Source organism: Cupriavidus taiwanensis (genome assembly GCF_900249755.1).
Taxonomy (GTDB): Bacteria; Pseudomonadota; Gammaproteobacteria; order Burkholderiales; family Burkholderiaceae; genus Cupriavidus; species Cupriavidus taiwanensis_D.
Map to the genome: position 1 here is coordinate 3,083,071 of NZ_LT976853.1, position 111,234 is coordinate 3,194,304.

107 protein-coding genes, 1 tRNA gene and 1 pseudogene (2 of these 109 cut by a window edge) are annotated in these 111,234 nt (G+C 66.0%); 51 read left to right on the forward strand and 58 right to left on the reverse strand.

Annotated features, from left to right (window positions below):
• The 3 genes from leuS to CBM2594_RS14100 all read right to left on the reverse strand — a co-directional run.
• A protein-coding gene (leuS, locus tag CBM2594_RS14090) for a leucine--tRNA ligase (protein WP_116357364.1) crosses the window boundary here: on the reverse strand, nt 1–844 show its start. It extends 1,778 nt beyond the left edge of the window; the window shows 844 of its 2,622 coding nt (coding positions 1–844); it begins with the start codon at nt 842–844; the stop codon falls past the left edge of the window.
• 167 nt (nt 845–1,011) lie between these two features.
• A complete protein-coding gene (gene dapB / locus CBM2594_RS14095) occupies nt 1,012–1,809 on the reverse strand; it encodes a 4-hydroxy-tetrahydrodipicolinate reductase (protein WP_116357365.1) in 798 nt (265 codons plus the stop codon).
• A gap of 108 nt (nt 1,810–1,917) precedes the next feature.
• On the reverse strand, nt 1,918–2,550 hold the full coding sequence (locus CBM2594_RS14100) for an outer membrane protein assembly factor BamE (RefSeq protein WP_116357366.1): 633 nt from the start codon (nt 2,548–2,550) through the stop codon (nt 1,918–1,920).
• 245 nt (nt 2,551–2,795) lie between these two features.
• On the opposite strand from CBM2594_RS14100, the gene fur reads away from it, so the two are divergent.
• On the forward strand, nt 2,796–3,227 hold the full coding sequence (fur, locus tag CBM2594_RS14105; RefSeq protein ID WP_012353845.1) for a ferric iron uptake transcriptional regulator: 432 nt from the start codon (nt 2,796–2,798) through the stop codon (nt 3,225–3,227).
• Nucleotides 3,228–3,316: 89 nt separating this feature from the next.
• Here fur and CBM2594_RS14110 read toward each other — a convergent pair whose 3' ends face one another.
• The 3 genes from CBM2594_RS14110 to tkt all read right to left on the reverse strand — a co-directional run bounded on the left by CBM2594_RS14110 (nt 3,317) and on the right by tkt (nt 7,804).
• On the reverse strand, nt 3,317–4,312 hold the full coding sequence (locus CBM2594_RS14110; protein WP_116357789.1) for a LysR family transcriptional regulator: 996 nt from the start codon (nt 4,310–4,312) through the stop codon (nt 3,317–3,319).
• Between the two features lie 375 nt (nt 4,313–4,687).
• Complete coding sequence (gene gap, locus CBM2594_RS14115) at nt 4,688–5,686, reverse strand: type I glyceraldehyde-3-phosphate dehydrogenase (RefSeq protein ID WP_062801710.1); 999 nt, start codon at nt 5,684–5,686, stop codon at nt 4,688–4,690.
• A gap of 84 nt (nt 5,687–5,770) precedes the next feature.
• Nucleotides 5,771–7,804, reverse strand: a complete 2,034-nt coding sequence (gene tkt / locus CBM2594_RS14120; RefSeq protein ID WP_174076844.1) for a transketolase — start codon at nt 7,802–7,804, stop codon at nt 5,771–5,773.
• 287 nt (nt 7,805–8,091) lie between these two features.
• Between tkt and CBM2594_RS14125 the strand changes: the two genes are divergently transcribed.
• The 3 genes from CBM2594_RS14125 to CBM2594_RS14135 are packed head-to-tail and all read left to right on the forward strand — an operon-like array spanning nt 8,092 to nt 9,971.
• The gene (locus tag CBM2594_RS14125; protein ID WP_116357368.1) at nt 8,092–8,535 is read left to right on the forward strand and encodes a VOC family protein; all 444 of its coding nucleotides are present in this window, start codon (nt 8,092–8,094) and stop codon (nt 8,533–8,535) included.
• Nucleotides 8,535–9,296, forward strand: coding sequence for a 16S rRNA (uracil(1498)-N(3))-methyltransferase (locus tag CBM2594_RS14130; protein WP_116357369.1), 762 nt, complete (start codon nt 8,535–8,537; stop codon nt 9,294–9,296). Before CBM2594_RS14125 ends, CBM2594_RS14130 begins: the two co-directional genes overlap by 1 nt.
• Nucleotides 9,297–9,353: 57 nt before the next feature.
• Nucleotides 9,354–9,971 carry a YidB family protein gene (locus tag CBM2594_RS14135; RefSeq protein ID WP_116357370.1) on the forward strand — a complete coding sequence of 206 codons (618 nt, stop codon included), beginning with the start codon at nt 9,354–9,356 and terminating at the stop codon, nt 9,969–9,971.
• An 81-nt stretch (nt 9,972–10,052) separates the two neighbouring features.
• On the opposite strand, the gene CBM2594_RS14140 is transcribed toward CBM2594_RS14135, so the two are convergent.
• The 3 genes from CBM2594_RS14140 to CBM2594_RS14150 all read right to left on the reverse strand — a co-directional run bounded on the left by CBM2594_RS14140 (nt 10,053) and on the right by CBM2594_RS14150 (nt 13,736).
• Complete coding sequence (locus tag CBM2594_RS14140; RefSeq protein WP_062801715.1) at nt 10,053–10,670, reverse strand: barstar family protein; 618 nt, start codon at nt 10,668–10,670, stop codon at nt 10,053–10,055.
• Entirely contained in the window at nt 10,667–11,038 is a 372-nt protein-coding gene (locus CBM2594_RS14145) for a ribonuclease domain-containing protein (RefSeq protein ID WP_115711726.1), read from the reverse strand. Before CBM2594_RS14145 ends, CBM2594_RS14140 begins: the two co-directional genes overlap by 4 nt.
• Nucleotides 11,039–11,414: 376 nt before the next feature.
• Nucleotides 11,415–13,736, reverse strand: a complete 2,322-nt coding sequence (locus CBM2594_RS14150) for an NADP-dependent malic enzyme (protein WP_116357371.1) — start codon at nt 13,734–13,736, stop codon at nt 11,415–11,417.
• A gap of 389 nt (nt 13,737–14,125) precedes the next feature.
• On the opposite strand from CBM2594_RS14150, the gene thiL reads away from it, so the two are divergent.
• The 3 genes from thiL (at nt 14,126) to CBM2594_RS14165 (ending at nt 16,369) form a co-directional block, all read left to right on the forward strand.
• Nucleotides 14,126–15,106 (forward strand): thiamine-phosphate kinase, encoded by a 981-nt coding sequence (gene thiL / locus CBM2594_RS14155; RefSeq protein WP_116357372.1) that lies wholly within the window; start codon nt 14,126–14,128, stop codon nt 15,104–15,106.
• Nucleotides 15,107–15,231: 125 nt separating this feature from the next.
• Entirely contained in the window at nt 15,232–15,798 is a 567-nt protein-coding gene (locus CBM2594_RS14160) for a phosphatidylglycerophosphatase A family protein (RefSeq protein WP_116357373.1), read from the forward strand.
• 73 nt (nt 15,799–15,871) lie between these two features.
• On the forward strand, nt 15,872–16,369 hold the full coding sequence (locus CBM2594_RS14165) for a CinA family protein (protein ID WP_116357374.1): 498 nt from the start codon (nt 15,872–15,874) through the stop codon (nt 16,367–16,369).
• A 93-nt stretch (nt 16,370–16,462) separates the two neighbouring features.
• Here the strand turns inward: CBM2594_RS14165 and pyrF are convergent, their stop codons facing one another.
• Nucleotides 16,463–17,281: an orotidine-5'-phosphate decarboxylase gene (gene pyrF, locus CBM2594_RS14170; RefSeq protein WP_116357375.1), complete on the reverse strand. Its 819-nt coding sequence runs from the start codon at nt 17,279–17,281 to the stop codon at nt 16,463–16,465.
• A 209-nt stretch (nt 17,282–17,490) separates the two neighbouring features.
• Here pyrF and CBM2594_RS14175 point away from each other — a divergent pair, with 209 nt between their 5' ends.
• Together CBM2594_RS14175 and corA are read left to right on the forward strand one after the other, a co-directional pair.
• Entirely contained in the window at nt 17,491–18,390 is a 900-nt protein-coding gene (locus CBM2594_RS14175) for a DMT family transporter (protein WP_116357376.1), read from the forward strand.
• Between the two features lie 555 nt (nt 18,391–18,945).
• Entirely contained in the window at nt 18,946–19,908 is a 963-nt protein-coding gene (corA, locus tag CBM2594_RS14180) for a magnesium/cobalt transporter CorA (protein WP_012353861.1), read from the forward strand.
• 11 nt (nt 19,909–19,919) lie between these two features.
• Here corA and mtgA read toward each other — a convergent pair whose 3' ends face one another.
• The 8 genes from mtgA to mpl form a co-directional block, all read right to left on the reverse strand.
• Nucleotides 19,920–20,621, reverse strand: coding sequence for a monofunctional biosynthetic peptidoglycan transglycosylase (mtgA, locus tag CBM2594_RS14185; protein ID WP_116357790.1), 702 nt, complete (start codon nt 20,619–20,621; stop codon nt 19,920–19,922).
• Between the two features lie 89 nt (nt 20,622–20,710).
• Entirely contained in the window at nt 20,711–21,598 is an 888-nt protein-coding gene (gene aroE, locus CBM2594_RS14190) for a shikimate dehydrogenase (protein WP_116357377.1), read from the reverse strand.
• Complete coding sequence (locus CBM2594_RS14195; protein ID WP_116357378.1) at nt 21,598–22,530, reverse strand: energy transducer TonB; 933 nt, start codon at nt 22,528–22,530, stop codon at nt 21,598–21,600. The genes aroE and CBM2594_RS14195 overlap by 1 nt, the downstream gene beginning before the upstream one ends.
• A 124-nt stretch (nt 22,531–22,654) precedes the next feature.
• Nucleotides 22,655–24,769, reverse strand: a complete 2,115-nt coding sequence (locus tag CBM2594_RS14200) for a ribonuclease catalytic domain-containing protein (RefSeq protein ID WP_116357379.1) — start codon at nt 24,767–24,769, stop codon at nt 22,655–22,657.
• Between the two features lie 253 nt (nt 24,770–25,022).
• Nucleotides 25,023–25,763 carry a 3-oxoacyl-ACP reductase FabG gene (gene fabG, locus CBM2594_RS14205; RefSeq protein ID WP_116357380.1) on the reverse strand — a complete coding sequence of 247 codons (741 nt, stop codon included), beginning with the start codon at nt 25,761–25,763 and terminating at the stop codon, nt 25,023–25,025.
• On the reverse strand, nt 25,760–26,425 hold the full coding sequence (locus CBM2594_RS14210) for a chorismate--pyruvate lyase family protein (protein WP_116357381.1): 666 nt from the start codon (nt 26,423–26,425) through the stop codon (nt 25,760–25,762). Before CBM2594_RS14210 ends, fabG begins: the two co-directional genes overlap by 4 nt.
• The gene (locus CBM2594_RS14215; RefSeq protein WP_116357382.1) at nt 26,422–27,036 is read right to left on the reverse strand and encodes a YqiA/YcfP family alpha/beta fold hydrolase; all 615 of its coding nucleotides are present in this window, start codon (nt 27,034–27,036) and stop codon (nt 26,422–26,424) included. Before CBM2594_RS14215 ends, CBM2594_RS14210 begins: the two co-directional genes overlap by 4 nt.
• A gap of 14 nt (nt 27,037–27,050) precedes the next feature.
• Entirely contained in the window at nt 27,051–28,439 is a 1,389-nt protein-coding gene (gene mpl, locus CBM2594_RS14220; RefSeq protein ID WP_116357383.1) for a UDP-N-acetylmuramate:L-alanyl-gamma-D-glutamyl-meso-diaminopimelate ligase, read from the reverse strand.
• Between the two features lie 189 nt (nt 28,440–28,628).
• On the opposite strand from mpl, the gene CBM2594_RS14225 reads away from it, so the two are divergent.
• From CBM2594_RS14225 to CBM2594_RS14270, 10 genes are all read left to right on the forward strand, one after another.
• A complete protein-coding gene (locus tag CBM2594_RS14225) occupies nt 28,629–29,318 on the forward strand; it encodes a UDP-N-acetylmuramate--alanine ligase (protein ID WP_116357384.1) in 690 nt (229 codons plus the stop codon).
• Nucleotides 29,319–29,350: 32 nt separating this feature from the next.
• Nucleotides 29,351–29,899, forward strand: coding sequence for a TlpA family protein disulfide reductase (locus CBM2594_RS14230; protein ID WP_116357385.1), 549 nt, complete (start codon nt 29,351–29,353; stop codon nt 29,897–29,899).
• 197 nt (nt 29,900–30,096) lie between these two features.
• Nucleotides 30,097–30,594 carry a type II 3-dehydroquinate dehydratase gene (aroQ, locus tag CBM2594_RS14235; protein ID WP_116357386.1) on the forward strand — a complete coding sequence of 166 codons (498 nt, stop codon included), beginning with the start codon at nt 30,097–30,099 and terminating at the stop codon, nt 30,592–30,594.
• Nucleotides 30,595–30,761: 167 nt separating this feature from the next.
• Nucleotides 30,762–31,223: an acetyl-CoA carboxylase biotin carboxyl carrier protein gene (gene accB, locus CBM2594_RS14240; protein ID WP_116357387.1), complete on the forward strand. Its 462-nt coding sequence runs from the start codon at nt 30,762–30,764 to the stop codon at nt 31,221–31,223.
• Between the two features lie 246 nt (nt 31,224–31,469).
• A complete protein-coding gene (gene accC, locus CBM2594_RS14245; RefSeq protein WP_116357388.1) occupies nt 31,470–32,822 on the forward strand; it encodes an acetyl-CoA carboxylase biotin carboxylase subunit in 1,353 nt (450 codons plus the stop codon).
• Nucleotides 32,823–32,861: 39 nt separating this feature from the next.
• The gene (prmA, locus tag CBM2594_RS14250; RefSeq protein ID WP_116357389.1) at nt 32,862–33,755 is read left to right on the forward strand and encodes a 50S ribosomal protein L11 methyltransferase; all 894 of its coding nucleotides are present in this window, start codon (nt 32,862–32,864) and stop codon (nt 33,753–33,755) included.
• A gap of 9 nt (nt 33,756–33,764) precedes the next feature.
• Complete coding sequence (locus CBM2594_RS14255) at nt 33,765–35,165, forward strand: DUF3426 domain-containing protein (protein WP_116357390.1); 1,401 nt, start codon at nt 33,765–33,767, stop codon at nt 35,163–35,165.
• Between the two features lie 99 nt (nt 35,166–35,264).
• Entirely contained in the window at nt 35,265–35,765 is a 501-nt protein-coding gene (gene tpx, locus CBM2594_RS14260) for a thiol peroxidase (protein WP_111519157.1), read from the forward strand.
• A gap of 127 nt (nt 35,766–35,892) precedes the next feature.
• Nucleotides 35,893–36,840, forward strand: coding sequence for a carbohydrate kinase family protein (locus CBM2594_RS14265; RefSeq protein WP_116357391.1), 948 nt, complete (start codon nt 35,893–35,895; stop codon nt 36,838–36,840).
• A gap of 38 nt (nt 36,841–36,878) precedes the next feature.
• Nucleotides 36,879–37,355, forward strand: a complete 477-nt coding sequence (locus tag CBM2594_RS14270; protein ID WP_116357392.1) for a hypothetical protein — start codon at nt 36,879–36,881, stop codon at nt 37,353–37,355.
• 267 nt (nt 37,356–37,622) lie between these two features.
• Here CBM2594_RS14270 and CBM2594_RS14275 read toward each other — a convergent pair whose 3' ends face one another.
• Nucleotides 37,623–38,201, reverse strand: a complete 579-nt coding sequence (locus tag CBM2594_RS14275) for a histone H1-like DNA-binding protein (RefSeq protein ID WP_116357393.1) — start codon at nt 38,199–38,201, stop codon at nt 37,623–37,625.
• Nucleotides 38,202–39,741: 1,540 nt separating this feature from the next.
• Between CBM2594_RS14275 and CBM2594_RS14280 the strand changes: the two genes are divergently transcribed.
• Nucleotides 39,742–40,206: a DUF2147 domain-containing protein gene (locus CBM2594_RS14280; protein WP_116357396.1), complete on the forward strand. Its 465-nt coding sequence runs from the start codon at nt 39,742–39,744 to the stop codon at nt 40,204–40,206.
• A gap of 127 nt (nt 40,207–40,333) precedes the next feature.
• Here CBM2594_RS14280 and CBM2594_RS14285 read toward each other — a convergent pair whose 3' ends face one another.
• Nucleotides 40,334–42,454 (reverse strand): TonB-dependent receptor, encoded by a 2,121-nt coding sequence (locus tag CBM2594_RS14285; RefSeq protein WP_116357397.1) that lies wholly within the window; start codon nt 42,452–42,454, stop codon nt 40,334–40,336.
• Between the two features lie 189 nt (nt 42,455–42,643).
• The gene (locus tag CBM2594_RS14290; protein ID WP_116357398.1) at nt 42,644–43,516 is read right to left on the reverse strand and encodes a LysR family transcriptional regulator; all 873 of its coding nucleotides are present in this window, start codon (nt 43,514–43,516) and stop codon (nt 42,644–42,646) included.
• A gap of 129 nt (nt 43,517–43,645) precedes the next feature.
• On the opposite strand from CBM2594_RS14290, the gene CBM2594_RS14295 reads away from it, so the two are divergent.
• The 3 genes from CBM2594_RS14295 to CBM2594_RS14305 all read left to right on the forward strand — a co-directional run bounded on the left by CBM2594_RS14295 (nt 43,646) and on the right by CBM2594_RS14305 (nt 46,567).
• Nucleotides 43,646–44,038: a tautomerase family protein gene (locus CBM2594_RS14295; protein ID WP_116357399.1), complete on the forward strand. Its 393-nt coding sequence runs from the start codon at nt 43,646–43,648 to the stop codon at nt 44,036–44,038.
• A 202-nt stretch (nt 44,039–44,240) separates the two neighbouring features.
• The gene (locus CBM2594_RS14300) at nt 44,241–45,632 is read left to right on the forward strand and encodes a GntP family permease (RefSeq protein ID WP_116357400.1); all 1,392 of its coding nucleotides are present in this window, start codon (nt 44,241–44,243) and stop codon (nt 45,630–45,632) included.
• 101 nt (nt 45,633–45,733) lie between these two features.
• Complete coding sequence (locus CBM2594_RS14305; RefSeq protein WP_116357401.1) at nt 45,734–46,567, forward strand: aldo/keto reductase; 834 nt, start codon at nt 45,734–45,736, stop codon at nt 46,565–46,567.
• A gap of 18 nt (nt 46,568–46,585) precedes the next feature.
• Here CBM2594_RS14305 and CBM2594_RS14310 read toward each other — a convergent pair whose 3' ends face one another.
• Entirely contained in the window at nt 46,586–47,008 is a 423-nt protein-coding gene (locus CBM2594_RS14310; protein WP_116357402.1) for a hypothetical protein, read from the reverse strand.
• Between the two features lie 218 nt (nt 47,009–47,226).
• On the opposite strand from CBM2594_RS14310, the gene CBM2594_RS14315 reads away from it, so the two are divergent.
• Entirely contained in the window at nt 47,227–47,805 is a 579-nt protein-coding gene (locus CBM2594_RS14315) for a BPSL1445 family SYLF domain-containing lipoprotein (RefSeq protein ID WP_116357403.1), read from the forward strand.
• Nucleotides 47,806–47,913: 108 nt separating this feature from the next.
• Nucleotides 47,914–48,813 carry a recombination-associated protein RdgC gene (locus CBM2594_RS14320; RefSeq protein WP_116357404.1) on the forward strand — a complete coding sequence of 300 codons (900 nt, stop codon included), beginning with the start codon at nt 47,914–47,916 and terminating at the stop codon, nt 48,811–48,813.
• A 54-nt stretch (nt 48,814–48,867) separates the two neighbouring features.
• On the opposite strand, the gene CBM2594_RS14325 is transcribed toward CBM2594_RS14320, so the two are convergent.
• Complete coding sequence (locus tag CBM2594_RS14325) at nt 48,868–49,311, reverse strand: thioesterase family protein (protein WP_116357405.1); 444 nt, start codon at nt 49,309–49,311, stop codon at nt 48,868–48,870.
• Between the two features lie 279 nt (nt 49,312–49,590).
• On the opposite strand from CBM2594_RS14325, the gene CBM2594_RS14330 reads away from it, so the two are divergent.
• Entirely contained in the window at nt 49,591–50,583 is a 993-nt protein-coding gene (locus CBM2594_RS14330; RefSeq protein ID WP_116357406.1) for a Bug family tripartite tricarboxylate transporter substrate binding protein, read from the forward strand.
• 24 nt (nt 50,584–50,607) lie between these two features.
• On the opposite strand, the gene CBM2594_RS14335 is transcribed toward CBM2594_RS14330, so the two are convergent.
• The gene (locus CBM2594_RS14335; RefSeq protein WP_116357407.1) at nt 50,608–51,507 is read right to left on the reverse strand and encodes a LysR family transcriptional regulator; all 900 of its coding nucleotides are present in this window, start codon (nt 51,505–51,507) and stop codon (nt 50,608–50,610) included.
• 248 nt (nt 51,508–51,755) lie between these two features.
• Between CBM2594_RS14335 and CBM2594_RS14340 the strand changes: the two genes are divergently transcribed.
• From CBM2594_RS14340 to CBM2594_RS14355, 4 genes are all read left to right on the forward strand, one after another.
• On the forward strand, nt 51,756–52,772 hold the full coding sequence (locus CBM2594_RS14340) for a tripartite tricarboxylate transporter substrate binding protein (protein WP_116357408.1): 1,017 nt from the start codon (nt 51,756–51,758) through the stop codon (nt 52,770–52,772).
• A 26-nt stretch (nt 52,773–52,798) separates the two neighbouring features.
• On the forward strand, nt 52,799–53,569 hold the full coding sequence (locus CBM2594_RS14345; protein ID WP_116357409.1) for a class II aldolase/adducin family protein: 771 nt from the start codon (nt 52,799–52,801) through the stop codon (nt 53,567–53,569).
• A 35-nt stretch (nt 53,570–53,604) separates the two neighbouring features.
• Entirely contained in the window at nt 53,605–54,645 is a 1,041-nt protein-coding gene (locus CBM2594_RS14350) for a TauD/TfdA family dioxygenase (protein ID WP_198048130.1), read from the forward strand.
• A gap of 237 nt (nt 54,646–54,882) precedes the next feature.
• Nucleotides 54,883–56,385 (forward strand): methyl-accepting chemotaxis protein, encoded by a 1,503-nt coding sequence (locus tag CBM2594_RS14355; RefSeq protein ID WP_116357411.1) that lies wholly within the window; start codon nt 54,883–54,885, stop codon nt 56,383–56,385.
• Between the two features lie 14 nt (nt 56,386–56,399).
• On the opposite strand, the gene CBM2594_RS14360 is transcribed toward CBM2594_RS14355, so the two are convergent.
• Together CBM2594_RS14360 and CBM2594_RS14365 are read right to left on the reverse strand one after the other, a co-directional pair.
• Nucleotides 56,400–57,107, reverse strand: a complete 708-nt coding sequence (locus tag CBM2594_RS14360; protein ID WP_116357412.1) for a FadR/GntR family transcriptional regulator — start codon at nt 57,105–57,107, stop codon at nt 56,400–56,402.
• 130 nt (nt 57,108–57,237) lie between these two features.
• Entirely contained in the window at nt 57,238–58,572 is a 1,335-nt protein-coding gene (locus CBM2594_RS14365) for an MFS transporter (RefSeq protein ID WP_116357413.1), read from the reverse strand.
• 306 nt (nt 58,573–58,878) lie between these two features.
• On the opposite strand from CBM2594_RS14365, the gene CBM2594_RS14370 reads away from it, so the two are divergent.
• On the forward strand, nt 58,879–59,427 hold the full coding sequence (locus CBM2594_RS14370; RefSeq protein WP_116357414.1) for an ureidoglycolate lyase: 549 nt from the start codon (nt 58,879–58,881) through the stop codon (nt 59,425–59,427).
• A 35-nt stretch (nt 59,428–59,462) separates the two neighbouring features.
• Here the strand turns inward: CBM2594_RS14370 and CBM2594_RS14375 are convergent, their stop codons facing one another.
• On the reverse strand, nt 59,463–59,984 hold the full coding sequence (locus CBM2594_RS14375; protein ID WP_116357415.1) for a helix-turn-helix transcriptional regulator: 522 nt from the start codon (nt 59,982–59,984) through the stop codon (nt 59,463–59,465).
• Between the two features lie 572 nt (nt 59,985–60,556).
• Between CBM2594_RS14375 and CBM2594_RS14380 the strand changes: the two genes are divergently transcribed.
• Nucleotides 60,557–61,066, forward strand: coding sequence for a GNAT family N-acetyltransferase (locus CBM2594_RS14380; RefSeq protein WP_116357417.1), 510 nt, complete (start codon nt 60,557–60,559; stop codon nt 61,064–61,066).
• 102 nt (nt 61,067–61,168) lie between these two features.
• Here the strand turns inward: CBM2594_RS14380 and CBM2594_RS14385 are convergent, their stop codons facing one another.
• The 12 genes from CBM2594_RS14385 to CBM2594_RS14440 form a co-directional block, all read right to left on the reverse strand.
• Nucleotides 61,169–61,972, reverse strand: a complete 804-nt coding sequence (locus CBM2594_RS14385; protein WP_116357418.1) for an enoyl-CoA hydratase/isomerase family protein — start codon at nt 61,970–61,972, stop codon at nt 61,169–61,171.
• Nucleotides 61,969–63,210, reverse strand: a complete 1,242-nt coding sequence (locus CBM2594_RS14390) for a CaiB/BaiF CoA transferase family protein (protein ID WP_116357791.1) — start codon at nt 63,208–63,210, stop codon at nt 61,969–61,971. Before CBM2594_RS14390 ends, CBM2594_RS14385 begins: the two co-directional genes overlap by 4 nt.
• A gap of 62 nt (nt 63,211–63,272) precedes the next feature.
• Nucleotides 63,273–64,238, reverse strand: a complete 966-nt coding sequence (locus CBM2594_RS14395) for a tripartite tricarboxylate transporter substrate binding protein (protein ID WP_116357419.1) — start codon at nt 64,236–64,238, stop codon at nt 63,273–63,275.
• Nucleotides 64,239–64,300: 62 nt separating this feature from the next.
• Entirely contained in the window at nt 64,301–65,242 is a 942-nt protein-coding gene (locus CBM2594_RS14400) for a LysR family transcriptional regulator (protein WP_116357420.1), read from the reverse strand.
• 310 nt (nt 65,243–65,552) lie between these two features.
• On the reverse strand, nt 65,553–66,281 hold the full coding sequence (locus tag CBM2594_RS14405; protein WP_116357421.1) for an Imm52 family immunity protein: 729 nt from the start codon (nt 66,279–66,281) through the stop codon (nt 65,553–65,555).
• A gap of 61 nt (nt 66,282–66,342) precedes the next feature.
• Nucleotides 66,343–67,053: an Imm52 family immunity protein gene (locus CBM2594_RS14410; RefSeq protein ID WP_116357422.1), complete on the reverse strand. Its 711-nt coding sequence runs from the start codon at nt 67,051–67,053 to the stop codon at nt 66,343–66,345.
• Nucleotides 67,050–67,640, reverse strand: coding sequence for a Tox-REase-5 domain-containing protein (locus CBM2594_RS14415; protein ID WP_116357423.1), 591 nt, complete (start codon nt 67,638–67,640; stop codon nt 67,050–67,052). The genes CBM2594_RS14410 and CBM2594_RS14415 overlap by 4 nt, the downstream gene beginning before the upstream one ends.
• Nucleotides 67,641–67,783: 143 nt before the next feature.
• Nucleotides 67,784–68,149, reverse strand: a complete 366-nt coding sequence (locus CBM2594_RS14420) for a hypothetical protein (protein WP_116357424.1) — start codon at nt 68,147–68,149, stop codon at nt 67,784–67,786.
• The gene (locus CBM2594_RS14425) at nt 68,133–68,597 is read right to left on the reverse strand and encodes a DUF4123 domain-containing protein (RefSeq protein WP_232346613.1); all 465 of its coding nucleotides are present in this window, start codon (nt 68,595–68,597) and stop codon (nt 68,133–68,135) included. Before CBM2594_RS14425 ends, CBM2594_RS14420 begins: the two co-directional genes overlap by 17 nt.
• A gap of 41 nt (nt 68,598–68,638) precedes the next feature.
• Nucleotides 68,639–69,031 carry a PAAR domain-containing protein gene (locus tag CBM2594_RS14430; RefSeq protein ID WP_116357426.1) on the reverse strand — a complete coding sequence of 131 codons (393 nt, stop codon included), beginning with the start codon at nt 69,029–69,031 and terminating at the stop codon, nt 68,639–68,641.
• Nucleotides 69,032–69,299: 268 nt separating this feature from the next.
• Nucleotides 69,300–69,521 (reverse strand): YciI family protein, encoded by a 222-nt coding sequence (locus tag CBM2594_RS14435; RefSeq protein ID WP_198048131.1) that lies wholly within the window; start codon nt 69,519–69,521, stop codon nt 69,300–69,302.
• A 100-nt stretch (nt 69,522–69,621) separates the two neighbouring features.
• Nucleotides 69,622–70,596 carry a LysR substrate-binding domain-containing protein gene (locus CBM2594_RS14440; protein ID WP_373457591.1) on the reverse strand — a complete coding sequence of 325 codons (975 nt, stop codon included), beginning with the start codon at nt 70,594–70,596 and terminating at the stop codon, nt 69,622–69,624.
• Between the two features lie 98 nt (nt 70,597–70,694).
• On the opposite strand from CBM2594_RS14440, the gene CBM2594_RS14445 reads away from it, so the two are divergent.
• From CBM2594_RS14445 to CBM2594_RS14465, 5 genes are all read left to right on the forward strand, one after another.
• Nucleotides 70,695–72,035, forward strand: a complete 1,341-nt coding sequence (locus CBM2594_RS14445) for a D-serine ammonia-lyase (protein WP_116357428.1) — start codon at nt 70,695–70,697, stop codon at nt 72,033–72,035.
• A 42-nt stretch (nt 72,036–72,077) separates the two neighbouring features.
• Entirely contained in the window at nt 72,078–73,397 is a 1,320-nt protein-coding gene (locus CBM2594_RS14450) for an MFS transporter (RefSeq protein ID WP_198048132.1), read from the forward strand.
• Between the two features lie 34 nt (nt 73,398–73,431).
• Complete coding sequence (locus tag CBM2594_RS14455; protein WP_116357429.1) at nt 73,432–74,955, forward strand: M81 family metallopeptidase; 1,524 nt, start codon at nt 73,432–73,434, stop codon at nt 74,953–74,955.
• A gap of 341 nt (nt 74,956–75,296) precedes the next feature.
• Entirely contained in the window at nt 75,297–75,512 is a 216-nt protein-coding gene (locus tag CBM2594_RS14460) for a SymE family type I addiction module toxin (protein ID WP_116357430.1), read from the forward strand.
• Nucleotides 75,513–75,609: 97 nt separating this feature from the next.
• Nucleotides 75,610–76,221 carry a DUF6402 family protein gene (locus CBM2594_RS14465; RefSeq protein ID WP_116357431.1) on the forward strand — a complete coding sequence of 204 codons (612 nt, stop codon included), beginning with the start codon at nt 75,610–75,612 and terminating at the stop codon, nt 76,219–76,221.
• A gap of 680 nt (nt 76,222–76,901) precedes the next feature.
• On the opposite strand, the gene CBM2594_RS14470 is transcribed toward CBM2594_RS14465, so the two are convergent.
• The gene (locus CBM2594_RS14470) at nt 76,902–78,119 is read right to left on the reverse strand and encodes an oxygenase MpaB family protein (protein ID WP_198048133.1); all 1,218 of its coding nucleotides are present in this window, start codon (nt 78,117–78,119) and stop codon (nt 76,902–76,904) included.
• Between the two features lie 335 nt (nt 78,120–78,454).
• Here CBM2594_RS14470 and CBM2594_RS14475 point away from each other — a divergent pair, with 335 nt between their 5' ends.
• From CBM2594_RS14475 to CBM2594_RS14495, 5 genes are all read left to right on the forward strand, one after another.
• On the forward strand, nt 78,455–79,030 hold the full coding sequence (locus CBM2594_RS14475; protein ID WP_198048134.1) for a TetR/AcrR family transcriptional regulator C-terminal domain-containing protein: 576 nt from the start codon (nt 78,455–78,457) through the stop codon (nt 79,028–79,030).
• Nucleotides 79,031–79,414: 384 nt separating this feature from the next.
• Nucleotides 79,415–79,528 (forward strand): SymE family type I addiction module toxin, encoded by a 114-nt coding sequence (locus CBM2594_RS27115; RefSeq protein ID WP_232346638.1) that lies wholly within the window; start codon nt 79,415–79,417, stop codon nt 79,526–79,528.
• Nucleotides 79,529–79,964: 436 nt separating this feature from the next.
• Nucleotides 79,965–80,165: a helix-turn-helix domain-containing protein gene (locus CBM2594_RS14485; RefSeq protein WP_116357434.1), complete on the forward strand. Its 201-nt coding sequence runs from the start codon at nt 79,965–79,967 to the stop codon at nt 80,163–80,165.
• Between the two features lie 168 nt (nt 80,166–80,333).
• Nucleotides 80,334–81,545 (forward strand): ATP-binding protein, encoded by a 1,212-nt coding sequence (locus tag CBM2594_RS14490; RefSeq protein ID WP_116357435.1) that lies wholly within the window; start codon nt 80,334–80,336, stop codon nt 81,543–81,545.
• The gene (locus CBM2594_RS14495; protein WP_116357436.1) at nt 81,542–82,552 is read left to right on the forward strand and encodes a ParA family protein; all 1,011 of its coding nucleotides are present in this window, start codon (nt 81,542–81,544) and stop codon (nt 82,550–82,552) included. The genes CBM2594_RS14490 and CBM2594_RS14495 overlap by 4 nt, the downstream gene beginning before the upstream one ends.
• 106 nt (nt 82,553–82,658) lie before the next feature.
• Here the strand turns inward: CBM2594_RS14495 and CBM2594_RS14500 are convergent, their stop codons facing one another.
• The 8 genes and pseudogenes from CBM2594_RS14500 to CBM2594_RS14535 all read right to left on the reverse strand — a co-directional run bounded on the left by CBM2594_RS14500 (nt 82,659) and on the right by CBM2594_RS14535 (nt 94,360).
• Nucleotides 82,659–84,062 (reverse strand): hypothetical protein, encoded by a 1,404-nt coding sequence (locus CBM2594_RS14500; protein ID WP_147310420.1) that lies wholly within the window; start codon nt 84,060–84,062, stop codon nt 82,659–82,661.
• Nucleotides 84,063–84,207: 145 nt separating this feature from the next.
• The gene (locus CBM2594_RS14505; protein WP_116357438.1) at nt 84,208–85,407 is read right to left on the reverse strand and encodes a ribonucleotide-diphosphate reductase subunit beta; all 1,200 of its coding nucleotides are present in this window, start codon (nt 85,405–85,407) and stop codon (nt 84,208–84,210) included.
• A gap of 156 nt (nt 85,408–85,563) precedes the next feature.
• Complete coding sequence (locus CBM2594_RS14510) at nt 85,564–88,503, reverse strand: ribonucleoside-diphosphate reductase subunit alpha (protein ID WP_116357439.1); 2,940 nt, start codon at nt 88,501–88,503, stop codon at nt 85,564–85,566.
• Between the two features lie 494 nt (nt 88,504–88,997).
• Entirely contained in the window at nt 88,998–89,618 is a 621-nt protein-coding gene (gene ampD / locus CBM2594_RS14515) for a 1,6-anhydro-N-acetylmuramyl-L-alanine amidase AmpD (RefSeq protein WP_116357440.1), read from the reverse strand.
• Nucleotides 89,615–90,896 (reverse strand): annotated as a pseudogene (locus CBM2594_RS27005) (sigma 54-interacting transcriptional regulator). Before CBM2594_RS27005 ends, ampD begins: the two are co-directional and overlap by 4 nt.
• Nucleotides 90,897–90,920: 24 nt before the next feature.
• Nucleotides 90,921–93,092, reverse strand: a complete 2,172-nt coding sequence (locus tag CBM2594_RS14525; protein ID WP_116357441.1) for a sensor histidine kinase — start codon at nt 93,090–93,092, stop codon at nt 90,921–90,923.
• On the reverse strand, nt 93,089–93,415 hold the full coding sequence (locus tag CBM2594_RS14530) for a PP0621 family protein (protein WP_116357442.1): 327 nt from the start codon (nt 93,413–93,415) through the stop codon (nt 93,089–93,091). Before CBM2594_RS14530 ends, CBM2594_RS14525 begins: the two co-directional genes overlap by 4 nt.
• Before the next feature lie 6 nt (nt 93,416–93,421).
• Complete coding sequence (locus tag CBM2594_RS14535) at nt 93,422–94,360, reverse strand: cytochrome C assembly family protein (protein WP_116357443.1); 939 nt, start codon at nt 94,358–94,360, stop codon at nt 93,422–93,424.
• A gap of 141 nt (nt 94,361–94,501) precedes the next feature.
• On the opposite strand from CBM2594_RS14535, the gene ffh reads away from it, so the two are divergent.
• Both ffh and CBM2594_RS14545 read left to right on the forward strand, forming a co-directional pair.
• Entirely contained in the window at nt 94,502–95,896 is a 1,395-nt protein-coding gene (ffh, locus tag CBM2594_RS14540) for a signal recognition particle protein (protein WP_116357444.1), read from the forward strand.
• Nucleotides 95,897–95,948: 52 nt separating this feature from the next.
• Nucleotides 95,949–96,491: a hypoxanthine-guanine phosphoribosyltransferase gene (locus tag CBM2594_RS14545; RefSeq protein WP_116357445.1), complete on the forward strand. Its 543-nt coding sequence runs from the start codon at nt 95,949–95,951 to the stop codon at nt 96,489–96,491.
• Nucleotides 96,492–96,668: 177 nt separating this feature from the next.
• Here CBM2594_RS14545 and CBM2594_RS14550 read toward each other — a convergent pair whose 3' ends face one another.
• The 5 genes from CBM2594_RS14550 to CBM2594_RS14570 all read right to left on the reverse strand — a co-directional run bounded on the left by CBM2594_RS14550 (nt 96,669) and on the right by CBM2594_RS14570 (nt 100,976).
• On the reverse strand, nt 96,669–97,292 hold the full coding sequence (locus tag CBM2594_RS14550; RefSeq protein WP_116357446.1) for a LysE family translocator: 624 nt from the start codon (nt 97,290–97,292) through the stop codon (nt 96,669–96,671).
• Nucleotides 97,293–97,410: 118 nt separating this feature from the next.
• Nucleotides 97,411–97,551 (reverse strand): hypothetical protein, encoded by a 141-nt coding sequence (locus tag CBM2594_RS14555; protein WP_232346614.1) that lies wholly within the window; start codon nt 97,549–97,551, stop codon nt 97,411–97,413.
• Between the two features lie 40 nt (nt 97,552–97,591).
• Entirely contained in the window at nt 97,592–98,482 is an 891-nt protein-coding gene (locus CBM2594_RS14560) for a 2OG-Fe(II) oxygenase (RefSeq protein WP_116357447.1), read from the reverse strand.
• Nucleotides 98,479–99,249: a transglycosylase SLT domain-containing protein gene (locus CBM2594_RS14565; protein ID WP_116357448.1), complete on the reverse strand. Its 771-nt coding sequence runs from the start codon at nt 99,247–99,249 to the stop codon at nt 98,479–98,481. The genes CBM2594_RS14560 and CBM2594_RS14565 overlap by 4 nt, the downstream gene beginning before the upstream one ends.
• Before the next feature lie 5 nt (nt 99,250–99,254).
• Entirely contained in the window at nt 99,255–100,976 is a 1,722-nt protein-coding gene (locus CBM2594_RS14570) for a proline--tRNA ligase (protein ID WP_116357449.1), read from the reverse strand.
• 193 nt (nt 100,977–101,169) lie between these two features.
• Between CBM2594_RS14570 and CBM2594_RS14575 the strand changes: the two genes are divergently transcribed.
• Both CBM2594_RS14575 and CBM2594_RS14580 read left to right on the forward strand, forming a co-directional pair.
• A complete protein-coding gene (locus CBM2594_RS14575; RefSeq protein WP_116357450.1) occupies nt 101,170–101,853 on the forward strand; it encodes an RNA pyrophosphohydrolase in 684 nt (227 codons plus the stop codon).
• The gene (locus CBM2594_RS14580) at nt 101,846–102,427 is read left to right on the forward strand and encodes a CNP1-like family protein (protein WP_116357451.1); all 582 of its coding nucleotides are present in this window, start codon (nt 101,846–101,848) and stop codon (nt 102,425–102,427) included. Before CBM2594_RS14575 ends, CBM2594_RS14580 begins: the two co-directional genes overlap by 8 nt.
• 68 nt (nt 102,428–102,495) lie before the next feature.
• Here CBM2594_RS14580 and proB read toward each other — a convergent pair whose 3' ends face one another.
• The 4 genes from proB to rplU form a co-directional block, all read right to left on the reverse strand.
• Entirely contained in the window at nt 102,496–103,614 is a 1,119-nt protein-coding gene (gene proB / locus CBM2594_RS14585) for a glutamate 5-kinase (protein WP_116357452.1), read from the reverse strand.
• Between the two features lie 189 nt (nt 103,615–103,803).
• Entirely contained in the window at nt 103,804–104,901 is a 1,098-nt protein-coding gene (gene obgE, locus CBM2594_RS14590) for a GTPase ObgE (protein WP_116357454.1), read from the reverse strand.
• Nucleotides 104,902–105,012: 111 nt separating this feature from the next.
• Nucleotides 105,013–105,273 carry a 50S ribosomal protein L27 gene (rpmA, locus tag CBM2594_RS14595; RefSeq protein ID WP_010814747.1) on the reverse strand — a complete coding sequence of 87 codons (261 nt, stop codon included), beginning with the start codon at nt 105,271–105,273 and terminating at the stop codon, nt 105,013–105,015.
• A gap of 39 nt (nt 105,274–105,312) precedes the next feature.
• The gene (gene rplU, locus CBM2594_RS14600; protein WP_006576525.1) at nt 105,313–105,624 is read right to left on the reverse strand and encodes a 50S ribosomal protein L21; all 312 of its coding nucleotides are present in this window, start codon (nt 105,622–105,624) and stop codon (nt 105,313–105,315) included.
• Nucleotides 105,625–106,101: 477 nt separating this feature from the next.
• On the opposite strand from rplU, the gene ispB reads away from it, so the two are divergent.
• Nucleotides 106,102–107,031: an octaprenyl diphosphate synthase gene (gene ispB / locus CBM2594_RS14605; protein ID WP_116357455.1), complete on the forward strand. Its 930-nt coding sequence runs from the start codon at nt 106,102–106,104 to the stop codon at nt 107,029–107,031.
• 131 nt (nt 107,032–107,162) lie between these two features.
• A tRNA-Pro gene (locus CBM2594_RS14610) sits at nt 107,163–107,239 on the forward strand.
• A gap of 60 nt (nt 107,240–107,299) precedes the next feature.
• On the opposite strand, the gene CBM2594_RS14615 is transcribed toward CBM2594_RS14610, so the two are convergent.
• Nucleotides 107,300–107,611 (reverse strand): helix-turn-helix domain-containing protein, encoded by a 312-nt coding sequence (locus CBM2594_RS14615; protein WP_232346615.1) that lies wholly within the window; start codon nt 107,609–107,611, stop codon nt 107,300–107,302.
• A 388-nt stretch (nt 107,612–107,999) separates the two neighbouring features.
• Here CBM2594_RS14615 and pilB point away from each other — a divergent pair, with 388 nt between their 5' ends.
• The 3 genes from pilB to CBM2594_RS14630 form a co-directional block, all read left to right on the forward strand.
• Nucleotides 108,000–109,724: a type IV-A pilus assembly ATPase PilB gene (gene pilB / locus CBM2594_RS14620; RefSeq protein ID WP_116357457.1), complete on the forward strand. Its 1,725-nt coding sequence runs from the start codon at nt 108,000–108,002 to the stop codon at nt 109,722–109,724.
• A gap of 65 nt (nt 109,725–109,789) precedes the next feature.
• Complete coding sequence (locus CBM2594_RS14625; protein ID WP_116357458.1) at nt 109,790–111,061, forward strand: type II secretion system F family protein; 1,272 nt, start codon at nt 109,790–109,792, stop codon at nt 111,059–111,061.
• A 3-nt stretch (nt 111,062–111,064) separates the two neighbouring features.
• On the forward strand, nt 111,065–111,234 hold the 5' end (the start) of the coding sequence (locus tag CBM2594_RS14630) for a prepilin peptidase (protein ID WP_116357459.1). 742 nt of this gene lie beyond the right edge of the window; the window shows 170 of its 912 coding nt (coding positions 1–170); the start codon lies at nt 111,065–111,067; the stop codon falls past the right edge of the window.

Sequence of the window (111,234 nt, forward strand, 5' to 3'; positions counted from 1 at the left end):
TGGCCAGCGGGTGCTCGGCGGCGACCGCGCAGAAGGTCACGCCCATGATGGTGTCGGCGCGGGTGGTGAAGACGTAGAGCTTGCCGTCGTTGATCGGCTTGCCGTCCTCGCCCGGAATGTCATGGGTGAAGGCAAAGCGCACGCCCACGCTCTTGCCGATCCAGTTCTGCTGCATTACCTTGACGCGCTCGGGCCAGCCCAGCTGGCCCAGGTCGCCCAGCAGCTCCTGCGCATAGTCGGTGATGCGCAGGTAGTACATCGGGATCTCGCGCTTTTCCACCACCGCGCCCGAGCGCCAGCCGCGGCCGTCGATGACCTGCTCGTTGGCGAGCACGGTCTGGTCGACCGGGTCCCAGTTGACGGTGCCGGTCTTGCGGTAGGCGATGCCCTTTTCCAGCATCTTCAGGAACAGCCACTGGTTCCAGCGGTAGTAGTCCGGGCTGCAGGTAGCGACTTCGCGCGACCAGTCGATCGCCAGGCCCATCGACTGCATCTGCTTCTTCATGTAAGCGATGTTGTCATAGGTCCAGGCGGCCGGCGCCACGCCGTTGTTCAGCGCGGCGTTCTCCGCCGGCATGCCGAACGCGTCCCAGCCCATCGGCATCAGCACGTTGTTGCCATTCATGCGCAGGTAGCGCGCCATCACGTCGTTGATGGTGTAGTTGCGCACGTGGCCCATGTGCAGCTTGCCCGACGGGTACGGCAGCATCGAGCAGGCGTAGAACTTGGGCTTTTCCTTGCCGTCGGGCCCGGCTGCATGCTCCGACACGCGATAGGCGTCGATGGCTTGCCAGTGCTGCTGGGCGGCTTGTTCAACGGCGGAAGGAAGATATTTGTCTTGCATGGTCGGGACAGCAGTCAGGACAGCGTCTGCGCGGCAACTGGCCTGCCGGCATCCGGGAAGATTGGTTCGAAGGTAAGCGGCGGCGCCAGTCTGGGCGCCCGCCCGGCGTGCAATGCTAAAGCAATCGATTATAACCGTGGCGGCAGCGCTGGCCGCCCCGGGCGCCCTTACTTCAGGCCCAGCACGTCCTGCATGTCGAACAGCCCGTTGGGCTTGCCGGCCAGGAAAAGGGCCGAACGCACCGCGCCGTCGGCATACGACTGGCGCGTCGACGACTTGTGGCTGATCTCGATGCGCTCGCCGATGCCGGCGAACATCACGGTATGGTCGCCGACGATATCGCCGCCGCGGATGGTGGCAAAGCCGATCGAACCGGGATCGCGCTCGCCGGTATGGCCTTCGCGGGCGAACACGCCGCAGGTCTTCAGGTCGCGGCCCAGCGTCTCTGCGATCACTTCGCCCATCTTCAGCGCGGTGCCCGACGGGGCGTCGACCTTGAAGCGGTGGTGGGCCTCGATCACCTCGATGTCGTAGCCGGTCGACAGCAGCTTTGCCGCCACTTCGAGCAGCTTGAAGGTGGCATTGACGCCGACGCTGAAGTTGGCGGCATAGACGATGCCGATCGACCTGGCCGCCTCGGCCAGCGCGGCCTTGCCGGCCTCGTCGAAGCCGGTGGTGCCGATCACCATTTTGATGCCCTTCTGCTTTGCCACCGCCAGGTGCGCCAGCGTGCCTTCCGGGCGGGTGAAGTCGATCAGGCAGTCCGCGCCGGCCAGCCCGGCATCCAGGTCCGACGTGATCGCCACGCCGGTGTTGCGGCCCAGCAGCAGGCCCGCATCCTGGCCCAGCGCCGGCGAGCCCGGCAGGTCGAGCGCGCCCGACAGCTTTACGCCGTCGGTGTTCAGCACTTGTTCGATCAGCATGCGGCCCATGCGGCCGGATGCGCCTGCGATGGCGATGTTCATGGTGTCTGGCTCAGCGGAAGTTGCGCGATGCGCGAAATAGGAACGAGCCGGCCATGCCTGGCCGGCCCGGAAAACCGGCAGCGCGCCGCGGCCGGCGCGCCGGATGGATCAGTTGGCGCTAGGCTTGGGCGCGTCGGCCGGCGCGGTGGCCTGGGCCGGGGCCGCCGGCTCGGCGGCGGGCTGGGCCGGTTGTGCGGCCGCTTCCGGCTGCTGCGCCTGCCGCGGCACAAAGTTCTCGACCGTGGTCTGCGGCTCGGCCGGAGCCGTCGCCGCCGTGGCTGCACTGGTCGAGATCTTGCCCGGCGTCTGATCCTTGAGCGCCTTCTTCATGCCGTCGATTTCGGCGATCAGCTCATACTCGGACGGCAGTTCGTCGCCGCCAAACTTGACCAGGCGGTCGCCGTCGAAGAACACCGTGTAGCGGCGCTGCTGCACCACGGCGGTATTGCCGCGGCGGAACGAGAACACATAATCCCAGCGGTTGGCATGGAACACGTCGGTCAGCAGCGGCGTGCCGAGCAGGAACTTGACCTGGTCGCGGGTCATGCCTTCGCGCAGCTGCGAGGCGGCCTCGCGCGAGACGAAGTTGCCCTGCACGATGTTGATCCGGTACGGCGTGATGGCGTTGGCTACCTTGCGCGAGGTGGAATCGTAGGCCGAGCAGGCGCCGGCCAGCAGGGCCGCGGCCAGCAGGGAGACAACCAGCGTCGGACGCATGGCGGACGAACGGATAGAACGCATGGATCTCGCTTCCGGAGGGAAAGAAAAGTAACGCGGCAAAGAGATGCTGCACGGGCATGAAAACGGCGCGAAATGCGCCGTTTGGAACACACCAGTGAATGACATCTGCCGCCGCAACCACATGGGCGTGCAACTTGCGCCTGGCGCGCGATCCCGACCTCGGACATCGTCGGCGCGAGCGACTTTTGTTGCCAAAACCCTTATGATTCAACTATCCAGACATTGTACTCTAGGGAGTCACCCACATGCCGAGTCCGGCGGACCTCAAGAATATCGGCCTGAAGGCGACGGTGCCCAGGCTGAAGATTCTTGAAATTTTTCAGACCAGCGAGCAGCGTCACCTGAGCGCGGAAGACGTCTACCGTATCCTGCTCAACGAGCATATGGATATCGGCCTGGCCACCGTCTACCGCGTGCTGACCCAGTTCGAACAGGCCGGCCTGCTGTCGCGCAACAACTTCGAGTCCGGCAAGGCCATCTTCGAACTCAACGAAGGCAAGCACCACGACCACCTGGTGTGCCTGGACTGCGGCCGGGTCGAGGAATTCTTTGATTCCGAGATCGAGCAGCGCCAGCAAAGCATCGCGCGCGAGCGCGGCTTCACCCTGCAGGAACACGCGTTGTCGCTGTATGGCAACTGCACCAAGACCAACTGTCCCCACAGACCCAAACGATAAGCACCGCTCGCTCCCTTGCCGGAGCGCAGACGGGCAACAAAAAACCGGCGCCAGGCGCCGGTTTTTTGTTGGCGGCTTGCCGCCGCGGGTCAGCGTGCCTGCAGGTCCTGCAGGTCCTGCTCGGTCACCGCGCGTGCCGGGCGCGCCGGCGGCAGGCCGACGAACTCGCCCACCACCTGGCGGAACAGGCCGCGCGCCCACACCAGCATCGGGTGGGTGTTGCGGCTGCGGTGCCAGAACATGTTCAGGCCCAGCGTGGTATTCAGTTCCGCCGGCAGCGGGAACGCCTTCAGGCCATAGGTTTCGCAGGCCATGTCCTTGGTCAGCGCATTGACGGTGAAGATCATGTCCGTCTGCGAGGCCAGCTCGGCCTGGGCCCGCCACGAATGTACCGTCAGCGAGGCATTGCGCTTCAGGCCGCGCTGCTGCAGCGCGTAGTCGAGCGGGATCAGTGAAGGTGCCGGGCGGCCCGAGCCGCCGGAATGCGCCATGAAGATATGGCCGCAGTCCAGGTACTGCTCGAGCGTGCAGTGGCCCTTCAGTACCGGATGATCCTTGCGCGCGCACACCCACAGGTTCAGCGAGGTCACCATTTCCTCGACGATTTCCGGATGGCGGGTCGGGAATGGCGAGAATGCCAGGTCGAGTTCATTGGCGCGCATCGACGCGACATCGGTTTCCCACGAATGGGATTCGACCAGCTTGATATGCAGGTCCGGCGCCAGCGCCTTGATGCGCAGCACGAAACGGTTGAACACCGTGTCGCCCAACTCCGCGGCAAAGCCGATGCTGAGCGTGCCGGTGGCGGTGGCCGGATCGAAGTTGTCTGCGTCGCCTTCGTTGATGGACGACCACAGATCCAGCATGTCGCGGATCTTCGGCCCCAGTTCGAGCGCGCGCGGCGTCGGCGTCAGCCCGTGCGGGACGCGGATAAAGAGTGGATCGTCAAAGATTTCGCGCAGCCTGCCCAGCGAATGCGAGACCGCGGGCGCGGTCATGTGCATCTTTTCGGCCACGTAGGTGGCATTACGCTTGCTCAGCAGCTCGGTGAAGATCACTAAAAGCTTTGTGTCTACGTTCACCATGATCAGGCCCCCGGTCAGATTTTTCACAGCTAAGATGGCCCCACCACTTGCACTGGCTGCACATCAGATTTCAACAGCGTCTTAATAGTGTAAGAGGAAAAATCAAGCTCGGAAAGCAAATTCGGCATTTCTGAAACGGCCGTCAATGACATAACTCTGAAAAATTGCGCGTTTTTGACGCAATTGATTGGAGATGCGTACATTGTCGGCGGCGCACTGAGCACTTCGCCCGCGGGCAGCCCTTACCTTCCGGCTTCCATTTTTATCATTCTTTTCTGACGCAACTATTTCAGTCGCGCCATCAGACCGGCGCTCTGCCCCGGAAAACGAAAACGCGCCCGAAGGCGCGTTTCCCCTGGCTGCGGAATCAGCCGATTACTTGGCCACTACGCGGGCCATTTCCAGCACCTTGTTCGAGTAGCCCCACTCGTTGTCGTACCAGCTCACGACCTTGATGAAGGTGCCGTCCAGCGCGATGCCGGCTTCGGCGTCGAAGATCGAGGTGCGGGCGTCGCCGCGGAAGTCGGTGGCGACCACCTTGTCTTCGGTGTAGCCCAGCACGCCCTTCAGCGCGCCCTGGCTCTGGGCCTTCATCTCGGCGCAGATCTCTTCGTACGACGCCGACTTTTCCAGCTCGACGGTCAGGTCGACCACCGACACGTCGGAGGTCGGCACGCGGAACGACATGCCGGTCAGCTTCTTGTTCAGCTGCGGAATCACCACGCCCACGGCCTTGGCGGCGCCGGTCGACGACGGGATGATGTTTTCCAGGATGCCGCGGCCGCCGCGCCAGTCCTTGTTGGACGGGCCGTCGACGGTCTTCTGCGTGGCGGTGGCGGCGTGCACGGTGGTCATCAGGCCGCGCTTGATGCCCCACTTGTCGTTCAGCACCTTGGCCACCGGCGCCAGGCAGTTGGTGGTGCAACTGGCGTTGGAGATGATCGCCTCGCCCTTGTACGTGTCGTGGTTGACGCCGTACACGAACATCGGGGTGTCGTCCTTGGACGGGGCCGACATGATCACCTTCTTGGCGCCCGCGTCGATGTGCTTCTGCGCGCCTTCCTTGGTCAGGAAGATGCCGGTCGACTCGACCACCACGTCGGCGCCGATCTCGCCCCACTTCAGCTCGGCCGGATCCTTGACCGCGGTCAGGCGGATCTTCTTGCCGTTGACGACCAGGGTATTGCCGTCGACCGACACTTCGCCGTCAAAGCGGCCGTGCACCGAGTCGTACTTCAGCATGTAGGCCAGGTAGTCGGGCTCGAGCAGGTCGTTGATGCCGACGACTTCGATGTCCTTGAAGTTGGCGACGGCGGCGCGGAACACCATGCGTCCGATGCGGCCGAAGCCGTTGATGCCGATCTTGATGGTCATGACTGTCTCTCCTGAGGATCGATTGAAACCGGTGGGCGCCGCGTCTGCCGCGCGGCGCACCGCGCGGCCCAGGCGCCCGGATGCTTAGATAAGGGTGTCCTTCACCGTACGGACCACGTTGTCGACGGTAAAGCCGAAGTGCTTGAACAGCACGCCGGCCGGGGCCGATTCACCGAAGGTGTCGATGCCCACCACCGCCTGGACCTGGTACTTCCACCAGAAGTCCGTCACGCCCGCCTCGACCGCCACGCGCGGCACGCCGGCCGGCAGCACGCTGGCCTTGTAGGCGGTGTCCTGCTTGTCGAACACGGTGGTCGCCGGAACCGATACCACGCGCACGTGCACGCCTTCGGCAGCCAGTGCATCGGCGGCGCCGACGGCCAGGCCGACTTCCGAGCCGGTCGCCAGAATCACCGCGTCCGGGCGCCTGGTCTTCGGGTTCACGCTGTCGCGCAGCACATAGCCGCCGCGCGCGATATTGGCGCGGGTGGCGTCGTCGCGCTTCTGGAACGGCAGGTTCTGGCGGCTGAAGATCAGGCAGCTCGGGCCGTTCTCGCGGCGGATCGCCTCGGCCCAGGCCACGGCGGTCTCGGTGGTGTCGGCGGTGCGCCAGACGTCCATGTTGGGGATCAGGCGCAGGCTCGCAACGTGCTCGATCGACTGGTGGGTCGGGCCGTCCTCGCCCAGGCCGATCGAGTCATGGGTGAACACGAACAGCGTGCGGATCTTCATCAGCGCCGCCATGCGCAGCGCATTGCGGCTGTAGTCCGAGAAGGTCAGGAAGGTGGCGCCGTAGGGGATGTAGCCGCCATGCAGCGTGATCCCGTTCATGATCGCGCTCATGCCGAACTCGCGCACGCCGTAGTTGATGTGGTTGCCCCAGGCATCGACGCGCACGGCCTGGCTGCCCGACCAGTTGGTCAGGTTCGAGCCGGTCAGGTCGGCCGAGCCGCCGAGGAACTCGGGCAGCACCGGGCCGAAGGCCTCGATGGTGTTCTGGCTGGCCTTGCGGGTGGCGATGGTCTCGGCCTTTTCCTCGCACTTGGCGATAAAGGCTTCGACGGCGGCGTCGAACGAACCCGGCAGCTCGCCCTTCATGCGGCGGGTGAACTCGCCGGCCTCGTACGGGTGGCGCTCGGCATACGATTCGAACAGCGCATTCCACGCGCGCTCCAGCGCCTGGCCGTTGCCCTTGGCGTCCCAGGCGTCGTAGACCTCGGCCGGCACCTCGAACGGGGCGTGGGCCCAGCCCAGCGCCTCGCGCGTGGCCAGCACTTCGGCGCCGCCCAGCGGGGCGCCGTGCACATCGTGGCCGCCTTCCTTGTTCGGGGCGCCCTTGCCGATCTTGGTGCGGCAGCAGATCAGGGTCGGCTTGTCGCTGGCCTTGGCCTGCGAGATCGCCATGTCGACGGCGGTCACGTCATGGCCGTCGATGCCGCGGATCACGTTCCAGCCGTAGGCTTCGAAGCGCTTCGGGGTGTCGTCGTTGAACCAGTGCACCACGTCGCCGTCGATCGAGATGCCGTTGTCATCCCACAGCGCAATCAGCTTGTTCAGCTTGAGCGTGCCGGCCAGCGAGCAGGCCTCGTGGCTGATGCCTTCCATCAGGCAGCCGTCGCCCAGGAACACATAGGTGTGGTGATTGACGATGTCGTAGCCGGGGCGGTTGAATTCCTCGCCCAGCAGTCGTTCGGCCAGCGCCATGCCGACCGCGTTGGTGATGCCCTGGCCGAGCGGGCCGGTGGTGGTCTCCACGCCCGGGGTGATGCCGTATTCCGGGTGGCCGGCGGTCTTGCTGTGCAGCTGACGGAAGTTCTTCAGCTCTTCGATCGGCAGGTCGTAGCCGGTCAGGTGCAGCAGCGCGTAGATCAGCATCGAGCCGTGGCCGTTGGACAGCACGAAGCGGTCGCGGTCGGCCCACTGCGGGTTGCCCGGGTTGTGCTTCAGATGCCGGCCCCACAGCGCCACGGCGATGTCCGCCATGCCCATCGGCGCACCGGGGTGGCCGGAATTGGCCTGCTGGACGGCGTCCATGGCAAGCACGCGGATGGCGTCGGCCATCAGCTTGGCGGGCTGGGAAGCAAAAGGACTTGTGGCGGGATGGGCAAGGGCGGACATGCGGGCGGATTCGGCGTGAGCCTTGGCGGCAGGAAAACCGCAATTTTAGCAGAAGCTAGGGGGTTTTCCGGACCCGGGTCGCGCTGCGTGGCGGAGTCCGGGCGATCATCGCAGGACAGCCGCGGCAGCCGGAACTATCCGGATCCCGGCATGCCTGATGCTTCACCCCGCCGCTTTGCCGGCGCCGCCGTGCGGCACTTCGACAGCGTCGCGCGGCACGCGTAAGATGCACTCTCGCACCGCGCGGCACGCCGCCGCGCCGGGTTTCCCGCAACCAGGAGACGATCATGACCAGACCGGCCAACACCCCCTGGCTCACCCCCTACCTGACCGTCGCCAACGGGCGCGCCGCGCTGGACTTCTATGGCCGCGCCTTCGGCTTTACCCCCGGCAACGTGGTCGACGAGAACGGCGTCCCGACCCACGCCGAGATGCATTACCAGGGCCAGCTGGTGGTGATGTTCGCGCCCGAGGGCGCGTGGGGCAGCACCGCGCGCACGCCGCGCTCGCTGGGCGTGGAATGCCCGCAGACCTTCTATGTCTATTGCGACGATGTCGACGCCATGCACCAGCGCGCGGTCGACGCCGGCGCGGTCAGCCTGATGGCGCCGGCCGACCAGTTCTGGGGCGACCGCTACTGCATGGTCGAGGATCCCGACGGCTATCGCTGGGGCTTCGGCAAGCCGCTGGCGCAGGCCGGCCAGGCCAATGCAGCAGGCCAGGCAAGCTGATGGCACCTCGATTTTTCGTCGGCGGCACCGACGCCGTGCTGGCCGCCGAGTCTGATTTCCCGCTGCCCGAACCCGTGGTGCGCCACGCGCAGGTGCTGCGCCTGGCGCCGGGCGACGCCATCACCCTGTTCGACGGCCGCGGCGGCAGCCACGCCGCCACGCTGGTCGAGCTGGGCAAGCGCCACGCGCTGGCGCGCATCGGCGCGCATGACGCAGCCGAGGCCGAGCCGCCCTTTCGCATCACGCTGGCACAGGGCTTGGCGGGAGGCGACAAGATGGACTGGCTGATCGAGAAAGCCGTCGAACTGGGCGTCGCCGCGATCCAGCCGCTGCAGGCCAGCCGCTCGGTGGTGCGCCTGTCCGGCGAGCGCGCGCAGAAGCGCCACGCGCACTGGCAGGCGCTGGTCCAGGCCGCGTGCGAGCAATGCGGCCGAAATCGTTTGCCGGCAGTGGCGGAGGTCACTAACTTGGATACGTGGCTGGCGCGCGTTGCTCAGTCCGGCGACGGCGGCACCAGGCTGCTGGTGTCGCCGCGCGCCGCGCAGTCGCTGCCGGCGCTGGCCGCACAACGGCGCGAGGCGCTGGTGGCTGATGGCGTCACCTTGCTGATCGGGCCGGAAGGCGGCCTGGCCCCTGACGAAGAACAGGCCGCGCTGCACGCGGGTTTCACCGGCGTGTCGCTCGGCCCGCGCATCCTGCGCACGGAAACCGCCGGGCTCGCCTGCCTGGCCACCCTGAACGCCTTGCTGGGCGGATTCTGACGACGGGGCCACCCCGGCCCGGTGTCACGTTGCAACCCTGACTGAAAGGAGTCGACCATGGGACTACTCGATAGCGTGCTGGGCGGTGTGCTCGGACAACTCGGCGGCGCGCGCGGAGCCGACGGCCAGGGCGGCGGGCTCGACCCCAAGCTGATGATGGCGCTCGGGCTGCTGGCAACGCTGGCCATGCGCGGCCGCGGCCAGGCCGGCGCAGACGACGGCACCACCGCCGCCGATGATGGCCTGGGCGGGCTGGGCAGCCTCGGCGGGCTGCTGGGCGGCATGCTCGGCGGCGGCGCTGCCGGCACCGCACCGGGCGGCGCTACCGGCGGGCTCGACCTGGGCTCGCTGCTCGGCGGCCTGCTGGGCGGCCAGGGCGGCGCGCCAGCCAACAGCCAGGCGCTGGGCGCGGCCGCCGGCGGCATCGGCGCACTGCAGCAGATCCTGGCGCAGGCCGGGCTCGGCGAACAGGTCAATTCGTGGATCGGCAGCGGCGCCAACCAGCCGGTGACCCCGTCAGCGCTGAGCGATGCGCTGAACGACACGGGTGCGCTGCAATCGCTGGCGCAGAGCACCGGCATGTCGCAGGACGACGTCGCGGCGCAGTTGAGCGAAGGCCTGCCGGAGCTGATCGACCGGCTTACGCCGCATGGCCATGTGCCGGCGCAGGAGTAAGCGCAGCCCCTGCCCCGACAAGCAAAAAGCCCGCATCAGCGGGCTTTTTGCTTGATATGCCGTCGAACGGAACGAGTGCGCTCAGGCGAACGAGTAGAACACGCGGAACTGCACCTTGCGCTCGCCCCAGAATTCGGCGGCGTCGCGGAACACGTCGAGCAGCACTTCGCGTGCTTCCTTGTCGAACTTCTGCGCGATGGGGAGCCCCTCCAGCACGATCACGAAGCCCGGCTGCGGGCCGGCCTTGTAGATCATGTCGGTCAGGCAGTCGGCCAGCGCGTCGAAATTCTTGCCGAAATGCTTGGGGAAGGTGAACGAGGTGGCGATGGTTTCCAGGATCTCCGCCTTGCTCGCGCAGTGGGCGCAATTGGCATAGAGGAAATGCTGGCCGAGATCGGCCGCCGCCTGGGCCAGTTCCGGGACGCGGAAGGCGCGGATCGACTGGACGATGTTCGGACGCACCGTCTTGAACAGGTTCATGGCCCCCTCGCTGGTGCCGTCGTTCCAACCGGGACCGGCGGGCATGGCCACGGGCGCAGTCGCGGGCGGGAGTTTTTGCATGAGCTCGTGGCTCGGCATCATCAGCACGTTGTCGTATAGGTTCTGGGCCTGCTGCTGAGCCCGCTGCCAGCCATCTCCGGCGCCGCGCTCTTCGCGGGCGGCAAGGGCGTCGCCCAGTCCGAAAATGTCAGTCATCATTTGAGTATCCGTTTGAAGCTGTTGTAGTGGTCTTCCGTGTAGTAACAATCGTTGGCAGCGCGCTGTTCCCCGCCGCAGACGATCCGCTTGGCTCCCCGGTTCCGGCTCCTGGCGCTCTTGACCGTGTATTCGCGGTAATAACCGCGTTCTTTTTGCGGCAGGATGCGTTCGTAGTTGCCGAATCTCGAGCCGTCCTTGTCATACGGGAACGGGCCGCCGGCTTCGATGCGCTCCAGGGTCTGCCGCGCTTCGTTGGGCAACTGCTGCACTGCAATGGTTCCCAGCCCTTCGGTCTGCGCCTGGCGCGCCAGCGTCGGCTGCGCCAGGGCCAGCACCAGCGCCGCGCCGGTCAGGGACCGGGCCAGCATGCGCGTTGCGTGCCGCATCGGAGAAACTTGAAAACCCACGTTGCTTGTCTTGGTTGAACCGGAAATCGAGCCTGCCGCTGGTTGGGTAGACGATCTGTCCGGGCCACCCTGGCCTGCCCCTCTGCGCTGCTGAAGCGTCGCGCGAGGAATGCCGGCCGCACCGGGGCGCTCATGGCGAGCGCCTGTATCAAAGGCGTAAGGTTACGCGCATGCACGCAATTAATCAATCCCGCCTCTGCTGCAGCGCGATTTCTTCAATTGTTTCAGTATGTTAAGCGTATGTGTGCGCATACTAACCGCCGGTGTTCCGTGACAAAAAAAGCCGGGCGAACCCGGCTTTCCGTCACATTGGCCCGCGCGGGGCCAGGCAATCGGCTTAACGCTTGGCGGCAGCGTCCACCACCACCAGCGACGTCATGTTGACGATGCGGCGCACCGTCGCCGACGGCGTCAGGATGTGGACCGGCGCCTTCACGCCCAGCAGGATCGGACCGATCGCCACGTTGTTGCCCGCGGCAACCTTGAGCAGGTTGTACGAGATATTGGCGGCGTCGATGTTCGGGCACACCAGCAGGTTGGCTTCGCCCTTGAGCGTGCCGTCCGGCACCAGCTGGTCGCGCAGCTTCTGGTCGAGCGCGCAGTCGCCGTGCATCTCGCCGTCGATCTCCAGCTCGGGGGCCTGCTCGCGCAGGATGGCGAGGGTTTCGCGCATCTTGCGTGCCGAAGGGGCCTCGGACGAGCCGAAGTTGGAATGCGACAGCAGGCCGACCTTGGGCTCGATGCCGAAGCGCTTCAGCTCTTCGGCGGCCATCAGCGTGATCGCGGCCAGTTCCTCGGCGCTGGGGTCGACGTTGACATGGGTGTCCACCAGGAAGATCTGGCGGCCCGGCAGCACCAGGCCGTTCATCGCCGCATAGACCTTGTTGGTGCCGCCCAGCACCTGGTCGATATAGCGCAGGTGCGCCGCGGTGTTGCTGACGGTGCCGCAGATCATGCCGTCGGCCTCGCCCTTGTGCACCAGCATCGCGCCGATCAGCGTGGTGCGGCGGCGCATTTCCAGCTTGGCGTACTGCGGCGTGATGCCCTGGCGGGCCATCATGCGGTAGTAGGCGTCGGAATAGTCGCGGAAGCGCTCGTCGTGCTCCGGGTTGACCACGGTGAAGTCGACGCCGGCGCGCAGGCGCAGGCCGAAGCGCTCGATGCGGTGCTGCAGCACGGCGGGGCGGCCGATCAGGATCGGGTTGGCCAGCTTTTCGTCGACGATCACCTGCACGGCGCGCAGCACGCGCTCTTCCTCGCCCTCGGCGAAGACGATGCGCTTCTTCTCCATCTCGACCTTGCGCGCGGCGGCGTAGATCGGCTTCATCACCGTGCCGGAGTGGTACACGAACTGCTGCAGCTGCAGGCGGTACGCGTCCATGTCCTCGATCGGGCGCGCGGCGACGCCGGACTTCATCGCGGCTTCGGCCACGGCCGGCGCGACCTTGACGATCAGGCGCGGGTCGAACGGCTTCGGAATCAGGTATTCAGGGCCGAACGACAGGTCCTGAATGCCGTAGGCGGTGGCGACGATGTCGCTCTGCTCCTGGCGCGCCAGTTCGGCCAGCGCATTGGCCGCGGCGATTTCCATCTCGCGCGTGATGGTGGTGGCGCCGCAGTCCAGCGCCCCGCGGAAGATGAACGGGAAGCACAGGACGTTGTTGACCTGGTTCGGGTAGTCGGTGCGGCCGGTGGCCATCACCGCGTCCGGGCGCACTTCCTTGACCAGTTCCGGCGAGATTTCCGGGTTCGGGTTGGCCAGCGCCAGCACCAGCGGCTTGTCGGCCATGCGCTGGACCATGTCCTGCTTGAGCACGCCCGCCGCGGACAGGCCCAGGAAGATGTCGGCGCCGTCGATCACTTCACCCAGCTTGCGCTTGTCGGTCTTTTGCGAGAAGCGGGCCTTTTCAGGGTCCATCAGCTCGGTACGGCCCTCATAGACCACGCCGGCCAGGTCGGTCACCCAGATGTTCTCGATGGGCAGGCCGATGTCGACCAGCAGGTCCAGGCAGGCCAGCGCGGCCGCGCCGGCGCCGGAGGCAACCAGCTTGACCTTGGCGATATCCTTGCCGACCACCTTCAGGCCGTTGATGACGGCGGCGGCCACCACGATGGCGGTACCGTGCTGGTCGTCATGGAAGACCGGGATCTTCATCTTCTCGCGCAGCTTGCGCTCGACGTAGAAGCACTCCGGTGCCTTGATGTCTTCCAGGTTGATGCCGCCGAAGGTGGGCTCGAGCGCGGCGATGATCTGGACCAGCTTTTCCGGATCCTTCTCGTCGACTTCGATATCGAACACGTCGATGCCGGCAAACTTCTTGAACAGCCCGCCCTTGCCCTCCATCACCGGCTTGGAGGCCGCGGCGCCAATGTCGCCCAGGCCCAGCACGGCGGTGCCGTTGGTGATCACCGCGACCAGGTTGCCGCGCGCGGTGTAGCGGAACGAGTTGGCCGGGTCAGCAACGATTTCTTCACAGGCCGCGGCCACGCCGGGCGAATAAGCCAGCGCTAGGTCGCGCTGGTTCGACAGCGGCTTGGTCGGCGTGACCGAGATCTTGCCGGGAGTGGGAAACTCGTGGTACTCGAGCGCCGCTTTGCGCAGCGCCTCGCGCTGCTGCTGTTTCAGATCGTCTTGGGACGGGGACTGTGGGCTGGTCATCGGCGCATCTTCCAATCGGTGGAGCCGTCATTGACAAGGCGGGGGACGATCGGCGGACCGGCTCCACGCGTCCGCCCTTCTCTTCCTTTGGAACCCAGCATTTTATATAGTGAAAAACTATTTCACAATAAGCCTTTTGCTTGGGGCACCTTTGCGATTCGGTACAATATGCCCCATCCTCCGGGGCAACACCAGCAAGCGTAGCGCCCGCGTGCGCAAGCGGCGCAGCGCATGGCAGTCATGGCTGAGATGCGCGGCAGTATCTTGCTGAAATGCCGGCTGCGCGCCATGCTGACGCGGCGCGCCCGCTGCCAGATCGGCCGGCAAATACCAGATATCTCCATCGAAAAATCGCCGTCACGCCCTCCGCCCGCCCCGGGCACCTCTAAATGCCCAACGCCCAGCCCGCCCAGCTTTCCGAATTCGACCTGATCCGCCGCTATTTCACACGCCCGGTGCGCAAGGCCGCACTCGGCGTGGGCGATGACTGCGCGCTGATCGAGGGACGCCCCGGCCACCACCTCGCCATCAGCACCGACATGCTAGTCAGCGGCCGGCATTTCTTCCCTGACGTGGCGCCGCGCGCGCTCGGCCACAAGGCGCTGGCCGTGAACCTGTCCGACCTCGCCGCGATGGGCGCCGAGCCGCGCGCCTTCACGCTGGCACTGGCACTGCCCGAGGCGGAGCCCGACTGGCTCGCCGAACTGGCCGGCGGCATGCTGGCGCTGGCCGATGCACACGGCTGCGAACTGGTGGGGGGCGATACCACGCGCGGCCCGCTGACGCTGTCGCTGACGGTATTCGGCGACGTGCCGCTGCGGGCGGCGCTGCGCCGCGACGCCGCGCGCCCCGGCGACGATATCTGGATCTCCGGCACGCTGGGCGATGCGCGGCTGGCGCTGGGCGACTGCCGCGGCGAATGGCTGCTGCCCGAACCCGAATTCAGCCAGGTGCGGCCCCGCATGGACACGCCGACGCCACGCGTGGCACTTGGCATGGCGTTGCGCGGCGTGGCGCATGCTGCACTGGATATCTCCGATGGTCTGGTCGGCGACCTCGGCCATATCCTGGCGCGCTCGCAGGTGGGCGCGCTGGTCGATGTCGATGCCCTGCCGCGCTCGGCGGTGCTGGCCGGCCAGCCCGACGCCATCCAGCGCGAATGCGTGCTGGCCGGCGGCGACGACTATGAACTGTGCTTTACCGCCCCCGTCGGCCACCGCGACGCCATTGCCGCGATCGGCGAGCGGCTGGCGCTGCCGCTGACGCGTGTCGGCACGATCACGCCCGAGCCCGGCCTGCGGCTGGTCGACCGCGCCGGCAACCCGACCCGCTACGAGGGCGCCAGCTTCGACCACTTCGCCGCCCCCTGACACCGGGTCACAGGCATGTCATGATGCCGGCATCGGCGCCTGCGCGGGAACGGGAGTCCCGCACGCATCGCAGCGCAAGCCGGCCATAACCATAAGCGGTATCCGCACCACACGAGCCAACTTTGATGTCCACCTTCCCTCCCGGGGCCGCGCCGCGCGACCCCGCCCTGACCCTGGAAGCCGGCCAGACCGTCAAGGTCACGCGCCCGAGCGCGCGCTTCATGCTGGCCCATCCGGCGCACCTGATCGCCTTCGGCTTCGGTTCGGGCCTGTCGCCGGTCGGTCCCGGCACCGTGGGCACGCTCTACGCGTGGCTGTCGTTCGTGGTGATTTCGCTGTGGATCGAGCCCGCCAGCTGGCTGTGGATCATCGCCGGCGGTTTCGTCGTGGGCCTGTGGGCGTGCGCCCGCACCGCGCGCGACATGGGCGTGCACGACCACGGCAGCATGGTCTGGGACGAGATCGTTGCGTTCTGGCTGGTGCTGGCCTTTGTCATGCCGACCGGCTTCTGGGGCCAGTTCGCCGCCTTCCTGTGGTTCCGGCTGTTCGATATCGCCAAGCCGGCGCCGATCGGCCACTATGACCGCACGTTGAAAGGCCCGGGCCTGCGCGGCGGCTTCGGCGTGATGTTCGACGACATCTTCGCCGCGTTCTACACGCTGCTGGTGTTTGCCTTGTGGCGCTCGTTCTGAGCGGCAAACGCCCGTCGCCAGCCATGCACGCCGATCCCTGCCTGATTTCCCGATAACCACCCCTGCACCGATCATGTCCGTCAGCCGCCTGCTCGACCAGCTCGCCATCCAGGCCGGCGTCGCCCTCGCCGACAAATCCCTGATGCTGGCCACCGCCGAATCCTGCACCGGCGGCCTGGTCGCCGCTGCCATTACCGACGTGTCCGGCTCGTCGGGCTGGTTCGAGCGCGGCTTTGTCACGTATTCCAACGAAGCCAAGTCGACCATGCTGGGCGTGCCCGCGAGGCTGATCCGCGATCACGGCGCGGTCAGCGAGGAGGTCGCGCGCGCCATGGCCGAAGGCGCGCTGCTGAACAGCCGCGCGCAGGTGGCGCTGTCGATCACCGGCGTGGCGGGACCGAACGGAGGCACCCCCGAGAAACCGGTGGGCATGGTGTGCTTCGGCTGGAGCAACCGCATCACCACCCGTACCGAAACCCAGCGCTTTCGCGGCGACCGCGGCCAGATCCGCCGCCAGGCGGCCGAACACGCGATGCGCGGGCTGCTGGAACTGATCCGCAACGAGGCCTGAGAGGGGCCTTCCGCAAGCTTCGGCGCCCTTCTTCCACGCACCCAATAAAAAACCGCGCCGTTCCGGGCGCGGTTTTTTGTTCTGGACCAGCGCTCAGCCGTGCCGATAGCGGTTGATGGTCTCGCGCGTCTGCATTGCGACCTGGCGCGCCGCCGAGGCGAAGTCTTTCTCGCGGCTGGCATAGAGGATGGCGCGCGACGAATTGATCATCATGCCGGTGCCGTCAGCGGTGCGCCCGGCCTTCACCGTGGCCTCGATGTCGCCGCCCTGGGCGCCGATGCCGGGAATCAGCAGCGGCATGTCGCCGACGATCTGGCGCACCCGCGCAATCTCGTTGGGGAAGGTCGCCCCGACCACCAGGCCGATCTGGCCGGTGGTGTTCCAGCGCTCGCGCGCGGCCTCGGCCACCAGCTGGTACAGCGGCTTGCCGTCGACCTGCAGGAACTGCACGTCCGACCCCCCGGGGTTGGAGGTGCGGCACAGCACGATCACGCCGCGGTCCGGGTAGGCCAGGTAGGGCTGCATCGAGTCGAAGCCCATATACGGGCTGACCGTGACGGCATCGGCCTGGTAGCGCTCGAAGGCTTCCAGCGCATAGTGCTCGGCGGTCGAGCCGATGTCGCCGCGCTTGGCGTCCAGGATCACCGGGATGCCGGGGTGGGCGTCGTGGATATAGTGGATCAGCTGTTCGAGCTGGTCTTCGGCGCGCTGCGAATGGAAGTAGGCGATCTGCGGCTTGAAGGCGCAGACCAGGTCGGCGGTGGCGTCGACGATCTCGCGGCAGAACGAGAAGATGGCGCCGCCCGCTCCGGTCAGCGACAGAGGAAGCTTGTGCGGGTCAGGATCGAGCCCGACGCACAGGAGGGAATCGTTGCGCTGCCAGGCGGCAGCAAGCTGCTCGGTGAAAGTCATGGGTACTCGGAGTGTCCTGGTGGCGCCGGCGCCTCATTGAAGGGGCCATCGTAGGCCGATGGGCTCGGCCGGCGCGGTTGGCCGCAGCGGCGTGAAAACCTTTCATCCCTGCAGCATATGTCGCTTTCGGCAATTTTACCCGCTGCGTGCTATCGTTTTGCGCTTCCTCTCAAAACAATGCGCGGCATCCCGCACAGCCGCGTCCCGTCATGTCTCTCGATCGCCGCGGTCTCTTCCTGCTTGTCGTGCTCACGCTGGCCTGGGGCATCAACTGGCCCATCATGAAAATCGGCGTGGCGCATTTTCCGGCAATGGGCTTCCGCCTGCTGTGCATGGCCGGCGGCCTGGTGGCGCTGGGGCTGGCGCTGCGGCTGCGCGGCGATTCGCTGGCGGTGCCGCGGCGCGAATGGGGCACGGTGATCCGGCTGGCGCTGCCCAATATGGTGATCTGGCACCTGTTCGCGATCTGCGCGGTCAAGATGCTGTCGTCCGGCCGCGCCGCCATCCTCGGCTACACCATGCCGATCTGGGCGGTGGTCTGGGGCCTGGTGTTCTTCCGCGAGCGCATCGGCGCGTGGGCCTGGCTGGGCATCGGCTGCGCGCTGGCGGGCACGGTGCTGCTGCTGTCGGGCGAGCTGGCCGCGCTGACCGGCAGCCCCGCCGGCACGCTGCTGATGCTGCTGGCCGCGGCCGGCTGGGGCTTCGGCACCCAGCTGATGAAGCGCACCCAGACCGACGTGCCGATCGGCGCCATGACTTTCTGGATGCTGGCGGTGACGCTGCCGTTCCTGGCGCTGGGCTCGCTGCTGCTGGAAGACGGCTGGCGCATGCCCACCGCGATCGAATGGGCCGCGATCGCCTACAACGCGGTGGTGGTCTTCGCCTTCTGCCACCTGGTCTGGTTCGGGCTGGCGCGCAGCCTGCCGCCGGTGGTGTCGAGCCTGTCGATCATGTTCATCCCGGTGGTGGGCGTGTTCTCGGGGATGTGGCTGCTGGGCGAGCAGCCGCACTGGCAGGACTACGCCGCCATCGTGCTGATGTTCCTGGCGCTGTCCTCGGTGATGCTGGCGCCGCTGTTGTGGCGCCGGCTGCGCGGCGTGGCGGGCTGAGGCCCGCGGCGCGTGCCGGGACCGCCAGGCGGCAACGGCACAACCCCGTCGCGGAGATTTCACTTAACAAGCCACCCTCCGTTGGGCTACACTCGCGGCCATCACAATCCCGGAGAAATTACGTGGGCAGTAGCATCGGGTGTTCGAGTTGCCGCAGCAACGCTGCGACGTCTGCGAATGCCATGTCACTGCGGGCTGCGTAACGACGACCCGCCCGGAGCATCCGGCTCCGCGCCTCGTCGGCCTTGCCCGCAGTCAGAACTGCGGGCGAGTGTCTTTCCATGCCACCGGCGGCGCCTCCATGCGCGCCAACCGTGGCGGATCTTCCCTCTCCCGGCTAGCCAGCCAACCCAGGCAAACGCCATCGCCTTGTCCGCCTGCCCCGCGCAGCCGCGGCACAGCGCGATCACGCTTGCCCGTGGCCCGGCCTTGCGCGGCTTGCCGCCGGGCCATGACGGGGCATGACGCAATACCTGGGAATGCGGCGAGCCGCCTGCGCTTGTCTTCGCGCTTGTCTTTGTTTTTCGTCGCAATCAGCAATAAGGAATCCCGGGGATGATCAACCTGTTCGTCCTGCAAAAAGGCCGGCTTGCCCAGGAGCAGGTCGACGAGCGCAATGAGCTGCTGCAGCACAAGCCGATCTGGATCGATGTCGTCAATCCCGACGACGAGGAACTGAACTGGATCAAGGAAGCCTATGGCGTCGCCCTTCCCGAACTGGAAGACCTGGGCGACCTGGAAGCGTCCGCGCGTTATTTCGAGGGCGAGGACGAGAATATCCATATCCGCACCGACTTCCTGCTCGACGAGGAAGAGGTGTCGCGCAACGTGCGCGTGGCCTTCGTGCTGACCAAGGACGTGCTGTTCTCCATCCACGACGAAGACCTGCCGGTGTTCCGCCTGGTGCGGCTGCGCGCCCGCATGCGCCCGGGCTCGGTGCGCAACGCCAAGGACGTGCTGATGGACCTGTACGCGACCGACGCGGAATACTCGGCCGACTCGATCGAGGAAGTCTACGAACGGCTGGAAGAAGCCAGCCGCCGCGTGCTGGCCGAGAACGTGACCGATGCCGCCGCGGCCGACGTGCTGGAAACCATCGCGCGCGAGGAAGACCTGAACGGACGCATCCGCCGCAACGTGATGGACACGCGCCGCGCGGTGTCCTTCCTGATGCGCAGCCAGCTGTTGTCGGCCGAGCAGCAGGACGAGGCGCGCCAGATCCTGCGCGACATCGACTCGATCGAGAACCACACCGCGTTCCTGTTCGACAAGATCAACTTCCTGATGGACGCCACCGTCGGTTTCATCAACATCAACCAGAACAAGATCATCAAGCTGTTCTCGGTGGTGTCGGTGGCGCTGATGCCGCCCACGCTGATCGCCAGCATCTACGGCATGAACTTCAAGTTCATGCCGGAGCTGGACTGGGGTGCCGGGTATCCGTGGGCGATTGCGCTGATGGCGGTGTCGGCGGCGATCCCGCTGGTGTATTTCCGCAGGAAGGGGTGGTTGAGCTGAGGCCCGCGGCCTCAGTCCGGCAGCGTTGCCGCCCCCATCCGACGCGCGATGATGCCCGCCTTGGCGCGGAAGTTCACGCGCACGTTGGCGCAGTATTCCTTCTTGTCGAAGCACTTGGGCGCCGGGAGCGCCGCCGCCAGGCGCGCCGACTGGCCCACGCTGAGCTTGTCGGCGCTGGTGCGGAAGTAATGCTGCGCCGCGGCCTGCGCGCCGAACACGCCCTCGCCCCACTCCACCGAATTCAGGTAGATCTCGTAGATGCGCTGCTTGTCGAGCCAGAATTCGAGCATCCAGGTGATCGCCAGCTCCTGGCCCTTGCGCAGGTAATGCTGCTCGGACGACAGGAACAGGTTCTTGGCCAGCTGCTGCGTGATGGTGGAACCGCCGCGCACGATGCGGCCGCGCTTCTTGTTGCGCTCCCAGGCATCGAGCATGGCGTCCAGCTCATAGCCGGGATGGTTGACGAAATCGGCGTCCTCGCTGGCGATCACCGCGCGCTTGAGGTTGCGCGAGATGCGGTCGTACGGCACCCACTGCCGGTCGAGGCCGCAGTTCCACACATTGATGCCGCACAGGCGCCAGCGCTCGGCGCGCATGAAGGTGGTGGTGGTGGGATTCAGGTACTGCCAGCTGGCGATCTGCACGAAGAAGTACAGCTGCATCGCCACCACGCCGGCGGCCACGCAGCCCAGCAGGTAGCCGAGCCAGCGCACCGGATTGAAGACGGCGCGGGCCGGCGCCGCGTGGGTGCGGGCGGCACTGGCCGTGCGCTTGCGGTTGGCCACGGCTGGCGGCGCCCCGGTCAGCCCTTGCGTTCGGCCTGCAGCGCGGCGCGCAGCTCGGCCAGCACGGGTGCGGTGCGCGGACGCACGCCGCGCCAGATGTAGAAGGCCTCGGCGGCCTGCTCGACCAGCATGCCCAGGCCGTCGCTCGCGCGCGCGCCGCAGCGCGCGGCGAACTGCAGGAACACGGTGGGCTCGGCGCCGTACATCATGTCGTAGGCCAGCACGCCCTCACCGAGCAGGAACTCGGGCACCGGCGGCACCTCGCCGTGCAGGCTGCTGGACGAGGCATTGATGACCACGTCGACGGCTTCGTCCTCGGACAGGCCCTCGAGCGCATCGAGGCCGCCGCCCCACAGCTCGACGCCATACTGGTCGGCCGCCTCGACGAATTCTTCGAGCATGTCGCTGGCGCGCGACGCGGTGCGGTTGGCCACCACGATGCGCGAGGGACGGCATTCGATCAGCGGCAGCATCGCGCCCATCGCCGCGCCGCCGGCGCCCAGCAGCAGCACGCGCTTGCCTTCGATCAGCGTATCGAGATTGTCCTGGATATCGCGCACCAGGCCGATGCCGTCGGTATTGTCGCCATGGACCAGGCCCTCTTCGATCCACAGCGTGTTGACCGCGCCGGCGGCCTCGGCGCGTTCGGTCAGCTGGTCGGCCAGGTCATAGGCCTCCAGCTTGAACGGCACGGTCACGTTGCAGCCGTAGCCGCCGTCGGCAAAGAACTTGCGCACGGTGTCGGCAAACCCGTCCAGCGGCGCCTCCAGCCGGTCGTACTGCACGGCCTCGCCGGTCTGGCGCGCGAAGGCGGCGTGGATGGCCGGCGAACGGCTGTGCGCGACCGGGTTGCCGATCACCACATAGCGGTCGGGGCTGGCTTGGGAAGGGTCAGTGGATGTCATCAGCGTGCCTGCAAGCGGGTTTCCAGCCCGCTGCGCGAAAACTTGAAAGTGGATATGACTTCGAGGATGTCCTGGCGCGACGTCATCTCGGCGGTAAAGGCGCCGAACGGCGCGGCCGCGCGCACGATCGCCACCGCCTGGCGGTCCAGCGCGGGATCGCCCGAGCTCTTGACCACGTCGATGGCATCGACGTTGTAGCCGTCGCGGTTGTAGCCCAGCTTGCCCTGCCGGTTGACGTTGATCACCAGGATCAGCTGGCCATAGAGCGGCTTGCCGTTGCGCTGCGGGAAGTCGGTGGTGCCGCGCGCCTCGATCTTGCGGCGCAGCCGGTCGTAGTACTGCGCGTAGTCGACTGCCTGCGCGCTGGTGGCGGTCAGCTGGAAACGCTTGGGCCGCTTGGCGTAGTGGTCCAGGTTGCGGCCGATCTCGGCTTCCAGCCTGGCCATTTCGTCGGTGGAGGTGCGCTCGTCCTGGCCGCGCTGCGGCGTGTCCTGGCGTTTCTCGCCGGGCTTGAGCGGCTGGTTGCGCACCGCGGGCGCAGCTTCGCGCGCCTGGGTCAGCAGGCGCTGCTGCTCCTGTTCCAGCTGCTCGACCCGGCGCTGCACCTGGCGCACCAGGTCGCCCTCCTGCGTCAGGGTCTGCGCCGGCAGCGGCGTGGTGGCGCGCTGCAGGTCATGGTCGCCGCCGCCGTCCAGGTTGGCCTGCGCCAGCGCGGTCGGGTTGCGCGGCTTCTGCGCCGACTTGGCATTGACCAGCACCACGTCCAGCGCGGCATCGCTGCGCTTGATCTCGAAGACTTCCGGCGCGGCCACCCGCACCATCAGCAGCAGCGCGTGCACGGCCACGGAAATGGCCAGCGCCCGGGCCAGCATACTGCTGTGGTGCCACCTGGCATGCCACCAGGGGCGGGAAGCGGCAAGAGTGGCGTTCACGATGGATGGATGAGGGCTCGGCGGACAACCGCGGCGGCACCGGCCGGTGCCGGCTGGCAGAGCGGGGCCACGGGCCCCGGATCAGACCCGCATTGTAAGGGAGCCCCGCGGATTTCCGAAGGCTTCAGCCGGCCGCGGGGGCGCCGGTGTCGCGCTCGCCCGACGGCTCGCCGGCCTCGTCGGCGGCATCTTCGGCGCCGGCTTCGGCCGGCTCCGGATCGGCCACGCCCGTGGCCTGCTCGGCGGCTTCCTCGGCCGCCACGTCGGCAGCGGCTTCGGCGGACAATTCAGCGGCTTCCTCGTCGCTTTCCAGCTCTTCTTCGGGCACTTCGCCTTCACCGGCAAAGATTTCCAGCACCCGGCACGAGACCTCCAGCGTGATCTCGTCGGTCTCGCCGATTTCCAGCAGCACCTGGGTGCCGCGCTGCGCCTGCACCAGCTCGGGCACGCGCGTGACCAGCGGGATCTCGGTAAAGCGCACCGCGCCTTCCTTGAGCACCGAGGCCACCATGCGCTCGCGGTTCTCCTGCTTGAGCCAGCGCAGGCACCAGTAGCGCTCCATGGTCGACTGGTGGTCGGCATAGGCGGCGTAGGTGCCTTCAAAGTCCGCCACCGCGGCCAGCAGGTCGGCGTCCTTGGGCTTGAACGGCGCCACCAGCTTGGCGGTCACGCCGTGCTGGGCCACCGCCAGGATCTGCCACTGGTTGACCAGGTCGACATAGCGGCGCAGCGGCGAGGTGCTCCACGCGTACTGCGCCACGCCCAGCCCTTCGTGCGGCGCCGGGTAGGTCTGCATGCGCGTGCGGTGCATGCCCCAGGCCTTCTGCGTGCGGTAGATGCCCGGCACGCCATGGTCGGCCAGCAGCTTGCCCCAGGTGCTGTTGGCCAGGATCATCATCTCGGCCACGATCTTGTCCAGCGGCGAGCCGCGCTTGCGCTGCTCGATGCGCACGCGCTGGCTGCCGTCGGCCTGGTCGTCCAGGTAGAAATTGAAGTCCGCGCGGTTGTGAGTCTCTGGACGCAGGCCGCTGGCCAGGCGCGCCTTCTGGCGCTCGTCGTACAGGGAGCCGGCAAAGTGCCACAGCTGCGTCAGCGCGTCGCGGAACGGGTAGTCGCCGGTGCCTTCGGCAAGCGAGGCCTCGGTGATGACCTCATCCAGCAGGTTATGGCGCAGGTTGGCGGCGATCGGCACCAGCTCGGCGCGGGTCTCGCTGCCGGTGACCAGCCACACGGTCGGGTCCACCGTCACGTACAGCGACAGCGCGGGACAGGTTCGCCCTTCCTGCAGCGTGTAGCGCTCGACCACCGGGTCCGGCAGCATGGTGATCTTGTCGCCCGGGAAGTAGACCGTCGACAGGCGCTGGCGCGCGACCGCGTCGAGCGGCTCGCCGCGGCGGATGCCCAGTGCCGGCGCGGCGATATGGATGCCGATGCGCAGCTTGCCGTCGGGCAGCCGGGTCACGGACAGCGCGTCGTCGATCTCGGTGGTGGTGACGTCGTCGATGGAGAAGGCCTCGACGTCCGCCAGCGGCAGGTCGGCGGGCGGCTCGGGCACGTCGGTATCGGGAAAGCCGGTGCCCTTGGGGAAGCACTCGGCGAGGAACTTGGCCTCGTGCAGCGCGCGCGCGCTGGCGACGCCGCCGGCGGCCACCATCAGCCGCATCGGGCTCATGCCGAGCGCGGTGCAGGCCGCGTCCATGGCCTTGTATTCCAGGCTGTTCTTGTCCGGCTTGAACAGCAGCTGCAGCACCTTGTTGCGGAACGATTCCGGCAGCGTCAGCGCCTTGAGCTGTTCCTCATATTCGGCCTGCACCAGCGCCTGCTGGCGCTTGCGCTCGAGCGCGGCGAGCGCGGCCTTGAGCTGGTCTTCGGGCGCGCGCTGGTAGCGGCCGCGCCCCTTGCGGCGGAAGTACACCGGGTTGCCATGCAGCGCCATCGCCAGCGCCGCCTGCTGCACCGCGCCGGGCTCGGCCCCGTAGTATTCGGCGGCCAGCTCGGCAAAGCCGAATTCGGCCTCGGGCGCGCATTCCCACAGGAAGTCCAGGTCGATCTCGGCCACCATGTCGCCGGTCTGGCGCACCAGCTCGGCCGCCGACGGCTGCGCGAACTGCAGCAGCACGTCGCGCGACTTGACCTTGGTGCGCTTGCCGGCAGGCAGCTCCACCTGGTAGGCCTCGCCCTGCTGGTTCAGCACGGTGCCGGCGCGGATCTCGCCGCCTTCTTCGAACAGCAACTGCATCGATCGGTACTTTCAACTATGCGCGGAACCGCGCCGGGCGGCCTTGTGGCCAGCGCTGGAGCGGATCCTGTGGGAGAAATGGTGCCACCGCGCGCACCCGGACATCAATGTGTGCGAACGGGAACGGGTGCGGGGCGCGAGTGCCTGTCGGCGGCCTGTGGCCCACCAGCGGCCGTGCCGCAAGGACCCGGCCTGAGACCTGGCATGATACCGCACCCCGGTCCGGCCGCTCCCGGGTGCGGACCCGGCGGGCTCAGAGCGACATGCCGCCGCTGGCCTCGATCGCCACGCCGTTGACGTAGCTGGCGTCGTCGCTGGCCAGGAAGGCGTAGATGCTGGCGATCTCGGCGGGCTCGGCCAGCCGGCGCAGCCAGCACGATGATTTCATGCCGTCCAGCACCTTGTCCGGCACGGTCTGCAGGATCTCGGTGTTGACGAAGCCCGGGCACACCGCGTTCACGCGCACGCCCTTGGGGCCCAGCTCGCGCGCCCAGGTCTTGGTGAAGCCGATCACGCCGAACTTGCTGGCCGCATAGTTGGTCTGGCCGAAATTGCCGTACAGGCCGACCACGCTGGAGGCGTTCAGGATCACGCCCTTGCCCTGCTCGGTCATCAAGCCGGCCACGGCTTGCGCGCAGTTGAACACGCCCTTCAGGTTGACGTCGATGACGGCGTCGAACTGGGCCTCGGTCATCTTGGCCAGGCGCGCGTCCTTGGTGATGCCGGCGTTGTTGACCAGGATATCGACGCGGCCGTGCGCGGCCAGCACCGCCGCCACCATGGCGTCGACCTCGTCGCGGCGCGTCACGTCGACGCGGTAGGCCGAGACGGTGGCGCCGGTGGCCGCCAGCTTGCCGGCGGCCTCGCGCACGCGCGCTTCCTGAACGTCGCACAGCACGACGATGGCGCCGTCTTCGGCAAAGCGCTGCGCGGTGGCAAAGCCGATGCCGGCGGCGGCACCGGTGATGATGGCAACCCGACCCTGCAGTTTCATCTCGTGGTCTCTTTCTTGATTTCGGTAGTGTGTGTCGAAACAGGGCTTCGGTCTGTCGTCCGCATATATTTGGGATGCGGTACCGCCTCGGTCCCCGGGGATGGCCGCGACAGCAGGTCTGGCAGGAACACTTCTGTCACGAGCATGACGCCGCCGCCGCGCCGGAACACCGAGCGGCGCGCGGTCAGCATCGGCACGCCCGCCATGGCCGGCAGCACGCGGTGCAGCGCCTGGCGCAGCGGGTGGTGCGGCAGCAGCCGCGCAAACTGGAACGGCTCGCGCCGCACTGCCGGATCGACGAACAGGCGCCCGCCCAGCGGGCGCTCGCCCAGCCCGCGCAGGAACGGCCAGTCGCGGCGCGCATGGCGCAGCCGCACCACGGTGTGGGCGAACACGGCGGGGATGTCGTCGCAGACCAGCAGCACCTCGCGCGTCAGCGCGGGCGTGCGGTCGGGCTGGCCCAGCGCCTGCCATTCGTCGGCAAGCGGGCGCCGCGGCGCCTGCAGCAGCCGCGCCACGCGAAAGCGCGCGGAAGCGGCCACCAGCCGCGCCGTCAGCGAGCCGTCATCGCCGGTGACCCAGCGCCGCAGGTTGGGCGGAATGGCCGCGTCGAAGGCCAGGTGCGGGCTCCAGGCGCTGCGGCGCACCGACTGCGCGCTCATGCCGCGCCGGCGCCGGCCGGCACCTTGCCGCCGGGGCCATAGCCGCAGAACGAGAGTACATCGTCGACGTAGTCGGCAAATTCGCTGATGCCGTGGTCGCTGCCTTCGATCTCGCGGATCTTCGCGCCGGGGCAGGCATCGACCATTTCGCGGTAGTCCAGCACCTCGTCGCCGGTAGCCGCGATCAGGTAATAGCGTTCGGGCTGGGTGAGGGTGTCCACGCGCAGGTCCAGCAGCTCCTGCAGGTGGCGGCGTTCGACCGTGACCGAGCCGCCGCCGTGCCACAGCGGCTGTTCGCCGAGATAGCTTTCGAGGTCGGTCCAGGGATGGATGGCGGGATTGAGCAAGACCGTCTTGCAGCCGTGCCGCTCGCCCAGCCAGCGCGCATAGAAGCCGCCCAGCGACGAGCCGACGATGGCGATGTCCTGGTCGCCGCCCGCCTGCGCCGCGCGGATCGCCGCCTCGGCCTGGGCAATGGCCAGCGCCGGCGAGACATTGAGCGTGGGGCAGGCGTAGTAGCGGCCCACGCCCCACTCGCGCATGCGCGCCTGCACCAGCCGGGCCTTGAAGGATTGCGGGGAAGAGCGGAATCCGTGCAGATACAGCAGCATGGCGGTGGATCCGGTCAGCCCGCCGTGCGCTGGCCCAGCGCGTCGAGCAGCTTCTGGTGCACGCCGCCGAAGCCGCCGTTGCTCATCACCAGCACCTGGTCGCCCGGCTGCGCCGCGGCGCGCACGGCCTGCACCAGCGCGCCAAGGTCCTGGAACGCGGTGGCCTTGCCGCCCAGCGGCGCCAGCGCTTCGGCCAGGTCCCAGCCCAGCGCGTCCTTGCCGGCGGGGGCGCCGTAGCCGAACACCAGGTCGGCCTGCTCCAGGCTGGCCGGCAGCTGCGCCTTCATCACGCCCAGCTTCATGGTGTTGGAGCGCGGCTCCAGCACCGCCAGGATGCGGGCATTGCCGACGCGGCGGCGCAGCCCGTCCAGCGTGGTCTGGATCGCGGTCGGATGGTGGGCGAAATCGTCATAGACGGTCACGCCGCCGGCCACGCCGCGCACTTCCATGCGGCGCTTGACGTTGGCGAAGCGCGACAGCGACGCGATGGCCTGCGCGACCGGCACGCCGACATGGCGCGCGGCGGCAATCGCGGCCAGCGCGTTCATGCGGTTATGGGTGCCCTGCAGGTCCCAGACCACGGTGCCGGCGACGGCGTCGCCGAACCAGACGTCGAAGGCATCCTTGCCCGGCGCCGCATCGGTGCCGGCAGCGTCGCTCTCGCGCCAGTCCCCCACACCAAATTGTTCGACTTCGCTCCAGCAGCCGCGCTCCAGCACCCGCGCCAGGCTCTCTTCCACGCCATTGACGACGATCCGGCCCTGGCCCGGCACGGTGCGCACCAGATGGTGGAACTGGGTCTCGATCGCGGCCAGATCCGGGAAGATGTCGGCGTGATCGTATTCCAGGTTGTTCAGGATGGCGGTGCGCGGGCGATAGTGGACGAACTTGCTGCGCTTGTCGAAAAACGCGGTGTCGTACTCGTCGGCCTCGATCACGAAGAAGTCGGATTCGGTCACGCGCGCCGAGATGCCGAAGTTCTGCGGCACCCCGCCCACCAGGAAGCCGGGGTTGTAGCCGGCATCTTCCAGGATCCAGGCCAGCATCGAGGTGGTGGTGGTCTTGCCGTGCGTCCCGGCCACCGCCAGCACCCACTTGCGCGCCAGCACGTGCTCGCCCAGCCATTGCGGGCCCGACACATAAGGGAGGTTGCGGTCGAGGATGGCCTCCATCAGCGGATTGCCGCGCGAGACCACGTTGCCGATCACGAACAGGTCGGGCGCCAGCGCCAGCTGGGCTGGGTCGAAGCCTTCGATCAGTTCGATTCCCTGGGCTTCGAGCTGGGTGCTCATCGGCGGATAAACGTTGGCATCGCAGCCGGTGACGCGGTGGCCGGCCTGCTTGGCCAGCACCGCCAGGCCGCCCATGAAGGTGCCGCAGATGCCAAGGATATGAATATGCATGGGTTCCCGGAATGACTTGAAGCCCGCAGGCGTGGGGATTCGGGCCCGGCGGCGCGGCGGCTGGCTGGAGCCTTGCGGAGCGGCGGCGGCCGGGCAGGAAGCCTCCGATTGTACCCGAGCGCCAGCGCCCTTCGCTGCACTGCGGCAGCGCGCGCCGCGCGTGCGCGGACGCCTCCGGTATCATGGGGCATGACCCGACGTACCGCCCCAGACCCCACCCGCCTGCGCGAGGAAATCGCCCAGGCCGCCGCCCGCATGATTGCCGAGGACGGTGCCGACTACGCCACCGCCAAGCGCAAGGCCGCGCGTCAGGTGCTCGGCGAACAACGCGTCCCCGGCGAATGGCTGCCCGACAACGAGCAGGTCGAAGCCGAGGTGCGCGCCTACCAGGCGCTGTTCCACGCCGACAGCCAGCCGCGCGTGCTGGCGCTGCTGCGCCGGCTGGCGGTGATGGCCATGCAGGACCTGGCGCCGTTCCGCCCCTACCTGGTGGGCGCCGTGCTCAACGGCACCGCCACGGAACACTCCGATATCTATCTGCAGTGCTTCTGCGACAGCGCCAAGGACGCGGCGCTGCACCTGATCAACGCCGGTGTCGACTTCGAAACCAGCGAGAGCCGCCACTTCGGCGGCCGCGGCGAGGTCGAAACGCTTAGCTTCCTGTGGAAGGGCCAGTGGCCAGATCGCCGCGAGGCGCGCCTGCTGGCGGGCGAGGTGCGCGCGGAACTGGGTGCGCCAGTCGGCATCCATATAGCACTGTATGATGCCGTCGATGAACGCGGCGCAGTGCGGGCGGACGCCTCCGGGCGCGCGGCACGCGCCGATGTGCAGGCCGTGCAAGCGCTGCTGGATGCCACGGACGCCGCCGGCAGTGCCTGAAGCCCCCGTATATTTACTGGTTCAACCCCTCCATGACTGAAACCGTCGCCCCGCCCGTTCGCCGCTCCCGCCTCTGGCTGTGGATCGTTGTGGCCGTGATCGCCTGCGCGGCTGGTGCGCTGGCCGGGCACTTCGTGTTCTCGCCCAAGCCCGCCAGCGACCACGCCGTCGAAACCTTGTTTCAGTCCCGCCTGCCGGATCCGGCCGGAACGGAGCTCGATCTGGGCAAGCTGCGTGGCAAGACCGTCGTGGTCAACTTCTGGGCGCCGTGGTGCGGGCCGTGCGTCGAGGAAATGCCTGAGCTGACCGCGCTGCATGAGGAGTACAAGCAGCGCCAGGTGGAATTTGTCGGTATCGGCATCGATTCGGCGGCGAATATCCAGCAGTTCACCCAGAAGGTGCCGGTGGCGTACCCGCTAGCTGTAGCTGGATTTGCCGGAACCGAGCTGTCGCGCAATTTTGGCAACAGCGCCGGCGGATTGCCCTACACCGTCGTCATCAGCCCTGACGGGTCCGTGAAGTATCGCAAGATGGGCCGGGTGACGGCGGACGAATTGCGCGCCGTGCTGCCTCGCACCTGACGCTTTCCTGATAGCAACTTCGCTCAACTTCGGTTTTTTCGAAGCTTTTGTCACCGCTGCGCGACTGAATCTGACGAAAGTGCTCAAAACAGCGCCACGAGCGCGCCGCACGGCGGCAAGCCCTGTATCGCGTGCTAGACAAATCCCTCTAAGCTACGGTAATCTCCGCGCAATTTCGTTGATCTGGTCGAGCCGCCGTGACTGCAACCCGCTCTATCCGTCGCTCACCCCGCTACCGCAAGGTGCTGGTCCTGCACGGGCCTAACCTTAACCTGCTGGGGACGCGCGAGCCGGAGACCTACGGGCACACGACGCTGGCCGATATCGATACGGCGCTGGCCGAACGTGCGGCAAAAGCCGGCATGTCGCTGGAGACGTTCCAGTCCAACCACGAAGGGGCGCTGGTCGACCGCATCCACGCCGCGCGTGCGGAAGGGGTCGAGTTCATCATCATCAACCCGGCCGCCTTCACGCATACCAGCGTGGCGCTGCGCGATGCGCTGGCCGGCGTGGCCATCCCGTTCGTCGAGGTGCACCTGTCGAACGTGCACCGGCGCGAAAGCTTCCGGCACCACTCCTATTTCTCGGACGTGGCGGTCGGGGTGGTCTGCGGGCTTGGCTGGCAGGGTTACCTGCTGGCGCTGGACTATGTACTGGGCCAGGAGCAGCCCCCACCCGAGAGTTCGGGGAGCTGAGCCCCCACAAGGATTTTTTCGACAACCTGCGCGCGCCGCCCGGCGGCCTGCGCCCGTTGGCGTGCCTCGGCACGGCGGGCGCGGATTTCCGGTGGCCGGCACAACGATTGTTCCGCCACGGCCCGTCCCGGGCAGCGGCGGAAAACCCGATTCAGGAGGATAAAAAGATGGACCTGCGCAAGCTGAAGACGCTTATCGACCTGGTGGCCGAATCCGGCATCTCCGAGCTGGAAGTCACCGAAGGCGACGGCAAGGTACGCATCGTCAAGCAACCGCCGCAAGTCGTCGCCGCGCCGATGGCCATGCCGCAGATGCAGGCCCTGCCCGCCGCGCCTGCCGCGGCCCCCGCCGGCGCCGCCGCACCGGCGGCCGAGCCGGTTGCCCAGCTGCCCGCCGGCCATGTGGTGACCTCGCCGATGGTGGGCACCTTCTACCGTGCCCCGTCGCCGGGCGCCGCACCGTTCGTCAACGTCGGCGACTCGGTCAAGGAAGGCCAGACCGTCTGCATCATCGAAGCCATGAAGCTGCTCAACGAGATCGAGTGCGACAAGGCCGGCGTGATCAAGGAAATCCTGGTCGAGAACGGCCAGGCCGTGGAATACGGCCAGCCGCTGTTCGTGATCGGCTGATCCTGACCGGCATGCCGGGTCCGAGGCTGCGGCCGGCCGCGCAAGCGGTCCACTGCGGCCCCTCCCGCGCGGCATGCCACGGCGCTTCCCGCGCCAGGGACGTTGTGGGCTTCGCGGCCCGTTCCGTGCAGTTCCCTGCAGTTCCCGCAGTATCGCGGCCCGGGTGGCCACCTGCCACCACGGAGCGCGCCCGGCGTGCCATTGCGCCGCGCAGCGGGACCGCTACTGTTCTCGCAGAGAGAGACCATGTTTGAAAAAATTCTGATCGCGAACCGCGGCGAAATCGCTCTTCGCATCCAGCGCGCCTGCCGCGAACTGGGCATCAAGACGGTCGTGGTGTACTCCGAGGCCGACAAGGAGGCCAAGTACGTGCGCCTGGCAGATGAAGCCGTCTGCATCGGCCCGGCCCCGTCGCCGCTGTCGTACCTGAACATGCCCGCCATCATCTCGGCCGCCGAGGTGACCGACGCGCAGGCCATCCATCCCGGCTACGGCTTCCTGTCCGAGAACTCGGACTTTGCCGAGCGCGTGGAGAAGTCCGGCTTCGTCTTTATCGGCCCGACCGCCGACAGCATCCGGCTGATGGGCGACAAGGTCTCGGCCAAGCAGGCCATGATCAAGGCCGGCGTGCCGTGCGTGCCCGGCTCGGACGGCGCGCTGCCCGACGATCCCAAGGAAATCCTGGCAACGGCGCGCCGCGTCGGCTACCCGGTGATCATCAAGGCCGCCGGCGGCGGCGGCGGCCGCGGCATGCGCGTGGTGCATACCGAAGCCGCGCTGATCAACGCCGTCAACATGACGCGCGAGGAAGCCGGCCGCGCCTTCGGCAATCCCGAGGTCTACATGGAGAAGTTCCTCGAGAACCCGCGCCATGTGGAAATCCAGATCCTGGCCGACCAGCACAAGCAGGCCATCTGGCTGGGCGAGCGCGACTGCTCGATGCAGCGCCGCCACCAGAAGGTGATCGAGGAAGCCCCCGCGCCGCATATCCCGCGCCGCCTGATCGAGCGCATCGGCGACCGCTGCGCCGAGGCCTGCAAGAAGATGGGCTACCGCGGCGCCGGCACCTTCGAGTTCCTGTACGAGAACAACGAGTTCTACTTCATCGAGATGAACACGCGCGTGCAGGTCGAGCACCCGGTCACCGAGATGATCACCGGCATCGACATCGTGCAGGAGCAGATCCGCATCGCCTTCGGCGAGAAGCTGCGCTTGCGCCAGAAGGACGTGCAGTTCCGCGGCCACGCGATCGAATGCCGCGTGAACGCCGAGGATCCGTTCAAGTTCACGCCGTCGCCGGGCCGCATCACCGCCTGGCACATGCCCGGCGGCCCCGGTGTGCGGGTGGACTCGCACGCGTATGATGGCTATTTCGTCCCGCCCAACTACGATTCGATGATCGGCAAGATCATCACCTACGGCGCCACGCGCGAGCAGGCCATCGCCCGCATGCGCATCGCCCTGTCGGAGATGGTGGTCGACGGCATCCAGACCAACGTGCCGCTGCATCGCGAGCTGATGATGGACGCCAACTTCGTCGAAGGCGGCACCAGCATCCATTATCTCGAGCATCGCCTGGCAGAACGCGCGAAGGCCTGAGCATCGGCCTGAGCAACCCGCAGCAACAGAAGGAAGCCCGTGGCATTTCAGGAATGTGTGATCGAAGTGGCGCAGGACCAGGCCGAAGCCTGGTCTGACGCCCTGTTCGACCTCGGCGCGCTGTCGGTCTCGGTGGAAGACGCCGATGCCGACACGCCCGATGAGCAGCCGTTGTTCGGCGAGCCCGGGCTGGAACCGAAGCAACTCGCGTGGAACCGCTCGCGCGTGGTCGCGCTGTTCGGCGACGACGCCGACCCGGCCGTGGTGGTGGCAGCCGCCGCCAACCAGCTCGGCATCGACCCGGTGCCGGCTTACCAGCTGCGCGCGGTCGAGGACCAGGACTGGGTGCGGCTGACGCAATCGCAGTTCGAGCCGATCCGCGTGGGCGAGCGCATCTGGGTGGTGCCGTCGTGGCACGACGCGCCCGAGCCCGACGCCGTGGTGCTTGAGCTGGACCCGGGCCTGGCCTTCGGCACCGGCAGCCATCCCACCACGCGGCTGTGCATGCAGTGGCTGGAGCAGAACCTGAAGCCGAGCGAAACCGTGCTCGACTACGGCTGCGGCTCCGGCATCCTGGCGATCGTGGCGCGCAAGCTCGGCGCGGGCGACACGGTCGGCATCGACATCGACCCCAACGCGGTGGAAGCATCGCGCTACAACGCCGAACGCAACCGCGTCGAGGCGTCGTTCGCGCTGCCGGAATCCGTGTCCGAAGCCAGCTACGACCTGGTGGTCGCCAATATCCTGTCCAATCCGCTCAAGCTGATGGCCGCGATGCTGAGCGCGCGCGTGCGCGCCGGCGGGCGGCTGGTGCTGTCCGGCGTGCTCGAGCGCCAGGCCGACGAAGTGGCCGCGGCCTACGCCCCCTGGCTGCCGCTGACGGTGTGGCGCAGCGAGGAAGGCTGGGTCTGCCTGCACGGCACCCGCCCCTGAATCCAACCGATGGCCGCCGTCAAGCTAGTCACGCGCTGCCCGGCCTGCCGCACCGCCTTCCGGCTGGTCGCCGACCAGCTGCGCCTGCGCCAGGGACTGGTGCGCTGCGGCCAGTGCGAAACCGTGTTCGACGCGCGCGAGCACCTGATCGAGATTCCGCTGCCTGCGGGCAGCACCGCGCCCTCGGCACAGAAGCCGGCGGCCGCGCCCGCGCCTGCCGCCGCGGCCGCTGAAACCACGGCGCCGCCCGCATCGGCGCCAGCGACGGACGCCCCGACTCCCGCCTTCACCCCGACCATCGACCCCGGCTACGACGTGCCTGCGCTCGATGCGCCGACCATGCTGATGTCGTCGCCCGAGGACATGGGCGCGCCGCCGCAGGCGGGCATGGACGATGCCGAGATCGAGCGCGCGCTGCGCGAAGCCAACGCAGCCGTCGCCGACCGCGATGCGCGCGAGGCGCAGCGCCAGGCTGCTGGCCCGGTCGCCGAAGCGGCGCCGGCGCCGGCACAGCCGCCCGCCCCGGCCACCGCGTGGCCGGCGCTCGATCACGGCGCGCTCGATAGCCCGGCCGCGAAACCCGCGGCACCGGCCCCCGCCGCCATCCCCAGCGCGAGCGAATTCCTGCGCGCGGCATCGGCCGATGAGGCATCCGATGCCGCGCTCTGGCCGGATCACGCGCCGCGCCCGGCTGACCCGGCTCCGGCCGCCGCGCCGCCGACCGCATTGCCCGGCATCGGCGAGCAGGACGAAGCGCGCGCCGCCGGTCCCGACACCATTGCCAGCGCCACCGGCGGCGCCGTCGCGCGCGAGCAGGCGACGCGCCGCTGGGTCCGCGCCGAAGCCCCGGCCGGCCCGGTGTTCGCCCCTGACTTCCTGCGGCACGCGCGCGAGCGCGAGCGCGAACGCCAGCCGCGCCGGCCCCTCACAGTGCCGCGCGCTGCCTGGCGCGTGGCCGCCGTGGTACTCGCCATCGCCGCGCTGTTGCAGCTGGCGTACCTGGGACGCAGCCAGCTCGCCGGACACTTTCCGATGCTGCGCCCGGCACTCGAGGCGGCCTGCGCACCGCTGGGCTGCACGGTGCCGCCGTGGCGCGACATCGACGCGCTGCGCATCGAGACCTCGCAATTGCAGCGCCAGGATGAAGGCGGCGACACCTACCTGCTGGCGGTCACGCTGCGCAACCTGGGCCGCGCCAGCACCGCGCTGCCGGCGATCGAACTGGTGATGACCGACCTGCAGGACCAGCTGCTGCTGCGCCGGGTGCTGCAGCCCGCGGAATACCTGGAGCCGTCGCAACAGGTCTTCGCCGCGCAGGGCTTGCGCGCGGGCATGGAGCTGCCGGTTCGGGTACGATTCCGGACGCAGCAGGCGCCAGCCAACTATCGCGTGCTGATTTTTTACCCCTGAATTCCTGGCCCGCCGCCGGACCGAATCCGAGTCCGGCGGCAGGCCGCGCCCCCCGCTCCGGACACGAACCGGAAATCCATCAGATATCAAGGAGTAGACATGAGCAACGTCACCCTCGGCGGCAACGCCATCGAAGTCGCAGGCAAGTTCCCGCAAGCCGGCGACAAGGCGCCCGCCTTCTCGCTGGTCGGCAAGGACCTGAAGGACGTCACGCTGGCCGACTTCGCCGGCAAGCGCAAGGTGCTGAACATCGTCCCGAGCCTGGATACGCCGGTGTGCCAGGCATCCGCGCGCAAGTTCAACGAGGCAGCCAGCGGCCTGGCCAACACCGTGGTGCTGACCATCTCCGCCGACCTGCCGTTCGCCATGGGCCGCTTCTGCAGCGCCGAAGGCCTGGCCAACGTGGTGCCGCTGTCGACCATGCGCGGCGCCGAGTTCAAGGGCAACTATGGCGTTGACATCAAGACCGGCCCGCTCGCCGGCGTGACCGCCCGCGCCGTGGTGGTGCTCGACGAGAACGACACCGTCAAGTACAGCCAGCTGGTGCCCGAGATCAAGACCGAGCCCGACTACGACGCCGCCCTGGCCGCGCTGAAGTAACCGGCGGCGCGCCTGCGATGTCAGCGGCCGCCCGCAACCACGGGGCGGCCGCTTCTGTTTTCTGCATGACTGATTCCGCCCGCAAGGGCTCCGACCCACCCACACCACCCCGACACCTGGAGAGAGCATGGCCAGCCTGATCTGCGGCTCCGTCGCCTACGACACCATCATGACGTTCGACGGACGCTTCCGCGAACACATCCTGCCGGACCAGATCCATATGCTGAACGTCTCGTTCCTGGTGCCCGGCATGCGCCGCGAGTTCGGCGGTTGCGCCGGCAACATCGCCTATACGCTGAAGATGCTGGGGGGCGATCCGGTGGTGATGGCCACCGTCGGCGTCGACGCCGAACCCTACCTGGAATACCTGCGCAAGCTGGAGATCCCCACCGGCCACATCCGCGTGCTGCCGGAGACCTTCACCGCGCAGGCGATGATCACCACCGACCTGGACAACAACCAGATCACCGCCTTCCACCCTGGCGCAATGAGCCAGTCGCAGCTGAACCATGTCAAGCAAGCGCTGGGCGGCGCCCAGGCGCCGAGCCTTGGCATCGTCGCGCCCGACAGCCGCGAAGGCATGCTGCACCATGCGCGCCAGTTCGCCGAGGCCGGCGTGCCCTTCATCTTCGACCTGGGCCAGGCCATGCCGCTGTTCAACGGCGACGACCTCCGCGAGTTCGTTGAACTCGCCAGTTACGTGACAGTCAATGACTACGAGGCGCAGGTCCTGCTGTCCCGCACCGCGTGGACCAGCGCCGAGGTTGCCGCCAAGGTCCGTGCCTTCATCGTCACGCACGGCGAACGCGGCGCCAGCATCTTTGCCGATGGCCGCCAGCACGCGATCCCGGCCGTTGCGGCCGAGCGCATCGTCGACCCGACCGGCTGTGGCGACGCCTTCCGCGGCGGCCTGCTCTACGGCATTGAAAACGGATTAGACTGGGAAACGACCGGCCGCCTGGCATCGCTGATGGGGTCGGTCAAGATCGCGCAGCAGGGTCCGCAGAACCACTGGTTGTCGCGCGAGGAAATCGGCAACCGGTTCCAGTCTGCATTCGGGTACCGCTACGCCTGACCTGCGGCCGGCGCGTGGCGAATTTTTCGGGAACTGAGATGAACAACAAGCTACGCGGCGGCACGCTTGCCGTCCTTGGGGCCGCCCTGGCCGCCACCCTGGCGGCCGGCTGCGCCACGCAATCCAATTCCAACAGCGTCTACGGCACCGGCCAGGCGCAGCGCGAGCAGACCGTGCGCTACGGCGTGGTCGAAGGCATCCGCGAGGTCACCATCCAGGGCAACCAGAGCGGCGCCGGCACGCTGGCCGGCGGCGCCATCGGCGGCATCGCGGCGGGCAGCACCATCGGCGGCGGCAACGGCGCGGTGGCGGCCGGCATTCTGGGCGCGGTGCTGGGCGGCATCGCCGGCAGCGCGGCGGAGAACAAGATCAACCAGCGCCGCGCGCTGGAGATCACCGTGCGGCTGGACAACGGCGAGATGCGCGCGATCACGCAGGAAGCCGACGAAGCCTTCCGCCCCGGCGAACGGGTGCGGCTGCTGTCCTCGGGCGGCGTGACCCGCGTCACCCACTGACGGCCCGGCAGCTCGTCACCTAAGGCGCACCGCAAGCGCCGCACCCGCAAGGGCGCGGCGCTTTTTCTTTGGCCGCCCGGCATTCCTGCCTTGCCGTGGCCCGGCCCGCGCGCCCATGAAAAAACCCGCCGGGCGGTTGCCATCGGCGGGTCGGCAAGACCAGGTGTCTTGCGGACCGGATACGCGGTATCCGGTCATGCAGGCACGACTTGCGTGCCGTTGTGGTTCCTTGCGGAACGGGTAGGATCCACGCCGTGGCGGCGCAGCTTACGGACGGTTGCCCGTCGGGAACGGCCAGGCAGCAGCCGGGTTCAGCGCGGTCTTGGCAGCCGAAGCGGGAGCAACGGCAGGGGCCGCGGCAGGCTTGGCGGCAGCCTTCTTGGCAGCCGGCTTCTTGGCGGCAGCCTTCTTGGCGGCCGGCTTCTTCGCAGCAGCCTTCTTGGCCGGTGCAGCCTTCTTGGCAGCGGCCTTCTTGGCGGGCGCCTTCTTGGCGGCTGCCTTCTTGGCCGGTGCTGCCTTCTTGGCGGCGACCTTCTTCACCGCGGCCTTCTTGGCCGGTGCTGCCTTCTTGGCTGCAACCTTCTTGGTCGCGACCTTCTTGGCGGCTACCTTTTTCACTGCGGCCTTCTTGGCCGGTGCCTTCTTGGCGGCTGCCTTCTTGGCCGGTGCGGCCTTCTTGGCGGCGACCTTCTTCACCGCGGCCTTCTTGGCCGGTGCCTTCTTGGCGGCTGCCTTCTTGGCGGCCGGTGCAGCCTTCTTGGCGGCGACCTTCTTCACAGCAGCCTTCTTGGCGGCCGGCTTGGCGGCCTTCTTAGCCGCCGGCTTTTTCTTTGCAGCAGTTGCCATGGATAACTCCTTCACTAGAGAGTGAATATCGAATGACCTAAGTTGGCGACCCGACCGACCCGAGGCGCGCCACATCAGCGCGGCCCCAGTCGAGCGAGCGATTCATCGGCGTGCGGCTCGACCACTGCTGCACGCTAATGAATTCGGTTGCAGGCGCACCGCCCGTGGCGGTGACTTGGCGGCCGGAGCGAGCCCGCAAGCGGGTCTCGGGCACATGCCGCGCCCTGGAATATTCGATCCGCCCGCACCGCCCGTTGAGCCGGCGCGCGGCCAGAAATGAGGAGATATCGGACAGCTGGCCTGCGGTGCGGGCTTGGCCTCGCGCACGGCAGGCGGCATTCATTCGGTGGTAGCGGGTCCAACCCGTCAATGGACCAAAAGAGCGACCAAAGGAGACTGCACGCGTTTTAAGAAGCCGGTCGGGCCTGGTCTGCGTCAAAGTTCTCGTGCTCCTCAGCGACTACCTTCGTCATTGCATCGAAGCGCGCATCGCGCTTTTCGGTTCCATCTTGCTTCCTGCTTCGCTGCAATGAAGTGAGACTCTTGTCAAGGCGAATCATAATTCGTTTGCACCATGATGTTAAGAAAAAAGTGCAAAAAAACTTGCCTGCCTGCATCGCTCCAACTAGATCTCACGCGCGTCGTTACGAAGACGTTGCCGACGACATGCAGACGCGTCGCGCGCATGCCCATGCAGCGACCCATCACGCGCGCTCGCGCACGCTGCGCGACACCCGTTCGCCGACTGCGCGCGCCGCAGCTTTTACACACCGTCGCACGCACCGATGACAAGCTTCGCAGCATGCGCGCGGCGACGGTGAAAGGCCCCGCCGCACGTCATCGCACTTTCCGAAAAGCCGCATGGACAAAGGCTTTGCGGGCGATGCCCCGATGCGCGCGCGGCACGCCGCGAGCCGCGCGGCGGCGTGCGTCGACACGCGCGCGAGGCGAACACCGGCGCTCGCTCTGCATGCTTTACACACTCGCCCCGGCACGCGCGCACCGCGTTGCGCTCAGCGCTCGACAACATCGTCGTGAGTCGTCGCGCGACGCCATCGCCGAGCACGCGCGAGAGTGATGCGTGCACGCAACGGTTTGCATCGACGCAACATCGAAACAGCATCGCAAGGACATCGCGGCGGCATCGAAGCGTTGCGATCAAGCCAAGCCGCGACGATCGCGAAGCATCGCGGCAACACTCCGGCAGTCGCCGCGACGAACTCTCGTCGCGCAGGCCTGGCGCACTCGCTCGCCGCGCGATCCGGTGCGCGCGCGCCGCGCTTGGCGGGATGCGTTCGCGCCGTCGCGAAGCACGCGGCAAGGGTGGTGGCTGGTGCGTCGTACGTCCGCTTAGAGGATTGCTTCAGCGGCCGTGCGCAGGCCGTTTTGCTGCGCCACAAAAACCCGCAAACGACCGCTGCATGCGGCCTGGCCGGAAGCGGGCAAGCGCGGCGCAGCGGCGCGCGCCGCGCCGCGCCGGATTGCGGCGCGGCGGCTGCGCCAGTAGATTGGCGTGGCTACGAACCTCACAGGAGACATCATGCGCAGCCCTTCCCTCCTTGCTTGCACCGTGCGCGCCGCGGTGCTCGCCGCCACCCTGCTCGCCAGCGCCGCGGCGCTGGCGCAGGCCACGCCCAGCGGCACCTGGAAGACCATCGACGACAACACCGGCAAGCCGCGCGGGCTGGTGGAGATCACCGAGAAGAACGGCGTCTACAGCGGACGCCTGCTCAAGAGCTTCGTCGACAGCGACGGCAAGCCGCGGGTGTGCGACAAGTGCACCGACGCACGCAAGGACCAGCCGCTGATCGGCATGACCATCCTGTCGGGCCTGCGCAAGACCGGCGACAACGAGTGGAGCGGCGGCGAGATCCTCGATCCGGAGAACGGCAAGGTCTACAAGAGCAAGATGTCGCTGGCCGAGGATGGCAACAAGCTCAACGTGCGCGGCTTCATCGGCATCAGCCTGATCGGGCGCACCCAGACCTGGGAGCGCGAGCACTGAGCGCTGCCGGCACTCAGGGTTTCTCCGGGGCATGCCGTTGCATGCCCGGCTGAAGCGGGAACAGCAGGCGAAAAAAAAAACCGGGCGGTGATGAACCGCCCGGTTTTTTTGTCCCCGATGCTGCGCTTTACATGCGGTAGCGCAGCGTGGCCATGACGCTGCGCGGAGCGCCCGGCATGTTCAGGTTGGCGTTGGTGCCGTGCGCCGAGACGATGTAGCCCTTGTCGAGCAGGTTGTACACGTTCAGCTGCGCCTCGAAGGCGCCGCGGCGGTACCAGGCCATCGCGTCGGCGGTGACGTAGCCGGGCAGCGTCACGGTGTTGCCCGGATTCGCGAAGCGCTTGCCGACCAGGTTCAGGCCCGCGCCCACGCCGAAGCCGTGACCCAGATCCTTGGTCAGCCAGACGTTGCCGCTGTGCATCGGCGTAATCGTCGCGCGCTTGCCCTGCACCGGCTGTCCGGCATCGATCTGGGTGGAGTTAGTGACCCGGGCGTCAAGATACGCGTAGCCTGCCAGGACACGCCAGCCTTGCGGCAGTTCTGCGGCGCCGGACAATTCCACGCCATCGGTCCGTTGCGTGCCAATCGGGAGAATGGCGTTGCCGGCAGCGTTCTGCACCTTCATATTGCTGCGCTCCAGGCGGAACACCGAGATCGTGGTGCTGGCCTTGCCGTTCAGCCAGTCATACTTGGCACCGACTTCCGTATTCCTAGTGCTCTCCGGACCGAGATCCGCATTGTTTGCTGCCACGGCGAACGCTTCGCCCGACGGCTGGAACGACTTGCTCCAGGACACGTAGTACGACTGGGTCTTGGTCGGCTGCCAAACGAGGCCCGCGCGCGGGCTCCAGGCAGTGTCGGTTCGCGACAGATCGCGCTGGCCGGCGATGCGGTTGCGGGTCTCTTGCTGGAAGTTGTCGTAGCGCACACCCACCAGCGCCTTCCACTGTTCGCTGAAGGTGATCATGTCCTGGGTGTAGAACGCCAGGGTATTGAAGATGCCCAGGTTCGAGGTGGTCGGGTTGCCCGGCGCCTGACGCGGCAGCACCGGCAGCACCGGGTTGAACAGGTCGAAGGTGCCCGGCACCGGCTTGGTGTTGTTGATCTGGTCCTTGTTCTGCTGGCCGATCTCCATGCCGTACAGGATCTCGTGCCGGGTGCCGAAGAGCGTCGCCTTCTGGATCAGGTCGGTCTGGTTGAACCAGCCATGTTCCTCGCGGCGGACATTGCCGTGGTTCATGGTCAGCCGTTGCGTCGCTTCGTTGACCGCGGCGGTCAGCGTGTTGTTCCGGTCCAGCGAGTAGTGGTAATACCGCGTCGCATTGCGGATCGACCAGTTCTCATTGAAGCGATGGTTGATCGTGGCGGTACCGGAGAACACACGCGACTGCGAGTAGTCAGCATCGCGCGCGTTGGCCGCACCGTAGTAGCGCGACGCCGGCACGTCCACCGGCCGCCCGCGGTAAGCCGGGATGCCGAAGTCGGTCACGCGCCGGTCTTCCAGGTAGTCGGCCTGGAACAGCACGGTGGTCTCGGGCGCGACGCGCAGCTCCAGCGACGGCGCGATCGCCGCGCGGTCCAGGAACTGCTGCGAGCGGTAGCTGTTGGCCTTTTGCACCGCGCCGGTCACGCGGAACGCGGCGGCGCCGTCGGCAAACACGCGGCCCACGTCGGCTTCGGCGCGGCGGTCGGCCCACATGCCGTAGCTGAGCGCGAAGTCGGTGACGTCGATGCCAGGCTTCTTGGTCACGCGGTTGATCAGGCCGCCCGACGAGCCGCGCCCGTACAGCACCGCCGCCGGTCCCTTGATGACCTCGACGCGGTCGACGTTGGACATGTCGCGGAAGTACAGCGCATCGTCGCGGATGCCGTCGACGAACTGGTCGGCGATCGCGGTGAAGCCGCGGATCGAGACCTGGTCGCGCTGGCCGTCGCCGTGCGAGAACGACACGCCCGGCACGTTCTTCAGCGCGTCCTGCATCGAGGTGGCGTGCTGGTCGCGCATGACATCGGCGGTGACCACGTTGACGGTTTGCGGGACGTCGCGCAGCGGCGCCTCGGTCTTGGTCGCGCTGACCGCATTGGGCGGGTTGTAGCCCGTGCCCAGTTCACGGCTGACGTCCGCCTTGACGGTGACCTCCGGCAACTGCGCCGGCGCCGCCGGTGCGGCTTGTGCCCACACCAGCACCGGTTGAAAAACGAAGCTCCCCGCCACCGCGGCACAAATCGGGTGAAGTTTTATTCTCATTGGCCTGTAATCGACTGTAATAATTTGGAAATGCGGGCGCATTATCGATTACGGGATTGTCATGGTCAACGAGATTGCGAATTATTCCTATTCCCACTCCGGATATGTTGCTTTCAACACAACCGGGGCCGATGGCGGCATCCGGTCTGTGATCCCTTTGTCATCTTTTTCTGACTCCAGGCGGTCCTGCTAGGCCAGTTGTGCGGCCAGCGCATCGCGCGCTTCCGCAATGAAGGCCGACTCCCCGCGCCGCGCCGGCAGCAGGAAGAACTCCGCCTCCGGCAACCGCGGCAACCCCAGCCGCGCGACCGTGGCAGCGTCCAGCGGCGCCACGCCGGGCCCGATCGCCGACGCGTTCAGGCACGACAGGCCCAGCCCCGCCGCCAGCGCCAGGTGCAGCCCCGCCACGCCTGACGCCGAGTGCGCGATCTCGAACGGCACCCGCTTGCGCAGCAGCCGCTGCACCACGTACTGGTGCAGCGAGCAGGTGTCGGGCAGCAGCACCAGGGGCAGGGTCGCGGGCAGGCTGTCGGCCTCGGCCGGCGCCGCCACCCAGGCCAGCGGCTCGCGGCGCAGCACGGTGCCGCGCGCGGCCGGCCCGCGCGTGCCGGGCAGCCGCATGCTGAGGCCGATATCGAAGGCGTCGCGCGCCTCTGCGGCATCGATCGCCGCGCTCTTCATCACCGTCACGTGCAGGCGCAGGTACGGATAGCGCTCGCGCAGGCGGCGCAGCATGCCGGCGATCTCGCCCGGACGGAAGTAGTCGGTCACCGCCAGGCGCAGCTCGCCCTCCAGCGCGTGGCCGCGCAGCTCCTGCAGCGCCAGTTCGTTCAGCGCCAGGATGCGCCGCGCATGATCCAGCAAGCGCTGTCCGGCCGGCGTCAGCTGCGCGCCGTGGCGGCCGCGCGTCAGCAGCGGCACGCCGGCGCGCTCTTCCAGCTTGCGCAGCTGCTCGCTGACCGACGACTGCGACAGGAACAGCCTGGGCGCGGCGGCCGACAGGCTGCCGCTGTCGGCAACCGTCACGAAGGTGCGCAACTGGTCGGTGTCGAATCCACGCATGGCTGGTCTCCGGCAGGGTCGAATTGATTCGGGATAGCCGATGGAAGGCATCGATTATTCCCGCTATTCCGATACTACACCACGCCCTACCATGGCTTCACCCACCCGCTCAAACCCAAGGAGCCCGCCATGCCCCACATCGTCCTGCACCTGTCCGGCCAAGCCGATGCCGACCTCACCCGCCGCAGCGCCAAGGCGATCGCCGACCTGACCGAGCGCGTGCTCGGCAAGCGGCGCGACGTGATCGCCGTCACGGTCCAGTACATCCCGCACGACAGCTGGATCATCGGCGACGCGCCGCTGTCCGAGCAGGGCCGCAACGCCTTCCACCTTGACATCAGCGTGACCGATGAAACCAACACCAAGGCGGAGAAGGCGCAGTTCATCGCGGCCGTGTTCGAGACCATGTCCGGGCTGCTGGGCAACCTGCATCCGGTCTCCTACGTCCACGTGATCGACGCCCGCGCCGCGGCGTATGGCTACGGCGGGCGCACGCAGGAGTATCGTCACCAGCACGGGTGAAGCCGCCCCGCTCCTTCACGCCGGCCGGCGCCAGCGCACCGGCCGGCGGCGAGCCGCGAGGTTTCGCCGCCGGCCAAGCTGTGGCACAGTCCCCGGCTGATCCCTTTTCCTGACGCACAGAAAGAGACAACGCGCCACAAGCGCAGGCCCCCGCGCGGCAACGGACCGCACCTCAGGAGAAGGCAACCCTGAAGGAGATCCGATGTCGTTCCTGATCGTACTGGCAGCCCTTGCCTTCCTGATGTTCGCCGCGTACCGCGGCTACAGCGTGATCCTGTTCGCGCCGATCGCCGCGCTGGCGGCGGTGCTGCTGACCGAGCCGTCGGCGGTGGCGCCGGTGTTCAGCGGCATCTTCATGGAGAAGATGGTCGGCTTCGTGAAGCTGTATTTCCCTGTCTTCTTATTAGGCGCGGTGTTCGGCAAGGTAGTCGAGCTGTCGGGCTTTTCCGAGTCCATCGTCGCCGCGGCGATCCGCTATATCGGGCGGTCGCGCGCCAACGCGGTAATCGTCACGGTGTGCGCGCTGCTGACCTATGGCGGCGTGTCGCTGTTCGTGGTGGTGTTCGCGGTCTACCCGTTCGCCGCCGAGCTGTATCGCCAGAGCAACATCCCCAAGCGACTGATGCCGGGCGCGATCGCGCTGGGCGCGTTCTCGTTCACCATGGATTCGCTGCCGGGCACCCCGCAGATCCAGAACATCATTCCCACCAACTTCTTCAACACCACCTCGTGGGCCGCGCCGGTGCTGGGCGTGGCGGGCTCGCTGTTTATCCTGGTGGTGGGCCTGAGCTACCTGGAATGGCGCCGCCGCGCCGCCGCCGCGCGCGGCGAGGGCTATGGCACCAACCTGCGCAACGAGCCCGAGCGCAGCCAGGCCGGCAAGCTGCCGCACCCGCTGCTGGCGCTGCTGCCGCTGGTGGTGGTGGGCGTGGCCAACTTCTGGCTGACGCGGATGATTCCGCAGTGGTACGGCGAATCCAGCAGCGTGGCGCTGCCCGGCCTGGCCACGCCGGTGGAAACCAGCATCGCCAGCGTCACCGCGATCTGGGCGGTGGAAGGCGCGCTGCTGCTGGGCATCGCCGTGGTGCTGCTGACCGCCTTCGGCGCCCTGCGCGAGCGTTTTGCCGAGGGCACCAAGGGCGCGGTCGGCGGCGCGCTGCTGGCGTCGATGAACACCGCGTCGGAATACGGCTTCGGCGGCGTCATCGCGGCGCTGCCGGGCTTCCTGGTGGTCAGCGATGCGCTGCGCGCCATCCCCAACCCGCTGGTCAATGCCGCGGTCTCGGTCAGCACGCTGGCCGGCATCACCGGGTCGGCCTCGGGCGGCATGAGCATTGCGCTGGCGGCGATGTCGCAGACCTTTATCGCGGGCGCGCAGGCCATGCAGATCCCGCTGGAGGTGCTGCACCGCGTGGTGTCGATGGCCAGCGGCGGCATGGACACCCTGCCGCACAACGGCGCGGTGATCACGCTGCTGGCGGTGACCGGCCTGACCCACCGCGAGTCCTACCGCGATATCTTCGCGGTCACGCTGATCAAGACCGCCGCGGTGTTCTTCGTCATCGCGCTGTATTTTCTGACCGGACTGGTTTGAAGCATTGCCGGCGCGCGCGGGTTGTACATTGCCGGTGTTGTTAACTAGTGTGGTTGGGTGCCGCCGGGCGCCCAACCCGCGGCCAAACTGGAAGCCAAGCAATGAAGCAAGTCACCCTGCCCGACGGCGAGCGCGTCCCGGCGCTCGGCATGGGCACATGGAATATGGGAGAGTCGGCCGCCGCGCGCGCGGAAGAGATCGCCACGCTGCGCCTGGGGCTGGACCTGGGCCTGCGCCTGATCGATACCGCCGAGATGTACGGCGAAGGCCAGTCCGAGGCCATGATCGGCGAGGCCATCGCCGGCCGGCGCGACCAGGCCTTCCTGGTCAGCAAGGTCTATCCCTTCAACGCCTGCCGGCGCGGCACCGTGCAGGCCTGCGAGCGCAGCCTGCAGCGGCTGGGCACCGACCGCATCGACCTTTACCTGCTGCACTGGCGCGGCGGCGTGCCGCTGGAAGAGACCGTGCAGGCGATGGAGGCCTTGCAGCGCGACGGCAAGATCCGCCACTGGGGCGTCAGCAACCTGGACCTGTCCAATATGCAGGAATTGTGGGACGCGCCGGGCGGTAGCCGCGTGGCCACCAACCAGCTGCTGTACAACCTGGGCCGGCGCGGCATCGAATGGGACCTGTTGCCGTGGCTGCGCCAGCGCGGCGTGCCGGTGATGGCGTATTCCCCGATCGAACAGTCGCGCCTGCTGGGGCATCCCGGGCTGAAGCGCTTCGCGCGCGACCACGGCATGAGCGCGGCGCAGGCGGCGCTGGCCTGGCTGCTGGCGCAGGACGGCGTCATCGCCATCCCCAAGACCAGCCGGCGCGATCGGCTACAGGAAAACCTGGAGGCGCTGTCGAAGCCGCTGTCGCCCGCCCAGCTGGCCGAGATCGACCGCATCTTCCCGCCGCCCGACGGCCCGGGGGCGCTGGAAATGCTCTGAGCTGCCGCAGGCTCGCCGTCAGTTCTGGCGAGCTAGGTAGCGCTCGCGCTCGACGTAGCGCACCAGGTAGTTGCGCGCCTTGTCGCGGGTGTCGCTGGTGACGCGCGCCGCTGCCTGGCGCGCGCTGCTCTTGCCGTGCGACGACGACATCTGCGCATCGAGATAGCTGCGGAACGCATTGTGCATCGCGTCCAGCTCGGGCTGGCACGCGGACAGCGCCAGGTCGGCCACGTCCTTCGAATGGCCCTTGGCCGACAGGTTGCCGTTCGCCTTCTTCTGCGTGCAATCCATGTATTTGGCGCGCAGCGCCTGCCATTCGCTGCCGGCGTCGGCCGCCGCGGCAGACCCTGCCGCGGCGGCTGCGTCAGCGGTAGCCCCCGGAGGCTGGGAAGCGCATGCGGCCAGCAGCAACAGCGGCAAGGCGGTGAGAAGTTTCTTCATAGCGGGTCAAGATGCAAATGCAGTGGCGGCGCAGCGGCGGTCACATGGCGATCCACCAGCCATGGGACGTACCGGGCGCAAGGCCCATTATTCTTGCCGCGAACGGCCGTCGCGCACCACCTTCGTCACAAATGGAAACGACTCGGCGGCGTGAATCTTTTACCCGGGTGATTTCGGCGCCTATGCTTCAAAGGCGACAACAACACCAAGGAGACGAGATGAAACGTCGAACCTTCCTTTCGGCCAGCGCGGGTCTGGCCCTCGGCACGCTGGCCACCGGCGCGTGCACCACCACCAAGCCCGATGCGCCCGCCGACAAGGCCGCGCGCCGGCGTGAACTGGATTCCGGCTCGGACGCCACGCTGTCGCGTCTGTACGGCTCGGTCAACGGCGCGCGCGAGCTGGGCAGCCGCGCGCGCGGCATTCTGGTGTTCCCGAAGACCCTGTCGGCGGGCTTTATCGTCGGCGGCGAGTATGGCGACGGCACGCTGCGCTCTGGCGGCGGCACGCGCGGCTACTACCGGCTGATCTCAGGCTCGGTGGGCTGGCAGATCGGTGCGCAGTCCAAGTCGGTGATCCTGATGTTCATGACGCAGGACGCCTACGACAAATTCATGCGCAGCAGCGGCTGGACCGCGGGCGTCGATGCCACCGTCGCGCTGGCGACCGTTGGCGCAAACGGCGTACTGGATACCAATACCGCCCAGCAGCCCATCGTCGGCTTCGTCATGACCAATGCCGGCCTGATGGCGGGCCTGAGTTTCGAGGGCAGCAAGATCACCAGGCTCGACCTGTAGCAGCGCTTTGCGGTTGCCGCCGCGCGGCCGGCGCGTCGCGCGGCGCGGGCATTTTTCGCGGCCGCGCGCCGCGGGGCGTTAGAATTCGTCCCTTTGGCCGAATTCCCCATGTGGTTCAAGAATCTGCAGGTCCATCGTTTCTCCGCCCCGTGGTCGCTGAGCGCCGACGAGGTCGAAGCCAGCCTGGCGAAGCACGCCTTCTTTCCCGGCACCAGTCTCGAAATGCAGACGCAGGGCTGGGCCTCGCCGCGTGACAACGGCCAGCTGGTCCATACCGTCGGCCGCCAGATGCTGCTGACGCTGCGCACCGAAAAAAAGCTGCTGCCCACCACCGTGGTCAACCAGGTCACGCGCGCCCGCGCCGCCGAGATCGAAGAGCAGCAAGGCTACAAGCCCGGCCGCAAGCAAATGAAGGAACTGAAGGAGCAGGTCACCGAAGAACTGCTTCCGCGCGCCTTCAGCATCCGCCGCGACACGCGCGTGTGGATCGATCCGGACAACGGCTGGCTGGCCATCGACGCCGCCGCCGCGGCCAAGGCCGATGAAGTGCGCGGCATGCTGTTCAAGGCGCTGGATCCGCTGCCGCTGATCAACCTGCACGTCAACCAGTCGCCGGTGGCGGCCATGACCGAATGGCTGGCCGGCGATGCGGCCCCCGCCGGCTTTACCGTCGACCAGGAAATCGAGCTGCAGTCCGGCGCCGAAAGCAAGGCCACGGTCCGCTACGTGCGCCACCCGCTCGACCCGGAAGACCTGCGCCGCCATATCGCCGCCGGCAAGCGCTGCACGCGCCTGGCGATGACCTGGAACGACCGCGTCTCGTTCGTGCTGACCGACGGTCTGGTGGTCAAGAAAGTCGCGCCGCTCGACGTGATCAAGGAACAGGCCGACGGCACCGCGCACGACGAAGACGAGCGCTTCGACGCGGACTTCACCATGATGGCGGGCGAGCTGTCCGGCATGCTGGTCGACCTGACCGAGGCGCTTGGCGGCGAGCGCAAGGCCTGAGCCGCATCCCGCGCAAGCACGTGGCGCTGTCAGCGGACAGCGCCACGCCATCGGCTACTCCACCCAGTTCACCTTCGGGAAGCGCCCGGCGAACCCCGCCGGCATCGCCACCACTTTCTTCGCCACGTAGTCGAAGAAAACAAAGCCCGACTTGGCCATCGCGATCAGCGCGCCATCGGCCGGCCGCGTGATGCGGAAGATGATGTCGCCGCCGTACTTGTTGAAGTCCATCACGCCCACCTCGAACAGCAGCTGGTCGCGCGCATGGGCCTCGTTGCGGTACATCGTGGCCAGGTCGGTGACGATGATGCCGACCCCTTCCTCGCGCACGTCCTCGCTGCCGAACTCGAACAGGAAGCGCGCCCGCGCCTCCGAAATCATTGAGATCATCGAATCATTGGCAAGGTGATTGGCCGAATTGATGTCCGTCACGCGCACAGTGAGGTGCGTGGCATAGCAAAGCTGGTCGGCAGGCAGGTCGAGTTTGAGGCGGGCCATGTTGGATCAAGCTGGAAATGGATCAAACGCCGCACAAGCGATCAGACTGACCGCGCCGGCAGCGGGCGCCCATCATAAGCGATGCCGCGGCTCGATTGCGGCACTGCCGCATCCGCCCCTGCGCAAACCCGATCCGGGTAAGTACTCCCCACGGTTCTCGTCCATTCCGTCGATGCCGCGCAGCGCCGCGGCCTCGTACGCTGCGCCTTGCCGTGGCCCACTGGCGCACTGCCGCCCGGGCCGCATGCCGACACGACGTCAACCACTGGAGGAGACATCATGCAAGCCGACCGCCGCAAGGCCCTGCACTGGCTGGGAGCCGGATCCCTGGCCGCCGCCGCGACAACCCTGGGCATCGGACCGGCCCGGGCCCAGCAATCCTGGCCGGCGCGCCCGGTGCGGCTGGTGGTGCCCTACCCGCCCGGCGGCGCCACCGACGTGCTGGCGCGCGCGCTGGGCGACCCGCTCGGCAAGCTGTGGCAGCGCCCGGTGATCGTCGAGAACCGGCCCGGCGTGGGCGGCATGATCGGCGCCGACGTGGTCGCCAAGGCGCAGCCCGACGGCTACACGCTGCTGCTGGGCCTGCCCAGCCTGGTGCAGACGCCCTATATGGTGGCCAAGCCGCCGTTCGACCCGCTGCGCGACCTGACCGCCATCGGCCAGCTATGCACCTCCAGCCTGGTGCTGACCGCCAGCAGCACCATGCCGCGCACGCTGCAGCAGATGGTGGCCCTGGCCAAGTCCCAGCCGGACAAATATTCCTATGGCACCTACGGCATCGGCACCGGCGCCCATCTCTACATGCAGGTTTTCCTGAAGGATGCCGGCGCCCAGCTGGTCCACGTGCCGTACAAGGGCGAAGCGCCGATTGCCACCGACCTGATCGGCGGCCAGATCTCGCTGGGCACGCTGTCGCCAATGACAGTGCGCCAGCACGCGCGCACCGGCAAGCTGCAGCCGCTGGCCGTGACCGGCAACACCCGCGCGCCGATGCTGCCCGACGTGCCCACCTTCCAGGAACTCGGCTTCAAGGGGCTGGACGGCCCGGCGTGGCTGGGCCTGTTCACCACGGCCGGCACGCCGCAGGCCATCGTCGACAAGATCGCAGCCGACGTCGAAACGGTGATGGCCGCGGCCGACATCCGCCAACGGCTGGGGGAGCTGGGGCTGATCGTCAAGACCACGCAGCCGGCGGCTTTTGCGGCGACGACCCGTGCTGATCAGGCGTATTGGGGTAACGTGATCAAGGAGAACAATATTCGGCTGGAGTGAGGGTGGCAGCGCGGGCGTCTTGGGTCAGATGCCGGCTTCCGCGCACCACCGCACCAGCGCGTCGCGAAAGTCGCGGCACAGCGGCGAAAGATAGGCGCTGGAGCGCCAGAACACCGCCAGCTCATACTGCCAGCACATGCCCTCGCCCTCGATGGCTTGCAGCCCCAGCCCCACCGCCTGCCCCAGCAGGCGCTGCGGCATGATGCCAAGCAGGTCAGTGTTGCGCAGCAGGTCGGCAAACGACACCGACGAGCTGGTGCTTTCAACGGTCACGCGGGGCGGCGGCAGCCCGCGGCTGGTAAAGCGTTCCTCGAAGCCGCTGCGCACATAGAGCGAGGTGGCGGGCGCCACCCAATGCTCGTCCACCAGGTCGGCCAGCGAGCGCAGGCGCGCGCGCCGCGGGTGATCTGCACGCGCCACCACTTGCAGCGTCAGCGCCCCCAGCGGCAGGTACTCGACGCCCGCGGCGGCCCCGTCCGGCATGGCGGCGCAAACCAGGTCGACCTCGCCGTCCTGCAGCGCGGCCATCAGCTGCGGGCTCAGGTGGGTGGCAATCGAGAACCGGGCCAGCGGCCGGCTGAGCAGGAACTGCTCCAGCAGCGGCGCGAACAGCGACGGCACCACGTGCGGCAGCGTCGCCACGCGCACCTGGCCAACGCGCGCCTGGCGCTCGTCGTTGATCTCGTTCTCCATATCGTCATTGGCCAGCACGATGCGCCGTGCATGCGCCTGCAACTTGCGGCCAACGGCGGTCAGCATGACGCCGCGCGGCATGCGCTCGAACAGCTGCAGGCCGGCCTCCGCCTCCAGCCGCGCCAATACCTTCGACAGTGACGACTGGGTCAGCCCCAGCGTGCCAGCGGCCTTGTGCAGGTTGCCGTGCTCGGCGACCGCCAGGAACAGCCGGAGGTCTTCGGTCTTCATGCGATTCCGATTCCATGGGTTGGATGGGCGTGGCGAGCTTGCCAGGCCGGCGCGGACATTCTAGTGCGCGATTCCAGTTCGGAATCGCTTTGCCGGGTGCCGGCATCGCGGCACTCGCGCAGCCACCATAGACTTTTCCGCAGGCAGCACAGGACGGCGATCAGCCACAGCCCGGACACACGGGACGCGCTGAACGCATCCGGCAAGCAGCCCGCCCGCGCTGCCGCAGACCAGACCAGGAGACCCCCATGCCCCGCCCCCACTGCCCCCAGCGCTCCCCCGATGCCGGCCGGCGCGCAATGCTGAAGGCCATGCCGGCCGCGGCGCTCATCCCCGCCGTGGCCGCGCTCGGCCTGCCCGCCGCCGCGCGCGCCCAGGCCTGGCCCGCGCGCCCCATCACCCTGATCGTGCCCTTCACCGCCGGCGGCGCCACCGACGTGCAGATGCGCGCGCTGTGCCTGGCGGCGTCGAAGACGCTGGGCCAGCCGATCGTGATCCAGAACCAGCCCGGCGTGAGCGGCACGCTGGGGCCCGCCGCGATGGCGCGCAGCGCGGCGCGCGACGGCTACACGCTGGCGTTGATCACGCCCGCGCTGTTCCGCCTGCCGCACCTGCAGCCGGTCAGCTACGACGCCATCAAGGACTTTACCTACATCATCGGCCTGACCAGCTATGTCTATGGCATCTCCGTGCCGGCAGGCTCGCCGTGGCAGCGCTTCGGCGACTTCATCGGACACGCGCGCGCCAACCCCGGCAAGGTCAACGTGGCTGCCGTCGGCACCGGTTCGCTCGGCCAGATCACCGTGCGGCGGCTGGAGCAGCAGGCCGGCATCAAGCTCAACTTCATCCCGTTCAAGGGCGGCGCCGATGCGCTGTCGGCGCTGCTGGGCGGCCATGTCGACGTCATGATCGAAGCCGGCTGGGGCGCCATGGCTGAAGCCGGCAAGGTGCGCCTGCTGGCCGTGGCCGAGCCGCAGCGCCTGAAGCGCTGGCAGGCCGTGCCGACGCTGCGCGAACTGGGCTACGACATCACCGTGCAGTCGGAAGTCGGCATCGCGGGCCCGCGCGCGCTGGACCCGGCGGTGGTCGCGACGCTGCACGATGCCTTCCGCCAGGCCACGTCGGACCCCGCCTACGTGCGCGCGCTGGAAGCCGAATCGATGCCCAACCGCTATATGAATACCGCCGACTACCAGCACTACGCGGCGTCGCAGTTCGCCAGCGACAAGCGGCTGGTGGCGGAACTGGGCATCCGGCTGGACTGACCCCGCGCGCGCCAAGGAGCCCTGACATGAGCGAAGCCGAACCCATCCGCCCCGCCGCCATCACTGACGCCGAGTGGGCCACCCGCATCGAGCTGGCGGCGCTGTATCGCGCCGTCCACCGGTACGGCATGACCGACCTGATCTACAACCACATCACCGCGCGCGTGCCGGGCGAGCCGGAGCACATCCTGCTGAACCCGTACGGCCTGCTGTACCAGGAAGTGACCGCGACCAGCCTGTACAAGATCCACCTGAATGGCGACATCGTCTACCGGCCCGAAGGCGATGCCGGGGAACTGGGGCTGAACCCCGCCGCCTACGTGATCCACACCGCCGTGCATGCCGCGCGCCACGACGCGCTGTGCGTGCTGCACACGCATACGCGGGCGGCGTCGGCCGTCTCGGCGATGGCGTGCGGGCTGCTGCCGGTATCGCAGCACGCGCACATGTTCTACGGGCGCATCGCGTACCACGACTTTTCCGGCCCGGTGGTGGACCTGGCGCAGCAAGGCCAGCTGGTGCAGGACCTGGGCCAGCACCACGCCATGATCCTGCGTAACCACGGCCTGCTGGTCTGCGGCCGCACCATCGCCGAAGCCTTCTTCAACATCTACTGGCTGGAAACGGCCTGCAAGATCCAGGTCGATGCCATGGCCGGCGGCGAGTTGACGATGCCGTCGCAGGCGTCGCTGGAAGCCAGCCGCAAGGCCTTCGGCCGCGTGGCCATCCGCGGCGAGCGCGAATGGGCTGCGGTGCGGCGCGAGCTGGACCGCATCGACCCTTCCTACCGGGCCTGAGCCCCGGCCCGACCGATGACTAAATGGAGACAACGATGACCCAAGCCAGCCCCCTGGCCGATGCCACGACCTTTGCGGTGCCAGTACCCGACCTTGGCCCGGACGTGCGCTGCCACGTGCTGCAGCCCGGCCGCCCGCCGCTGTTCATCGAACCCGCCGGCGAAGTGCTGCGCGACCGCGGCCGCTTCCGCCTGTGGTCGCGCGCGGCGCGCCCCGCGCTGGATGCGTTGATCGTCGAGCATGGCGGCATCGTGCTGCGCGGCTTTCCCACCGCCGGCACGGAAGACTTTGCCGACTTTATCGAACAGTTTCCCGCGTTTGACGGCGGCTACGCAGGTGGCCGCGCCCCGCGCGAAACCATCAGCGGCCGCGTGATGGAAGCCACGCGGCTGTCGGCCAGCGTGCGCCTGGCGGTGCATTCAGAAATGGCCTATCGCCGCGACTATCCGCGCCGCATCGCCTTTTTCTCGCGCAAGACCGCCGAGGTGGGCGGCGAGACCCTGATCGCCGACGTGCGCCACCTTGCCGAGCGCATGGATCCGGAACTTGCCGGCAAGATCGCCACGCTGGGATCCCGTACCGCCATCAACTTCGGCCCGCGACGCGATGCCGACGATGCGTCCTACGCGCATATGGACGAGCGTGGCTGGAACCAGTCGTTCCATACCGAGGACCCGGCCGAGGTCAACCGCCTGTGCGCCGAGCGCGGGCTGGAGCCGGTGTGGCATGAAGATGGCAGCCTGACCGTGCTCAATGCGCTGGAGCCGTTCGTCGCGCATCCGCAGACCGGGCGCAAGCTGTACCGCTCGATCCTGCATATGCGGCCGCAGGTGGAGCATCCCGAGCAGGAACAGGAACGGCGCCGACGCCAGAAATACCCCACCGGCGCCACGCTCGGCAATGGCGAACCGCTGACCGATGCCGAACGCGCCCATATCGACCAGCTGTGCGACCAGACTACCTACAGCTGGCCATGGCACGATGGTGACGTGATGGTGCTCGACAACCTCCAGGTCTGGCACGGCCGCAACCCGTACCAGGGGACGCGCGACGTGCAGGTGGCGCTGCTGGATTGAACCGCGAGGCTTGCGCGGGGCGCTGCAGCGCCCGACATCGTAGCCGCTCGCGCCGACCTCGACCATCACTCAATTGCAGCATTTTTCCCGCAGTGTTGCACCGCGGCGGCAAAGCCCGCCGCGCGCCATGGGCATCGATATAATCAGCCGCGCAACACTGAAAACAAAGGCATTAGAACAATAACGACACATGCGGACGGGGTGCAGCGTCTTCTCGAACTACGCTGCGGGGGAACCATGACCAGCGCCGACCACGCCCTGTCCGGACGCCTGTCCGCGACCATCCCTGCCCGCCGCGCCGCGGGCCCTTCCGTTGCCGCACCGGCCGCGCCGCACACGCCGTTGCTGCAAGGCGTGCATCGCCGCGCGGACCGGTTGATGACGGCGATGCTGTGGCTGCTTGGCCTGCTGTCGCTGGTGGTCGGCAACCATTATGGCTCGACCGGCCTGACGCTGACGCTGGGCTTGCCGATCGCGTCGCTCGGCACGCTGATGGCGGTGGCACTGCCCGCCCGCCTCGCCACGCGGCTGGCGATGGCGGTGCTGATGATGGCCTTTGTCGCGCTGCTGATCCACCAGGCGCACGGACAGGTGGAATTCCACTTCCTGGTGTTCGTCTCGCTGTCGATGCTGCTGGCCTATCGCGACTTCCGCGTGATCCTGCTGGCGGCACTGGCGATCGCGCTGCATCACCTGAGCTTCAACTTCTTCCAGCAATGGGGCTGGAACACCATCTGCTTCACCGATCCCAGCTTCAACATGGTGCTGTTCCACGCGGCCTTTGTCATCGCGCAGACCGCCGTGCTGTGCGTGATCGCCTGGCGGCTGGAACGCGACGCGCATTCCGCCGATGAACTGAGCGCGCTGGCCGCGGGCATCGGCCGCGAACCCGGCTACCTGACACTGGCCGGCGACGGCAACGACCCCGCCAGCGATTTCGCCCGCGCCTTCCGCAAGACGCTGGACACCGTGCGCCAGACCTTGCTGCAGGTACGCGACACCGCCGGCACCGTGGCCAACGCCGCGGGCGACATACTCGACACCAGCGCCACCGTCGCGCGCCGCACCGAGGCCCAGGCACGCGTGGTCGCCCAGACCATGCACGACATGCAGGCGCTGACCCAGTCCGCCCGCGCCAGCGCCGACCAGGCACGCGGTGCCTGCGAGCTGGCCGGCGCCTCCAGCGCCGTGGTGGCGCGCGGCAGCGGCGAAATCCTGTCGGTGATCCAGACCATGGGCGAGATCGACGAAGCCTGCGGCCGCATCACCGAGATCATCGGCGTGATCGACAGCATTGCCTTCCAGACCAACATCCTGGCGCTGAACGCCGCCGTCGAGGCCGCGCGCGCCGGCGAGCACGGCAAGGGCTTCGCCGTGGTGGCCGGCGAGGTGCGGCAACTGGCGCATCGCTGCGCCGCCGCCGCGCGGGAGATCCGCGGCCTGATCAATACCTCGGTCGAGCGCGCCCACGCCGGCACCGAACTGGTGGGCCATACCGGCGAGACCATGAACGAGGTAGTGGCCAGCATCGGCCAGCTGGCCGCGCTGGTGCAAGAACTGGCGACGCTGGGCGACCACCAGCGCAGCGGCATCGAGGGCATGGCGCAACGCGTGGCCGAGATCCAGGCGGCATTCGAGGAGAACGCCGAACTGGTGGCCGGCGCGGCCGAAGCCGCCCGGGCGCAGCGGGAGCAGACCGAAGGATTGAACCGGGCGGTCGGGGTGTTCCGGCTGGACTGAGGTCCGGCCGGGGATCAATTGTCTTTTTCGTCGCCAGTGGGGAAATGCACGCCGGCCCGGCGTGCCGCCAGCATGATGTGGCGCTCCATCGCGCGCTGCGCCTGTTCCGGCTGGCGCGCGGCCAGTGCCTCAATGATGGCGCTGTGCTCCAGGAAGGTGGCGTTGCGCGCGCCGCGCCGGTAGTACGGCAGGCGCTGGCTCTCGCGCATCACCTCGGCGCTTTCGCGCAGGATTTCGCGGATCACCTGGTTGCCCGACACCGTGACGATCAGCGTGTGGAACTCATAGTCCAGCTGCGAGGCCTCATCATAGGCATCGGCCTCGATCGCCCGCTGCATCGTGGCCGCATTCTGGCGCAGCTGTTCGATCTCGTCAGCGGAGATGGCCAGCGCGGCCAGCCGCGCCGTCAGCCCTTCCAGTGCAAAGCGCAGCTGGTAGATATCGATCAGCGAATGCGTGGCGGCAAAGCGCCACGGCGGCGTGGCCGCCGCGCTGTCGCCGGCGGCGGTCACATAGACGCCCTTGCCCGGGCGCGACACCACCACACCCATGCCCTGCAGGGTCGAGATCGCCTCGCGCAATGACGCCCGGCTGATGCCGACCTTCGCCGCCAGTTCCCGCTGTGCCGGCAGCAGCGTGCCCGCGGGGAACGTGCCGTCGCGCACCCATTGCTGGATAAGGCTGACGGCCTGGTTGGCGACGGAGGCGGAAGATCCTGTCATACGTGCGGGGTTGGCCAGTAAAGGGACGCGCAAAGGAACGTGCAAAGGAACGCGTAAAGGGCGGCAAGCGCCAAAGGACGCAGCGCCGGTTGCCGGAAATTCTAGCCGACAAACCGGCCCGCCCCACCTCTTACTTGTTGACCAGCTTGGCCGGCACCGAGTATGTCAGCAGCGCGCCGCACAGCAGCACCGCCGCCAGCACGAACATCGCGGCATCCGTGCTCTGGGTGGCATCCTTGATCAACCCGATCATGTACGGGCTGATAAAGCCGGCAAGGTTGGCGAACGAGTTGATCAGCGCAATCCCCGCCGCGGCGCCCACGCCCGACAGGATCGCGGTGGGCAGGCTCCAGAACAGCGGCGAAGTGGCCAGGCTGCCGCCGGCTGCGAGCGCCAGTGCCGCAAGCGACAGCGCGGTGTTGTGGCTGAACACGGCGCTCAGCACCAGGCCCGTGGCCGCGCAGCAGAACGGCACGATCAGGTGCCAGCGGCGTTCGCGCATGCGGTCCGAGCTGCGGCTGACCAGGATCATCGAACACACCGCCACGCCGAACGGGATCGCGGTCAGCAAACCTACGTCCAGCACGCTTTTCACGCCGGTCTGCTTGATCAGCGTGGGCAGCCAGAAAGTCAGCCCGTACTGGCCCATCACCGTGCAGAAGCAGATCATCGTCATCTTCAGCACGCGCGGATCCGTCACCAGGGTGCGCAGCGACATATGAGCGGCTTTTTGCGCATTCTCCGCGGCGATATTGCGTGCCAGCAGCGCCTTCTCGTCCGCCGTCAGCCAGCGCGCCGACTGGATGTTGTTGTCCAGGTACCAGAGCACGGCCACGCCCACCAGCAGCGACGGCACGGCCTCGATCAGGAACATCCACTGCCAGCCGCGCAGGCCGTTGACGCCGTGCATGGCTTCCATCACCCAGCCCGACAATGGCCCGCCGAAGATGCCCGAGATCGGGATCGCGGCCATGAACAGCGCCACCATGCGCGCGCGCCGGTGCGACGGGAACCAGTAGGTCAGGTACAGGATCATGCCGGGATAGAAGCCGGCCTCGGCCGCGCCCAGCAGGAAGCGCAGCACGTAGAACTGCGTGCTGGTCTGCACGAACATCATCGCCGCGGAGATCAGGCTCCACAGGATCATGATGCGCGAGATGGTGGCCTTGGCGCCGATGCGATGCATCAGCAGGTTGCTGGGCACCTCGAAGAAGAAATAGCCGATAAAGAACAACCCCGCGCCCAGCCCGTAGACCGCCTCGCTGAACTGCAGGTCGGCCAGCATGTTCAGCTTGGCAAACCCCACGTTGACCCGATCCAGGTAGGCCACCACATAGCACAGCATCAGGAACGGCAGCAGCCGCCAGGCAACCTTGCGGTACACCGCGTCCTCCCTGGCCTGGGCCTGCGCCCGCGGCACGGATATGGCATCCGGCCCGGCATGCGCGGTTTCTGTCGGAATCATGGAAGTCTCCTTGGTTTGTTCGAGTTTCGGCCAGGCCGTCCGGTTGCGGTGGTACAAAGTCATACCGGTCTGACCAGTAGATGCCGAATGGTAAGGAGGCCGTTTGCCGGTGTCAAGGCGGCGTGGTCTGGGGAAAGCCCTGATGAAGGCAGCGGGGAGCGCCATTGCCGCCGCTCGCGGGAGCTTGTGCTTGGCCGCAACTTCTAGCAAAATCTGGCTCAACTGGTCAGACCAGTTGCAGCTTACAAGATCGCGCTCCTGGCAGTCAGCCGCTCGCCGCGATCGTTCAGTTCTGGAGACTTATTGATGGAAACCACGCTTGCGCGCCCGGCGGCCCCACGGCTGCGCCTGCATCCGCAGCCGCTGAGCGCGGCCGCCTTTGCGCCCTTTGGGGACGTGATCGAGGCACGCCCCGCCGGCGATCCGGGCGCCTTTCCGATCAACGGCGGCATGGTCATGCGCCATCACGACCTGGCGACAGTCGAACTTTGCGGCGGCCGGGCCCTGATCAACCTGTTCGAGGCCAGGCCCTACGCATTCCCGATGGAAATCGCCATGCTGGAGCGCCACCCGCTTGGCAGCCAGGCGTTCATCCCGCTTTCAGAGCGCCCTTTCCTTGTCGTGGTCGCGCCGCCCGGCGACACGCTGCAAGCCGAGTCGCTGCGCGCGTTCATCACCAATGGCAGGCAAGGCGTCAACTACCGCGCCGGCGTCTGGCACCACATGCTGCTGGCCATGGACGCGCCCTCATGCTTCGCCGTGGTCGACCGCGGCGGCGATGGCAACAACTGCGAAGAACACCGGCTGGCGCAGCCGCTGCTGCTCGAGCTTTCCCGGGATGAAACAGCCGACTGACGGCGCGGGAATGGACCGGAACCGCCTGCATCGCTTCAGGCGACCAGCGTGCGAACCCGGCGCGCCATCGCCGGGACGATGTTGCCGGCGCTCCTGGCCAGGTTGACCTGCATCGCGGCCGCAGCAACGTCCATCAGCGGTTGTTCGATCTCGTAGCCCCTCCCGCTCATCCACAGGAGCACCTCCGACAAATGCCAGAGGGAACTTGAACCCTCATGCACCGGCGGGGGAAAGGAAGCCGGATGGCCGAGCATCAGCTTGCGCATGTTCTGGCGAGACATGCCGACGATGTCGGCAACGTCCGTCAGGCCGGCCAGGTCTGGCGCCGCTTCGATCAGCGTGGCGGACGGCATGGCGCGCCTGGCGTCGGTCAGCGCGCTGACGATGGCGTCGGCCGCGGACTCCGCCTCGCGGTCAAATGCAAGCGCGATGCGGCCGACCACGCCTGTCCCGACGGTTGCGTCGTCGCATCCGGCTTCGTAGAGGCGTTCGACCAGCGTTTCGGGATCGCAGTCATCCGCGGGCAGCTGGTATCTCAAGGTGAACGCGTATTCCATGGCGGTGGTTTCTCCAGCAGCCTGATCGGCGCCACGACTTCGTGCCGATGCAGGCAGTTATCCACGATCCGACGGATTCGGGTGGCGTGGTTGGATGGACTTCTGGGCGTGCAATAAATGCTGATGACACAGAACTCCCCAGCACGGCACGCACTGTCATTGTGTGAACAGTAGATCCGTCCCCAGGCGTGGCCCCTGCCCCTCGCCGCCTCGACTCGCCAGCCGCAAGACTCGGCGTGTCTTAACGCACCTTCAATTTCCTTCTTGGGGTGTTGGTCACGGGCCATCAATGTCTCCAAGGCTAGATGCCCGGCCTACGGTTGTCAAGTGACAACCAAAGAATCAGACTGGAGCATCCGATCGGAGCATTGTCCGGCTATGCGGCGTTCGTAGCGTTGAGACGACTCTGTAAGCACCAACACCTCTGGCAGGTCAGGCATCATCAACAGGGCGTTGCGCAGACGCTGTCACCCCCCCCTCACGCCACGGCTGGCCAACGCTGGAAGGCGACAGTGAGGCGTACACTGCCGGGTAACCGCTCACACCGGGCCCGCCGAACGAGCCTATCGCCAATGCCTGAGCCCTCTCCGCTAATCCACTCCGATCGCCTGACCCTGGCGCCGTTCACGGAGCACGACGCCGCCGAGGCGTGGCCCTGCATCACCCCCACGCTCGCCCGCTATATGGAGTGGGACCCCGCCCCATCGCCCGAGGCATTTCGCGAGGTCTGGCAGGCCTGGCTGCCGGCCATGGAGAACGGGACCGATTTCGTCTTCACCGTGCGCGGCACCGGCGATGGCCATTTCCTCGGCCTGGCCGGGCTGCATCATGCCGACACGCCGGCGCCGGAGTTCGGCATCTGGATTCGCGAGGACGCGCACGGGCACGGTTATGGCAAGGAAGCGGTGCTGGCCGTGGCTGCATGGGCGACAGCCGCCTTTCGGCCAGCGCGGTTTGTATATCCGGCCGCGGAGCAGAACTGGAAGAGCCGGCGGATTGCCGAAGCAATGGGCGGCGTGGTGGTGGACCGGCAGCCGGCGCGCAAGTTTGTGCGAGTGGTCTATTCGGTGCCGGTGAAGTAACTGGACAGCCGAACTGCATCAGCGAACGGCATCAGCAACCGATACTTGACGACCAGTGAATCGGCCCGACGCTTCTATCTATAGCGTCGGGCGACCGAAGGCTTAACGCCCTTTCCACACCGGCGGTCGCTTGCCGACAAACGCGTCCACGCCCTCCCGGAAATCCTCGCTGCCATAACACTGCCGCACCAGATCATCCGTATCGGCCACCGCCGCCACGGTCTGGCGGCGCAGCGATTCCTTGATGACCGTCTGCGTGACCGGCGCGAGCGCGCCGAGCCGCTCGCACAGCGCGGTGACCTCGGCCTCCAGCGCTTCGGGCGCATGCACGCCCTCGACGAAGCCGCAGGCCAGCGCCGCGTCGGCATCCAGAATCTGCGCGAGCAACAGCATGCGCCGCACCGGCTGCAGCCCCCACGCCGCGCGCAGCCTGGCCAGGTTCAACGCGGACAGCGTGTTGCCCAGCGTCTTCGCGATCGGCACGCCGAAGCGGGCCTTCGGCGTGGCCAGCCGGAAGTCGCACGCGGTGGCGATGGCCAGCCCGCCGCCCACCGCCCAGCCTTCGATGACCGCGACCGTGGGCATCGGCAGCTGTTCGACCAGCGCGATGCCCTCGTCGATGCGCGCTTCATACGCGACCCCGTCATCGCCGCCGGAGAACTGCCGGAACTGCGCGATATCGGTCCCGGCGACAAAGGCCTCGCCGCCCGCGCCGCGCAGCACCACCACGCGCGCGCCGTCAGTCCCTTCCGCGGCGAGCGTGCGGCAGTGCGTGGCAAGCTGCTCGTACATCGCCCAGGTCATCGCATTGCGCGCGGCCGGGCGGTCGAAGGTCAGCGTCGCGATCCGGCCCTGGCGCGCCAGCGTGACGCGGCCTTCGGCGGGGGCCTGCTGCGGGGCGCTCATGCGCCGAACGCGCCGGCCGCGGCCAGCGACTGCTGTTCGTCCTGCGACAGGCCAAGCTCGGCCAGGATCTCGCCGGTGTGCTGGCCCAGCAGCGGCGGCGGGCGCCGCACCTGCTGCGGCGTGCCGCCCATCTTCACCGCGAAGCCGATATTGGGCACCTTGCCTTCGATCGGGTGATCGATCTCGATGCGCATCTGGCGGTGCTTGCCGTGCTCGCTGTCGAACGCCTGCGGGTAGGTCAGGATCGGCCCGGCCGGGATGCCAACTTCCAGCAGCTGCTCGATCCAGTAGTCAGCGCTGTGCTTGCCGAAGCTCTCTTCCAGCGCGCCGATCAGTGCCTGCCGGTTGGCCAGGCGCAGCGCGACGGTGGCAAAGCGCTCGTCCGCCAGCAGGTCGGGCCGGTCCAGCGTGTTGCACAGCAGCTGCCACAGCTTCTGGTTGGTCGCACCCATCACGAAATAGCCATCGGCGGCCTTCATCGCCTGGTACGGGGCGCTCATGCGGTTGGCCGTGCCGAGCGGCTCGGGCTCGCGCCCGGTGCCCCAGTATTCGCAGGTGTCCCACACCGAGAACGCCAGCGCCGAATCGAACAGCGACGCATCGACATACTGCCCCTTGCCCGTCTGCTTCGCGCCGATATAGGCGGAGAGCATGCCGTAGGTCGCGAACAGCGCGCAGCCGATATCGGCCACCGGCACGCCGGCCTTCACCGGCGCGCCGCCGGGGTAGCCCGTCACGCTCATCACGCCCGACATCGCCTGCGCCATCAGGTCGAAACCCGGCCGCGTGGCCCACGGCCCGCTCTGGCCGAAGCCCGAGATGCTGCAGTAGACCAGCCTGGGGTTGATCTGGCTGAGCGTTTCGTAGTCGATGCCGAGGCGCTTCATCACGCCGGGGCGATAGTTTTCGACCAGGATATCGGCCGTTTCCGCCAGCCGGTACAGCACGGCGCGGCCGGATTCGGTCTTCAGGTCCAGCGTGACGCTGCGCTTGTTGCGGTTCATGTTGAGGAAGCCCATGCTGTCCGGGCCCTTCATCTTGAACCCCATCGAGCCGCGCGTCTGGTCGCCGCCGTCCGGCGGCTCGATCTTGATCACGTCGGCGCCAAGGTCGGCCAGCAGCATGCAGGCGTAAGGGCCGGCCATGACCTGGCTGACATCGAGCACGCGCACGCCGGCCAGCGGCAGGGGCGTAGCGTTGGCCTGGGCTGCGGTGGCGCTTGGGTCGCGAGTATCCATCATCGATTGCGTCCTGGGAAAATGGTTCGGGCTACGTGCATCGGCGCGGCGGCGGTCGCCCATCAGCTCTCCGCCTTCACGCCGGCGTCCTTGATCACCTTGGCCCATTTGGCCGATTCCGCGGTGATGTAGGCGGCGAACTGCTGGTTCGACCCGCCCGAGTCTTCGGCGCCAAAGCTCTTCAGCCGCTCGGCCACGTCCGGCATCGCCAGCACGCGGTTGACGTCTTCGTTCATGCGCTGCGCCAGCGCCGGCGGCATCCCCTTCGGGCCCACCAGCCCGTACCACGACGCCGCGTCCAGGCCGGGGAAGCCGGACTCCGCCAGCGTCGGCACGTTCGGATGGCTGGCCGCGCGCTTGAGCCGCGTCTGCGCGATCGCGATCACCTTGCCCTGCTGGATAAACGGCGTGGCCGCGGTCATGGTGTCGAACGCATAGTCGATCTGGCCACCGATCAGGTCCGCCACCAGCGGGCCCGAGCCCTTGTACGGCACGTGCACCACGTCGATCTTCGCCTGCATCCGGAACAGTTCCAGCGCCAGGTGCTGCGCCGAGCCGATTCCCGACGAGCCAAAAGAAATCTTGCCCGGGTTCTTGCGGCACAGGGCCACGATATCTGCCACCGTGCGCACCTTCTGTTCCGGACGGCAAGTCAGCATATTGGGCGTGACGCCGACCATCGAGATCGGCGTGAAGTCCGCGCGCGGGTCGTACTTGACGTCCAGCAGCGCCGGCGCAATCGCATGGCTATTGACATGCGCCATCAGCAGCGTGGCGCCGTCAGGCGGCTGCTTGGCCACATAGGCCGCCGCGATGGCGCCGGTGGCGCCGGGCTTGTTCTCCACCACCACGCTGGTGTTCCACATCACGCCCAGCTTCTGCCCGATCACCCGCGCCAGCACGTCGGTGCCGCCGCCGGGGGCAAAACCCACCACGATGCGCACCGGCCCCGCCACATTGGCCGCGCGCGCCAGGCCGGGCACCGCCAGCCCGGCCGCCGCCGCCAGAAGAAATTGTCTGCGCCGCATTGCGTGTCTCCTCTCATCGTTATGGAGCCCATCTTGCGCAATGCACCCGGCGAGGGCTATCGCTATTTTGGGGATTCAGGTTTCGCGTTTTGCGCAAGCACCTGCAGCACGCTCAATGCCGCCGAAGACAACGCCCCGTGCGGCCGATGGCACAGCACAAAATGCCGCACCGCCCACTCCCCTGCGATCGGCAACCGCACGAAACGGCTGCCCCCCGCCACCTCGCGCGCAATCGCCTCCGGCATCACCCCGGACCCGAGGTTCTGCGCCACCAGCGCCGCGATGCTGTCGAACCCGCTCACCCGCATGCGCATCCGCAACACCCGCCCCGCGTCCTCCGCCAGCCGCTCCAGCCCGATCGAGATCGCCGAACTCTCGCCCAGCACGATCAGGTCGCAGTCCAGCACATCCTCCGTCGTCACCGTCTTGCGCCTGGCCAGCGCATGGCCGCGCGCCACCACCAGCACCAGCCGGTCACTGCGGTACGGCTCCGTCGGCAGGTCCACCACGCCCAGGCTGCCTTCGTAGATGCCGATGTCCACCGTCCCCCGACGCAGCGATTGCTGGACCTCCTGGCTGTTCATCTCCTGCAGGTCGATCCGGACTCCGGGGCAGGCCGCCGCGCAGCGCTGGATGTCGAACGGCAGGAACTGGATCACGGCGGACTTTGGCGCCGCCACCCGCACCACGCCCAGGTCGCCCCCCACGAAGGACGCGGCATCGTCCTGCATGCGCTGCACGGTGTGGGTGATGCCGCGCGCGTGCGCCAGCAGCGCGCGGCCGGCCTCGGTCAGCGCCATGCCGTGCGGCAGGCGTTCGAAGAGCGAGACGCCTAGCTGGGATTCGAGTTCGAGGATGCGTCTGGAGGCGGCGGCGGCGGCCAGATGCAGGCGCTCGGCGCCGCGGGTGATGCTGCCTTGGTCGGAGACGGCGATGAAGAGTTGGATGGTGGTGAGGTCGAAGTGGAGGCGGGGGAGGCGGGGGAGGCGGGAGGGGGGCGTCACGGTGGTGTGCGCTTTCGGTGAATCGTTACGCAGAACGATTTGCCAATGGAATTTGGTGAAGTCCCTACGGACATCGCGGTCAGGTGCTGTATGCCGACTGATTTTCCGGTAATGGACCGCAGTCGGCAATTGCGGGTTTCCCGTGCATGCCGAGCGCGGACAGGCAATCCGATCGGGCCGGCATCACGTAGGGTCGCGGTCAATGAACAGGGCCATGAGCCTTCGCTGAAGCTCAGATCATCCAGTCGCCGGGATTGGCCGCGCCGGATGTCGTCCAGGCAGCAAACACCCCTTCGATTTCCTGCATTGGCTACAGATCGATGTACCGCGGCAATAATCCCAGATCGGCAAGCCGTACTTCAATGGCATGCCCCGACCGGATGTGTTCAGGATTAGTTCCTGAGAACGGGCCGTCGGTTACGCTGACAACAATCGTTCCCAACTGCTTGTTGTTGCTGTCCAGGACTCCGATTACAGCGCCCGCCTCCGGGACGTGCTGCTCCGTGAGGATGATCGGCAGGTAGAGCATCCAGCCAGCCCCTGGACGGTCAGGGAATACACCGTCGTAGTTTCGCGTATCGACGGTAGCCAGCAATGGCTGCCAGATCTTCACGGCTTCCCTGAGAACCCTCGCAACCGTAGTCCAGGTTCCCAGCCGGCTCGCCGGCGGCTTCGAGACCAATGCAAGACTCCACGCCGACGCGGCATCGTCCGCACGGTCAAAATAGTACCAAATGGATGCGCCCTTCTCGCTCTCCATTCGCCCATTCCAAATGGCAAAGGACTTCAGAACATCGTCTTTTGCCATTTCCTGTCTCAAGACGGCCAATACCGCCGCTGCCGGGCCATGGCCATCGAAGAGTGGATATCGATAAGAATCGCCTTTCGTGTCTCCGCAGAGGTACCACGCCGATTCCCCGAGCAGGGCATCTTCTGCACCAAGGATATGAGTGAAGCGTCGAACCATGGCGAGATGGTCCTCGAGGTCGAGCGGGCTATCTGCGGAGGCGCGGAACTGAAGGTGGAGTTCGTGCGACATAGCCAGTTCTTCGTTGACGCGAAGCCTTATGCGTAGGGCTACGCCAATTTGCTCTCGATAGTTACAAGTCAGCGTATCGCGGTAAAAGGTCCTGATCGACAAGCCGCACCTCAATACTGTTCGCCAGCCTTACGTGATCAGGAAGCAAGTCCGAAAACATTTGATCGACGACACTGATGATGAGTGTCCCGATTTGACAATGCTCTCTTATGACAGGAACCAGAGCGCCAGCCTCTGGCACCTGGCGCTGTGTGATTGAGCGCGGCAGATAGAGCATGTTTCCGACGCCGGGTCGATCGCGAAACACCTTCTTCGTCATATACGACGGAGGATGCGCAGTAATCAGCATGGGCGACCAGATGAAAGCGGCTTGCTCCACCACGGAGACGACCTGCGGGGTAGTAATTGTCGGGTCGACTCTTGGCCTAAGATTGACGGTCCACGGACGAAGTCCGCCCATCAAGTACTTCAACCCTGCAGCCTGGGAGCCGTCTTGCCCATTCCAAAGGCCAATGTCACACGCCGTGTCCTTACCGCTATTCGACGCCCCGAGGACCGCGAGCGCCGCGGGCTTGAATTCACCTTCTCCAAAGGCCTCATACCGCAGTGCTTCTTCCTTGCTGTCGCCGCCCAGATACCACTTGCTGAACAACGGGCCCCAGGCCTGGATCGCATGAATGAATCTGCGCAGTTGGGTTAACTGATCCTGCAGCGACGGGTCGACCGATGGGCGGATGAGAGCTGTAACTTCGGGCAGCAGTGTGCGTTTCATGGTTCAAAGACCGTTTCCAAGCCTGGATATTGGACCGAGAAGAGCGAAGTAAAGTGGGAGTAACTCTTCGGCTCCATGAAGTACCAGCTCAACCTGACAGGTGGTCTCGGAAGCGCGACCGCGTACTGCGTACCCGCTTGTCGGATCAGGCCGTTCTCCCCGCCTGAATTGCTTGCCCACCACTCCTTCGGCACGCCGTCCTCGTCAAAGAACTGATCGTACTTTCCCTTGGCTTCCTGCAGCAGGCACTGCGAAGACCGGAAACCATCGAAATCCAGTCCAGCAAAGTTCCACTCTGTACCCGGTGGAAATCCCGTGATGCGCGCCTGATATGCCTGCGAGGACTCCGACATGCTCCAGCTTCTCGCTACCGCCTTCCCGCGGTCCGGTGGGCACTCCTTGCATTTTTCCTTTTCTGTTTTCGTTTGGGCGTCCGTATGGGCTAGGGGGCTATCCTTGGCCTTTTCTGCCTCCTCGTTTCGCTTTCGCATCTCCTCAATTGCTGCACCTGCTGTGAGGCCGACACCTAGTGCAGACAAAACGCGAACAGCGATACTCTCGATTACTGGGATTGCGAGTGTAGCCATTGGCGATAGCCCTCCATGTTCCACATTTACGCCGAGACAGAATCACCCATTGCGCATTCATTTCCGGCCTTGGCTTGTCCGGCGCCGGACCTCTGCCCGCTTCCACGACCAGCTATTGGTTCACCGCAGTTGCATCGCACGCATCACGCCGGCGGTATGCCTTTACCCATTTCATCTAGGACGTACGCGATCACTGCAGACAAGTCATCCAGCCTCAGCTCCGGCGTCGCCCCGGGCTTCAAGAGATACATCTGTACTTGCTCGTCAGCCGCCAATTGCGGTGCATCGGCACAAAGATAGAGAAGCTTCACGATATGCGGCGTTGATTGCAGCCCGATTCGTGCGGCAAGGTCATACCCGGCCAGCATTCGACGGAGGACTTCTTCTTTACCTGGTTCTCGCAACAGTTCCGGCCGAAGACCCAGGAACTGTTCACAGACCGCACCGACAAAACTCCGAGCCTCCGCTTCCCGCAGCGCCTGCCATTGCGCTTCACTGAGCGTCAGCATGCTGCCTCCCTATCCAGACTCTCACGCCCTTGTCGAGGAAATGCCATTCATGGATATGACCAAAAAAATCCGCTCGCTGGTCACCCGCCATCAGCTGAAAAAGGCTCGCCAGCACGCGTGGATCCCAAAACCGCAAGAGTGCAGTTCTTCCGTCGGGCAGCTTGATGTCGAGCCGCAATTGCAGGAGCTGTGAAAGTCCGGTGAGATTGGCCTCAGCGAAGAGCCAAGTTACGGCTGGCGCGGTCTTCTCCAGTGCAATCAAGTCATGCAGCACCGCTTCAGTGACGTGCGCCGTGTCAACCAGCCAAGGGCCAGCGTGTGCCAGCGCATCATCCGCCGTACCGGAGAACAAGGCCGCCACTACGCCGGGCACATGTTCAAGCTGGCAATGCCGATGCTGCTGATACACCGCGCCATCCACCAGGACGTACAGATTCAGCGTTTGCATGCCTGCGCGGAGTTGGGCGTATCGATCGAGGATGCCCATCGCTACCCTCTGACCACTGTTGCCGCACCTGTCATAGCCGCCTTCATCAGACAGTCGAGGCAGAGGCCAGAACCCGTAACAGCAGCGATCGCTGCCGGTTCAAAGTCGGCGACCGCTGGAGCCTCCATCTCGCTCGCCAACGTGGTGTCCTGGCTGGCTAGCAACCTGGCACCGCAGGCGGTGCGGTCCATATGCCTGGCGTAGGGAACACCATTGGGCGCAGTGATAATCCCGTTGCCTGCGAGGATCGGAAAGGTGCCCTTGCACTTGGGGCAGATCGTCATGTCCCCCGCACGTGCCATGGCGCGATTGCCGATGATGCTGGTGGCATCGCCGGTAATGACTGTCCCTCCGTGCGTTGTCCGGTCGCCAACGCAAATGAGTCCGGAGATCACCCTAACCCCTCCACCTTCGTTATGCCCGAAAAAGCCGCCTGACTGCCGTTGAATTCTTGCTCAAGGTAGTTGGCGCAAAGGGGTCATGGCAACAGACCAAATCCGCAAAGATATGCGTCTGTTTCTGCAACGGTGATGGAAACGGCTGCAGCCGGTCACCATAGGCGACCGCATGCGTGAGAGGCTAAGACCTGGGTCAAATGGTCACCGGCTCATCGAAGGCGCGGTGCCAGCTGTGGATCTCCACGCGCTCGCGTAGACCTTGCGTTCAAAATGGATCGGTTTGAACGAGGGCCTCTACCTCCGCGCGATCCGCAGCCCGAACAATCCAGAGCCCGCCAACCGCTCCTTCGTCAGGAACTTCGCGCAAAGAGCCCGCGATCAGGATCGTGTCGCCATGCAACGCCAGCCAATCGAGATGGGCTTGCAATAGGGAATTGCGCAGGGCGAGCTGGTCGGGCTTGTCGTGGAAGCGAACGGCGAAAATCATGGTGTTGTTCCAGCCCCCGCAATGGCGGTGTCACGTTGAGTGGGATAGAAAGCAGCAGGCGAAATTTCCGCGCACGGCGTGCTATGTATCGGTAATCGAATCAGCGGACCATCCCCTGCTCCGCAACACCTCCACCCACCGAAAACAACTCCACTCTCTCTGCATCAAATCGCCCGCACTCCGCCTTCAGCCACGTCGAAAACACGGCCGCGCGCCGATCATCAGCATTTCGAGTAAGCAGCATATAGCGCGCCGGCGCGCGAACGTGCTTGCCAAAGACATTCACCAGCCGTCCGCTCCTGAGCTCGTCATAGACCAGCGCCGTACGCCCCATCGCCACCCCCTGGTGATTCAACGCCGCGCTGATGGCAAGGCTCGACAGATTGAATTGCGGCCCCTCCAGATGCGCGAGCCATTCCGGATGAAACGCCTCAAGCCATGTGCGCCATTCCACGAACTCGGCCGCGCCGATCCAAGCCGATGCGTCATGCAGCAACACGACGCCGTCGAGCGAAGCCCCGTCAGATAGCCCGGGATGCTGGGCGAGGTACTCGGGCGTGGCTACCGGAATCAGGTACTCATCCAGCAAGACGTCGGCATGCAGCTGGCTGTAGTGAACCGGGTCGTAACGCACCGCCACGTCAATGTCTTCCGCATCCATCGATTGCCGGTCCAGGGCCTGGAACTCGGCCTTCAGGCGCACGGACACATCCGGCTGATCGCGGTGGAACTCAGTCAGGCGCGGCATCAGCCATTGCAGCGCAAAAGACGGCAGGCAATTGACCTGCAACGGGGCGTTTGGCAGGCCGAGTTTCTGAATCGTCTGCTGGATGTCGTGCAGTGCGCGCGTGGTCGTCTCGAACAGCGCCTCACCCTTTGGCGTCAGCTTCAGGTTGCGCGGCTGGCGCACGAAAAGCACGTAGCCGAGGCGGTCTTCCAGATGGCGGATCTGCTGGCTCACCGCGCTCTGGGTAAGGCTCAGCGATTCGGCCGCCTTGGTGAAGCTCAGCAAGCGCCCCGCGGCTTCGAAACACCGCAGCGCCCCGAGGACAGAGGAGTCGAGCTGCATTCGTATTAGCTTGACTAATGCATGCGTTAGAAATGATCGCTATTTTTGCACGATTGCAGCGCCTACGATCACGGCTTGTCAGCAATTCCCTGGAGACTGGCGTGATGGCGTCCCTGCCGCTCAACCCTGAACTATTAGCAAGACTGCAATCGAAACAGCCGCTGCTCTGGCTGAATCCGAAACAAGGGCAACCCTTGCCGGCTTCCGCCCCCTCGGCAGATCTGATCGCATCGGCCGAGGCGCGTCTTGCGCGCTGTGCACCGCTTATGGCGACGCTGTTTTCCGAACTGGCGCCAAGCCACGGGCAAGTGGAATCGCAGCTGATGCCAGCCACAGCGCTTCAGCACGCGATCGTCGGCAACGATGGCGGCGACGGGGCATGGTTTATCAAGCGTGACGACCAACTGCCGATTGCCGGCTCCATCAAGGCGCGCGGCGGCTTTCATGAAGTGCTGGCGATTGCCGAATCCATCGCGATCGAGCATGGCATCCTCGACCCGGACGGTGATCGCCGCGTGCTGGCGACCGCGGCGGCGCGCGCGCTGTTCTCGCAATACTCGGTGACGGTCGGCAGCACCGGCAACCTCGGCTTGAGCATCGGCGTGATGGCGGCGGCGCTCGGATTCGATGCGGTGGTGCATATGTCCGCGGACGCCAAGGCGTGGAAAAAGGACCGCCTGCGCCAACGCGGCGTGCGCGTCGTGGAGCATGAAGGCGACTATGCGGAAGCGGTGGCGGCAGGCCGGCAGCAGGCGCTGGCGGCGCCGCGCTGCCATTTTGTCGATGACGAGCGCTCCGCCATGCTCTTCTTCGGATATGCCGCCGCGGCACGCCACCTGTCGCGCCAACTGGCCGAAGCCGGCCGCGTTGTCGATGCCGCGCATCCGCTCTTCGTCTATCTGCCGTGCGGTGTCGGCGGCGCGCCCGGCGGCATTACTTACGGGCTGAAAGCACTGTTCGGCGAACATGTGCATTGCTTCTTTGCCGAGCCCGTGGCCTCGCCTTGCATGCTGGTGCAGTTGGCATCGGGCACGGACGCTCCCGTATCCGTCTACGACATCGGCCTGGATAACCGGACCGATGCCGATGGCCTGGCGGTCGGCCAGGCATCCCATCTGGTCAGTCCGTTGATGGCATCCCAGCTTGCGGGCGTATTCACCGTCGCCGACGATCAGCTCTACGTTCAGTTGCTCGCGCTCAAGACTTCGATGGGCGTGGAAGTCGAGCCGTCAGCGGCGGCCGGCATCGGAGGCCCGGGCTGGTTGCTTGGCTCGCATGAAGGCCAGGCGTATGTGCGCGATCACGGACTGGACATGCGCAACGCCACGCATGTGATCTGGGCCACCGGCGGCTCGCTGGTGCCGCCCGCGGAGCTTCGCCGGTTCCAGGACTACGCCGCAACGCTGGCCGGCCAGGCATGCGGCGCGATGCAGCCGGCAGCCTGACCCTTTCGTCGTCGCCCCCAAAACAACACAAGGAGACATTTCATGGAGAAGCACGCCACGCTTTCGCCCGATATTGAGGGGCGGCCCGACACCTACGCATTTGAAGACGCCACCTACCGCAAGGTCGCCCTGCGCTTCATCCCGTTCCTGATGCTGTGCTACGTCGTCGCGTATCTCGATCGCGTGAATATCGGCATCGCCAAGCTCAATATGCTGGCCGACCTGCAATTCAGCGAGGCGGCCTATGGACTCGGCGCAGGACTGTTCTTTATCGGCTATATGCTGTTCGAGGTACCGAGCAACCTCATCATGCATCGTGTCGGCGCGCGACGCTGGATTGCCCGCATCATGATCTCCTGGGGCCTGCTCTCGGGAGTCATGGCATTTGTCACGACGCCGTGGCAGTTCTATACGGTACGCTTCCTACTCGGCGTCGCCGAAGCCGGCTTCTACCCCGGCGTCATCCTCTATCTGACGTACTGGTTTCCGAATCGCCGCCGCGCCAAGGTCACGGCCATATTCCAGGCGGGCATTCCCATCGCCGGCTTGCTCGGCAGCCCTTTGTCGGGCTGGATCCTGGAGCGCTTTCACCAGGTCGGCGGCCACGCCGGCTGGCAATGGGTGTTTGTGCTCGAAGCCCTGCCGACGCTGCCGCTGGCCATCGGCGTGCTGTGGATCCTGACGGATCGCGTCACGGACGCCAAATGGCTGACACCGGCGCAACGCCAGTTGATCGAGAACGATATCGCGCAGGACGATCATGGCCGGGAACACATGCCGCTGACCGGCATTCTGCGGGACATGCGGATTTGCAAGATTATCCTGATGACGTTTCCCGCGATGATGGCGTTGTACACGCTCGGCTTTTACCTGCCCACGCTGATCAAGGACGCTGGGGCGGTCAGTGGCGTACAGATCGGCCTGCTTAGCGCAATCCCATATTGCGTGGCCGTGGTCGCCATGGTGCTGGTGGGGCGGAGTTCGGATCGGCATCGGGAGCGACGCTGGCACCTTGCCGGCATCATGCTGGTGGGCGCCTTCGGGCTGGTGGCAAGCGTGTTCGCGGAACAGAATCTCGTACTCGCCGTGATCTCGTTGTCGATCGCTGCGGCGGGGATCATCAGTTTCTCGCCGATCATGTGGACGTTGCCGACGGCATTCCTCGGCGGCGCGACGGCAGCGGCATGCATCGGCGCGATCAACAGCCTGGCGAACCTTGGCGGCTTTGTCAGCCCGTACCTGATCGGCTGGATTCGCGACACATACCACAGCACCGCGCCGGCCATCTTTATCATCGCCGGCGCGCTTGTCGCCGGCGCACTGGTCGCTCTGAGCTTTGATCCAAAAAAGGTCAATCGCTGATCGCACGCAGACCATACCTTCCGGAGGCATTCCCGTGACTTCAGACCCATTGCCCGTCCGCCTCGCCGTTGCCGGACTTATCCACGAGACCAACACATACGCCGCCGAATTCGCGGGCATGACGCCACTGCGCGCGTTCGAGCAGTATCGGGGCGATGAAATCCTGGCGGCGTTCGACAAATCGAATCATCAGGTGGGCGGCTTTATCGAAGGCGCGCGCAGGACCGGCGCCACGCTCATCCCCACTTATGTCGGGCAGGCGACGCCGTCTGGCACCATCGAAGCCGGCGCGTATGCCGCCATGAAGCAAGCCATCCTCGAAGGCATTCGCGCTACGCTGCCGATTGACGGCGTGCTACTGGCCCTGCATGGCGCCGGTGTGGCCGACGGCACTGAAGACGTCGAAGGCGATCTGGCGCTTGCCGTGCGTGCGCTGGTCGGGCCGGGCGTCCCGATTGCCGCGGTCTACGATTTGCACGGCAATTTGACGGACGCGATGCGCGGCGCTTGCGACCTGACGTTGCCGTGCAAGCTGTATCCGCATACCGACTTCCACGACCGGGGCGTCGAAGCCGTTGAGTTGCTGCTTGAGATGGTTCGGGGAAGGCTCAAACCGGTCACTGCAATGCGGCGCCTGCCGATGCTGCCGTATATCGTGACGACACAAGAAGGGTTCATCCCGGCGGAAGTCAATGCCGTTTGCCGGATGCTGGCCACACAGCCGGGCGTGATCGACTGCTCGTGGTTCCACGGGTTTCCCTACGCGGATATCGCGGCGCCCTGCCCGGCGGTTGTGTGCACCACAAACGGAAATGCGGCGCTGGCGCAGCGTTGCGTCGATGAGGTTGCGCAATGGATCTGGTCGCATCGTGAGGCGTTTCGTCCGGCGTTTCCGTCGCCTGCGCAGGGCGTCGCTCTTGCCCTGTCAGCAGTAGAGGGGCCTGTCGTTGTCAACGAGTACGCAGACAACCCGGGCGGCGGTACGCCCGGAGATGGCACGCATTTGCTGCGGGCGTTACTGGAGGCTAATCCGCCTGCCGGGACGTGCTGTTTCGCGTCTATTAACGATGCTGCCGTGGTTGCCCAAGCACAGCGTGCGGGTGTCGGCACGACGATCAGGGTTTCGCTGGGTGGCAAGCAAGGCCGGTTCCAGGGGGCGCCGATCGAGGCCGATGCTTATGTGAAATGCATCACGGACGGGCGATTCGTAAATCGCCCCGGGGCGATGTTTGAAGGGGTTCGCTTTGACCTGGGGGCGATGTGTCGGCTGATCATCAACGGTGTCGATGTCATCGTGGCTTCGCGTGCGGAGCAGATCTATGATGTCGAGCCGTTTGCGATGCATGGGGTGGATGTCACCGGGTACAAGGTCATTGCGATCAAGGGGGCCAATCACTTCCGTGCGGGATATCGGACGGTGGCTAAGCAGATCATTTCTGTCGACAGTGTAGGCTTGAGTACGGCGGCGATTGCGTCGTTTCCGAGAGAAAGGCTTGTTGGGGAGTTTTGGCCTTTGTCGGACGAAGTACGGTTTGATGGCGGTGTCGATGGCGCATGACGGCGGAGGCCAACGCTGGCGAGGAATGCGCACAGGTCTATTTCCGATCTTGATCTTGAAACACGTCCGTCCCCTTTCGTCGTATGGGACGTGCACTTATCGGTGGTCGCTGGCGGAGGGGTTGTTCTTTAGCCTAGGCAACGGTGCTGAACACACCTCTTACAGCGACTCAGCCACGCTCGACAGTCGTGGTTCTTTGCGTCCATAGCTCTCGCTATGGCCGGGTAACGCGCAGTCATACAAGACCCGCAAGGGGAAAACTGCGGGCCGTCTGTGAGCGGTGTTCAAGTGCCTGGCCGCCCTATGAACAGGGCGAAGTAACAATCTCACAGGAGTTGGCTATGGCGAAACGATCTCCTGGTGCGCAGGTACGCACCATCAAGACTGGACGCACTTTTTACCCGGTTGCTGCGGGCAGCAATAATAGATTTTCTGAGCTACGGGCAATCCCTTGGATTCGATTGCGTGGTATTTGGCTGGAGAAGGCTGGCTTCAGCGTTGGACAGCTACTGAAAGTTGAGGTAGGCCACAAGAAGGTCGTGATTTCGGTAGAGTGAGACGGGCTGCGAGGTCGGTGGGACGGAACGGCTCCTACCGGGGCCTGTCAGTTTTTTTTGTGTGCAGGGCAGGTAATGGCTCACCGCTAATTCGACGGTGAACCAGCATTATCTCAGCGAGCCGTCCCCCTACTACATCGATTCATGGAAAACGTGTGAGGCCGACATTCAGAAGTACCATCAGGAGTTTCAATACCAGCGAACGCTAGTTGACAGTGAGAACACGGACAAGTTCTTGATGCTACTAAGAGGCATCGCAGCACCAAACGGCGTGATGATGGACGACCTATACGACTCGCTCGGAGCCTTCTCCTTCAATGCAACCCTGGACGGCTTCTTCTATGAGCGTGTGACCTCAACTCGCACCCGACTGGTCATAAAGGAAATCTCCCTCTACATGCGAGACGTTTTTACGTTTCATGATCGAGAACGTAAGGGCGGAACCCAATACCTTGGGCATTGGAACAAGAGTGGCTTCATCATCGTTCCGTCCGCCGTCGCGGCCGGGGAGCTATCCACGGCAGACTGGCTTATGTACCCCGTTGCCAGAGGCGGAATCGTCTCTGACGCGACAGTCTTTTACCCGGTACGTAACAAGGACTATCGCGATTGGCAGTTGAAACATAAGCAGGGGGGCGACATGGTCTTGTACTCCGACAGGGAGCGCATATCGCTGCGCCCCGCAAAAGTGTTGGAGTTCGATCTATGATCCGAGCTCGAACCTGGCGGTGGTTAAAGTTGATTGGTTTCCTTTTCGGCGTGCTGCTGATAATCCCCTACGGTTGCGACGTGGCGCATCGCAGAGAGGCTCGCGATTGCACCCGCGACGTCGAGGCAGCGCTTTACATTGGGGAGATCTGCTATTTGCCGACTCAGTATGGAACCTTGTTTCGCCTCTACGACGCGCAGAGCGGTGAACTCCTGGCGGAGCGCAGCTACAACGATTTAGAACCGAAGATCGTGTGGGGCGACAATAGGGTCTACTACAACACCGGCGCCTCACCCCCCGCATACGTTCGATTGCCCCCCACATGGCTGGATAGGCTGCGGGCAAAGCTTCCGTAAGCCACGCGATCCAGCATTAGGCCGTCGAGCATTTCAGCCATGCCTGGATTCCGGCGGCCTACCTGACGAATCAGCACGGCGCGCCGATTTCCAGCGCCCGCCTCACCAAATCGTGATGCTGCCTGCCGGTACTGCCGTACATCGTGACGACACAAGACGGGTTCATCCCGGCGGAAGTCAACGACCCCTCGTCTCATACTGCATGCCACGCGGAATCGGCTCGGCGTGCCATGGATAAGCGCCGCCCCTCAAGCGGCTAAAGCCGCATGCCGGTCGAGGCGGTGGAGTTTCCGCCCGCAGGATCGCTCCGCGCTGCCGCCCCCGTCACGCACCCGCAATCGTCCTGGGCATCCCCGCTCCCGAGTACGCACTCAGGTTGTGCTGATAAGTCGTCTCCCCCTTGAGCGCCGCGATCTGCTGATCGAACGCCGCCAGCGTGGCGGCGATCTTGCGTTGCCGGACCTCGGGGTCGCTCCGCTCCAGCAGGCGCTGGTAGCGGTTCGAATTGGCGAAGACCGGCATCAGCCCGCTCCACCAGTTGCGTTGCACGCCCAGCTTGTCGGCAAAGTCGTCGCCGTGGAACAGCCGGCAGAATGCGTGCATCAGACCCGCCGCCGCGTCTGCGGGCATGCCCAGGGCAGGCCCCAGGCGTTGGGCGGCCGCATCCAGCATCTTGGCCGTCAGCGTCGCGGCGGCCTGATCGGGCTCGCCGGCGGCTGCATCGATCAGCGCCAGCATTTCCGCGCCGGACGCCTGGTCGGTCACCCGGCGGTAGTAGCGCTCTTCAATCCCCAGCAAGTGGGCCACCAGTTGCCACACGTGGTAGAGATCGCGGAACTCGGCGGCATCAAATTCAATGCCAATCTTCTCCAGCGCGTTGAAGGGCACGTAGGTGAAATCCAGCCACGTGCGCAACATGTCGAGCTGACTGATGGGCATGCCGCGTTGCGTCGTGTCCCATCCGCGCGCCAGCAAGCCGGCCCGGACGCGGGCGTGCAGAATGCGAACCTGCAAGGTATGTACATAGCCCGGCGCGCCGGCCGCCAGGCCGCGCGGGCGCAGCGTCTGCTGCTGCCAGACGGCCGTTTCCAGCAGGCGCCGCGGAGATTGCGCATCCAGGTTGCCGGTGGCCATCAGTACGCTGGCAATCGCCGGAGAACTATAGGTATGCGCCAGCGACCCCGGGCCAAGCGAGATGCTCGTCCACAGCGCGCCAATGCTCAGATAGGCTTCGGCCCCGCGCCGTATGCGTTCGGGATCCACCCACGGCGGAATCGACTCGGCCTGCCGGAGCAAGGCGTCGATGGCCTCGGGCGGGCCCGACAGGCTTGCGCGCCCTTCCCGCAGGCCCGCTTGCAGGATCGCCGGATGGCCGGCCTGTCCGCTGTTCAGCGCGGCGATGGCCGCATCGGCCAGCGGATCGGCGCTGGCGGCCATTTCCATCACCAGCGCCGTGGCTTCGGCGCCGAAACGCGCCGCAAGCGCGGCCTGGTCAATTGCACGGCCCGGCAACGCGGGGGACAGCCTGCCATCATGCGACATTCGGGTCTCCTGGATCGGCGGGAGAGCTGCATGCAGCCCTCTTATAATTCTTGGCCAAATGGACGGGTCGTTCTATAACGAGAACAGCAAAGGAAACGACATCGTTTCCTTTATAGGGCGCCGGATGCCGATGCGCAAGTCCATGCTTTCCCTATGCGCAGATGCGGGCCCGCATCCGTCGTGGCACTCATCCAATCAGGCCGACAGCTGAGAACAGTATTGCAATGCGCAAGGGCAGAGAAACCGCAATGACGGCGGCGCCATCCGGACAACCATCCGTGCGGCCAACCGGACGTCCCTCGCTGGAACGGGCCGGGCAGCTTGCCGACACCATCATGGATCACGCCACCCGGCTCTTCGTCGAGCATGGCTTTGGCGCCACCAGCGTGGAGGCCATTGCCGCCGCCGCAGGCATTTCCAAGAAGACCTACTACACCCGCTTTGCCGGCAAGGCAGAAGTCTTCGAGGCGGCCGTGCTGCGCTACGTGGCGCAGAACCTGCGAACCGGAAAGCCGGCGCAAGCCGACAGCGAGCCGCTGGAGGAACGCCTGGTCCGCATGGCCTGCGAGCTGCTCGAATGGATCCTGCGACCCGAGGTCCTGGGCCTGTATCGCGTGACGATTGCCGAAGCACCACGGTTTCCACAACTGGCCCGAACCGTGGTCGACTTCGCCATCATCGGCGCGGCACGCTCCTTCGAGCCGGTATTCCGCACATGGGCTGCCGGCAATCCGAGCGATGACGAGATCGCCTTCGTGGCCTCGCAGTTCCTGCAGAGCGTGGCGGCCGAGCCGTTCCATCGGGCGGTTCAGGGATTGGATGCGGCGGGGTTGGATGCGCCGCGGCGTGAGAAGGTGCGGCGTGCTGTTCGGTTGTTTTTGCGGGGGTTTTCGCAGCGGGGTGAGGGCTGACTGACCGGGCGGGCAATCCTGTGCTGTGAACTTAGACTCGTCTCATTCTCCGACAAGTGCGTGACGCGTAGGCTTGCCCATGGTGCTGAACACACCTCTGGTAACGGCCTCACCGCGCCCGTCAGCCTGCGGTTCTTCTATCCATAGCTTTGCAGAGGCCGGGTAGCGCGCATCGATACAAGACCCGCGAGGGGAAAGATGCGGGCCGATTTGCCAGCGGTGTTCAAGTACCCGGCCGCCCTCTGAACAGGGGCGAAATGACAATCCTTCCAAGGATCTGCTATGGCAAAACCTTCGTCTCCAACACAGGTGCGAACTCTAAAGACTGGGCGTACCTTCTTTCCTGTTGCTCCCGGGAGAAGCAACAATTTTACGGGTCTACGGATGGTTCCGTGGATTCAGCTGAGGGGTGTTTGGCTTGAGCGAGCCGGATTTCGTGTCGGACAACAGCTCAAAATTAGGGTACGACGTAAGCGCGTCGTCATTTGGGTAGGATAGCGCGGTGACCCGATAGCAACCCACCTAACCACTCTCCTATCGATTGTGTTGGGAAAGCACGGCAGATTGGATGTTCAGTGAGCATTTGCGTGTGGCCGCCTCTCGGCGTTCGCTGGGCGGTCCATGCTGGTCGATCTGGAGATGTCGATCTGCCGCCCCTTGATCCGGCTACGCGTCCACTGGAGTTTCTTGGCATCGTCGAGGCCACATAGCGATGGCTGAGCATGGCCAACACTGTCTAAGCTGAAAGTTGTTCCGCCTTTGTTGCCAAGCGACTTCGTTGGTTGGCCTGCCCGCGTGCCATGAACGTAACGAGCGCTCCGGACTAAACTAGCGACGCAAATTAGTCACTTTTTTCTGCACTTTCCCGCTTTCTTACTCGCTTCATTGCTGCGGTAAAATGCAACATCCATGTTCCACGTCGTTCTTCTCTAAGATGGCAAACCACATCCTATACGGGCAAGACGCGCAAGAGTTGCGAAAGCAAGCTGGGTTGACACAAGCGCAATTGGCGGAACGGTGGGGCCTCACTCGACAGCAGATTGGCCGATATGAGAAGGTCGGCCAGACAGTCCCACCGAAGGAAGCAGACGCCTACCGCGGACTGCACTGCCTGACGGATCGGGGTGCAAACTAGCAACCACTGGCCCCCAAACGTACACGACAATGGTCCTTAGCCTCGGACACTAGGTTATATGACTACGAAGCACCAATCTGCGATGCACCCTTGCAAACTATTGCAGCGAGATCCTAGCAGCGGGTTGGCATCTCAAGAGACGAAGCACCGCCAAAGTGAAGGTTTGACATGAAACCATTGACCGATGATGAGCTCGGAGCTCTTCTGAATGACCTGGAGTCGGACCGTGCCGAACGAAAGAGGGCGTGGGCGGGAGACGCTCCGGACAAGGTTCGACAAGCAGTATGTGCTCTTGCAAATGATCTGCCCAATCACGCCAGACCTGGGGTCATTTTTATCGGGGCGAATGACGACGGGAGTTCCGCCAATATCGAGATCACCGACAGGCTCCTACTTACGCTCTCCGATATTAAGACGGACGGAAAAATTGTGCCTCCCCCAACCTTAACGGTTGAACAGCGGGTGATAAAGGGGGCCTCGTTGGCCGTATTGACAGTTTGGCCGGCCGACTCTCCTCCCGTTCGTTATGAGGGGCGGATATGGATTCGCGTGGGACCACGCCGCGGATTAGCTACCGCACAGGACGAACGGATACTGAATGAAAAGCGAAGGCACCGCGATCGTGCATTTGATACACATCCAGTTCAGAACTGTCCGTTGAGTGAATTGAATCGGGTGGTGTTTGAGAACGAGTATTTACCCCAAGCGATCGCAGCAGATGTTCTAGCGGCCAATGGCCGCACGTACGAGGAGCGACTTGCTTCGTTGGGCATGATTTCTTCCGTTGACGATCCGACTCCAACCGTAATCGGCCTGCTTACATTGGGAAAGAGCCCACGTACCTGGGTACCATGCTCTTACATACAATTCCTACGCATTCGCGGGACGGAATGGGGTGACCCTGTCGCAGATGAAATGGAAATTGATGGCACCCTAGACCTCATGCTTCGCAGGCTGGATGACAAAATTAAAGCGACTTTAGCGGTTTCGGTCGATTTTTCCTCTGGAACTACGACGGAGATTCGCTCCTCACCGTACCCGCTTAGCGCTTTGCAGCAGCTTACTCGAAACGCAGTAATGCATCGTAGTTACGAAAACACCAATGCCCCCGTACGAGTCTACTGGTTTGATGATCGGATTGAGATTTCGAATCCTGGTGGACCATATGGCACGGTAACGACCGAGAATTTCGGAAGACCAGGAGTAAGTGACTATCGCAATCCGAGCATCGCAGCGGTACTAAAGACGCTCGGATTCGTTCAACGCTTTGGATTTGGCATTGCGGAAGCTCGTCGATCGCTAGAAGCAAACGGTAATCCGCCATTAGAATTCCAGGTTGAGTCGACCGTGATTCTCGCCACGGTTAGGAGAACCCAATGAGCGTCCCTGTACTTACTTTCTTCAATAACAAGGGTGGCGTAGGTAAAACTTCCCTTGTATTCCATCTTGCTTGGATGCTATCGGAGATGGGGAAGCGGGTAGTGGCAGTTGACCTCGATCCGCAAGCGAACCTAACGTCAGCATTTTTGTCCGAAGATGACCTGGAGGTTCTTTGGGACCCGGATGACACCTCTCCGCGCAGCGGGACTATTTTTCAGTGTGTACGACCTCTAACGGAGGTAGGTGACATACTTTCCCCACAGACGCAACGAATTAGCGGCCGCCTACATTTGGTCCCAGGGGATCTGGGTTTAGCCGGATTTGAAGATTTTTTGTCGCAGGAGTGGCCCAACGCACTTGGATCTGGCAGTCTTTATCGCCCCTTCCGCGTTCTGACTTCGTTTTGGCAGGTGAGCCAAATTGCTGCTAGACAGCACAATGCGGATATCATACTGGCAGATGTCGGCCCTAATCTTGGCGCAATAAACCGTTCAGCGCTTATCGGCACTGACTACGTTGTTATTCCGTTAGCGGCGGACCTTTTTTCCCTACAGGGCTTACGAAATCTAGGGCCAACGCTACGTAGATGGCGAGCCGATTGGAACAAGCGTGTGGAAAATTGGGCGGAATCCGCTTTTGATCTACCAAACGGCAGAATGGACCCGTTAGGTTATATTCTTATGCAACACAGCGAGCGGCTATCCCGACCAGCGAAGGCGTATAAGAAATGGGCGGATCGAATTCCCTCAACGTATGAACAAAGTGTCTTGAACGACCCAATAGGAAGTCAACCGAAGTTCGATGATGAATACTGCCTTGCGCGACTCAAACACTATAGAAGCCTGGTTCCCATGGCACAAGAAGTTCGAAAGCCAATCTTCCAGTTGACAAGCGCGGACGGGGCAATTGGCAGCCATTCTTATGCAGTAAGAGATGCTTGGGGCGATTTCAATATGCTTGCCAAAGCCATTCTTGATCGAATCGAGAAGGATCAGACTGACACTTAGTCAGCAACTCGTAACAAAAAACGGGAGCCAATGTGGCTCCCGTTTTTCATCATTTATCCACCTCCATCTCCGCTCCCCGCCTAGATGATCGGTGGATATCCGCAATTCAAGCATCCTCAACGGCTTCTGGTACGGTGGAAGTCGGTAGTTTCTCTGAATCGAGGTTCCGCGGTTCTTCTAGATTTATCGTACGCTTGGTATAAGCGTACACACCGATGTTTCCGCTCAAATAGGATTTGAGCATTTCAATCTTCAGATACGTCCTAGCCTCATAGAGCTCCTTATCGGACAATGCCAGACCACTAGCAGAAGCAAACGCAACGTCTTTAGCCACAATACCGATTTTTGCAAAATCAAGCCGTTCCGCATAGATCGCACTGATTCTATTGAACAGAAATCTCAAGGCAGAATAGCACACCGTCAGAATCGAAAAGCACACAGCCAGGTATGGCAGACGAGTGACGAAAACCGTCATCAAATCAAGGTTGGGTTCTTTTACGTACTTCACGGAGAGATCCACCGCACCCCATAGCAATTGCACCGTTAGTATCGCGATGATCCCAAGTGGAACCGCACTCAGCCAAAGGAAGGTCCAAGCCTGCTTTGCTCCGTGGTCGGAGAATGAAGAGAACTCTTCGGAAAAGAGATTCACATTGCTAGTCAACTCACGCAAGCGTCGCTCAGCGCTCGAGGTATCTTCTGCCAGAGAACGCAGGTGCTCCTTACGCTTAGAAGTCTCTCCCTCGATATCGCGTATTGTCGCCTCTTTTGCACCTATTTGATCGACGAGCGCCTGCTTGCGTGCGTCTGCACGCGCAACGTCGTCCTTCAGCGCAGCCAGTTTGGCAGCAGCTTCCGTTACGCCGGCCTGCGTTTCCTCGATCTCTTCTTGTAGCGCAGCAAGTTCAGCATTCTTCGCCACTTCCAACTGAGCAACTGCAGTTTCGCGCTGCAGCACCTTCTCTTGCTGCGTTAGAACCGAGGCCTTTTCCCGCCCGAGTTCCGCGATGGCGGCCTCGCGCAAGCCTTGCAACTGCGACAGAGATTCGGACAGGCTAGCAAAGTCGTCTGGGAAGAAACCCAGTATCCGGATCCGAGAAATTAGCAGCGTGCGCCTACGAAACAACTCAAAATAGCTTGGCGGCAGATAGATCGACACACCACTGCTGACGCAGCGCACTTCGAACGCAACCTTGTTGGCTAGCGAATCCGCCATGCACCGCTTGCGTACTTGTCGGCCGGCCAAGGCGTCAAATACCGAGAGCTCGATACCGGCCCCTACCGCTGACTTCGAAAACTCAATCTCAATTGAGGCTACGTACGCAGGCTCTTGGAAATTGATCTCGTATGGTTCGCCAGATCGGATGCCGAACGGCTTATCGTTACCTTCGTTCAGACAGCGAGCAATGCCGCTTAGTTTGCTGACGAATTCCGATGGAAAAGCTTCTAGCTCTACAGCCGGTGTCCCGTCTAAGACCCGCATTGAGTTATCCGTGGCCTCGAATGCCATCTTTGCCTCCCAGTGAGTCGCTCATCGCTCTGCCAGTCAGCCCGTGAGCGAACATGAATAGTTGGATGCTTTTCGTAAATTATGCCTCGAAAAAGTAAGAAAGGAGCCAATTTGGCCCCTTTCTTTGCTCAACTCTTAGGATTGTTTAATCCCAAGACAACGCCCCACCCGTCTGATACTCAATGACGCGCGTCTCAAAGAAGTTCCTCTCCTTCTTCAAGTCGATCATCTCGCTCATCCAAGGGAACGGATTCTCCTCATTCGCGAACAACTGATCCAACCCAATCTGCTGGCACCGCCGATTGCAAATGAACCGCAGGTACCCCTTAAACATCGGCGCATTCAACCCCAGCACCCCGCGCGGCATCGTGTCCTCCGCATAGCGATACTCCAGGTCCACCGCCTTCTTGAACAGCTCAGTAATCTCAGCCTTAAACTCCGCCGTCCAAAGATGCGGATTCTCCAGCTTGATCTGATTAATCAGATCAATCCCAAAATTGCAGTGCAACGACTCATCCCGCAAGATGTACTGATACTGCTCCGCAGCCCCAGTCATCTTGTTCTGCCGCCCCATCGCCAGAATCTGCGTAAAGCCCACATAGAAGAACAACCCTTCCATGATGCAGGCGAACACGATCAGGCTCTTCAGCAGCTTCTGATCGTTTTCCGGCGTGCCGGTCTTGAATGACGGATCCGTCAGCGTGTCGATGAACGGGATCAGGAACTCATCCTTGTCGCGGATCGACTGCACTTCGTGGTACGCGTTGAAGATCTCGGCTTCGTTCAGGCCGAGCGATTCAACGATGTACTGGTAGGCGTGGGTGTGGATGGCCTCTTCGAAGGCCTGGCGCAGCAGGTACTGGCGGCATTCCGGCGCGGTGATCTGGCGGTAGGTGCCCAGCACGATGTTGTTGGCGGCCAGCGAGTCGGCGGTGACGAAGAAGCCGAGGTTGCGCTTGATGATGCGGCGCTCGTCTTCGGTCAGGCCGTTGGGGTCTTTCCACAGGGCGATGTCGCGGGACATGTTGATTTCCTGCGGCATCCAGTGGTTGGCGCAGCCGGCCAGGTATTTTTCCCACGCCCACTTGTACTTGAACGGGACGAGCTGGTTGACGTCGGTGGCGCCGTTGATCACGCGCTTGTCGGCGGCGTTGACGCGGCGGGTGCTTTGCGCGGCGGCGGCGTTGGGGTTGTTGCCCAGGATGCCGGCTTGCGTGGCGCTCGGCGGCAGGATGCCTTGCTGGTCGGCGGTGGCGGCCGCGGTATCCGAAACTGCGGCGGGTTGCAGGGCAGGCTGCGGTGCGGCCTGCGGGGTGGCTTGAACGTCGTCGTCCCAGCTCAGCATGGTGTGGTTCTCCGTGATTCGGTTTGGGGGCGGCGGTTTGGTCGGATTTGACGCTTCACTTCGTGGTGGCGCCGGCCCTCACCCCCGGCCCCTCTCCCGCGAGCGGGAGAGGGGAGCAAACCGAGGGTGGCTTTTTACTCTGTTGCTTCTATTGCCTTATTGGCAGGCTTCGCATTCTTCGAAGCCGGGGTCGCCCGGGCGCATCGTGCAGACCGCGCCTTCGGCTTCCGGCATGGCCGGGGCCGATGCGGCGGCGGCGTCCAGGGCGGAGCCGCTGTCGCTGCCCGACGACACGGCGTTCAGCGAGCCGCGCGACACGGTGGACTTTTCCACGTGGGTGGCCGCCATGGTGCGCAGGTAGTAGGTGGTCTTCAGGCCGCGCAGCCAGGCCAGCTTGTAGGTGTCGTCCAGCTTCTTGCCCGAGGCGCCGGCCATGTAGATGTTCAGGGACTGGGCCTGGTCGATCCACTTCTGGCGGCGGCTGGCGGCTTCGACCAGCCAGGTCGGCTCGACTTCGAACGCGGTGGCGTAGATGTCGCGCAGGTCTTGCGGGATGCGGTCGATGCGGGCCAGCGAGCCGTCGAAGTACTTCAGGTCGGCAACCATCACCTCGTCCCACAGGCCGCGTTCCTTCAGGTCGCGCACCAGGTAGTCGTTGACCACGGTGAACTCGCCCGACAGGTTGGACTTGACGTACAGGTTCTGGAAGGTCGGCTCGATGCAGGCGGACACGCCGATGATGTTCGAGATGGTCGCGGTCGGGGCGATCGCGATGCAGTTCGAGTTGCGCATGCCGTGCTGCTTGATGCGGGCGCGCAGCGCGTCCCAGTCCATGGTGCTGGACAGGTCCACTTCCAGGTAGCCGCCGCGCTCTTCGGCCAGCAGCTTGAGCGAGTCTTGCGGCAGGATGCCGCGGTCCCACAGCGAGCCTTCATAGGTGCTGTAGCGGCCGCGCTCTTCGGCCAGCTCGGTCGACGCCTGGTAGGCGTAGTAGCACACGGCTTCCATCGAGGTGTCGGCGAACTTGACCGCGGCGTCGCTGGCGTACGGGGTGCGCAGCACGTGCAGGCAGTCCTGGAAGCCCATGATGCCCATGCCGACCGGACGGTGGCGCAGGTTGGAGTTGCGGGCCTTGTCGACGGCGTAGTAGTTGATGTCGATGACGTTATCCAGCATCCGCATGGCGGTGCGGATGGTCTTCTGCAGCTTGGCGTGATCCAGTGCGTACGAACCGTCGGCCTGCTTAGCCAGGTGGGCTACAAGGTTGACCGAGCCCAGGTTGCAGACGGCGATTTCGCTGTCGTTGGTGTTCAGCGTGATTTCCGTGCACAGGTTGGAGCTGTGGACGACGCCGACGTGCTGCTGCGGGCTGCGGATGTTGCACGGATCCTTGAAGGTGATCCACGGGTGGCCGGTCTCGAACAGCATGCCCAGCATCTTGCGCCACAGTTGCAGCGCGGGCAGCTTCTTGAACAGCTTCAGTTCGCCGCTGGCGGCCTTGGCTTCGTAGCCCAGGTAGGCCTTTTCGAATTCCTTGCCGACCTTGTCGTGAAGGTCCGGGCAGGTGGCGGGCGAGAACAGGGTCCATTCGCCGCCTTCCATCACGCGCTTCATGAACAGGTCCGGGATCCAGTTGGCCGTGTTCATGTCGTGGGTGCGGCGGCGGTCGTCGCCGGTGTTCTTGCGCAGTTCCAGGAACTCTTCGATGTCCAGGTGCCACGTTTCCAGGTAGGCGCAGACCGCCCCCTTGCGCTTGCCGCCCTGGTTCACGGCGACGGCGGTGTCGTTCACCACCTTCAGGAACGGCACCACGCCCTGGCTCTTGCCGTTGGTGCCCTTGATGTGCGAGCCCAGCGCGCGCACATTGGTCCAGTCATTGCCCAGGCCGCCGGCGAACTTGGACAGCAGCGCGTTTTCCTTCAGCGCTTCGTAGATGCCTTCCAGGTCGTCCGACACGGTGGTCAGGTAGCACGACGACAGCTGCGAGCGGCGCGTGCCAGAGTTGAACAGCGTCGGCGTGGACGACATGAAGTCGAACGACGACAGCAGCTGGTAGAACTCGATCGCGCGCGCTTCGCGGTCCTTCTCGTTGAGCGCCAGGCCCATGGCCACGCGCATGAAGAAGGCTTGCGGCATTTCGATGCGGGTTTCATCGATATGCAGGAAGTAGCGGTCGTACAGGGTCTGCAGGCCCAGGTAGTTGAACTGGAAGTCGCGGCCGGCATCCAGCGCGGCGCCCAGGCGGGCCAGGTCGAAGGTGGCCAGCTTCTCGTCCAGCAGCTCGGCTTCGATGCCGCGGGCGATGAACTTGGGGAAGTACTCGGCGTAACGCGAGGACATTTCCGACTGCGTGACTTCGGCGCCCAGGATTTCCTTGCGGATGGTGTGCAGCAGGATGCGGGCGGTGACCTGGCTGTAGGCCGGGTCCTTTTCGATCAGGGTACGCGCGGCCAGGATGGCGGAGTCGTACACCTGCGTCATCGGCACGCCTTCGTACAGGTTCTTCAGCGTTTCCTTCAGGATGGGCTCGGCGCTCACGGCATTGCCCAGGCCCGAGCACGCGTTGTCGATCAGCGCGTGCAGCGCGGCCACGTCCAGCGGCCTGGTCACGCCGGCGTCGGTCACGTTGACGCTGATGCTGCCTTCCTGCACGCGGGCCACGGCCTGCGCGTTGGCTTGCGCGCGCTCGTCCTTGCGCTTTTCGCGGTACAGCACGTAGGCGCGGGCCACTTCATGCTCGCCCGAGCGCATCAGCGACAGCTCCACCTGGTCCTGCACGTCTTCGATATGGATGGCGCCACCGCTCGGGCGGCTGCGCACCAGCGCGCGCACCACGTTGCCGGTCAGCTGCTCGACGATCTCGCGCACGCGCGCCGAAGCCGCGCCCTGCCCGCCGTTGACGGCGAGGAAGGCCTTGGTCATGGCGACGGCGATCTTGGACGGCTCGAACGCCACCACGGCACCGTTGCGACGAATGATCTTGTGATCCGGGTAATTCGTGGTCGCTGCGCTGGGGGTCTGCTGCGTGGTCGGGGCCTGGCTGGCAACGCCGGTGGCGGCGCCACCCGTGGTGATTTCGTTCTGGGCCGTTTGCATGAGAACTCCTGTTTTTACCCTGGAAATAAGAGACAAAAGAGTCCCTGGCGAAATGCGGCGAAAAGAACGTCCCTCCCGGCTCGAAAGCGGGTGCGGACAGACTGCCTTTACGTGAACATTTCGCCAGGGACTCTTGTGATTCGCTGGCCTTGCGGGGAGGTTTGCAGTCGATGCGCGAACTTCGCGGCTGCTGCCTCGCTCATGGGGCCGGCTCCCCGGTTTGACTACTAGATATAGTGTGTGATGCGGAAAACTGGGCTAAGTATAGTGAAACGAATCCGAATGACCAGTCTTGACAACCGCTATTTCGGGCACGCCGGCGGCTGTGCGGCAGCGCCACATGCCCGCAAGCCTAGTACTCGCAAGGGTTTCGGCCAGACCGTTCGCAACTGCACATTTCACAAAAATTTTTTTGATTGTTGCGAGGTTGCGATAGCCCCACACCGACGTGGGGCATGGGCGCCGGAATGACGCACACCTGTCATGGAATGACGTTAAGAATCCGTCACGTCGGCGGCGGGCCCCGGACACCGGTAGGGCAGCATGCCCGGCGCCACCCCTGCCTGCCGTGCAAACCGCGCCCAGTCGAAATGCGGGCCGGGATCGGTCTTGCGACCGGGGGCGATGTCGCTGTGGCCGGCAATCGCGCGCACCGGGTAGGCGGCCATCAGCGCGGGCACCAGCGCGGCCACGGTGTCGTACTGGGCGGCGGTGAAGGGCAGGTCGTCGCTGCCTTCGATCTCGATGCCGATGGAAAAATCGTTGCAGCGCGCGCGGCCGAAGAAGTCTGACTGCCCGGCATGCCAGGCCCGCTGCGTGCAGGGCACGAACTGCACCAGTTCCCCGGTGCGGGTGACCAGGAAGTGCGCGGACACCTGCACCTGGTGGATGGTGGCAAAGAACGGGTGCTTATTCGGATCGAGCCGGTTCTGGAAAAAGGCCTCGATGTCGCCGCTGCCGAACTGGCCGGGCGGCAGGCTGATGTTGTGCAGCACCACCAGGTCCACCGGCATGCCGTCCGGGCGCGCGTCGAAATTGGGCGACGGCACGCGGCGTGCGGCGGGTACCCAGCCGTCGGCGTCGGGCAGATAGGAAGAGCGCGCGGGCGCGGTCATGGCGTGCCCTCGCCTTCCACCGCGCTGCGGTCGGCGGCGTCCATGGCTTCGCGGATGCCCAGTTGCTGGATGCGGTAGCGCAGCTGGCGCAGGTTCAGGCCCAGCAGCGGCGCGGCCGCGGTGCGGTTGAAATTGGTCTGCGCCAGCGCCTGCAGGATCAGTTCGCGCTCGACGGCTTCCAGCCTGGCCGGCAGGTCGATCGGGAAGACGATGCCGCGGCAGGCGCGCTCGGCCGGGTCGCCGGCGGGCTCGGGCTCGGGCTCGGCATGGGCGGGGGCTGTCGGCGGTGGCGGCTCCGCTGGAACCGGCGCCGGCGTGGCGGCGGCCGGCGCGGCCGCAACCGCTGCAGTGCCCCAGGGCGCGTAAGCGTATGGCGCCGTCGGCTGCGGCACCATCGCCGGCGCCGGCGCGTGCATCAGCCCGGCGCGGCCGGCGCCGGCGTCCAGCGGGCCCAGGTCGGCCAGTTCGATGTCCTGGCTCTCGGCAAACGCGTAAGCGCGCTCGAGCAGGTTTTCCAGCTCGCGCACATTGCCCGGGAACGGATAGGCCACCAGCCGCTGCAGCGCCGCCGGCGACAGCCGCTTGGGGTGCGGGTCGCCGTAGCGCACCGCCAGGTGGTCCAGGATGGCGCGCGCCAGCACCGGGATGTCTTCGCCGCGCTCGCGCAGCGTGGGCATGCGCAGCGCCAGCACGTTCAGGCGGTAATACAGGTCTTGCCGGAACTGCCCGGCGGCCACCATCGCGGCCAGGTCCTTGTGGCTGGCGCACATCACGCGCACGTCGACGGCGTCTTCGCGGCTCGCGCCGATCTTGCGCACGCGCCGCTCCTGCAGCGCGCGCAGCAGCTTGACCTGCATCGGCAGCGGCAGGTCGGCCACCTCGTCGAGCAACAGCGTGCCGCCGTTGGCGGCCTGGAAGAAGCCGCCGCGCTCGGCGTCGGCGCCGGTGAAGGCCCCTCTGACGTAGCCGAAGAATTCGGACTCCATCAGGTTCTCGGGGATGGCGCCGCAGTTGACGGCGACGAACGGGTGCGCGGCGCGCGCGCTGGTGGCGTGGATGGCGCACGATCTCGATGCCCAGGCCGTCGCCCAGGCGCATGTCGGTCAGCACCAGGCTGTAGCGGCCCTGCGCCAGCTTGTCGCGCGCCTCGGCCAGCGAGCCGGCCAGCACCACGTCATGGCCCATGCGGCGGATCGAGATGTCCAGCAGCTCGCGCAGGTCGGCCTCGTCGTCGATGACCAGGATGGGATCGGGCGCGCGGGACATTCGGGATGGCATGAGGGGTGGCGGGATGGAGACGGTTCAGATGGCGGCCGCCGCGGCGGCTTCGGCGCTCTCGATGCGCAGCGTCAGCACGAAGGCCTTGGCCGGCAGTGTAGCGCGCGCGGCGGGGGCCAGCACGCCGGTGCGCTCGATCAGCGCGGGCAGCGAGATGGCGCCGTAGCGCACCTGGGCGTCATTGGCGCCGCACAGCTCGCGCGCCATGAACAGGCCCAGCCCGGTGCCCTGGGCGTTGCTGGTGAAGAACGGCTCGAACAGGCTGCGCTGGTGTTCGCGCGCCACCTCGGCGCCGTCGTTCCAGACGATCAGCTCGGCATGGTGCTGGTCCAGCGCGTGGGCCAGCAGCCGGATCGAGCCCGGCAGCCGGCTGCAGTAGCGCCAGGCATTGTCCAGCAGGTTGCCCAGCACCTGCTGCAGCTGCGAGGCGTCGAACACCACCGGCTGGGCCACGTCGACGGTCAGGCGGATGGCATTGGCGTTGATGTCGGCGCGGCCGGCCGGGCGGGTCTCGCCGGCGCGCGGGCGGCGCTGGCGCATTTCGGCGCGCCAGCGCTCGACGATCTCCGGCAGCGCCTGCGCCAGGTGCACGGTGCTGCGGCCGGTGCGCGGGCGGCGCGACATCTGCAGCACGTCGGCCACCACCTGGTCCAGCCGGCGCACGTTGTCGTGGATGATGCGCAGCAGGCGGGCATCGATATCGACATCGGCGCCGCCCTGCTCTTGCGCGGCGGGCTCCTGCGCGGGACCGTGCCGGCCGGAATCGCCCAGCAGCTCGCTGGCCTGGCTGATCGCCGCCAGCGGATTGCGGATCTGGTGCGCGATGCTGGCCACCAGCCGGCCCATGGCGGCCAGCTTTTCCTGCTGCACCTGCTCGGCGATGCGTTCCCAGCTCTCGATATGGACCAGCACGGTGTCGCGCATCTCGCTGCGCAGCAGCGCTTCATCCTCCTGCGACCAGGCCATGGCCTCGTTCTGCGCGATGGCCAGCCGCAGGCGGCCGGCGGCTTCGGGCGACAGCTCGTTCCACGCGGCGGTGTCCAGCGCGGCCGGCACGGTGCGGCCATGCGCCATGGTCGAGCGCAGCCCGGCCAGCCCCGGCAGCACGAAGCGCAGCCGCAGCCGGGTGTGCTGCATGGTGCCGTCGGCCAGCGCTGCGCCCGAGGCCATCGGCAGCAGCTGCAGGATGCGCGGCACGTCGTCCTTGCTGCGCAGCCAGTCGCGCAGCATCTCCATCAGCGGCTGCAGGCGCGGGATGCGGCGCAGGTCGAACAGCACGGCGTCGCCGCCGCCCTGCGCGGCCTGGCCTGCCGGCGCGCCACCCAGCTTGCGCGAGTAGATGCGCTCATGCGGCTGCACGCCCAGCAGCACCACCGCCGCGGGGTTGGCGGCCACCACCGCGCCGTTGGCACGCACCAGCATCACACCGTCCTGCATGTCGTTGACCATCAGCCGGTTGACCAGCTGCTGCAGGCGCAGCTCCTGCTCGCGCGCCAGCGCCAGGCGCTCCTGCGCGATCTGGCGGTTGGCCAGCATATACATCAGCAGCGCGGCGATCATGAACACCAGCCCGAACAGGCCCGAGCCCAGCAGCCCGGCATCGGCCTGGCGCAGCAGGATGGTGTGCATGAACGGCCCGCTCATCACCACCAGCGCCGACAGCGCCGCGGCAAACAGCGCGAACAGCAGGCTGGTCAGCGCGCCCGCCTCCAGCGCCGGCAGCAGGAAGATCATGGCCAGGCCCTCGGCATGCCCGCCGCGCCCCAGCACGCTGAAGACCAGCGCCAGCAGCGCCAGGTCGGCCAGCACCTGCACCCGCACGCGCAGGTGGAAATGCCGGCGCCACAGCGTGCCGGCCAGCATTGCCAGGGCAATGGCAAGGTAAGGGACGGCGACGGCCATGGCCGCGGCATGCTCGATCCCGCCCATGGCGTCCAGGCCAAAGGGCAAGGCGGGGATGGCGGCAGTGATGGGGGAAGCGGCCGTGGTGGCGGCCGTGGTGGCGGCGCCCGTGGCCGGCTCGCCGCGCCGCATCAGCGCAAAGCCGACCAGCAGCAGGCCCACGGCAACGCGGGTCCAGCAGAAATAGCGCAGCAGGCGCCAGTGGAAGTCAGGCGGCTCGGGCTGGCGCCACAGCTGCGCCAGGCCGCGCCAGGCGTTCAGCCGCTGCCAGGCCGACGGCGCCGGCTGGGTCATGGGCGCGGGCCGCTGCCGTCGCTGCCGCTGCTGCCGTCGCTGCCTTCGGTGCGGCTTTCGGTGCGGCTTTCATCGGGCAGGTGGCTGCGCCGGCAGTAGTGCAGGCCGCGCCAGGCAATGGCGTCGCCCTGCGGCAGGTGCACGCCGCACTGGGCGCACTGGACCATGCGCTCGGCGCTGGCATCGGGCGTGCCGGCGGCGGCGTGCGCGCTGGCCTCGCGCGCCTGGCGCGCGCGGTGTTCGGCCAGCCGGGCCTCGGCGCGCGCGCGCAGCCACCAGAAGATGCCCAGCACCACGGCCAGCAGGATCAGGATACGTGCCATGGAAAATCAGAGCCGGTGCAGGACCACTTCAATCACGAAACGGCTGCCGACATAGGCCAGCAGCAGGATGCCGAACGAGGCGATGACCCAGCGCAGCGCCACCTTGCCGCGCCAGCCGCGGAAGACGCGCCCGGCCAGGATGCCGCCGAACATGGCCCACGAGATCAGCGCGAACACGGTCTTGTGGTCCAGCCGGAAGGCGCGCCCGAACAGTTCTTCGGAGAACAGCAGGCCCGAGCCGATGGTCAGCGTCAGCAGCACGAAGCCTGCGCCGATCAGCCGGAACAGCAACTTCTCCAGCGTCAGCAGCGGCGGCAGCAGGTCCAGCCAGCGCCCCAGCCACTGGCTGGGCTGCTGTTCGGCGCTGCGCGCCGGCGCGTGGCGGAAGCCGTGCAGGCGCCGCTCGGCCAGCAGCATCAGGAAGGCGTGGAACGCGGCCAGCGTGAACAGCCCGTAGGCCACGTTGGCGATGATGAAATGCAGCTTGAACAGCGGCCGCGCGGCGTAGCCCAGGATCTGCGCGCCGGGAAAGGCCAGCGGCATCAGGCTGGCCACCAGCGCCACCGGGATCACGATCAGGCCCAGCCCCGCCAGCGAGAAGAAGAAGCTCTCGATCCAGTAGATGCCCACGCCCAGCCACAGCATGGCCGACAGCGCAAAGGCAAAGCCGAACATCATGCGCTCGGCCGGGAAGATGGTTTCGTGCAGCAGCATGCCGTGGCTGGCCAGCGCCGCCAGCATCAGCACGTGCCACCAGGCCGGGCGCCCTTCGCCGTGCGCGCCGCCGGACGGGGGGATGGGCCCGCCGCCCGCCACCAGCACGGCCGCGGCCGAACCGCCGGCCGCGCCGGCAGCCGTTGCCACGCGCGGATGGCGCGTGGCCCAGCCGTGCCAGGCGAGGCCGCAATAGAGAAGTGCCGTCAGGGCATACAGTACAATGACCATTTACGCAGTTTACCTTAGTGCCCACGGACGGTGGCGGCCCGCTTGAACCGGTGTAGCCGGTGTTCCAGGCCCGCGCCGTGCGCCGGACTGCCTCCGATTTCAGCCCCGAGCCCTGCTCCGACTTTTCCCCCGATTCCTGCCATGCTGGACAATCTCACTCAACGCCTGGCGCGTGTGGTCAAGACCATGCGCGGCGAGGCGCGCCTGACCGAGGCCAACACTGCCGAGATGCTGCGCGAAGTGCGCCTTGCCATGCTCGAAGCCGACGTGGCGCTGCCGGTCGTGCGCGAATTCGTCGCCCGCGTAAAGGAAAAGGCCATGGGCGAAGAGGTGGTCAGCAGCCTGACCCCGGGCCAGGCGCTGGTCGGCGTGGTCCAGCGCGAGCTGACCGCGGTGATCGGCGGCGCCGATGCCGCCAGCGGCAACAACAAGGAAGCCGAGCTGAACCTGGCGGTGCAGCCGCCCGCCATCATCCTGATGGCCGGCCTGCAGGGCGCGGGCAAGACCACCACCGTGGGCAAGCTGGCCAAGTGGCTCAAGGAAAACAAAAAGAAGAAGGTGCTGACGGTTTCTTGCGACGTCTACCGCCCCGCCGCCATTGCCCAGCTGAAGACCGTGTCCGAGCAGGTCGGCGCCGAGTTCTTCCCGTCGCAGCCGGACCAGAAGCCGGTCGACATCGCCCGCGCGGCGGTGGACTGGGCGCGCAAGCATTACCACGACGTGCTGATCGTCGACACCGCCGGCCGCCTCGGTATCGACGAGGCGATGATGCAGGAAATCGCCGCGCTGCACGCCGAGCTGAAGCCCGCCGAAACCCTGTTCGTGGTCGACGCCATGCTGGGCCAGGACGCGGTCAACACCGCCAAGGCGTTCAATGACACATTGCCGCTGACCGGCGTGGTGCTGACCAAGCTGGACGGCGATGCGCGCGGCGGCGCGGCGCTGTCGGTGCGCCATATCACCGGGCGCCCGATCAAGTTCGTCGGCGTCGGCGAAAAGCTCGATGGCCTGGAGCCCTTCTACCCCGACCGCATGGCCCAGCGCATCCTGGGCATGGGCGACATCCTCGCGCTGGTCGAGGAAGCCCAGCGCGGCGTGGACATGGAAGCGGCCGAGAAGCTGGCCAAGAAGATCAAGAAGACCGGCGACTTCGACCTGGAAGACTTCAAGGCGCAGATCGGCCAGATGAAGAAGATGGGCGGCCTGGGCAGCCTGGTCGACAAGCTGCCGGCGCAGTTCGCCCAGCAGGCGCAGGGCGCCAACATGGACCAGGCCGAGAAGCAGGTGGCGCGCATGGAAGGCATCATCAACAGCATGACCCCGGCCGAGCGCGCCAAGCCGGACCTGATCAAGGCCAGCCGCAAGCGCCGCATTGCCGCGGGCGCCGGCGTGCCGGTGCAGGAGGTCAACCGCCTGCTCAACCAGTTCGACCAGATGCAGTCCATGATGAAGAAGCTCAAGGGCGGCGGCATGATGAAGATGATGCGCCAGATGGGCGCGATGAAGGGCGGCATGAAGGGCCTCTTCAACCGCTGACGCCTGCTGCCGTACCGCACAGCCTCCCCCGCAAAAGAACAGGAAAGACATCATGATGAGCGCCGAACAGGCCCGCGAGCTGTGGGCCAATTCCGAAGAAATCGTCTCCGCCGCGGAAGTCCGGGCTTCGCTGGACCGCATGGCCGCGGACATCACCGCCAGGATGGGCAATGACTTCCCGCTGGTGCTGTCGGTGATGGGCGGCGCGGTGGTCTTCACCGGCATGCTGCTGCCCAAGCTGGCGTTTCCGCTGGAGTTCGACTACATCCACCTCTCGCGCTACAACAACAAGACCGTCGGCGGCGAGATGCAATGGCGCGTGGCCCCGCGCGAATCGGTCAAGGACCGCGTGGTGCTGGTGCTGGACGACATCCTCGATGAAGGCGAGACCATGGCCGCCATCCGCCAGCGCATCATGGACATGGGCGCCCGCGAATTCCACGCCGCGGTGCTGTGCGAGAAGACGCTGAGCAAGGCCAAGCCGATGCATCCGGATTTCTGCGGCTTTGCGGTGCCGGACCGCTATGTGTTCGGATGCGGGATGGATGCGAAGGGGTACTGGCGGAATCTGGATTCGATCCGGGCGCTGGTTTGAGACTGATCGCCTCTCGGTTTGCTCCCCTCTCCCGCCTGCGGGAGAGAGGCCGGGGGTGAGGGTAGGCACTGGCATACCACCGGCCGTACTTCGTGGATATTCCGGCCCTCACCCCAACCCTCTCCCGCAGGCGGGAGAGGGAGCACGCAATCTGTTCTTGAAGGCAAGCAGCATCATCTACGCCTGGTGCGTCCCCAGGATCGGCCACAGCGACGCCAGCAGCAACACCGCCATCCCGATATTGAACGCGCGCAGCACCCTCGGCCGCGCCAGCCAGCGCCGCAGCGCCGAGCCGCACAGCGCCCACATCGCCACGCTGGGCAGGTTCACCACCCCGAAGATCCCCGACAGCAGCAGCACGTTGAGCCACAGGTTGCCGTGCAGCACATAGGTGCTGCACGCGCCCACGGCCATCACCCACGCCTTGGGGTTGACCCACTGGAACGCCGCGGCGGCCCAGAAGCCCATCGGCCGCGCCACCTGGCGGTCCTGCACGCCGCCGGCCGTGGCCAGCTTCCAGGCCAGCCAGACCAGGTAGACCGTCGCCACCACGCGCAGCACCTGCCAGGTCCAGGGGAATGCGTGGAACAGCGATCCCAGCCCCAGCCCGACCAGCCCCACCATCAGCGCAAAGCCGATGCTGACGCCCAGCAGGTGCGGCACCGTGCGCAGGAAGCCGAAGTTGACGCCGGAGGCGAGCAGCATCGTATTGTTGGGACCGGGGGTGATCGACGACACCAGCGCAAAGCCGGCAAAGGCGGCAAAGACACCGGTGCCGGCGGCGAACTGCGACACTTCCATGACTGACTCCAGGGGCGTTCCACTACGTTTGCGGGAAATCAGTCTACGGCCACTTAACAGTACAGTACCGGTACACTTGAGAGGAAATGCGCCGATACAGGGCCGCCCCCGGCGCCAGTCAGCTTGCCCGCAGCGCGTGCCAGGCGACGCCCAGTGCCAGCAGCCACAGCACGGCTCCCGTCAGGCGCTCCACCCACCGCACCGAACGCCCGAAGCGCGCGGCCATCGCCGGATGGCCGACGCCGTAGGCCCCGCCCACCAGACGCTGGCGGCCGGGGCGGGCTCGGTCATGGGGCGGCTCACGCCGCGCTGCGGTACGGGCGTTCGCGCAGCCATTTGGTGGCGATCCACTTTTCGCCGGCGGCCACCGGCAGGCCGGCGTGCAGGGTGCGGTCGTCTAGCGCGCCGTCGGGCAGCAGGTAGCTGAAGTAGACCGCGTTGCCCTTGACCGGCGCCACCTCCAGGCCCACGCGCGGGAACGCGGTGGCGCCGCCTGCCTCGGGGGTGTTCAGGTAGATCACCAGGGTGGCGATGCGTTGCCCGCCGACGGACAGCTGCCGCGCTTCGCCGGGGCGCTGCGGGTTGAAGTAGTCGAAGTGCGGCTGGTACTCGCCGCCCGGCTTGTAGTTGAGGATCTGCAAACCCTCGCCGTGCTCGGCCGGCACCCCGGTGACCGCGGCGATGCGGGCCTCGATGCGTGCGATCAGGGCGTGCTCGGCCACCTGGAACATCGCGCCCATGCTGGTGCGGGCATCGATCAGGTTCTCGTCGCCGGTGTCGGGATTGACCACCGGCGAGCGCGCCAGCCGGCCGCGCGACAGCGCCACCAGCGCGTCGCACTCGTCGTCGCTCAGCAGCTGCTGGAACAGCTGCACCTGCGGCGCCGCCAGCCGGAACAGGACAGGCACCCGGCGGTCGCCGCCATCGGCGGCGTAGACCTCGGGCGTGCCAGCCACGGCGGTATCAGCGTGCGCGGGCCGTGCCGGCGCTTCGACGCCGGTGTCGCGGGCAAACGCGGCGGCGACGGCGCGGCGCGCGAAGGCGTCGTCATAGCCCGAGCGCAGCATCGACAGCACCAGCGCATCGGCGGCAAAGCCCTGGGCGATATGCCGGGCCAGCCATTGTTCGAGTTCGGGCGAGGATTCGGTGTAGCCGGCCTTGCCGCCGGCAACGGAGGCTTCGCGGATCATGACGGATTGGCTGCGACGCGCTGCGACGAGAACGGGTTGCCGGCAGCCGGCTCCGCCACCGGCGCGCGCGGGCGCGACGGCGCGAGCTCGGCATCGCCGGCCACGGTGACGGTGGCTTCGGAATACTGCCAGCGCTTCCACGCCGCCAGCACCGCGTTGGGATATTCCGGGCGGCCGCGGCTGCCGTTGTAGCGGCCCAGCGCCAGGTACAGGTCGCCCTGCTCGCGGTCCAGGTAGTAGCGCAGGATGGTGCAGCCGTAGCGCAGGTTGCTCTGCAGGTGGAACAGCTTGCGCGCGTCGCTGTCGCCAATGGTGCGCACCCAGAACGGCATCACCTGCATCAGCCCGCGCGCCCCGGCCGAGCTGATCGCGTACTTGCGGAAGTTGCTTTCGACCTGGATCAGGCCCAGCACCAGCGCGGGCTCAAGGCCGGCGCGCTTGGCCTCGTAGTAGGCCACCTCGATCAGTTCGACCCGCACCTGCGGCTCGGGGATGCGCGACGCCAGCCGCGCCGACATCTCGCCCAGCCACTTCAGGTAGGCCAGGCGCTCGCCGCCGGACGCGAACACCGGCCGCAACGGCCGGTCATCGGCAATGGCCGCGGCCAGCGCGCCGCGCACCGAATCGGCCAGGTCTTCTTCCTTCTGCGCGCCGGCGTGCGCCGCCGTGGCCGCCAGGGCCAGCAGGGCTACCAGCAGAGATACCAGCAGCGCGCCCGCCAGGCGGCGGGCGGCGGCTGCGGCGGTCGTGCCGCGGACGGCGCGCATGGGGCTCAGTTCGCCAGCAGGCTGCGCACGTGGCCGACCACTTCGGCCACGCCGACGGCGGTGGCCTGCGCGTCGCGCCGGCCCTGGTACTCGACCTTGCCTTCCTTCAGGCCGCGGTCGCCCACCACCACGCGGTGCGGCACGCCGATCAGCTCCCAGTCGGCAAACATCACGCCCGGGCGCTCGCCGCGGTCGTCCAGGATCACGTCGACGCCGGCGGCGAGCAGCTCGGCATGGATGCGGTCGGCCTCGGCCTTGACGGCTTCGGAGCGGTCGTAACCCACCGGGCAGATCACCACCGCGAACGGGGCGATCGCGGCCGGCCAGATGATGCCGCGCTCATCGAAGTTCTGCTCGATCGCCGCGCCCAGGATGCGGGTGATGCCGATGCCGTAGCAGCCCATCTGCATCGGCCGGGTCTTGCCGTTCTCGTCCAGGAAGGTGGCGTTCATCGATTCCGAGTAGCGCGTGCCCAGCATGAACACGTGGCCCACCTCGATGCCGCGGCAGATTTCCAGCGTGCCCTGGCCGTCCGGCGAGGCGTCGCCCGCCACCACGTTGCGCAGGTCGGCGACGATCGGCTCGGGCAGGTCGCGGCCCCAGTTGACGCCGGTGTAGTGGTAGTCGCGGTAGTTGGCGCCGCAGATAAAGTCGCTCATGTTGGCGACGGTGCGGTCGGCGACCACCTTGACCGGCTTCTTCATGTCGATCGGGCCGAGGTAGCCGGGGGGAGAGCCGAAGGCTTCGACGATCTCGTTCTCGGTGGCAAAGCGGAAGTCCGCCAGCCCCGGCACCTTGGACGCCTTGACCTCGTTCAGCTCGTGGTCGGCGCGGATCAGCAGCAGCCAGATCTGGGTGCCGGCGTCGCCGTCGGTGGCGAGCACGATCGACTTGACGTTGGTCTCCAGCGGAACGTTCAGGAATTCGGCGACCTGCTCGCACTTGACCTTCTCCGGAGTGAAGGTCTTGACCAGGTCTTGCGTGGGCGCGGCGCGCTCGGCCACCAGCGGCAGCGCCTCGGCGGCCTCCATGTTGGCGGCGTAGGCCGAGGTGGGGCAATAGACGATGGCGTCTTCGCCGGTCTCGGCGATGACGTGGAACTCATGCGAGCCCGAGCCGCCGATGGCGCCGTTGTCGGCCGCCACGGCGCGGAATTCCAGCCCGAAGCGGCGGAAGATGCGCACATAGGCGTCGTACATGTTCTCGTACGACTTGCGCAGGCCGTCGGTGTCGCGGTCGAAGGAGTAAGCGTCCTTCATGGTGAACTCGCGCCCGCGCATGATGCCGAAGCGCGGCCGGCGCTCGTCGCGGAACTTGGTCTGGATCTGGTAGAAATTGACCGGCAGCTGCTTGTAGCTGCGAATCTCGGAGCGGGCGATGTCGGTCACCACTTCTTCCGAAGTCGGCTGGACCGCGAAGTCGCGCTCATGGCGGTCCTTCAGGCGCAGCAGCTCGGGGCCCATCTTGTCCCAGCGGCCGGTCTCCTGCCACAGCTCGGCCGGCTGGATCACCGGCATCGACAGCTCCACCGCGCCGGCCCGGTTCATTTCCTCGCGCACGATGTTTTCCACCTTGCGGATCACGCGCAGCCCGATCGGCATGTAGTTGTAGATGCCGGCACCCAGCTTCTTGATCATGCCGGCGCGCATCATCAGCTTGTGCGAAACGATTTCCGCGTCGGCGGGCGCTTCCTTGAGGGTGGAAATGAAGAATTGCGAGGCTTTCATCCGTAATTTCTCTCTGGGCCGCCGAGGTCGGAAAAATCCGTCCCGGCAGAATCCGGGGGGCCGGCGGCGCTGAATTATGCGCACGCGCCTGAAACTGCCCTTCTGCTCGGGGAAAACCACCATCCCCCGGTCCGGGCCCGGCTGCGCGCTTCCTTTATAATCAGCGTAATTCTAAAGGATTCGAGGTGCAGTCATGCTCGATCGTGAAGGCTTTCGCCCGAACGTCGGCATCATCCTCCTCAACGCAAGAAACGAGGTTTTCTGGGGCAAGCGAATCGGCGAACATTCCTGGCAGTTTCCGCAAGGCGGCATCAAGTACGGCGAAACGCCGGAACAGGCCATGTACCGCGAACTGCATGAGGAAATCGGCCTGCTTCCGGAGCACGTCAGGATCGTCGGTCGCACGCGCGACTGGCTGCGTTACGAGGTGCCGGACAAGTTCATCCGCCGCGAGATCCGCGGCCACTACAAGGGCCAGAAACAAATCTGGTTCCTGCTGCGCATGGCCGGCAGGGACTGCGACATCCACCTGCGCGCCACCGAGCATCCGGAGTTCGATGCCTGGCGCTGGAGCCACTACTGGGTGCCGCTCGAGGCCGTGATCGAATTCAAGCGCGATGTCTACCAGATGGCGCTGACGGAATTGTCACGCTTCCTGAACCGGCATCCGCGCGTGCCGCTCAGCCCGTACGGGACCCATGGCGCCCATGCTGCCCACGGCGTGCACGGACGCCACGGCGGGCCGCGCGGACAGGCGCTCAGCCGCGCCCAGGCCGCGCAGCAGGCAGACGCCGACGGCAATGCCGAAGCCCCGGCCGCGGCCGAGTACGTTTCGCCGGCGACGCCGGTATCCACTACACGGAGCACTGATGACTAGTTTGACCGGCGTGGGCCGCCGCGGCGGCCTGAGCGCTGCCGCATTGCTGCTTGCCGCGGCCAGCCTGGCGCTGGCCGGCTGCAAGACCACCGGCAAGGAGATGGCGGAGGAAGAAAGCACCTGGAACAACCCGTTCGCGCCCAAGACCTTCGAGGAAGCCAAGGCCATGCTGCCGGCATTGCCGCAGGAGGCCAACCTGATTCCGTTCTCGGTGGCGGGCACCGGCACGCTGTCGTTCGCGGTGGACAGCAAGTCGATTTCGGTGGGCAAGGACAACGTGGTGCGCTACACCGCCGTCACCACCAGCCAGAGCGGCGCCCGCAACGTGACCTTTGAAGGGATGCGCTGCGACGCGTTCGAGCGCAAGCTGTATGCGACCCTGCCGCCGGGCGCCACCGAGTGGGTGCCCAACACCAGCGACTACGGCGAGACCTGGCACCGCATGCAGAGCGGCGTCAGCAACGCCTACGCCGCCACGCTGGCGATCGATTTCTTCTGCGAGGGCCGCACCGTGGCCGGCAAGCCCGCGGACATGGTGCGCGAGCTGCAATCGCGCGCGCCGCTCAAGCGCTGAAGCGCGCGGAGCGGGCATAAAAAAACGGCGGGGCTGCCAGGCAGTCCCGCCGTTTTTGTTTGCGTCGCTCAGACCAGAACCAGGTTGTCGCGATGGATCAGTTCGGGCTCGTTCAGGTGGCCGAGCACGGATTCGATCTCGGACGACGGCTTGCGCGCGATCAGCCGCGCCTCCGCGCTGGAATAATTGGTGATGCCGCGCGCCACCTCCTTGCCCTGCGCATCGACGCAGGCAATGACCTCGCCGCGGGCGAATTCGCCCTGCACTTCGACCACGCCGATCGGCAGCAGCGACTTGCCGCCGCTGGTGAGCTTCTCGACCGCGCCGGCATCGATCACCACGCGGCCGCGCAGCTGCAGGTGGTCGGCCATCCACTGCTTGCGCGCGGTCAGCCGGCCGGTCGGCGCCAGCAGCTGGGTGCCGATCGCCTCGCCGGCCGCCAGGCGTTCCAGCACATTGGCCTCGCGGCCCGAGGCGATGGTGGTATGCGCGCCCGACTTGGCCGCGCGCTTGGCCGCCAGGATCTTGGTCAGCATGCCGCCGCGGCCGATCGACGTGCCCGCGCCGCCGGCCATCGCCTCCAGCTCGGGCGTGCCGGCCAGGGCTTCGTCGACGAACTGCGCGGCCGGGTCCTTGCGCGGATCGGCGGTGTACAGGCCGCGCTGGTCGGTCAGGATCACCAGCGCGTCGCCTTCGATCAGGTTGGTGACCAGCGCGCCCAGCGTGTCGTTGTCGCCGAACTTGATTTCGTCGGTGACCACGGTGTCGTTCTCGTTGATGATCGACACCACGCCCAGCGACAAGAGCGTCAGCAGCGTCGAGCGGGCGTTCAGGTAGCGCTCGCGGTCGGCCAGGTCGGCGTGGGTCAGCAGCACCTGCGCGGTGCGGATGCCATAGCGGCCGAACTGGCTTTCATAGACCTGCGCCAGCCCCATCTGGCCCACCGCGGCGGCGGCCTGCAGCTCATGGATTTCCTTCGGACGGCGCGCCCAGCCGAGTCGCTGCATGCCTTCGGCAATGGCGCCGGAACTGACCAGCACCACTTCCTTGCCGGCCACGCGCAGCTTGGCGATCTGGGCCGCCCAGCGGGCGATGGCGTCGTGGTCCAGCCCCTTGCCGTCGTTGGTGACCAGGCTGGAGCCGACTTTGACGACGATGCGCTTTGCCTGCGCGATGACCGATTGCATGACGGGAATCCTGTCTCTAGGAACGCGTTTTATACGGGGGACTGCGCCGCCCCATTGTGTTCCCCTCTCCCCTCATGGGGAGAGGGCAGGGTGAGGGGTGGTTTGACAAGGCGCCACGCCTGATCGGGCCCCCGCCCTCACCCCCGCCCCTCTCCCGCAGGCGGGAGAGGGGAGCAAACCGTTGCCCTCTTATGCCTCGCCCTGCCCCTGGTCGACGTTGTGCAGCCGCTCGTCCAGGCGGATGTCCGGCTCTGCCAGCGCCGCGGCCTCTTCGGCCTTGATCGCCTGCAGGTGGTCCTTGATCGCATAGATCAGCTCGCGGCAGCCTTCGCCGGTCAGCGCCGAGATCTGGAACACCGGGCCCTTCCACTTGTAGCGCTTGAGGAAGTCCTTGACGCGGGCGGCGCGCTCGTCCGCGGGCACCATGTCGAGCTTGTTCAGCACCAGCCAGCGCGGCTTGTCGTACAGGGTTTCGTCGTACTTCTTCAGCTCGTTGACGATGGCCTTGGCCTCGGCGACCGGGTCGACCGCTTCGTCGAACGGCGCCAGGTCGACGATATGCAGCAGCAGCCCGGTGCGCTGCAGGTGGCGCAGGAACTGGTGGCCCAGGCCCGCGCCCTCGGCCGCGCCTTCGATCAGGCCGGGGATGTCGGCAACCACGAACGATTGCTCGTGGTCCACGCGCACCACGCCCAGGTTGGGGTGCAGCGTGGTGAACGGATAGTCCGCCACCTTGGGGCGCGCGTTGGAGATATGCGAGATAAAGGTCGACTTGCCGGCGTTGGGCATGCCCAGCAGGCCGACGTCGGCCAGCACCTTCAGTTCCAGCTTGAGCATGCGGCGCTCGCCCGGCTTGCCGTCGACCTGCTGGCGCGGCGCGCGGTTGGTACTGGACTTGAAGTGCAGATTGCCCCAGCCGCCCATGCCGCCTTCGGCCAGGCACACGCGCTGGCCATGCTCGGTCAGGTCGGCGATGACCTCGCCGGTGTCCATGTCGGTGATCAGCGTGCCCACCGGCATGCGCAGCGTAATGTCTTCGCCAGCCGCGCCGTAGCAATCGGAGCCGCGGCCATTCTCGCCGTTCCTGGCCACGTGCTTCTTGGCGTAGCGGAAGTCGATCAGCGTATTGATATTGCGGTCCGCCACGGCGAACACGCTGCCGCCGCGGCCGCCGTCGCCACCATCCGGGCCGCCGAAGGGCACAAACTTCTCGCGCCGGAACGAGGCGCTGCCATTGCCGCCGTTGCCGGCGATGGCTTCGATTCGGGCTTCGTCGATGAACTTCATGATGGGTTTTCCGTGATGGATCGGCAGACCGGCCGCCGGCGTAGTTTACTTCGCCAGAAAAGAAAAAGCCCCGCAAGCGTTGCGGGGCCTTTCATGCTGCAAAGGCTTTGATCAGGCCGCCGGGACGACGCTGACTTGCTGCTTCTTGGCAGGGCCCTTGACGGCGAACTGCACGTGGCCGTCGACCAGGGCGAACAGCGTGTGGTCCTTGCCCACGCCGACGTTGTCGCCGGCATGCACGCGGGTACCGCGCTGGCGGATGATGATGCCGCCGGCGTTGATGGCCTGGCCACCAAACACCTTCACGCCCAGACGCTTCGATTCGGAATCACGGCCGTTCCGCGTGGAACCGCCGCCTTTTTTCTGTGCCATGTCTTACTCCTGTCGCTTTACCGGATTACGCTCGATCGATCAGGCAACGATCGCTTCGATGCGCAGTTCGGTGTAATTCTGACGATGGCCCTGACGCTTCTGGTAGTGCTTGCGACGGCGCATCTTGAAGATCTTCACCTTGTCGTGACGACCCTGGGAGATAACGGTAGCCTTGACGGAAGCCCCGCTCACCAGCGGCGTACCAAACTTGATTTGGTCGCCGGCGCCCACTGCGAGCACCTGGTCGAGCGTGATTTCTGCGCCAATGTCTGCCGGTATCTGTTCTACTTTCAGTTTTTCGCCAGCAGCAACCTTGTATTGCTTGCCGCCGGTTTTTACGACCGCGTACATTGTCGAACCTCTCGGATGTGAATAAAACGCCGAAGCCGCGCGATGCGGCCCGGTTATCTCCCGACCGGCAAGAACCCGCAAGGCGAGCGACTACCGGAGGAAACCGGGAATTGTAAACGAGATCGGGGAAAACTGCAAAGAAAACAGGCACATAGCCTGTGAGCGGCGCGGCCGGCACAATCGCCGGCTGTCCGTTCAGGTCAGATCGGCCAGAAGGAACCCCGCCAGTGCGGCAAACGCCACCCACCAGGCGGTGCGGCGCAGTTGGCGGCGGGGTACGGGCTTGTCCATGGCCGCATTATAGTGGCGCCGCTCGCCGGCGCCGCTGCGCGCAAACCCTGAAGCCATCGCCCGGCAACAATGCGGGCCATGCGTAGAACGCCGCGTGCATCGCATATAATCGACCGGTTTTGCGTAACGGTGATCATCTTGCCCCAGCCTTCCGCCACTGCCTTGCTTGCCCCGGTCGCTGCAGACATGCGCGCGGTCGATGCTGTTATCCGCCAGCGGCTGTCTTCCGAAGTCCCGCTGATCGAACAGATCGGCGAATACATCATCGGTGCCGGCGGCAAGCGCCTGCGCCCGGTGATCCTGCTGCTGACGGCGCGCGCGATGGGCTATGACGGCAATCGCCACCATGAGCTGGCCGCCGTCGTGGAATTCATCCACACCGCCACCCTGCTGCACGACGATGTCGTCGACGAGTCCGAGCTGCGGCGCGGGCGCGATACCGCCAACGCGGTATTCGGCAACGCCGCCAGCGTGCTGGTGGGCGACTTCCTCTATTCGCGCGCGTTCCAGATGATGGTCGATGCCGGCAGCATGCGCATCATGGAGATCCTGTCGAACGCGACCAACGTGATCGCCGAGGGCGAGGTGCTGCAGTTGCTGAACATGCACGACCCCGACGTCACCGTCGAGCGCTACCTGCAGGTGATCCGCTACAAGACCGCCAAGCTGTTCGAGGCCGCCGCGCAGCTGGGCGCCGTGCTGGCCGGCGCCGACGCGCAGATGGAAGAAGCCGCCGCCGAATACGGCCGCCGCATCGGCACCGCCTTCCAGCTGATCGATGACATGCTGGACTACACCGCCAGCGCCGAGCAGATGGGCAAGAACGCCGGCGACGACCTGCGCGAAGGCAAGCCCACCCTGCCGCTGCTGCACCTGATGGAACACGGCACGGCCGAGCAGCGCCAGCTGGCGCGCGACGCGATCGTGCAGGGCGGCACCGAGCATTTCGACGCGGTCTTTGCCGCGATCCATGCCAGCGGCGCGCTCGAGGTCACCTTCGAAGCCGCACGGCGCGAAGCCGAAGCCGCCGAGCAGGCGGCGCGGCAGTTTCCGCCGTCCGAGCTGAAGGAAACGCTGATCCAGCTCTGCGCGTTCTCGCTGCAGCGCCAGTCCTGAACCGCGACGGGCGGCGGGAGGGCCGCGGCGGGATGCGCGCGTTTCCCTCCACCCTCTTCCATTCCCAAAAAAACGCTGCTAAACTTACGTTCTTTGCTGCTGACGCTGAAGCGTTTGCCAGCAAACCAAATCGGGGTGTAGCTTAGCCTGGTAGAGCGCTACGTTCGGGACGTAGAGGCCGGAGGTTCGAATCCTCTCACCCCGACCAGATTTAAGAAGCCGAATCAACGAAAGTTGGTTCGGCTTTTTGTCTTTCTACCCCTCCTCCTCAGCCCTTGATGGCTTTGCGCTGTCGCTTGAATGCCTTCAGCTGCGCGACGGAGAAAAGCTGGCTGCGCCCGACTTCCGCCCGTGGCGCCACCTTGCCATCGCGCACCAGCCGGCGGAAGGTAGCCATCGAGATTTCGAGGTACTGGGCAGCCTCTGCCGCGGTGAAATCCTCCTCCGCCAGATGGCCGAAGACTTCCTCGTGCGAGAAGTTCTCATCGCCAAAGGCTTGCTGCCCGATCAGTGTGAAGAACGTGATGCGCTCCCGCGGGGGCAACTCGCCAAGGGCATGCAGCAGATCTTCAGCGGTCATCGTGTCCATTCCTTTGTGCCCTCAGGTATTTCATTAGTTCGGCATCTTGTAGTTTCGCCTCATGCGATGTTATACACTCATTTTTGACTCTATAACAGATCAGGCATCGCCGCGATGCCGGCGAGCCACCACGCCGGGAAGCATGGCTGGTCCAGGGACCAATGGGGATTGAGGCAATTCGCAAATTGCCATGATGCTGGTGTTCCAACCCCGTGGGACTGAGCCCCGCGCAAGTAGGGTTGCGCCCGTGTCGCGCAAACGCCAATACCGGGCCCTCATCGCCTTTACAAAAAGTGACCCCAGCGTCAAACTGCCCCGAGCCCGGGGGACGTGGGTCCGTCCGCCCTCGCCTGCACGCCTTACCGCCTAACCGCATCGCGCACCTGCCATGACACTCGGACTTGCCCTGGCCCAGAGCCGGCGTATCGCGCCCGCCCTGCTTGCTCAGCTGGAGCAGGCCGCGCGTGAAAAGCAATCGCAGCTGATCGACGAGATCGTCGGCAGCGGCACCATGAGCGCGCACGACCTGGCGCTGTTCGCCGCGGACAAGTACCAGCTGCCGCTGCTCGACCTGGCCCAGTACAACCTGGCCAAGGTGCCGCCGGCGCTGGCCGGCAACCGTGAATTCCATGCCCACCGGCTGCTGCCGCTGGGCCGGCGCGAGAACCGGCTGGTGCTGGCGACTTCCGATCCGTCCAACCAGGCCGGCCTGGACGCGATCCGCGACAAGTACAAGCTGCCGGTCGAAGCGGTGGTGGTCGAGCACGACAAGCTGATGAAGCATGTGCGCGCCGCCGGCGAGGCGCTGGGCACGCTGAAGAACATCTCGCCGGTGCAGGCCGAGCGCAAGCTGATCGAATACGATCCGGTGGCCGCCGCCGGCAACCAGCGCAACCGCACCACGGCCGACAATATCGACGACGCCCCGGTGGTGCGCTTCCTGCAGAAGCTGCTGACCGAGGCCTTCCACCGCGGCGCCTCGGACCTGCACTTCGAGCCGTTCGAAACCTTCTACCGCATCCGCTTCCGCGTCGACGGCGTGCTGCAGGAAGTCGCGCGCCCGCCGCTGGATATCCGCGACAAGATCGCGACCCGCATCAAGGTGCTGTCGCGCCTGGATATTTCTGAAAAGCGCGTGCCGCAGGACGGCCGCATGAAGCTGCTGATCGCGCTGCCCAAGGACAAGGATGCCAAGGAAACCGTCGAGAAGGCGGTGGACTTCCGCGTGTCAACGCTGCCCACGCTGTTCGGCGAGAAGATCGTGATGCGGATCCTGGAATCGTCGTCCGACAAGCTCGACATCGACCAGCTCGGCTACGAGCCGGAGCAGAAGGCGCTGCTGCTGGACGTGATCAAGCGCCCCTACGGCATGGTGCTGGTGACCGGCCCCACCGGCAGCGGCAAGACCGTCTCGCTGTACACCTTCCTGAACCTGCTGAACCAGGGCGACATCAATATCTCCACGGCCGAGGACCCGGCTGAAATCCAGCTGCCGGGGATCAACCAGGTCAATGTCAACGACAAGGCCGGGCTGACCTTCGCCGCTGCGCTGCGGTCGTTCCTGCGCCAGGATCCGGACATCATCATGGTCGGTGAGATCCGCGACCTGGAAACCGCCGACATTTCCATCAAGGCCGCGCAGACCGGCCACCTGGTGTTGTCGACGCTGCACACCAACGACGCGCCGACCACGCTGACCCGCCTGATGAACATGGGCGTGGCCCCGTTCAATATTGCGTCGAGCGTGCTGATGATCACAGCGCAGCGGCTGGCGCGGCGGCTGTGCACCTGCAAGCGCCAGGGCGAGATCCCGCGCGAGGCCTTGCTGGAAGCGGGCTTCCGCGAGCGCGACCTGGACGGCAGCTGGCAGCCCTGGCATCCGGTCGGCTGCGAGCGCTGCAACGGCAGTGGCTACAAGGGCCGCTGCGGCATCTACCAGGTAATGCCGATCACCGAGGCCATGCAGGAGATCATCCTGGCGCATGGCACCGCGCTGCAGATTGCCGAGCAGGCGCGCAAGGACGGCGTGCTATCGTTGCGCGAAGCGGGGCTGCTGAAGGTCAGGCAGGGCGTCACGTCACTCGAAGAAGTGCTGGCGACCACGAACACGTAGGGAAGCAGGACACAACGTAAAGACAAGACGCACCACAAGCGTCATTTACATCGGGGGTCAATACCATGGCGACGCGCGCACCAGCAGCGGGCGCCCGGACGGCGGCACCGTCACGGGCCAAATCAGGGAAGGGACGCAAGGCCCCCACCCAGTACATCTTCGAGTGGGAAGGCAAGGACCGCAAGGGCAAGACCTTCACCGGCGAGTTGCGCGCCGAGAACCAGGCCGAGGTCACCGCGACCCTGCGCAAGCAGGGCCTGACCATCGTCAGGCTGAAGAAGCGCAAGGCCGCGCGCGGGCGCAAGATCACCGAGAAGGACATCGCCTACTTCACGAGGCAGCTGTCGACCATGCTCAAGGCCGGCATCCCGCTGCTGCAGTCGATCGACATCATCGCGCGCGGGCACGTGAACCCCAACTTCACCCAGCTGCTGTCCGACATCCGCTTCGACATCGAGGCCGGCAGCAGCATGGCCGCGGCGTTCCGGCGCCATCCGAAGTACTTCGATACGCTGTACTGCAACCTGATCGATGCCGGCGAACAGGGCGGCATCCTCGATTCGCTGCTGGAGCGCCTGTCGCTCTACATGGAGAAGACCATCGCGCTGAAGGGGCAGATCAAGTCCGCGATGATCTACCCGATCGCCGTGCTGACCGTCGCCTTTGCCGTCACGGTGATCCTGATGCTGTTCGTGATCCCGGCGTTCAAGGGCGTGTTCTCCAGCTTCGGCGCCAACCTGCCGGCACCGACGCTGCTGGTAATCGCGATCTCGGACTTCTTTGTCCAGTACTGGTACCTGGTGATCGGCGCGCCGGTGGCCGGCATCAGCTTCTACCTGCGCGCGCTGAAGAAATCCGAAAAGGTGCAGCGCGCCACCGACCGCGCGCTGCTGAAGCTGCCGATCTTCGGCAGCCTGTTCCGCAAAGCCGTGATCGCGCGCTGGACCCGCACGCTGGCGACGATGTTCGCGGCCGGCACGCCGCTGGTGGAATCGATGGAGTCGGTGGCGGGCGCGGCCGGCAACTGGGTCTACTACGACGCCACCCGCGAGATCGAGCAATCGGTGCGCATCGGCACCAGCCTGACCAACGCGATGCAGGCGACCCATGTGTTCGACAACATGGTGCTGCAGATGACGCAGATCGGCGAAGAATCCGGCGCGCTGGACAACATGCTGCTGAAGGTTGCGGAATTCTACGAGCGCGAGGTCGACGATGCCGTCGCCGCCATCTCCAGCCTGATCGAGCCGCTGATCATCGTGGTGCTGGGCGTGCTGATCGGCGGCATGGTGGTGGCGATGTACCTGCCGATCTTCAAGCTGGGACAGGTGGTGTAAGCGATGCAGTTTGCGTGGTCCGCATCTCCCTATCCAGCTGGAGCCGCAACCGGAACCGCCCCGCTGCTGCACGCACTGACGGCGCTGCCGCCCGTGTTCCTGGTGGCGGCCGCCGCGCTGCTGGGGCTGGTGGTCGGCAGTTTCCTCAACGTGGTGATCCACCGCGTGCCGCG

Bases quoted from the DNA above. Each gene is read 5' to 3' on its own strand.
- dapB (WP_116357365.1), bottom strand. From the start codon at position 1,809: ATGAACATCGCCATCGCAGGCGCATCCGGCCGCATGGGCCGCATGCTG.
- CBM2594_RS14100 (WP_116357366.1), bottom strand. From the start codon at position 2,550: ATGCGTTCTATCCGTTCGTCCGCCATGCGTCCGACGCTGGTTGTCTCC.
- fur (WP_012353845.1), top strand. From the start codon at position 2,796: ATGCCGAGTCCGGCGGACCTCAAGAATATCGGCCTGAAGGCGACGGTG.
- CBM2594_RS14110 (WP_116357789.1), bottom strand. From the start codon at position 4,312: ATGGTGAACGTAGACACAAAGCTTTTAGTGATCTTCACCGAGCTGCTG.
- gap (WP_062801710.1), bottom strand. From the start codon at position 5,686: ATGACCATCAAGATCGGCATCAACGGCTTCGGCCGCATCGGACGCATG.
- tkt (WP_174076844.1), bottom strand. From the start codon at position 7,804: ATGTCCGCCCTTGCCCATCCCGCCACAAGTCCTTTTGCTTCCCAGCCC.
- CBM2594_RS14125 (WP_116357368.1), top strand. From the start codon at position 8,092: ATGACCAGACCGGCCAACACCCCCTGGCTCACCCCCTACCTGACCGTC.
- CBM2594_RS14130 (WP_116357369.1), top strand. From the start codon at position 8,535: ATGGCACCTCGATTTTTCGTCGGCGGCACCGACGCCGTGCTGGCCGCC.
- CBM2594_RS14135 (WP_116357370.1), top strand. From the start codon at position 9,354: ATGGGACTACTCGATAGCGTGCTGGGCGGTGTGCTCGGACAACTCGGC.
- CBM2594_RS14140 (WP_062801715.1), bottom strand. From the start codon at position 10,670: ATGATGACTGACATTTTCGGACTGGGCGACGCCCTTGCCGCCCGCGAA.
- CBM2594_RS14145 (WP_115711726.1), bottom strand. From the start codon at position 11,038: ATGCTGGCCCGGTCCCTGACCGGCGCGGCGCTGGTGCTGGCCCTGGCG.
- CBM2594_RS14150 (WP_116357371.1), bottom strand. From the start codon at position 13,736: ATGACCAGCCCACAGTCCCCGTCCCAAGACGATCTGAAACAGCAGCAG.
- thiL (WP_116357372.1), top strand. From the start codon at position 14,126: ATGCCCAACGCCCAGCCCGCCCAGCTTTCCGAATTCGACCTGATCCGC.
- CBM2594_RS14160 (WP_116357373.1), top strand. From the start codon at position 15,232: ATGTCCACCTTCCCTCCCGGGGCCGCGCCGCGCGACCCCGCCCTGACC.
- CBM2594_RS14165 (WP_116357374.1), top strand. From the start codon at position 15,872: ATGTCCGTCAGCCGCCTGCTCGACCAGCTCGCCATCCAGGCCGGCGTC.
- pyrF (WP_116357375.1), bottom strand. From the start codon at position 17,281: ATGACTTTCACCGAGCAGCTTGCTGCCGCCTGGCAGCGCAACGATTCC.
- CBM2594_RS14175 (WP_116357376.1), top strand. From the start codon at position 17,491: ATGTCTCTCGATCGCCGCGGTCTCTTCCTGCTTGTCGTGCTCACGCTG.
- corA (WP_012353861.1), top strand. From the start codon at position 18,946: ATGATCAACCTGTTCGTCCTGCAAAAAGGCCGGCTTGCCCAGGAGCAG.
- aroE (WP_116357377.1), bottom strand. From the start codon at position 21,598: ATGACATCCACTGACCCTTCCCAAGCCAGCCCCGACCGCTATGTGGTG.
- CBM2594_RS14200 (WP_116357379.1), bottom strand. From the start codon at position 24,769: ATGCAGTTGCTGTTCGAAGAAGGCGGCGAGATCCGCGCCGGCACCGTG.
- fabG (WP_116357380.1), bottom strand. From the start codon at position 25,763: ATGAAACTGCAGGGTCGGGTTGCCATCATCACCGGTGCCGCCGCCGGC.
- CBM2594_RS14210 (WP_116357381.1), bottom strand. From the start codon at position 26,425: ATGAGCGCGCAGTCGGTGCGCCGCAGCGCCTGGAGCCCGCACCTGGCC.
- CBM2594_RS14215 (WP_116357382.1), bottom strand. From the start codon at position 27,036: ATGCTGCTGTATCTGCACGGATTCCGCTCTTCCCCGCAATCCTTCAAG.
- mpl (WP_116357383.1), bottom strand. From the start codon at position 28,439: ATGCATATTCATATCCTTGGCATCTGCGGCACCTTCATGGGCGGCCTG.
- CBM2594_RS14225 (WP_116357384.1), top strand. From the start codon at position 28,629: ATGACCCGACGTACCGCCCCAGACCCCACCCGCCTGCGCGAGGAAATC.
- CBM2594_RS14230 (WP_116357385.1), top strand. From the start codon at position 29,351: ATGACTGAAACCGTCGCCCCGCCCGTTCGCCGCTCCCGCCTCTGGCTG.
- accB (WP_116357387.1), top strand. From the start codon at position 30,762: ATGGACCTGCGCAAGCTGAAGACGCTTATCGACCTGGTGGCCGAATCC.
- accC (WP_116357388.1), top strand. From the start codon at position 31,470: ATGTTTGAAAAAATTCTGATCGCGAACCGCGGCGAAATCGCTCTTCGC.
- CBM2594_RS14255 (WP_116357390.1), top strand. From the start codon at position 33,765: ATGGCCGCCGTCAAGCTAGTCACGCGCTGCCCGGCCTGCCGCACCGCC.
- tpx (WP_111519157.1), top strand. From the start codon at position 35,265: ATGAGCAACGTCACCCTCGGCGGCAACGCCATCGAAGTCGCAGGCAAG.
- CBM2594_RS14265 (WP_116357391.1), top strand. From the start codon at position 35,893: ATGGCCAGCCTGATCTGCGGCTCCGTCGCCTACGACACCATCATGACG.
- CBM2594_RS14270 (WP_116357392.1), top strand. From the start codon at position 36,879: ATGAACAACAAGCTACGCGGCGGCACGCTTGCCGTCCTTGGGGCCGCC.
- CBM2594_RS14275 (WP_116357393.1), bottom strand. From the start codon at position 38,201: ATGGCAACTGCTGCAAAGAAAAAGCCGGCGGCTAAGAAGGCCGCCAAG.
- CBM2594_RS14280 (WP_116357396.1), top strand. From the start codon at position 39,742: ATGCGCAGCCCTTCCCTCCTTGCTTGCACCGTGCGCGCCGCGGTGCTC.
- CBM2594_RS14285 (WP_116357397.1), bottom strand. From the start codon at position 42,454: ATGAGAATAAAACTTCACCCGATTTGTGCCGCGGTGGCGGGGAGCTTC.
- CBM2594_RS14290 (WP_116357398.1), bottom strand. From the start codon at position 43,516: ATGCGTGGATTCGACACCGACCAGTTGCGCACCTTCGTGACGGTTGCC.
- CBM2594_RS14295 (WP_116357399.1), top strand. From the start codon at position 43,646: ATGCCCCACATCGTCCTGCACCTGTCCGGCCAAGCCGATGCCGACCTC.
- CBM2594_RS14300 (WP_116357400.1), top strand. From the start codon at position 44,241: ATGTCGTTCCTGATCGTACTGGCAGCCCTTGCCTTCCTGATGTTCGCC.
- CBM2594_RS14305 (WP_116357401.1), top strand. From the start codon at position 45,734: ATGAAGCAAGTCACCCTGCCCGACGGCGAGCGCGTCCCGGCGCTCGGC.
- CBM2594_RS14310 (WP_116357402.1), bottom strand. From the start codon at position 47,008: ATGAAGAAACTTCTCACCGCCTTGCCGCTGTTGCTGCTGGCCGCATGC.
- CBM2594_RS14315 (WP_116357403.1), top strand. From the start codon at position 47,227: ATGAAACGTCGAACCTTCCTTTCGGCCAGCGCGGGTCTGGCCCTCGGC.
- CBM2594_RS14320 (WP_116357404.1), top strand. From the start codon at position 47,914: ATGTGGTTCAAGAATCTGCAGGTCCATCGTTTCTCCGCCCCGTGGTCG.
- CBM2594_RS14325 (WP_116357405.1), bottom strand. From the start codon at position 49,311: ATGGCCCGCCTCAAACTCGACCTGCCTGCCGACCAGCTTTGCTATGCC.
- CBM2594_RS14330 (WP_116357406.1), top strand. From the start codon at position 49,591: ATGCAAGCCGACCGCCGCAAGGCCCTGCACTGGCTGGGAGCCGGATCC.
- CBM2594_RS14335 (WP_116357407.1), bottom strand. From the start codon at position 51,507: ATGAAGACCGAAGACCTCCGGCTGTTCCTGGCGGTCGCCGAGCACGGC.
- CBM2594_RS14340 (WP_116357408.1), top strand. From the start codon at position 51,756: ATGCCCCGCCCCCACTGCCCCCAGCGCTCCCCCGATGCCGGCCGGCGC.
- CBM2594_RS14345 (WP_116357409.1), top strand. From the start codon at position 52,799: ATGAGCGAAGCCGAACCCATCCGCCCCGCCGCCATCACTGACGCCGAG.
- CBM2594_RS14350 (WP_198048130.1), top strand. From the start codon at position 53,605: ATGACCCAAGCCAGCCCCCTGGCCGATGCCACGACCTTTGCGGTGCCA.
- CBM2594_RS14355 (WP_116357411.1), top strand. From the start codon at position 54,883: ATGACCAGCGCCGACCACGCCCTGTCCGGACGCCTGTCCGCGACCATC.
- CBM2594_RS14360 (WP_116357412.1), bottom strand. From the start codon at position 57,107: ATGACAGGATCTTCCGCCTCCGTCGCCAACCAGGCCGTCAGCCTTATC.
- CBM2594_RS14365 (WP_116357413.1), bottom strand. From the start codon at position 58,572: ATGATTCCGACAGAAACCGCGCATGCCGGGCCGGATGCCATATCCGTG.
- CBM2594_RS14370 (WP_116357414.1), top strand. From the start codon at position 58,879: ATGGAAACCACGCTTGCGCGCCCGGCGGCCCCACGGCTGCGCCTGCAT.
- CBM2594_RS14375 (WP_116357415.1), bottom strand. From the start codon at position 59,984: ATGGAATACGCGTTCACCTTGAGATACCAGCTGCCCGCGGATGACTGC.
- CBM2594_RS14380 (WP_116357417.1), top strand. From the start codon at position 60,557: ATGCCTGAGCCCTCTCCGCTAATCCACTCCGATCGCCTGACCCTGGCG.
- CBM2594_RS14385 (WP_116357418.1), bottom strand. From the start codon at position 61,972: ATGAGCGCCCCGCAGCAGGCCCCCGCCGAAGGCCGCGTCACGCTGGCG.
- CBM2594_RS14390 (WP_116357791.1), bottom strand. From the start codon at position 63,210: ATGGATACTCGCGACCCAAGCGCCACCGCAGCCCAGGCCAACGCTACG.
- CBM2594_RS14395 (WP_116357419.1), bottom strand. From the start codon at position 64,238: ATGCGGCGCAGACAATTTCTTCTGGCGGCGGCGGCCGGGCTGGCGGTG.
- CBM2594_RS14405 (WP_116357421.1), bottom strand. From the start codon at position 66,281: ATGTCGCACGAACTCCACCTTCAGTTCCGCGCCTCCGCAGATAGCCCG.
- CBM2594_RS14410 (WP_116357422.1), bottom strand. From the start codon at position 67,053: ATGAAACGCACACTGCTGCCCGAAGTTACAGCTCTCATCCGCCCATCG.
- CBM2594_RS14415 (WP_116357423.1), bottom strand. From the start codon at position 67,640: ATGGCTACACTCGCAATCCCAGTAATCGAGAGTATCGCTGTTCGCGTT.
- CBM2594_RS14420 (WP_116357424.1), bottom strand. From the start codon at position 68,149: ATGCTGACGCTCAGTGAAGCGCAATGGCAGGCGCTGCGGGAAGCGGAG.
- CBM2594_RS14425 (WP_232346613.1), bottom strand. From the start codon at position 68,597: ATGCAAACGCTGAATCTGTACGTCCTGGTGGATGGCGCGGTGTATCAG.
- CBM2594_RS14435 (WP_198048131.1), bottom strand. From the start codon at position 69,521: ATGATTTTCGCCGTTCGCTTCCACGACAAGCCCGACCAGCTCGCCCTG.
- CBM2594_RS14445 (WP_116357428.1), top strand. From the start codon at position 70,695: ATGGCGTCCCTGCCGCTCAACCCTGAACTATTAGCAAGACTGCAATCG.
- CBM2594_RS14450 (WP_198048132.1), top strand. From the start codon at position 72,078: ATGGAGAAGCACGCCACGCTTTCGCCCGATATTGAGGGGCGGCCCGAC.
- CBM2594_RS14460 (WP_116357430.1), top strand. From the start codon at position 75,297: ATGGCGAAACGATCTCCTGGTGCGCAGGTACGCACCATCAAGACTGGA.
- CBM2594_RS14470 (WP_198048133.1), bottom strand. From the start codon at position 78,119: ATGTCGCATGATGGCAGGCTGTCCCCCGCGTTGCCGGGCCGTGCAATT.
- CBM2594_RS14475 (WP_198048134.1), top strand. From the start codon at position 78,455: ATGGATCACGCCACCCGGCTCTTCGTCGAGCATGGCTTTGGCGCCACC.
- CBM2594_RS27115 (WP_232346638.1), top strand. From the start codon at position 79,415: ATGGTTCCGTGGATTCAGCTGAGGGGTGTTTGGCTTGAGCGAGCCGGA.
- CBM2594_RS14485 (WP_116357434.1), top strand. From the start codon at position 79,965: ATGGCAAACCACATCCTATACGGGCAAGACGCGCAAGAGTTGCGAAAG.
- CBM2594_RS14490 (WP_116357435.1), top strand. From the start codon at position 80,334: ATGAAACCATTGACCGATGATGAGCTCGGAGCTCTTCTGAATGACCTG.
- CBM2594_RS14495 (WP_116357436.1), top strand. From the start codon at position 81,542: ATGAGCGTCCCTGTACTTACTTTCTTCAATAACAAGGGTGGCGTAGGT.
- CBM2594_RS14500 (WP_147310420.1), bottom strand. From the start codon at position 84,062: ATGGCATTCGAGGCCACGGATAACTCAATGCGGGTCTTAGACGGGACA.
- CBM2594_RS14505 (WP_116357438.1), bottom strand. From the start codon at position 85,407: ATGCTGAGCTGGGACGACGACGTTCAAGCCACCCCGCAGGCCGCACCG.
- CBM2594_RS14510 (WP_116357439.1), bottom strand. From the start codon at position 88,503: ATGCAAACGGCCCAGAACGAAATCACCACGGGTGGCGCCGCCACCGGC.
- ampD (WP_116357440.1), bottom strand. From the start codon at position 89,618: ATGACCGCGCCCGCGCGCTCTTCCTATCTGCCCGACGCCGACGGCTGG.
- CBM2594_RS14525 (WP_116357441.1), bottom strand. From the start codon at position 93,092: ATGACCCAGCCGGCGCCGTCGGCCTGGCAGCGGCTGAACGCCTGGCGC.
- CBM2594_RS14530 (WP_116357442.1), bottom strand. From the start codon at position 93,415: ATGGCACGTATCCTGATCCTGCTGGCCGTGGTGCTGGGCATCTTCTGG.
- CBM2594_RS14535 (WP_116357443.1), bottom strand. From the start codon at position 94,360: ATGGTCATTGTACTGTATGCCCTGACGGCACTTCTCTATTGCGGCCTC.
- ffh (WP_116357444.1), top strand. From the start codon at position 94,502: ATGCTGGACAATCTCACTCAACGCCTGGCGCGTGTGGTCAAGACCATG.
- CBM2594_RS14545 (WP_116357445.1), top strand. From the start codon at position 95,949: ATGATGAGCGCCGAACAGGCCCGCGAGCTGTGGGCCAATTCCGAAGAA.
- CBM2594_RS14550 (WP_116357446.1), bottom strand. From the start codon at position 97,292: ATGGAAGTGTCGCAGTTCGCCGCCGGCACCGGTGTCTTTGCCGCCTTT.
- CBM2594_RS14560 (WP_116357447.1), bottom strand. From the start codon at position 98,482: ATGATCCGCGAAGCCTCCGTTGCCGGCGGCAAGGCCGGCTACACCGAA.
- CBM2594_RS14565 (WP_116357448.1), bottom strand. From the start codon at position 99,249: ATGCGCGCCGTCCGCGGCACGACCGCCGCAGCCGCCGCCCGCCGCCTG.
- CBM2594_RS14570 (WP_116357449.1), bottom strand. From the start codon at position 100,976: ATGAAAGCCTCGCAATTCTTCATTTCCACCCTCAAGGAAGCGCCCGCC.
- CBM2594_RS14575 (WP_116357450.1), top strand. From the start codon at position 101,170: ATGCTCGATCGTGAAGGCTTTCGCCCGAACGTCGGCATCATCCTCCTC.
- CBM2594_RS14580 (WP_116357451.1), top strand. From the start codon at position 101,846: ATGACTAGTTTGACCGGCGTGGGCCGCCGCGGCGGCCTGAGCGCTGCC.
- proB (WP_116357452.1), bottom strand. From the start codon at position 103,614: ATGCAATCGGTCATCGCGCAGGCAAAGCGCATCGTCGTCAAAGTCGGC.
- obgE (WP_116357454.1), bottom strand. From the start codon at position 104,901: ATGAAGTTCATCGACGAAGCCCGAATCGAAGCCATCGCCGGCAACGGC.
- rpmA (WP_010814747.1), bottom strand. From the start codon at position 105,273: ATGGCACAGAAAAAAGGCGGCGGTTCCACGCGGAACGGCCGTGATTCC.
- rplU (WP_006576525.1), bottom strand. From the start codon at position 105,624: ATGTACGCGGTCGTAAAAACCGGCGGCAAGCAATACAAGGTTGCTGCT.
- ispB (WP_116357455.1), top strand. From the start codon at position 106,102: ATGCGCGCGGTCGATGCTGTTATCCGCCAGCGGCTGTCTTCCGAAGTC.
- CBM2594_RS14615 (WP_232346615.1), bottom strand. From the start codon at position 107,611: ATGACCGCTGAAGATCTGCTGCATGCCCTTGGCGAGTTGCCCCCGCGG.
- pilB (WP_116357457.1), top strand. From the start codon at position 108,000: ATGACACTCGGACTTGCCCTGGCCCAGAGCCGGCGTATCGCGCCCGCC.
- CBM2594_RS14625 (WP_116357458.1), top strand. From the start codon at position 109,790: ATGGCGACGCGCGCACCAGCAGCGGGCGCCCGGACGGCGGCACCGTCA.